91 protein-coding genes, 4 pseudogenes and 3 riboswitches (2 of these 98 cut by a window edge) are annotated in these 115,343 nt (G+C 37.9%); of the genes and pseudogenes, 14 read left to right on the top strand and 81 right to left on the bottom strand.

The window, feature by feature from the left end:
• The 10 genes from F4694_RS15830 to F4694_RS15785 form a co-directional block, all read right to left on the bottom strand.
• Positions 1-694, bottom strand: the 5' portion of a protein-coding gene (locus F4694_RS15830; protein ID WP_257029255.1) for a glycosyl hydrolase family 8. It extends 461 nt beyond the left edge of the window; only the first 694 of its 1,155 coding nucleotides appear in the window; its start codon is at positions 692-694; its stop codon lies off the left edge, out of view.
• A 372-nt stretch (positions 695-1,066) separates the two neighbouring features.
• Positions 1,067-6,160, bottom strand: coding sequence for a rhamnogalacturonan lyase family protein (locus tag F4694_RS32685; protein ID WP_179599757.1), 5,094 nt, complete (start codon positions 6,158-6,160; stop codon positions 1,067-1,069).
• 331 nt (positions 6,161-6,491) lie between these two features.
• Positions 6,492-8,561, bottom strand: a complete 2,070-nt coding sequence (locus tag F4694_RS15820) for a bifunctional aldolase/short-chain dehydrogenase (protein ID WP_179599613.1) — start codon at positions 8,559-8,561, stop codon at positions 6,492-6,494.
• A 170-nt stretch (positions 8,562-8,731) separates the two neighbouring features.
• Positions 8,732-9,697 (bottom strand): Gfo/Idh/MocA family protein, encoded by a 966-nt coding sequence (locus tag F4694_RS15815; protein WP_218895684.1) that lies wholly within the window; start codon positions 9,695-9,697, stop codon positions 8,732-8,734.
• Between the two features lie 24 nt (positions 9,698-9,721).
• The gene (locus F4694_RS15810; RefSeq protein WP_179599611.1) at positions 9,722-10,441 is read right to left on the bottom strand and encodes a LutC/YkgG family protein; all 720 of its coding nucleotides are present in this window, start codon (positions 10,439-10,441) and stop codon (positions 9,722-9,724) included.
• A 1-nt stretch (position 10,442) separates the two neighbouring features.
• Entirely contained in the window at positions 10,443-11,867 is a 1,425-nt protein-coding gene (locus F4694_RS15805) for a LutB/LldF family L-lactate oxidation iron-sulfur protein (RefSeq protein WP_179599609.1), read from the bottom strand.
• A gap of 378 nt (positions 11,868-12,245) precedes the next feature.
• Positions 12,246-12,962, bottom strand: coding sequence for a (Fe-S)-binding protein (locus F4694_RS15800; protein ID WP_179599607.1), 717 nt, complete (start codon positions 12,960-12,962; stop codon positions 12,246-12,248).
• A gap of 154 nt (positions 12,963-13,116) precedes the next feature.
• Complete coding sequence (locus F4694_RS15795; RefSeq protein ID WP_179599605.1) at positions 13,117-13,584, bottom strand: PTS sugar transporter subunit IIA; 468 nt, start codon at positions 13,582-13,584, stop codon at positions 13,117-13,119.
• Positions 13,585-13,765: 181 nt separating this feature from the next.
• The gene (locus F4694_RS15790) at positions 13,766-14,119 is read right to left on the bottom strand and encodes a hypothetical protein (RefSeq protein WP_179599603.1); all 354 of its coding nucleotides are present in this window, start codon (positions 14,117-14,119) and stop codon (positions 13,766-13,768) included.
• 481 nt (positions 14,120-14,600) lie between these two features.
• Positions 14,601-15,290: a hypothetical protein gene (locus F4694_RS15785; RefSeq protein ID WP_179599601.1), complete on the bottom strand. Its 690-nt coding sequence runs from the start codon at positions 15,288-15,290 to the stop codon at positions 14,601-14,603.
• A gap of 150 nt (positions 15,291-15,440) precedes the next feature.
• Between F4694_RS15785 and F4694_RS15780 the strand changes: the two genes are divergently transcribed.
• Positions 15,441-16,358, top strand: coding sequence for a DMT family transporter (locus F4694_RS15780; protein WP_179599599.1), 918 nt, complete (start codon positions 15,441-15,443; stop codon positions 16,356-16,358).
• Positions 16,359-16,380: 22 nt separating this feature from the next.
• Positions 16,381-16,938 (top strand): cysteine dioxygenase, encoded by a 558-nt coding sequence (locus F4694_RS15775; RefSeq protein ID WP_179599597.1) that lies wholly within the window; start codon positions 16,381-16,383, stop codon positions 16,936-16,938.
• 55 nt (positions 16,939-16,993) lie between these two features.
• Here the strand turns inward: F4694_RS15775 and F4694_RS32680 are convergent.
• Both F4694_RS32680 and F4694_RS15770 read right to left on the bottom strand, forming a co-directional pair.
• Positions 16,994-17,235, bottom strand: a pseudogene (locus F4694_RS32680) (ATP-binding protein); the annotation flags it as partial.
• 385 nt (positions 17,236-17,620) lie between these two features.
• A pseudogene (locus F4694_RS15770) lies at positions 17,621-17,746 on the bottom strand (response regulator); the annotation flags it as partial.
• Positions 17,747-17,971: 225 nt separating this feature from the next.
• On the opposite strand from F4694_RS15770, the gene F4694_RS15765 reads away from it, so the two are divergent.
• On the top strand, positions 17,972-18,820 hold the full coding sequence (locus tag F4694_RS15765) for an AraC family transcriptional regulator (RefSeq protein ID WP_179599753.1): 849 nt from the start codon (positions 17,972-17,974) through the stop codon (positions 18,818-18,820).
• 52 nt (positions 18,821-18,872) lie between these two features.
• Here the strand turns inward: F4694_RS15765 and F4694_RS15760 are convergent, their stop codons facing one another.
• The gene (locus F4694_RS15760) at positions 18,873-20,594 is read right to left on the bottom strand and encodes an ABC transporter ATP-binding protein (protein ID WP_179599595.1); all 1,722 of its coding nucleotides are present in this window, start codon (positions 20,592-20,594) and stop codon (positions 18,873-18,875) included.
• A 62-nt stretch (positions 20,595-20,656) separates the two neighbouring features.
• Positions 20,657-22,441 carry an ABC transporter ATP-binding protein gene (locus tag F4694_RS15755; protein WP_179599593.1) on the bottom strand — a complete coding sequence of 595 codons (1,785 nt, stop codon included), beginning with the start codon at positions 22,439-22,441 and terminating at the stop codon, positions 20,657-20,659.
• A gap of 402 nt (positions 22,442-22,843) precedes the next feature.
• Here F4694_RS15755 and F4694_RS15750 point away from each other — a divergent pair, with 402 nt between their 5' ends.
• Positions 22,844-23,542: a hypothetical protein gene (locus tag F4694_RS15750; protein WP_179599591.1), complete on the top strand. Its 699-nt coding sequence runs from the start codon at positions 22,844-22,846 to the stop codon at positions 23,540-23,542.
• A 292-nt stretch (positions 23,543-23,834) separates the two neighbouring features.
• The gene (locus F4694_RS15745; RefSeq protein ID WP_179599589.1) at positions 23,835-25,847 is read left to right on the top strand and encodes an alpha-galactosidase; all 2,013 of its coding nucleotides are present in this window, start codon (positions 23,835-23,837) and stop codon (positions 25,845-25,847) included.
• A gap of 147 nt (positions 25,848-25,994) precedes the next feature.
• Here F4694_RS15745 and F4694_RS15740 read toward each other — a convergent pair whose 3' ends face one another.
• The 7 genes and pseudogenes from F4694_RS15740 to F4694_RS15710 all read right to left on the bottom strand — a co-directional run bounded on the left by F4694_RS15740 (position 25,995) and on the right by F4694_RS15710 (position 32,088).
• Positions 25,995-27,491 (bottom strand): aryl-sulfate sulfotransferase, encoded by a 1,497-nt coding sequence (locus F4694_RS15740; protein WP_179599587.1) that lies wholly within the window; start codon positions 27,489-27,491, stop codon positions 25,995-25,997.
• Between the two features lie 57 nt (positions 27,492-27,548).
• The gene (locus F4694_RS15735) at positions 27,549-28,319 is read right to left on the bottom strand and encodes an ABC transporter permease (protein WP_374757429.1); all 771 of its coding nucleotides are present in this window, start codon (positions 28,317-28,319) and stop codon (positions 27,549-27,551) included.
• Positions 28,320-28,350: 31 nt separating this feature from the next.
• On the bottom strand, positions 28,351-29,133 hold the full coding sequence (locus tag F4694_RS15730; protein WP_179599583.1) for an ABC transporter ATP-binding protein: 783 nt from the start codon (positions 29,131-29,133) through the stop codon (positions 28,351-28,353).
• 13 nt (positions 29,134-29,146) lie between these two features.
• Positions 29,147-30,181 carry an ABC transporter substrate-binding protein gene (locus tag F4694_RS15725; protein WP_179599581.1) on the bottom strand — a complete coding sequence of 345 codons (1,035 nt, stop codon included), beginning with the start codon at positions 30,179-30,181 and terminating at the stop codon, positions 29,147-29,149.
• A 795-nt stretch (positions 30,182-30,976) separates the two neighbouring features.
• Positions 30,977-31,438: pseudogene (locus F4694_RS15720) on the bottom strand (uracil-DNA glycosylase); the annotation flags it as partial.
• A gap of 160 nt (positions 31,439-31,598) precedes the next feature.
• A complete protein-coding gene (locus F4694_RS15715; RefSeq protein WP_179599579.1) occupies positions 31,599-31,886 on the bottom strand; it encodes a hypothetical protein in 288 nt (95 codons plus the stop codon).
• Between the two features lie 55 nt (positions 31,887-31,941).
• A complete protein-coding gene (locus F4694_RS15710) occupies positions 31,942-32,088 on the bottom strand; it encodes a hypothetical protein (RefSeq protein ID WP_179599577.1) in 147 nt (48 codons plus the stop codon).
• A gap of 153 nt (positions 32,089-32,241) precedes the next feature.
• On the opposite strand from F4694_RS15710, the gene F4694_RS15705 reads away from it, so the two are divergent.
• Positions 32,242-33,150, top strand: coding sequence for an AEC family transporter (locus tag F4694_RS15705; RefSeq protein ID WP_179599575.1), 909 nt, complete (start codon positions 32,242-32,244; stop codon positions 33,148-33,150).
• Between the two features lie 117 nt (positions 33,151-33,267).
• Positions 33,268-33,819, top strand: a complete 552-nt coding sequence (locus F4694_RS15700) for a hypothetical protein (protein WP_179599573.1) — start codon at positions 33,268-33,270, stop codon at positions 33,817-33,819.
• A 46-nt stretch (positions 33,820-33,865) separates the two neighbouring features.
• Here F4694_RS15700 and ypfJ read toward each other — a convergent pair whose 3' ends face one another.
• The 5 genes from ypfJ to F4694_RS15675 all read right to left on the bottom strand — a co-directional run bounded on the left by ypfJ (position 33,866) and on the right by F4694_RS15675 (position 39,763).
• Positions 33,866-34,690 carry a KPN_02809 family neutral zinc metallopeptidase gene (gene ypfJ, locus F4694_RS15695; RefSeq protein ID WP_179599571.1) on the bottom strand — a complete coding sequence of 275 codons (825 nt, stop codon included), beginning with the start codon at positions 34,688-34,690 and terminating at the stop codon, positions 33,866-33,868.
• A gap of 146 nt (positions 34,691-34,836) precedes the next feature.
• Positions 34,837-35,634, bottom strand: coding sequence for a DUF2935 domain-containing protein (locus F4694_RS15690; protein ID WP_179599569.1), 798 nt, complete (start codon positions 35,632-35,634; stop codon positions 34,837-34,839).
• 298 nt (positions 35,635-35,932) lie between these two features.
• On the bottom strand, positions 35,933-36,427 hold the full coding sequence (locus tag F4694_RS15685) for a flavodoxin domain-containing protein (protein ID WP_179599567.1): 495 nt from the start codon (positions 36,425-36,427) through the stop codon (positions 35,933-35,935).
• Positions 36,408-37,451: a ribonucleotide-diphosphate reductase subunit beta gene (locus F4694_RS15680; RefSeq protein ID WP_179599565.1), complete on the bottom strand. Its 1,044-nt coding sequence runs from the start codon at positions 37,449-37,451 to the stop codon at positions 36,408-36,410. The genes F4694_RS15685 and F4694_RS15680 overlap by 20 nt, the downstream gene beginning before the upstream one ends.
• Positions 37,452-37,477: 26 nt before the next feature.
• Positions 37,478-39,763, bottom strand: coding sequence for a ribonucleoside-diphosphate reductase subunit alpha (locus F4694_RS15675; protein ID WP_179599563.1), 2,286 nt, complete (start codon positions 39,761-39,763; stop codon positions 37,478-37,480).
• Positions 39,764-39,923: 160 nt separating this feature from the next.
• A riboswitch (cobalamin riboswitch) is annotated at positions 39,924-40,101 on the bottom strand.
• 147 nt (positions 40,102-40,248) lie between these two features.
• Positions 40,249-40,430: riboswitch (cobalamin riboswitch) on the top strand.
• Between the two features lie 166 nt (positions 40,431-40,596).
• Between F4694_RS15675 and metE the strand changes: the two genes are divergently transcribed.
• A complete protein-coding gene (gene metE / locus F4694_RS15670; RefSeq protein ID WP_179599561.1) occupies positions 40,597-42,888 on the top strand; it encodes a 5-methyltetrahydropteroyltriglutamate--homocysteine S-methyltransferase in 2,292 nt (763 codons plus the stop codon).
• Between the two features lie 385 nt (positions 42,889-43,273).
• On the opposite strand, the gene F4694_RS15665 is transcribed toward metE, so the two are convergent.
• From F4694_RS15665 to F4694_RS15560, 22 genes are all read right to left on the bottom strand, one after another.
• Positions 43,274-43,540, bottom strand: a complete 267-nt coding sequence (locus tag F4694_RS15665) for a hypothetical protein (RefSeq protein WP_179599559.1) — start codon at positions 43,538-43,540, stop codon at positions 43,274-43,276.
• A gap of 215 nt (positions 43,541-43,755) precedes the next feature.
• The gene (ssuE, locus tag F4694_RS15660; protein WP_179599557.1) at positions 43,756-44,310 is read right to left on the bottom strand and encodes an NADPH-dependent FMN reductase; all 555 of its coding nucleotides are present in this window, start codon (positions 44,308-44,310) and stop codon (positions 43,756-43,758) included.
• Positions 44,311-44,358: 48 nt separating this feature from the next.
• Positions 44,359-44,574: a Fur-regulated basic protein FbpA gene (locus F4694_RS15655; RefSeq protein ID WP_179599554.1), complete on the bottom strand. Its 216-nt coding sequence runs from the start codon at positions 44,572-44,574 to the stop codon at positions 44,359-44,361.
• Between the two features lie 58 nt (positions 44,575-44,632).
• On the bottom strand, positions 44,633-45,787 hold the full coding sequence (locus F4694_RS15650) for an amidohydrolase (protein WP_179599552.1): 1,155 nt from the start codon (positions 45,785-45,787) through the stop codon (positions 44,633-44,635).
• A gap of 14 nt (positions 45,788-45,801) precedes the next feature.
• On the bottom strand, positions 45,802-46,311 hold the full coding sequence (locus F4694_RS15645) for a GNAT family N-acetyltransferase (protein ID WP_179599550.1): 510 nt from the start codon (positions 46,309-46,311) through the stop codon (positions 45,802-45,804).
• A gap of 32 nt (positions 46,312-46,343) precedes the next feature.
• The gene (locus tag F4694_RS15640; protein ID WP_179599548.1) at positions 46,344-47,114 is read right to left on the bottom strand and encodes an amino acid ABC transporter ATP-binding protein; all 771 of its coding nucleotides are present in this window, start codon (positions 47,112-47,114) and stop codon (positions 46,344-46,346) included.
• The gene (locus tag F4694_RS15635; RefSeq protein WP_179599546.1) at positions 47,111-47,821 is read right to left on the bottom strand and encodes an amino acid ABC transporter permease; all 711 of its coding nucleotides are present in this window, start codon (positions 47,819-47,821) and stop codon (positions 47,111-47,113) included. Before F4694_RS15635 ends, F4694_RS15640 begins: the two co-directional genes overlap by 4 nt.
• Positions 47,822-47,838: 17 nt before the next feature.
• The gene (locus tag F4694_RS15630) at positions 47,839-48,549 is read right to left on the bottom strand and encodes an amino acid ABC transporter permease (protein WP_179599544.1); all 711 of its coding nucleotides are present in this window, start codon (positions 48,547-48,549) and stop codon (positions 47,839-47,841) included.
• A gap of 35 nt (positions 48,550-48,584) precedes the next feature.
• Entirely contained in the window at positions 48,585-49,415 is an 831-nt protein-coding gene (locus F4694_RS15625; RefSeq protein ID WP_306458480.1) for a transporter substrate-binding domain-containing protein, read from the bottom strand.
• 70 nt (positions 49,416-49,485) lie between these two features.
• Complete coding sequence (locus F4694_RS15620; RefSeq protein WP_179599540.1) at positions 49,486-49,761, bottom strand: glutaredoxin family protein; 276 nt, start codon at positions 49,759-49,761, stop codon at positions 49,486-49,488.
• 139 nt (positions 49,762-49,900) lie between these two features.
• On the bottom strand, positions 49,901-51,235 hold the full coding sequence (locus F4694_RS15615; RefSeq protein WP_179599538.1) for an LLM class flavin-dependent oxidoreductase: 1,335 nt from the start codon (positions 51,233-51,235) through the stop codon (positions 49,901-49,903).
• A 196-nt stretch (positions 51,236-51,431) separates the two neighbouring features.
• Positions 51,432-51,728 (bottom strand): DUF2325 domain-containing protein, encoded by a 297-nt coding sequence (locus F4694_RS15610; protein ID WP_179599536.1) that lies wholly within the window; start codon positions 51,726-51,728, stop codon positions 51,432-51,434.
• A 146-nt stretch (positions 51,729-51,874) separates the two neighbouring features.
• On the bottom strand, positions 51,875-52,930 hold the full coding sequence (locus F4694_RS15605; RefSeq protein WP_179599534.1) for an LLM class flavin-dependent oxidoreductase: 1,056 nt from the start codon (positions 52,928-52,930) through the stop codon (positions 51,875-51,877).
• A gap of 29 nt (positions 52,931-52,959) precedes the next feature.
• Positions 52,960-54,990 (bottom strand): ABC transporter ATP-binding protein, encoded by a 2,031-nt coding sequence (locus tag F4694_RS15600; protein WP_179599532.1) that lies wholly within the window; start codon positions 54,988-54,990, stop codon positions 52,960-52,962.
• A gap of 14 nt (positions 54,991-55,004) precedes the next feature.
• Positions 55,005-55,901 carry an ABC transporter permease gene (locus F4694_RS15595; protein WP_374757428.1) on the bottom strand — a complete coding sequence of 299 codons (897 nt, stop codon included), beginning with the start codon at positions 55,899-55,901 and terminating at the stop codon, positions 55,005-55,007.
• Between the two features lie 31 nt (positions 55,902-55,932).
• Positions 55,933-56,865 carry an ABC transporter permease gene (locus F4694_RS15590; RefSeq protein WP_308806351.1) on the bottom strand — a complete coding sequence of 311 codons (933 nt, stop codon included), beginning with the start codon at positions 56,863-56,865 and terminating at the stop codon, positions 55,933-55,935.
• Positions 56,866-56,888: 23 nt separating this feature from the next.
• Entirely contained in the window at positions 56,889-58,496 is a 1,608-nt protein-coding gene (locus tag F4694_RS15585; protein ID WP_179599749.1) for an ABC transporter substrate-binding protein, read from the bottom strand.
• Positions 58,497-58,663: 167 nt separating this feature from the next.
• The gene (locus F4694_RS15580; RefSeq protein WP_179599528.1) at positions 58,664-59,719 is read right to left on the bottom strand and encodes an LLM class flavin-dependent oxidoreductase; all 1,056 of its coding nucleotides are present in this window, start codon (positions 59,717-59,719) and stop codon (positions 58,664-58,666) included.
• Between the two features lie 164 nt (positions 59,720-59,883).
• On the bottom strand, positions 59,884-60,252 hold the full coding sequence (locus F4694_RS15575) for a hypothetical protein (RefSeq protein WP_308806350.1): 369 nt from the start codon (positions 60,250-60,252) through the stop codon (positions 59,884-59,886).
• Positions 60,253-60,436: 184 nt separating this feature from the next.
• Complete coding sequence (locus F4694_RS15570; RefSeq protein WP_179599526.1) at positions 60,437-61,339, bottom strand: LysR family transcriptional regulator; 903 nt, start codon at positions 61,337-61,339, stop codon at positions 60,437-60,439.
• Between the two features lie 192 nt (positions 61,340-61,531).
• Positions 61,532-63,016, bottom strand: a complete 1,485-nt coding sequence (locus F4694_RS15565) for an amino acid permease (protein ID WP_179599524.1) — start codon at positions 63,014-63,016, stop codon at positions 61,532-61,534.
• A gap of 173 nt (positions 63,017-63,189) precedes the next feature.
• A riboswitch (cyclic di-AMP (ydaO/yuaA leader) is annotated at positions 63,190-63,332 on the bottom strand.
• Between the two features lie 117 nt (positions 63,333-63,449).
• Positions 63,450-63,602, bottom strand: a complete 153-nt coding sequence (locus F4694_RS15560; protein ID WP_218895695.1) for a hypothetical protein — start codon at positions 63,600-63,602, stop codon at positions 63,450-63,452.
• A 278-nt stretch (positions 63,603-63,880) separates the two neighbouring features.
• On the opposite strand from F4694_RS15560, the gene F4694_RS15555 reads away from it, so the two are divergent.
• Together F4694_RS15555 and F4694_RS15550 are read left to right on the top strand one after the other, a co-directional pair.
• Positions 63,881-64,606, top strand: a complete 726-nt coding sequence (locus F4694_RS15555) for a uracil-DNA glycosylase family protein (protein ID WP_218895682.1) — start codon at positions 63,881-63,883, stop codon at positions 64,604-64,606.
• 13 nt (positions 64,607-64,619) lie between these two features.
• A complete protein-coding gene (locus tag F4694_RS15550) occupies positions 64,620-65,360 on the top strand; it encodes a metallophosphoesterase family protein (RefSeq protein WP_179599518.1) in 741 nt (246 codons plus the stop codon).
• A 49-nt stretch (positions 65,361-65,409) separates the two neighbouring features.
• Here F4694_RS15550 and F4694_RS15545 read toward each other — a convergent pair whose 3' ends face one another.
• The 22 genes from F4694_RS15545 to F4694_RS15440 form a co-directional block, all read right to left on the bottom strand.
• Positions 65,410-66,369: an aldolase catalytic domain-containing protein gene (locus F4694_RS15545; RefSeq protein ID WP_179599516.1), complete on the bottom strand. Its 960-nt coding sequence runs from the start codon at positions 66,367-66,369 to the stop codon at positions 65,410-65,412.
• 194 nt (positions 66,370-66,563) lie between these two features.
• Positions 66,564-67,781 carry an MFS transporter gene (locus F4694_RS15540; RefSeq protein ID WP_179599514.1) on the bottom strand — a complete coding sequence of 406 codons (1,218 nt, stop codon included), beginning with the start codon at positions 67,779-67,781 and terminating at the stop codon, positions 66,564-66,566.
• A 352-nt stretch (positions 67,782-68,133) separates the two neighbouring features.
• Positions 68,134-70,974, bottom strand: coding sequence for a family 78 glycoside hydrolase catalytic domain (locus F4694_RS15535; RefSeq protein ID WP_179599512.1), 2,841 nt, complete (start codon positions 70,972-70,974; stop codon positions 68,134-68,136).
• Positions 70,975-71,083: 109 nt separating this feature from the next.
• Positions 71,084-71,977 (bottom strand): carbohydrate ABC transporter permease, encoded by an 894-nt coding sequence (locus tag F4694_RS15530; RefSeq protein ID WP_179599510.1) that lies wholly within the window; start codon positions 71,975-71,977, stop codon positions 71,084-71,086.
• Positions 71,977-72,843, bottom strand: a complete 867-nt coding sequence (locus F4694_RS15525; protein ID WP_179599508.1) for a carbohydrate ABC transporter permease — start codon at positions 72,841-72,843, stop codon at positions 71,977-71,979. Before F4694_RS15525 ends, F4694_RS15530 begins: the two co-directional genes overlap by 1 nt.
• A gap of 87 nt (positions 72,844-72,930) precedes the next feature.
• Positions 72,931-74,250 carry an ABC transporter substrate-binding protein gene (locus F4694_RS15520; RefSeq protein WP_179599506.1) on the bottom strand — a complete coding sequence of 440 codons (1,320 nt, stop codon included), beginning with the start codon at positions 74,248-74,250 and terminating at the stop codon, positions 72,931-72,933.
• A 193-nt stretch (positions 74,251-74,443) separates the two neighbouring features.
• Positions 74,444-75,781: an ABC transporter substrate-binding protein gene (locus F4694_RS15515; RefSeq protein ID WP_257029254.1), complete on the bottom strand. Its 1,338-nt coding sequence runs from the start codon at positions 75,779-75,781 to the stop codon at positions 74,444-74,446.
• A 27-nt stretch (positions 75,782-75,808) separates the two neighbouring features.
• Positions 75,809-77,296 (bottom strand): response regulator, encoded by a 1,488-nt coding sequence (locus F4694_RS15510; RefSeq protein WP_179599502.1) that lies wholly within the window; start codon positions 77,294-77,296, stop codon positions 75,809-75,811.
• A gap of 1 nt (position 77,297) precedes the next feature.
• Complete coding sequence (locus F4694_RS15505) at positions 77,298-79,061, bottom strand: sensor histidine kinase (protein WP_179599500.1); 1,764 nt, start codon at positions 79,059-79,061, stop codon at positions 77,298-77,300.
• Between the two features lie 194 nt (positions 79,062-79,255).
• Complete coding sequence (locus F4694_RS15500; RefSeq protein WP_179599498.1) at positions 79,256-82,696, bottom strand: glycoside hydrolase family 3 C-terminal domain-containing protein; 3,441 nt, start codon at positions 82,694-82,696, stop codon at positions 79,256-79,258.
• A 211-nt stretch (positions 82,697-82,907) separates the two neighbouring features.
• A complete protein-coding gene (locus tag F4694_RS15495; RefSeq protein WP_179599496.1) occupies positions 82,908-84,476 on the bottom strand; it encodes an alpha-L-rhamnosidase-related protein in 1,569 nt (522 codons plus the stop codon).
• A gap of 180 nt (positions 84,477-84,656) precedes the next feature.
• The gene (locus tag F4694_RS15490) at positions 84,657-87,080 is read right to left on the bottom strand and encodes an Ig-like domain-containing protein (protein ID WP_179599494.1); all 2,424 of its coding nucleotides are present in this window, start codon (positions 87,078-87,080) and stop codon (positions 84,657-84,659) included.
• A gap of 87 nt (positions 87,081-87,167) precedes the next feature.
• Positions 87,168-90,110 (bottom strand): fibronectin type III domain-containing protein, encoded by a 2,943-nt coding sequence (locus F4694_RS15485; protein WP_179599492.1) that lies wholly within the window; start codon positions 90,108-90,110, stop codon positions 87,168-87,170.
• Between the two features lie 39 nt (positions 90,111-90,149).
• The gene (locus F4694_RS15480) at positions 90,150-91,718 is read right to left on the bottom strand and encodes a glycoside hydrolase family 43 protein (RefSeq protein ID WP_179599490.1); all 1,569 of its coding nucleotides are present in this window, start codon (positions 91,716-91,718) and stop codon (positions 90,150-90,152) included.
• Positions 91,675-92,136 carry a DUF4064 domain-containing protein gene (locus F4694_RS15475; RefSeq protein WP_179599488.1) on the bottom strand — a complete coding sequence of 154 codons (462 nt, stop codon included), beginning with the start codon at positions 92,134-92,136 and terminating at the stop codon, positions 91,675-91,677. Before F4694_RS15475 ends, F4694_RS15480 begins: the two co-directional genes overlap by 44 nt.
• Positions 92,137-92,155: 19 nt before the next feature.
• Positions 92,156-93,094, bottom strand: a complete 939-nt coding sequence (locus F4694_RS15470) for a pectinesterase family protein (protein WP_179599486.1) — start codon at positions 93,092-93,094, stop codon at positions 92,156-92,158.
• The gene (locus F4694_RS15465) at positions 93,064-93,960 is read right to left on the bottom strand and encodes a dienelactone hydrolase family protein (protein WP_308806355.1); all 897 of its coding nucleotides are present in this window, start codon (positions 93,958-93,960) and stop codon (positions 93,064-93,066) included. The genes F4694_RS15470 and F4694_RS15465 overlap by 31 nt, the downstream gene beginning before the upstream one ends.
• On the bottom strand, positions 93,960-95,294 hold the full coding sequence (locus F4694_RS15460; protein ID WP_179599484.1) for a glycoside hydrolase family 28 protein: 1,335 nt from the start codon (positions 95,292-95,294) through the stop codon (positions 93,960-93,962). Before F4694_RS15460 ends, F4694_RS15465 begins: the two co-directional genes overlap by 1 nt.
• Positions 95,295-95,298: 4 nt before the next feature.
• Positions 95,299-96,414, bottom strand: a complete 1,116-nt coding sequence (locus F4694_RS15455; protein ID WP_179599483.1) for a glycoside hydrolase family 88/105 protein — start codon at positions 96,412-96,414, stop codon at positions 95,299-95,301.
• 103 nt (positions 96,415-96,517) lie between these two features.
• Positions 96,518-98,029, bottom strand: a complete 1,512-nt coding sequence (locus tag F4694_RS15450; protein ID WP_179599481.1) for an extracellular solute-binding protein — start codon at positions 98,027-98,029, stop codon at positions 96,518-96,520.
• Entirely contained in the window at positions 97,992-98,675 is a 684-nt protein-coding gene (locus F4694_RS15445) for a YesL family protein (RefSeq protein ID WP_179599479.1), read from the bottom strand. Before F4694_RS15445 ends, F4694_RS15450 begins: the two co-directional genes overlap by 38 nt.
• A 20-nt stretch (positions 98,676-98,695) precedes the next feature.
• Entirely contained in the window at positions 98,696-99,553 is an 858-nt protein-coding gene (locus tag F4694_RS15440) for an ABC transporter permease (protein ID WP_307311483.1), read from the bottom strand.
• 444 nt (positions 99,554-99,997) lie between these two features.
• On the opposite strand from F4694_RS15440, the gene F4694_RS15435 reads away from it, so the two are divergent.
• Positions 99,998-100,882: a carbohydrate ABC transporter permease gene (locus F4694_RS15435; RefSeq protein ID WP_218895681.1), complete on the top strand. Its 885-nt coding sequence runs from the start codon at positions 99,998-100,000 to the stop codon at positions 100,880-100,882.
• Between the two features lie 58 nt (positions 100,883-100,940).
• Here F4694_RS15435 and F4694_RS15430 read toward each other — a convergent pair whose 3' ends face one another.
• Positions 100,941-103,175, bottom strand: a complete 2,235-nt coding sequence (locus F4694_RS15430; RefSeq protein WP_308806354.1) for a helix-turn-helix transcriptional regulator — start codon at positions 103,173-103,175, stop codon at positions 100,941-100,943.
• 331 nt (positions 103,176-103,506) lie between these two features.
• Between F4694_RS15430 and F4694_RS15425 the strand changes: the two genes are divergently transcribed.
• The 3 genes and pseudogenes from F4694_RS15425 (at position 103,507) to F4694_RS15420 (ending at position 105,995) form a co-directional block, all read left to right on the top strand.
• On the top strand, positions 103,507-104,190 hold the full coding sequence (locus F4694_RS15425) for a rhamnogalacturonan acetylesterase (protein ID WP_179599472.1): 684 nt from the start codon (positions 103,507-103,509) through the stop codon (positions 104,188-104,190).
• 41 nt (positions 104,191-104,231) lie between these two features.
• Positions 104,232-105,134, top strand: a pseudogene (locus F4694_RS32210) (ABC transporter transmembrane domain-containing protein); the annotation flags it as partial.
• Positions 105,108-105,995 carry an ABC transporter ATP-binding protein gene (locus tag F4694_RS15420; RefSeq protein WP_257029265.1) on the top strand — a complete coding sequence of 296 codons (888 nt, stop codon included), beginning with the start codon at positions 105,108-105,110 and terminating at the stop codon, positions 105,993-105,995. The pseudogene F4694_RS32210 and the gene F4694_RS15420, both read left to right, overlap by 27 nt.
• A gap of 104 nt (positions 105,996-106,099) precedes the next feature.
• Here the strand turns inward: F4694_RS15420 and F4694_RS31770 are convergent, their stop codons facing one another.
• From F4694_RS31770 to F4694_RS15375, 10 genes are all read right to left on the bottom strand, one after another.
• Positions 106,100-106,318 (bottom strand): hypothetical protein, encoded by a 219-nt coding sequence (locus F4694_RS31770; protein WP_218895678.1) that lies wholly within the window; start codon positions 106,316-106,318, stop codon positions 106,100-106,102.
• Positions 106,319-106,406: 88 nt separating this feature from the next.
• The gene (locus F4694_RS15415; RefSeq protein WP_179599470.1) at positions 106,407-107,900 is read right to left on the bottom strand and encodes a UxaA family hydrolase; all 1,494 of its coding nucleotides are present in this window, start codon (positions 107,898-107,900) and stop codon (positions 106,407-106,409) included.
• 15 nt (positions 107,901-107,915) lie between these two features.
• Positions 107,916-109,379 (bottom strand): tagaturonate reductase, encoded by a 1,464-nt coding sequence (locus tag F4694_RS15410; RefSeq protein ID WP_179599742.1) that lies wholly within the window; start codon positions 109,377-109,379, stop codon positions 107,916-107,918.
• Positions 109,380-109,441: 62 nt separating this feature from the next.
• Positions 109,442-110,440 (bottom strand): LacI family DNA-binding transcriptional regulator, encoded by a 999-nt coding sequence (locus F4694_RS15405; protein ID WP_179599468.1) that lies wholly within the window; start codon positions 110,438-110,440, stop codon positions 109,442-109,444.
• A 74-nt stretch (positions 110,441-110,514) separates the two neighbouring features.
• Positions 110,515-111,951, bottom strand: a complete 1,437-nt coding sequence (gene uxaC / locus F4694_RS15400; protein ID WP_179599466.1) for a glucuronate isomerase — start codon at positions 111,949-111,951, stop codon at positions 110,515-110,517.
• A 372-nt stretch (positions 111,952-112,323) separates the two neighbouring features.
• Positions 112,324-112,959 (bottom strand): hypothetical protein, encoded by a 636-nt coding sequence (locus tag F4694_RS15395; RefSeq protein ID WP_179599464.1) that lies wholly within the window; start codon positions 112,957-112,959, stop codon positions 112,324-112,326.
• A 166-nt stretch (positions 112,960-113,125) separates the two neighbouring features.
• Positions 113,126-113,335, bottom strand: a complete 210-nt coding sequence (locus F4694_RS15390; RefSeq protein WP_179599462.1) for a hypothetical protein — start codon at positions 113,333-113,335, stop codon at positions 113,126-113,128.
• A gap of 46 nt (positions 113,336-113,381) precedes the next feature.
• Positions 113,382-114,305 carry an AEC family transporter gene (locus F4694_RS15385; protein WP_179599460.1) on the bottom strand — a complete coding sequence of 308 codons (924 nt, stop codon included), beginning with the start codon at positions 114,303-114,305 and terminating at the stop codon, positions 113,382-113,384.
• Positions 114,306-114,384: 79 nt separating this feature from the next.
• The gene (locus F4694_RS15380) at positions 114,385-114,531 is read right to left on the bottom strand and encodes a hypothetical protein (RefSeq protein ID WP_179599458.1); all 147 of its coding nucleotides are present in this window, start codon (positions 114,529-114,531) and stop codon (positions 114,385-114,387) included.
• Between the two features lie 42 nt (positions 114,532-114,573).
• On the bottom strand, positions 114,574-115,343 hold the 3' portion of the coding sequence (locus F4694_RS15375; RefSeq protein ID WP_179599740.1) for a CitMHS family transporter. The gene runs 628 nt beyond the window's last position; 770 of the gene's 1,398 nt are visible here — the last part of the coding sequence; its start codon lies off the right edge, out of view; the stop codon is at positions 114,574-114,576.

Below are 115,343 nucleotides of genomic sequence, written 5' to 3'. Positions count from 1 at the left end.
AATATTCTCTGCTTGCAGCCGCTGCTTCCTTCCAAAACGGCCGATCCTCTTCGTATGCCCATAGTGAAAAAAGTTCATAGAAGTGTGGTAAATGATAAGATGGATCAGAAAACTCACAATTAGGTATAAATTTAATTAGTTTATTTTCCGGACTCCACATTGGATAACCGTCACCATTTTCTCCTTTATGTATACAAGTTCGCAACAAGTCTTTCGCCTGAACGCTATAATTAAACGGTGCTGCACCATCACCCCATCGATGAGAAGCAAAGAATAACGCCATTGCAAAAAACTCTTCTCCATCAGGTGCAGGACCATAGGCCCGTTTAGAACCGTCTGGGTTACAAGACCAAGCAAAGTAGCCAGCATTTTCTCCCGTTGTCATATACATGTACTTCATGGTCCACTTCCACAAACGGTCAAAGACATCTTTATTGTCCAATTGCACTGCCATCATCATCCCATAGGACATGCCTTCAGTCCGCACATCCAGGTTTCCAGTATCAAGCATGTACCCTAAATCATCGCCAACGGGATAGTAAATTCTAGTATCCTCATTTCCATTAAATAACTCGTTCCAATTGCGCTGAATTCTAGTTGAAATTTCTTCATCTGTTTTTCCAATTTCTTTAAATAGATTGCGATATTGCCCTGTATAAAAAGATCCCTCCTGCATTTCCAATAATCTTGACATATTTTCCCCTCCAATTAATTAGAATGAATAATCTATCATTTTATTAAAGTCTTATGCGCCTAAACTTGATGTTAAATAGTTGAAATGTGCTGGGAGTCATGAACTGCCAGCACATTTTAACTTGTAAATATGTACAATGTGATAACGCTTACAGATACTTCTAATAAAAGGTAAATGATTTACTTACCTTGTATTTTATTTTATTATAGCCACAGAGTTATAGTTTGTCTATCGGACAAACAAAGTATTATTACAAAATTTTTCGAAACTTATATAAACATTTGAAAATTCGTTTTTGAATAGTTATCTTTTTGCTGTTTCTTTTCAAAATAAAACGGTCCCAAAGTTGGAAACACTTTGGGACCTGTTTTATTATTTCTTTAAGACTTCTGCAAATTTGATTAAAATTTGTGCCTGGTAATTTGTGAAGTCTTTATTCATGCTTGCATTAACTTCTTTGATAAAAGCATTTAGTTGTCCGTCTCTTGCACTCGTATTGCCTCGTTCGTGAGCAGCTTTAGCTGCCTCTAGTTTTACAAGTAAAGAGTTTCCTTTATTAGTTTCTTCAACAGTGTTTACCTTAGCAGTTTCAACACCATTACCAGTCAGGAACAGTTTGGTCAACTCGCCAAGACTGTCAAAGTTAACCATGACGTTGATCGTAACTGATTTCATAGAATTGTTACCTGCAACATCTTCCCCTTCTGCCGTATACGTATGGCTGCCTAGACCAAGCTCGTATGCTGGTACAGAAACATCTTCACATGTGGATGATGCTACTCCTGATAAGGCATCAGTTGCCTGACAAGTAACACTAATATGTTGATCTACTGTGAATGATGTTCCATCCTCAACGGAGAACGTGATTTCTGGAGCAGTTTGATCAATGTTAATAGAAATCGATTTCTTTTCCTCGATATTACCAGCATGATCTATACTCCAATATTCAAGAACATGTTTGCCATCTTCTGCTATCGTTACGGTATTTCCTTCCTGTTCAGTAGAACCATCTAAAGAATGATAGGTTGCTTTAATACCAGATTGATAATCATAACCGGTCAAATTCACCGTCAAAGGGCTATGATACCACCCCTCCTGCACGTCACCTGTTAGCTCGTATTCTGTATCCGGTGCATTTACATCTGGTATTTCTACTACATCAATGCTCGGTACAGGAGGCTTCTCCATACCTGTTCCAAGGAAGAAGCTAGTATGCGGCGGCTGGTTATAGCCGACGTTTTGCCACGCAATCGATAACCGGTACTGTGGATCATGCATTAAGGTGTAAATTCTATTTTCTGTTTCCTCTGTTGTCATGTACACTCTTAGGGCACTACTATCATCTGTTCTCCAAATGATTTCTTCTCTCCAGTCACCAAACAAATCAGCCTGCAGGACTGGATTTCCTTTTGTGCCGTTATTCGTTTGCGTTCCCTCTGCAGTTAGAATATTTACTAACTTACTATTTTCATAGTCCCACTTATCAATGGTTCCAACACCAGTTGATGTGGTATCATTCCATTTATGATCGACTAGCTCGCGAGACAAATCTCCATCCCACCAAATCGCAAAATTACTGGAAGGAATGTTTTCTGATATTTTTTCACCCTTTGCAGTGTGAATTCCGCCAACCTTACTATTCCAAGCACCAGAAATTGCCCATGCTTCAGCCCCATCGTACCTCGGGTCAATATCAGCTGAAACACCACGACCAGTATCTTGGCCCGTTTTCACACCCCAAAGAATTTCACCCGTTTCTGCATCACGCATGTCATATCCGTATGGACCTTCTTTATGCTCCTGGACTGCGAAAACTTCAAGTCCTGGTCTTGTTGGATCAAGATCACTCACATGCTGAGCATCCCCATGTCCTAAACCAGTTGTGTATAATCCCTTGCCATTATCATCAATCACTGCTTGACCATAGACAATTTCATCTTTGCCGTCTGTGTCGACATCCGCCACACTTAAATTATGGTAACCTTGCCCAGCATAATCTCTTTGACCTTCATCGTTTGAATCAAAGACCCATTGCTTTGTCAATTTACCATTCTTAAAATTGTATGCCGCCAGCACTGATCTCGTATAGTAACCACGTGCCATAATAATACTTGGTGTTTCTCCATTTAGATACGCTACTGCTGCTAGGAAACGATCCACACGGTTTCCATAAGTGTCACCCCATGCGCCCACGTCCCCTCGAGGAGGTTCATACTCGGTCGTATCAAGTGCTTTTCCGGTCTCCCCTTCAAATACTGTCAAGTACTCTGCACCTTGCAGGACGTATCCTGTACTGTTACGGTGATCAGCGTCCGCTCTGCCAATTACGGTTCCCTGTCCGTCTATTGTTCCATCTGCAGTTTTGAATACAACCTCTGCTTTTCCGTTCCCATCGAAATCATAAACAAGGAATGGTGAGTAGTGTGCACCGGCACGGATATTTTTTCCTAAATCAATACGCCACTTTAAGGTTCCATCCATTTCATAGGCATCTACATAAACATTACCTGTATAGCCCGCTTGAGAGTTATCCTTGGAATTGGTTGGATCCCACTTTAACACTAACTCGTACTCACCATCAGCATCTAAGTCACCGATACTGGCATCATTTGCACGGTATGAATATGGGTCACCAAGTGGTGTCACACCGTTCGCTGGTTTTTGAAGCGGGATATCAAAGTAATTTTGATTTAATACCTTCGTTGTTTCCTTTGATTTTCTTTCTTTGCCGTCAAGGACCGCACGAACCTCATAAATGGATTCAGTTTTTCCATCCTTATCGACGTAGTTGGTGCTGGCTGCAATTGGTTCAGCATTAATCTTTTCACCATCACGGTAGATGTTAAAGCTAATGCTTTCAGAATCTGTTCCGAGCATTCTCCAGCTTACAAAAACACCTTCATCTGTTTTCATCGCAACTGGCGCACGGTCAAGCTCTTCCATTTGACGTTTAAGTTTCGTTACAGCTGGCGTTTTCAAAACTTTAGATTGTTCAGAAATGCCACCTGCATTAACAGCTGAAACTTTATAAAAATAAGGAATCGTTGTTAAAACAGTTTCATCTTTGTAAGAAGCCGTTTTCGTCTTTCCGATAAATTCGTAAGTTCCCTTTTCCTTATTTGAACGATACACATTATAGGTAATCGCTCCTTCTACCTGATCCCAGCTAATTGTAAGGTCATTCTTGTTGACTTCACCTACTTTTAAATGATCTGGTGCAGCTGGAACTGGCTGTGATGGATCGACCATTACTACTTTTAGCGGTAGTGAGGGATCCGTTTCCACAGTGGCATTATCAATTGTTGTAGCCACATACTCATATTCCATTCCTACATCGACGGTATTATCTGTGAATGACGTTGTTGAGCTGCTGCCCACTAAGGTAAATTCACTTGTGCCAGCCACTTTACGGTAGATGTTATATTTTACTGCGTCCTCAACTGCTTTCCATGATAATGTGACGAATGGATTTTCAGCGTTCATTGATTTCTCGTCCACTTTAAGTTCGGACGGAGCAATTAGGATCGGGGTGATTTCAACACCGTTTACAATCGCTGTTGAACCGCCAAAACTAAAATTCATTTGTCCATCTTTAACTGAAACTTGAGAAACAACTTTGCTTGTAAAGTTATTTTTAGAAGCAGAAATTTGGCCATAATCCTGACCTTCTACAGCAAGAGTTGTTCTTGCACTTCCTGACATATCACCAACATAAACTTTTACTGCATAAAGACCGTTTGGCACATCAACATTGAATTTCCAGCCTATGTTAAAATACCCTAGCCAGTCTCGAATAAGATCACCACCAGTACCACGGTCACGGCCAATCATCCCCGTTGGATCGACAATGCCATAGCCTCTTTGAGTAGTATATACGGTGGACAAATTGACACCTGTATACCCTTCAGCAATTGGGTTTCCTGCTAAACCAAAGTCAAATTTGATCGTTGCTTGCTTCGTTGTAAACCGTTTTACATCCGATTCTTCGGATTCGCCTTTTCCGTTTAAGGCAGTTACATAAACATCGTAAGTTTTACCATCTTCCATTCCTGTAATATTTAATCTAGGAATGGTAGAGGTACCTATCAATTTATACTCACTATCAGTTGATAGCTTTCGATAAACTCTATAAATATCTGCACCTTCTATCTCTGACCAGGTTACAAGTGCACCTGCGTTACTAATGCTGCTTACCACTACATCAGCTGGCTTCGCTGGAAGGTTTGCAGGGGGTTCAATACCCGTAACATACTGAGAAAGCGAAATATTCAGATTTTTAATTTCGTCTGATACCAGACGCGCGAGCTGGATTGCTCCATACTCTTGGAAGTGTGTATTATCCTGTGAACCATTTGGGAATGCTGTATAAACACCCGGGTCTGTATGTAAGAATACAGAAAGACTTCCTTCAGGCCCAATGGTATCGTAATAGGCAACACTTCGTGCACTTAAGTCAACCACGTTTACATTCATTTCTGCCGCTACTTCTTTCATTCCCTGCACATACTCTGGAAAGCTGACATTAAACTTTCCTGTAGTGGCATTAAAATCGCGTCTGCCGACCGGGGTCACTAGAATTGGAATCGCTCCCCGCTGACGAGCACCATTAATATACGTTTTTAAATAATTTTTATAGTCAGGGACAGATGCATATCGTTCAGGAATACTGATGGTTGCATCGTTATGACCAAATTGTACTAGAAAAAAGTCGTTAGGCTTTATTTCTCTTAAAACATTATCTAATCGTCCTTCATTGATAAATGACTTTGTACTTCTTCCGCCAATGGCATGGTTCTTAAAGGTTACATCAGAACTGAAATAGCGTGGAATCATTTGACCCCAGCCAGCTTCTGGCCGCCAATATTCATCGTAAGTCTGAACGGTTGAGTCCCCTGCGATATAAACGGTTGGAAGTTCACCCGCTGTTCTTTCTGGAAGTTTCTCAATGGTCATTGCATTTACTTTTGGGTTTGTACCAGTAAATTCAAAGTTTAATTGTCCATCTATTAGGGCAATTTCAAACTCACGTGTAATAAATTCACCTTTTAAAACTGAAGCGTCTTGAACCTTTTGGATATTTTCAGCCTTAACGCCTACATTTGTCGTGTCGTCGTTGTCGCCTGCAATGATAGTGACCAAATAATCACCATTTGGCAGGTCAACGTTAAAGGAAGTCTCTTTTGTTGTAATAAAATCTGATTTCAAGGAGTCTGATGTTGATCGATCTTGTGAGGTTACCTTGGAGATATCAGCAAAACCGTAGCCTGTTTCTGCTGAGTAAGCTGTGTCTGAAGAAACTTTAGTATAACCATCTTGCACGGAACCTGTTGGTGTTCCAAAGTCAAACTTTTTTAAGATTGAAGATTCTTCCGCCGATACTTGAATAGGGCCAGCGGGTACAGAGGTTAATAGTAAAAATAAACTTAGAATAACTGCAAAATACTTCCTGGAACTTTTTCTTTTCATTTTCACAAATTTCCTCCCTACAACCTGTATTCTAATCTAATAAACTAACTTTGTAGTCCCTGAAACCAACTCCTTTTCACACTGTTTTGACAGCGTTTTCACATGTATAATAGCCCCATTTGTTGCTTTTCAGTTAGAAAAAAAACAGTTAAGATTGTTTAAAAATCAGTGCTTGCTAGAAAATAAATATTTATACCTACTTCTCATTAGATAGATTTACTCATAAAAACACTTTTATCAACATAACTAATTGACTTTTTACCTAGGTATTTACAGAAACAAAGAAAAGACTCTCTACCTATTGATAGAGAGTCTAGATCTTGAATTAATCTTATCTAGTAAACGCAGCTGGAACGCCGCCATCTACTGTTAACATACACCCTGTTGTTCTATCTGATTTAGATGAAGCAAAGAATGCGATGGATTCAGCAATATCTGATGGGTAGATATTTACTAATAATGTCGTACGCTTACGATAGTGTTCTTCTAATTGATCAGGGTGAATTCCGTATGCTGCTGCACGTTCTTCTCTCCAGCTTGATCCCCAAATCGCAGAACCTTGTAGAACCGCATCTGGAAGAACCGAGTTAACACGAATACCAAACTCGCCGCCTTCAGTAGCAATACATCTTGCCAAGTGTGTTTCAAGTGCTTTTACAGAGCTATATGCTGCTGCATTTTTACCAGCGTAAACAGAGTTTTTCGAACCGATAAATACCATGTTGCCGCCGATTCCTTGATCCTTCATTTGCTTGAATGCTTCACGTGCAACTAAGAAATATCCAGTACCTAAAACATTCATGTTTAAGTTCCACTCTTTAAGAGATGTTTCATCAAATGGACTAGATGTTGCAAGACCTGCGTTGTTAACAATGATGTCTACTCCGCCAAAGTTAAGTGCTGTTTGGTCATAGGCCGCTTGAACCATCTCTTCGCTTGTAACGTCCATTTTCACAGCCAATGCACGGTTAGCACCGTATTGTTCGTTAATTTCAGTCGCTACTTTCTCTGCACCTTCAAGGTTTAAATCTGCCAGCACAACGTGAGCACCTTCTGAAACTAGGCGACGAGCTGTTGCACTACCGATACCGCCCGCACCACCAGTGATGAATGCTACTTTACGAGAAAATTCAGCTTCAGCTGGAGCAAGGGTCAATTTGTATAATTCTAATGGCCAGTATTCCACGTTGTAAGATTCGTTTTCACTTAGTGAAACAAAGTTTCCTAGAGTTGTAGCACCTTTCATAACCGCAATCGCACGGTGGTATAGCGCGCCGCTTACTCGTGAGTTATTTACATCCTTACCAGAATTCACCATACCTACTCCAGGAATTAAAATAACACGTGGAGCTGGTTCAAACATTTTGTCGCCTTCATTTTTGTTGCGCTCGAAGTAAGCTTTGTATCCTTCTTTGAAGCTAGCAACGCCTTCTTTAATAGCTGCGATTAAGCTTTCAACATCTTTTGTTTGCGGATCCCAATTGATGTAGAGTGGAACCATTTTTGTATGAACTAAATGGTCTGGACATGCTGCTCCGATTTGTGAAAGTTCTGGTGCCTGATGGCTGTTTACAAATTGAAGGACATCTTCACCGCGATCATACGTTAAGAGCATTTTCTTTTCTTCACTTACTGCACCACGGATGATTGGCATAACCTTTGCTAGAATACTAGTTGCTTCTTCATCGGAAAGAGATTGATATTTTTGACCGCCAAAAGCAGTTTCTTCATTTGATTTTGCATTGATAAAGCTTTCCGCTTCATTGATAATCTCAATCGTTTTTGCATAGGACTCTTCTGAAGTTTCTCCCCAAGTTACAAGTCCGTGTTTTTCCATTAATACAAGCTCTGCATTTGGATTGTTTCTTACACCTTCTGCAATCATTTTTGAAAGTGTGAAGCCAGGGCGTACATATGGTACCCAAACAAAACGATTTCCAAAAATCTCTTCTGAAATCTGCTTGCCGTTGTCTGCACAGCAAAGGCTGATAATTGCGTCTGGGTGTGTATGGTCAACATGCTTAAATGGTAAGAAAGCGTGTAATAACGTTTCGATTGAAGCTCTTGGATGCTTGCTGTCAATCATACAATGTGAAAGGTATGCCACCATATCTTCATCTGTCATTTCATTACGCTCGAATAATGGGCGAATGTCCTCTAAGTTTAGACCCGTAAAGTTTTGAGCCTTCATCGTTGCTAAATCAGAGCCGCTGCCCTTTACCCACATAACCTCGATATCACGTCCACGGAAGTCTTTTTCCGTTGTTTTCATGGAAGTATTGCCGCCACCCCAGTTACATACGGCACGATCTGTTCCAATCAAATTGGAACGATACACTAATTCTTCTACCCCTTTTGCTACTTGTGAAGCTTTTTCACTTTCCCATAAGTTCTTTACCATTTACTAGTTCCCCCGTTTGTTTGTAATTATGTTTGTTATCTTCTGTTTTATTATAATATATGTTTGTTTATTTTTGAATAGTAAAGTAATAAATCTTTTTATTTTTTTGATTTTTTTATATAAAAAGCCGACAAGCACTTTGACTTGTCGACTTTCGTTTTTTATTGTTACTAGAATCCCAATCTAATTGGCTGACCGCTTATTGCAGATTGATTGGCTGCAAGTGTAACTGTGTGGGTTTTTAAAGAATCTTTGTAGTCAGATAATATTCCAGTGGGATTACCAGTTTTAACTGCTTCAAGAAATATCTCATTTTCAGCAATATATGGATTAACTTGTTCTTTATGTTCTAGGATATGTTTACCTTTAATTTCACGTAAATGCTCATTACGTAACTCTATAATTCCTTCTTCTGTAAATAAATCCAAGCCGACCTTACTAGAATTTGTTAGAATACAAGTATTTGATATGGTCGCCACCATACCATTCACTAGCTTCATAGTGACACTGCCAACATCTGGCGCTGTGGTTCCTTCAACCTTATCCTGCATAATCTTGCTGCTATAGGCTGCATACACTTCGGTAATATCACCACACAAGAAACGTAAAAGGTCAACGATATGCGTGGTCTGTTCAACAAATTGTCCCCCTGATTTAGTTACATCTCTCCACCACGGAACCATTGGCATATCCCCCATCCAATATCCCATGGCCATCCCAACTTTACGATCTTGAAGTAACGACAAGGCTTTCTTCGATGTTTCTTTATAACGCCAGTGGTACCCAACAGAAGTAATGAGACCTTTTTCTTCTATTCTTTTCGCAATTTCAAGCGGCTGTTCATCTATTCCTATGGGCTTTTCTACAAAAAATGGAATGTTTCTTTCTATCAAACTAAATTCAATAGCGCCATGAGCCATAGGTGGTACACAAATATAGACAGCGTCGAGTTTTTGTTTCTCTAACATCTCATCTATATTTGAATAACCCTTTGCATTTGACCAGTTTCTTGCTTCTTTATCAGCCTTTTCAATACTTGTTCCACAAAAGGCAGTAACCTCTACTCGATCCATATCTCCTAATATAGCCGCATGCGTTTTCGCGAACCAGCCGGTACCAATAATCCCTACTTTCATGGAAATCGCTCCTTTGTATTTCGGTTATAAATCATTAATCACGATATAAGAAGCCTTTACTGGTCCATGAACACCAACCACCAAATTTAATTCGATATCCGCTGAATTACTTGGTCCGGTAATAAAATTGATACATGAAGCTACATGACCTGTTTTTTCGTGTATTTCCCTCATTTTTTGTGCAGCTTGTGTCATCCTTGGTACTAGCGAACTTTTTGGAATTAGTGCAATATAAGTCGCTGGTAAAAAGCTCACAGTCCTGCCTTTGTCCTGGTCACTGAATAATACAACGGTCCCTGATTCCGCCAATGTGATTTCACTAATCGTGATACCGACATTTGCCTTTTCCGCTTTTGTGATATTTTCAGAACCCTTTGTATGATCCCATTCGTACACATCATAATCTTTGCTTGGCCATTCTTCTTTCATTAAAGAATCAAGCCCCCATTTTGAAAACCGCTCATCCTTCCAAGTGACGATAGGACCACCGCCATAATTGGAGACCACTTCGTTGAGGGTGGATCGTAATTCTTTAAGGTCAGTGGAGTAAATGCTTGTATGGATTTTTTTACACTGCTCTGTTAACACTTCTAAAAGCTCATCTTGTGTAGCGTCGTTTAATACCTCATCCTGTGGTCTGAATTTCCATGTTGGCCTTTCGACCTTCGTGGAAATCCGCGGTCGACCAAGCTGGCTGGCAATTTGATTTAAGAATGAATCACGATTTTGAATGGTACCCGTCATCTTAATTGCCCCCTTTTTCACGATTTTTAAACCAATCTCTAAATCTCTCTTTATTTGGCGCTGGAAACTCACGGATTTCTGTCCAAGCTTTTAATGGTCCTGGTCCCTTTGAGATCTTGTCGCCAGACGTAAACGGATTCATCGCGGTTGGAGCAATCTTGGAACCAATCTTGTAAAGCGTAGGTGAAGCTGCACCTAACCCAAATGCCTTCATCGCTAGTTTTTCAGTTATTGGTGCCTTCCCTTCCTTTTCAACAATCACTTCTCTATGCTTGTGAAGGAGGTTATGCAAAGGAATTTTTACCGGGCAAACTTCCGTACATGCTCCGCAAAGTGTCGAAGCATACGGCAGCTCTTTAAATTCATCATAACCACCGAGCAGTGGAGAAAGCACAGCCCCTATTGGTCCTGAGTAAATAGAACCGTAAGAATGGCCGCCCACATGCCGGTAAACTGGACAAACATTTACACATGCCGCACAACGAATACATTGCAAGACTGACTGGAATTCTCCCCCTAGGATTTTAGAGCGTCCATTATCAACGATTACAAGGTGAAATTCCTCGGGACCATCCACGTCTAGTTCTTCTCTTGGTCCTGTAAGGACGGTAATATAACTTGTTAATTTCTGACCCACAGCACTTCTAGTTAAAAGGGAGACTAATACTTCCATTTCTTCAAAGGTAGGGACAATGCGTTCCATGCCCATAACGGTAATCTGTGTTTTTGGTAAGGCGGTAACTAAATCAGCATTTCCTTCGTTTGTTACTAAACTAAAGGAGCCTGTTTCTGCGACGGCAAAGTTACATCCGGTAATGCCAATATCGGCTGACAAATATTCTTCTCTCAGCATAACCCGTGCATGCCAGGCCAATTCTTCGGGTTTTGAAGTCTTCGTGTAGCCAAGTTTGTCAGTAAACACATCGCGAATTTGTTCTTTGTTTTTATGTAACGCCGGCACCACGATATGCGATGGCGGGTCATGATCATCGACTTGGAGAATGTATTCACCAAGGTCGGTTTCAATAACCTCACAGCCTTCCTGTTCCAAAGCAGCATTTAAGCTGATTTCCTCGGTTACCATCGATTTCGATTTTACAATCTTTTTCGCGTTTTTCTGCTTTACAATCCCGCGAATATACTCATTTGCTTCTTCTTTTGTTTGGGCAAAAAATACGTGCCCGCCTCTTTTTGCTACATTTTCACTAAGTTGCTCAAGATAATAATCTAGGTTTTCAAGGACATGCTGGCGAATTTCTTCTCCATGTGAGCGCCAGTCCTCCCAGTTTCCCAGTTCCTCCGTTACAAGGCGCCTTTTTACACCCATTCCATCCTGTGCACCAGAAACGGCCCCACGCATAAAATCATCATGAATCCCTTTATCGACACGGTCCTTAAATTGTTCATTGCCTATTTTCATGGCCATTCGTTATTCACCCATCCTTCATATAAAACGCTTAGTTACCTATTGGTCTCATGAACACTCTATGAGACCTCTTTTTTCTTTTTTTCGCATCATTTGGGTCTCATGAACACTCTATAAGACCTCTTTTTTCTTTTTTTAGCTACTTTTGGGTCTCATGAACACACTATGAGACCACTTTTTCTTTTTTCCGCTTCATTTGGGTCTCATGAACGCTTTATGAGGCTATTTTTTTCTTTTTTCCGCTCATTTGGGTCTCATGAACGCTTTATGAGGCCATTTTTTTCTTTCTTAGCTTCATTGGGTCTCATGAACGCTTTATGTGACCACTTTTTCCTACTTCTACATTAGTTATCTGCTCGTGATCAATCTATAATCTTATCAACGACTATTTAATACTTCAGCAATATGTAACACCTTTATCGGCTTACCTTTTCGATCAATCCGTCCGCCAATATTCATAAGACAGCCGGCGTCAGCACCAATTAGATAATCTGCACCTGTATCTTCAACAAGGCAAACTTTCTCATCGACCATTTGCTCTGATATCTGTGCCATTTTAACCGAGAAGGTTCCACCAAAACCGCAGCACTGTTCTTTTCCAGGAAGTTCAGTAAAGTTAAGCCCCTTTACATTTTTCAATAGAATCATAGGAGCTTCTCTTACTCCCAGCAATCTTGTCATATGACAGGAGGTGTGGTAGGTAGCATGACCTTCCAATTTTGCTCCTACATCTTCAACCTTCAAAACATCCACAATAAATTGTGTTAGTTCATATGTTTTCGCAGCTAACTTCTTAGCTTTTGGTTCCCAAACAGGGTCCCCTTTAAAAACATGCGGATACTCATGAAACATAAAAGCACATGAACCTGATGGCGAAACGACATATTCCGCATCCTGAAAGGTGTCAATCATCCTTTTCATCGCTTCTTTGGACTCTTTTGTATATCCACTATTATAAGCCGGCTGCCCGCAGCACACCTGTGATTCTGGGAATTCAATCTCACACCCTAGTCTTTCTAGAAGCTCAACGGTTGCTTTACCAACATTACTTTGAAACATATCAACAAGGCATGTCGCAAATAAACTTACCTTCATCTTTCCCATCCCCTTGCTCAATAGCTACTAATTTTTATTTATTTTTGTTTTATTATAATATATGTTTGTTTATTTTTGAATCTAGTTGAACAAATTTTCCTAAAAATAAAAAAGAGCAAGCTCTTAAAAGCTTACTCTTTCAACGTATGATAAATTATTTAATAATTTTTACCCCTTGATCATCAATTACGACCTTTTCATTCTCTGACAAATTAGTAAAGATGACAGGCGTAATAATGGAAGGAACTTTTTCTTTAATAAATTCAAAGTCAGTTTCGAGCAACTTTTGACCTTTTTTGACACGTTCGCCGTCATTTACAAATGAAGTAAATCCTTCTCCGTTTAGAGATACTGTTTCAAGACCAACATGAATCAATATTTCTCTGCCATCTGTAGACTTTACGCTAACTGCATGTTTGGTTGGAAATACACTAATCACTTCACCATCTACCGGAGATACAACCGTGCCGTTTGTAGGTTTAACAGCAAAGCCATCGCCAATCATTTTTTGAGAAAATACTGGATCTGGAACGACATCCAGAGGGACGATTTCTCCTTCCAATGGCTGCATAATTGTTGTTTCCACTTCTGACTTTTTACCTTTGAAAAAATTTTTAAACATATAAGATACCGCCTTTTTGAATACTAGTGATAACTTTTAACTAAAGTTATTTATTTTTATTATTTTCACCTAATTTTATTCATTTATCAAACCATACGCATAAGATAGTTTTTTTAAAATTTTCTGATTTTTACCTCAAAAAAATCAATCCGCACGAGATGATTGCACGGACATTAAGTCATTATGAAGCTATTTTATCAAAACTGCTACATAGGTTCTTTAATGTATATAATCTCGCTGTTACAATAAATAATTCATTGTAGTTATTTTTCACGTATTCATCAATGATAGAAATACCTTTCCGGAATTGTTCCACTAAATATAGTGTGTATTTTTCATTCCAATCAAACTGGTTTATTCTGATTAATTCATCTGCTACTATTTGAAACTTATATTCTTCTATAAGATATTTAATTTGCAATAACTTATTGTTTTCAATTCTAAAGTGGTTTGTATCTCTTTGATTTTGAACAAATTTTATAAAACCAATAATATTTTCTGCCAGGATAATCGCTTTTTGCATTTCGGGCTGCATTTTATCCTCTCCTCATTGTCTAAACTAAAATAATTACTATAGAAAGTGTATGTTTTGGATTATAAGATGACACCATTGATTTGGTAACAAGAATTACTCGTTGTTCCTCGACCTTTTTCTGGCTTTAAATTGTTCATATTTTGAGGGCTGACTTTGTGAATACAAGGCATTAATTGAGGCTCTAACACTCGAACAATAACCACAATTTAAACATTTACCTTCTATAAACAATCTTAAGTTCCTTCACTGAGGACATTTTACTATTTCCATAGACATCCCTTCACCGCTCCTTTACTGCTAATAGTCCTATTTTATGAAGGGGTGATTGAATAAATATTTTTGATGATCTAGAATAACAAAAAATAATTTCTATGTTGAGTGTATGCATACAAAGAATCCATGCCCCTGACTACTTTCTCCAGGTTTTATAAAAACCCCCCCTTGAATCATGTTCATTTACTATGATTCCAGGGGGGGGTGATTAATTAAATTTTTTTGCGATTTTGTTGTGTGTCAATTCAATTTTTCCGGGCAAGACAAAAAGATATTCAATGAGGCTTTCCAGCAAATCCATTAATAAAGCAGTAGTCTCGTAATCCATTTCGTTTTCTAATTCAAGCATCCGATGTAAGGATCCATCAGTTGCGAGCAGGTGGCTTAAAGATTGGATTGGCTTTGCCAGGTCAACTTGATTTGGGAGGATTTCAAGCTGTTGCGATAAAGGCTGTCCTTTACTTTTTTCTTTTAGAAAATGTTTTAGGATACTTTCAATGACACGTTTAGACATTACGGCAGTAGCTGAATTTTCTCTAGATTCAAATACATTTATCGCTGAACGATAAGCTCTAATAAGGTCTTTTGGTATATTAGGGAGACTTTCTAAATGATTAATGAGATGTTTTGAAGCTTGGATGTCATAAATATATGTATCAGCATGTTCATTTTGCTCATCCTGACCATCCTTCGTCATAATAATAAATACCGTTGATTTTTTACACGTAGGACAACTGGACTCTGTGAGCAATCCATTCTTGCTGCTTTGGAAGTTTGCATTAATCATAAATTCCGTTATATTTCTGCATTGAGGGCACTCACTTTGTATGCTCTTGGGTATTTTCACATTTCCATAACGAATGTAAGAATTGACGGAACCAGGATTGATCCTTCTCATACCTTAGCCTCCCTACTTTTCCACTTTATGTAAATATATTTTTTGATTTACTCTAGACTTTGTTAGTTTTCCCCTAAAAAGAAAAATCATGTTGTATTCGGACAAGCATAAGATGAAATAACTATCTTTTTGCTGAAAGGACTGTTCAGCATGACTAATTTTAGGTTGAAGTTAACTGCATCACTGTATGCATTGATGGCGATTAGTTTTTGGGGAGTATCATTTGTATCGACTAAAGCTGTACTTGGAAAGCTGGATCCGTATTCATTACTTGTTATTCGGTTTGGAATTGGGGCCATATTTTTGCTGTTGCTTCTGCTATTACAACGACATCGCCTGCAAATATCTATTAAGTATGTTCCACATTTAATGGTACTAGGCATTCTTGGGGTTTTTGTTCATCAGGTACTCCAGGCAACAGCCTTGTTGACAATAAATGCTTCTGCTGCTGGTTGGCTCATATCGTTTTCACCCGTCTTTACCGTGATTCTCTCCATGCTTTTTTTGCATGAAAAGTTAAGTATTACAAAGGCTGTTGGGATGGTAATGGCGATAACGGGTGTACTTATTATCTCAAGTACAAGAAGTGGACAATCCTTTCAGGTTGCCATCAATTTAGGATTTCTCCTAATGATCCTTAGCACGTTAAACTGGGCAGTTTACTCAATACTTGTAAAAAGTTTAAAAATTCCTTATCCCCCTCTTGTTGTAACATTTTATATGTGTTTATTAGGATTGATTCTTACTACACCTTTTATTCTTCGCAATAGAGGCTGGGAAGACCTTTCCTTCTTAAACTATTCAGAGTGGGCACATTTGTTGTTTCTCGGCGTCTTTGTATCGGGTATTGCTTATTGGTATTGGGGGAAAGCATTAGAGGTCCTAGAGGCATCCAAGGTTTCCATGTTTCTCTATTTAGAGCCCATTGCAACTTTAATTGCGGCAGTTCTGCTTTTGAAGGAAAAAGTTTTACTCATAAGTGCTGGGGGAGGAATCATAATTATAATTGGAGTGATTATTGTTAACGGTCAGCTTGTGCCTATGTTGTGGCGTTTATTAAAGAAATAACGGCAATCGGAGGAGAGCTTTTATGACTTTAACAGCTAAGATTAAGAATGTATTAGATCCCTTAAAAAGTCCATCTAAAGCCGACCTGAAAAATGCATTGTTACAAATTGATATGAAACTCGATGATCTTGCACAGTTGCCAGAACCTTCTGAAGGGAAGCCTTACAATCGAAAACTTCTATATAAAAATGAAGAAGTCGAGCTTCTTGTGATGAATTGGTCTCAGTTAGAGTGCGCCCCTCATGATCATGGCAATTCTCACGGCTGGATCCAAGTAATCTCCGGTACTTCCCTTAATTCTGTTTATGAAGTTAAAGGTGACAGCTTACCTAAAGAATTGTTTTATCAGTATCACCATAAAGGACAATATTTTTATGCTCCAAAAAAGGCAGTCCATAAAATGAAAGCCTCAAATCATACTGATATGGTAACCCTCCATCTATATTCCCCGCCCATATCCGGGATGAGAGTCTATGACTTAGAAAAATGTGCAGCATGCGTTGTTTCGGATGATTGCGGGGCATGGTGGCCCGATGAACAATATCAGAAGCTAAAAGAGATAAAATTAAGTAAAAAGTAAACACCATGAGAACCTATTTCAAGGTCTCATGGTGTTTTTGAATATTTTTTAAAAATCATTTATCAAAGAGACTTAGTATAACCGTCACTTTAAACAAATCTCCATCAACATCTATGTCTAAGGTACCCTCGTGTAAATCGATTATCTTAGCAATAGCAAGTCCTAAGCCAGAACCATCCGTATAACGTGATTCATCCCCACGTTTAAAGCGTTCAAATAATTCATCGATATTTTCACTTAACTCATATTTATATTTCCAATTACATTATCAAATACCCGCCAAAGCTTTTGGCCATCCTATCAATCCACTAGCTGCTAATGCAAGTATTCCTGCTAAAGTATAGATCCAAAAGAAAATTCTTTGATTATCATAATTATGATAATTCTGCATGACCATATTCGTTACTGGAGCATTATTGGAGACCCCTATTTTCCCTTCAAATCGATCAATTGGTGCTGGTTTGTATAAGGTTAGACAGATTCTCAGATCCGTTGACTAATGGTCCTTCATTAAAAAGGCAATTACCGTATCAAAGGAGGAAATAGAGAACAAATGGGACGAATATGGTGACTTAGCTGAACTAATCAGTGATATTGAAATGCAGTATCGACCTAGAATAGATGAAGCGAAAGCAAATGAAAACGATAAGATTGCAGATATTTAAATTAAGGAAAGTGATCGAATTTCTAGTGCTTCAAAGCCGTCTTGTGCTTTAAATACTCTAAGACCCTCATTTCTTAGGTAGATTTCAATCCCATCACGAATTTCTTTATCATCATCTACCACCAACACAGAATATTGATTCATAAAGAAAATCCCCCCCTTTATAATGCCGTTTGTTATGAATAAATCTAGTATAATTATTATTTCTTAAGTTTAATGTAGGAGAAAAATGAAGATTTTCTCAAGATTTTTTTACATGCTTTTCTATAGATTCTATCAAAGTATTTAGAACATAGTATATTTTTGTATTTCTAGCGTATAGATATTCTAGATTAACACTCTATCAGTAAAGGATGAAGCTCTTTGTGTATGGATTTTGGCGGCCTAACATCTAAACTAAATGAGCTAACATTTTCCTTATTGTTAGCAGGTTACAAAACTTGTCCTCCCAATTGGAGTAAAAAAGGGAAAAAGCCCCTCTATCATTCACTTTGGTTTATTACAAAAGGAACGGGCGAAGTAATCATAAATGGTAATAAGTATGGTATTTCACCAGGAAAACTGATCGTTTTTACACCTGGTATGGTTTATGACAAAAAATCTTCCCCTTCAAATCCTCTTGAGTTTTATTTTATACGATTTTCTTATGCAGGTGCCTATGAAAAAAAAGAGCAATGGCATTTCAAACAGCCTCAGGAAATATCTTTTCCATTAGAAGGAGTTTATCCTATTAAAAACAGCTCAGGAGTGGCACTATTGTTCGATGAAATCCATACTTTGTCTAAACGCAGAGGCTCAACGATTGCTTTTAGACGAAAAATCCTATTTCAAGAACTTATACTAACCTTGATACAGGACTTTCATGCTCAATCGATTTCTAAGGACACAAGACAAGTGATTGAGGAAACAATTGATTTTATAGGTCACCATTATCATCACGCTATTACCTTAACAGACTTAGCAAAAATGGCAGGCTTAAGTAAAAGTCACTACTCCAGACTTTTCAAAAAAAATACCGGCTACAGTCCGATTGAATATTTAACCCATTTACGGATTGACCGGGCCAAGGAGCTTCTGGCACATTCTGATATAAGGGTCAAAGAGGTAAGTCAAAATGTCGGTTACGAGGATGAACTCTACTTCAGTCGACTTTTCAAAAAAATCGTTGGAGTCTCCCCTAGTCAATTCAGTGATGAGCAAAAATTATTAGACCAATAGAAAAAGGATGGTTCAGATTCAAGACCATCCTTTTAACAATTCTATCTTATAGTTAAATCTTTAAAGTTTTACCTTTATTCTGATTCTGGCATAAATCATAGTACACCATTTGGTTCTTTAGCAGCTGTTGGTGATTTCCCATTTCTACAATTCTACCTTTATCTAAGACAATGATTTTATCTGCTTGCTGAATGGTGGAAAGCCGATGTGCAATGATGATTGTTGTTCGATTCTTGGACATTTCTCTTAATGCGGCTTGAACCGCTTGTTCTGATTCAGTATCAATATTGGCTGTCGCTTCATCAAGAATAAGTACATCATTATCTGCAATCATTGCTCTTAAAAAGGAAAGCAGCTGCTTTTGTCCCGCCGACAATACGGTTCCTTCCTCTCCGAGCATCGTATTATATCCCTGAGGCAGCATTCTAAAAAAAGAATCAATGTTTACTGCCTTAGCTGCTTTTATAATTTCTTCATTACTTACAGCGTTATGATTCAAGCGAATATTGTCAAACACAGTCCCTGAAAAGATAAATGCATCTTGTTGAATGATTCCGATGTGTCTTCTAAGGTCATTTAAGAGAACATTTTTAATGTTTATTCCATCTAGGCTGATTATCCCCTTTTGATTATCATAAAACCGGTTAATGAGTTGAATGATCGAACTTTTGCCTGCACCTGTTGCACCCACAATCCCCACGGTTTCTCCTTGATTGATCCGAAAATGAACATCCTTTAATACCCATTCTTCATTCTTGTAAGCAAACCAAACATGGTTAAATACAATGTCTCCTTTAACTTTTTCTGGAAGTTCCTTTGGCTGGACAGGGTTTACGATCGTTGGTTTTGTTTCTAAGGTTTCAAAGATCCGTTCAGCTGATGCAAGAGCGGCTTGTATTTGATTAAACCTGTCTGCTAAACCTCTGAGTGGTTCAAAGAATTGCCTAACATAATGAGTAAACGCATACACAGTACCAAAGGTGATGGTTTCATCTACTACACTTCTTCCTCCATACCAAACCAAAAGTGCAAGCGAAATATTTCCAAATAATCCGATGGAAGGATTAAAAATCGAATTGATTACCGTTTGACGCATCCCAGCCCGATAATGCTCCTCATTTAATTCATTAAACCGATCCAGCTGTTTTCTTTCGCGGGCAAATAGTTGAATAACACTCATGCCGGAGAGATTTTCAGCTAGATAGGAAAGAAGCGATGAAAGAATACTCCTTAGCTTCCTCTGTGTATCACGTAATACCCTTTTAAAATAAAAAGTGACGATTGCTATGATAGGTATTACCAAAAAACAAATCAGGGTAAGTTTTACACTCATATATAACATTAGGGCAATGATTCCAATCAGAATCAATACTTCTTTTACTAAGTTCACAATCACTTGCGAGTAGAGTTGGTTCAGAGCCTCAACATCATGGGTAATCCTTGTGACCAATCTGCCAATCGGGTTTTTCCTAAAAAAATCCATCTGCATGACGGAAAAGTGCTTAAACACGGCTTGCCTAAAATCATATATTACATACTGCCCTGTAAATTGAAGGGTATTATTTTGGAAATAGGTACAAATAGAAGAAACCATTATTAATATGAAATAGATAATGCCTAAATACATCATCCCTTGATAATCGTTCATCTTGATGTAAGAGTCGATTGCCACTTTAATAATAAATGGCTGAGCTAAACTGGCTATTACAATAAATCCTGTTAGCAGTAATGAAAAAAAGAGGAGTTTTCGATAGGGTTTTGCGAACATCAGCATACCTTTTAATAATTGACGGTCACCTATTGGGGGATGTATTCCCTTTTTTATGCTTCGAATTTTTATCTCCTCCTTTTCTTAATGAGGATTTTTCTTCCATTAAGTGTTGGCCAGGTAAACTCCGTGGTTTGCTGAGTAAACATTTTTTTGTAAATTCCATCCTGTTTTAACAGAGACTGATGTGTGCCCCTTTCGACAATCTCCCCTTTATCTAATACAATAATTTGATCGGCTTCCTGTATCGTAGAAATTCGGTGGCTAATAATGATGGAAGTTCGACTTTTCATTTGTGTTCTCAGTGTATTTAAAATATAGGTTTCTGTTTTAGAATCTACTGCTGAAAGGCTGTCATCAAAAATGATAATAGGAGAAGGTTTTATCAAGGCTCTTGCAATACTAACACGCTGACGTTGTCCTCCTGATAAAGAAAGCCCCCTTTCTCCTAATTCAGTGTCAAATTTATCAGGGAGATCGGAAATATCTTGATAAACGTGGGCTTGCCTTGCTGCATGGAATACCTGTTCATCTTGATAGGGATTTGGGTCAAAGGCAATATTTTCTTTTATGGATGTGGAAAATAAAAAATTATCTTGTGGGACGTATGCAACCGATTCCCGCAGAGTTCTTAACGGAACATCTCGGATATCATGATCATCGATAAATATTGAATTTTTGGGAGGATTGTATAATCGTAAGAGCAAATTGACTAAGGTTGACTTTCCGCTTCCTACTTTTCCGACAATGGCTAAACTAGTTCCTTTGGGGATGGTAACGTTGATATTCTTTAATGCACTCTCTTTACCCCTTTGGTACTTGAAAGATAAATTCCTGAGACTAATATTTCCTCGAATAGCAGTTATAGGCACAATCCCTTCTTCATCTAGAATAGTAGGTTCCGTGGATAAAACCTCACGAATTCGGTTATCTGCTGCTTTCCCCTGCTGGAGGAGATTTATGACCTTGCCTATGTTTTCAATTGGGGCAATCAACAAAGATAAATAGGTATTAAAAGCAACAAAGTCGCCAAGAGAAATGGTACTCTTCATTACTAAAATGGAACCAAATACGATGGAAATTAAATAACTTAGTCCGACAATTCCCTGACTTAGTGAGGTGAACAGCGAATTTGCACGGATTAACTGTTTATTGACCTCGACATTGCTCTGATTATCGTTTGTAAACTTCTTCCGTTCTTCTTCCTCTTGGGTATAGGTTTTGATAACACTAATCCCCGAACAAAATTCTTGAACTCGGCTTGTCAATGTCCCAATCGCTTCTTGTACTTTTAAGGAATGCGTTTGAATCTTTGACCGGAAACGATAGGCAATATACGTTAATCCTGGTAAAGGTAATAAGACCAGTAACGTTAAATAGAAATGTATTGTACTAGCCATCATGAATACAGAGATTGAAATAAGCACGGCAGCTTCAACCATCTGAAAATATCCCTGCATAACGATCTGCCTCATGATATTGACATCATTTACAGCATGAGCCATCAAATTCCCAATTCGCTGGTTTTGATAATATTCGGTCTGCAGCCTCTCCCAATGTGAAAACAATGAACTCCGTAAGTCCCTCTCTAGGATTCTTGACATTTTAAATATATAAATGCGGCCACTCGACCGAAATAGAAAAGCACCGAGTCCGACAATAACAAACCATAGAGACAACTCCCATAAATCAGAAACTTGAATGGATTCATTTTGAAGCCCATCTGTGAACGATTTTAATAAAACGGGGACAAATAATTGCAACACAAGGGAGACAGTTAAAAGGATTGTACCCAGTAGATAACTCCATTTATGTAGAACAAAATGCTCCTTAAAGATTGGTTTTTTACTCATCATACCCCCTCCTTCATAAAGGAATATGCTTAGAATAACGCACCCTTCATCCAATCACAATGGATTTCCCCATCATCTTTCATGGATTATCGTGCTTCATTAAAATAAAAGGCTTTAATTCCATCCGCCAGTAGATCCTTTTAAATTGCAGGATGTTATGCTTCATCCTCAAATGGATCTCATATAGTAAAGTAATCTGAAATAACGACAAATACTTACCATTCTTTGTTTTTCGATAGAACAATTGCTCATAAATACTCAATTATAGGGGTGATACATCACATTTCATAAGAAAGTGACGATGAAAACTCTTCATACAGAAACAGGTACTAAGGAGATTATGTGGAATTATACATTAACAAGGTAAATAACCTTGTAACTTATCGGAAAGGTTGTGAGTTTATGAGACTTCTGGATGTACAGCCTAAGAAAAACTTTAGCTACATCTTCGTTCAATTTCCAGGAATGAAAATGAATGTCCCTATGCTCTCCAACAATGAGGGAAAGGTGGTGAATGAAGATGTTGCTTTATGTATCCAATTAAATAGCAAAGAGAAGGTTAATAGTTTATACCTTGTGCCTACACAGAGTATAAAACCTTTTGACTTCTCTGATGAAGAAATTGGAGCAAAACCTTTTTTTCGAGTTATCAAGAAAAAAGAAATCTCTCCAGCCTCACATACAAATGAGTCCGATGATATTGTCACGTTTATTACAGATGAAGTGGTTGTTGTGCAAAAGAAAACAGCAGCAGGATATGAATTCGTCTTAGTTTTAAATAATCGTGAAATTGGAATGGTCGCTTCGATTGAAGAAGAAGTTTTACAAACAGAAAAAGTACCATTGACATTTTTTGAGGAGCCAAAAGAAAGCGTTATAGTGCAATCAGTTAAAAAGAACAATATGATTGTCTTCGGAAGGAGGGCCAGAAAGAGGATATTCTTAGGAGGCCACGTCTTTGAAGATACTGAAATTATCGATCCAATCCGAATGCTTTTAGAGGGCGTTAAAAGAAAAGTTATGGTATTTTCTCCTGCCGCATTAGATTTTATCGGTCCAGGTGATCGGAACCAACCCATTTTTATCATGAAGGGAGGGTAAAGAAGCTTTTCCAAAAAGAATAAACAATTTCATACTAGAAAGACAATCGAAACGAAGGATTAACAGGATAATCCTTCTCGATTGAATAGATATAAAAATAAAAGGGAAAGGAATAAATCGCAGTCATCCAAACAATTTCTAATAGATTAAAAAGACTTAACCATGGGGTTAAGTCTTTTTATATTAAGTCGTTTATTAAAGTGAAATGTAAGTTGGAACATATTGTTCATTAAAATTTAGAGTTTTCTATATTAATATAGTATCTATATACATCTAGTTTGAGGAGGATTTTATGCACAAGAAAATAATCGCAGCTTTTGTTTCCTGCTCATTTTTACTATCTGGTATTTTTTCCGTTTCTACCCTAGTCCCAATCGAAGCAAGTGCTTCTTCCTATAATGAACTGGCAGAACGTCCTTTTATGGGGTGGAGCAGCTGGAGTTCGATTCGAAAAAAGCCGACAGAGGATAAGATTAAAGCAGCAGCAGATGTGCTGGCTTCAAAATTTAAATCGCACGGCTATGAATATGTTAATCTTGATGATTATTATATGCTCGATTGGCGAACTACAGTTGATGAATATGGCAGGTGGGCCGTTGACCCTGAGAAGTTCCCTAACGGAATGAAAGCACTTGGGGACTATATTCATAATAAGGGATTGAAGTTCGGACACTATGTAACACTTGGTATTCCAAAAGCAGCGATCGATCAAAATACACCAATTGAAGGGACACCTTATCATGCGAAGGATATCGTGGACTTTAGCAAAGGGCAAAAGAAAAACTTTAATTATGATGAAATGTATGCCATCGATTTTTCGAAGCCAGGTGCACAGGAATTTATTGATTCATGGGCAAGACTGTTTGTCTCGTATGGCATAGATTACATTAAAATTGATGGTGTTAGAAACCAGGATATAGCCGATGTCGAAGCATGGGCAAAGGCACTCGAGAAAACAGGCAGACCCATACATGTGGAGTTGTCCAATAACCTCGATATTAAACACATCTCTACCTGGAAACAATTATCCAATGGCTGGCGAACAGACCATGATGTAGAGGCTTACGGGACACCCTATCTTGCTTCTTGGAAAAAGATAACAAGACGATTTGATGATGTTGCCCAGTGGCAGCCTCATGCTGCTCCTGGAGGCTGGAATGATTTAGATTCATTGAATGTGGCAAATGGGAGCAAGGATGGGTTAACAAATGAAGAGAAAATTTCATACGTTTCTCTTTGGGCGATTGCGGCTTCGCAATTTGTTATTGGAAACGACCTGACTAAGCTGGATGATTTCGGATTAAGTCTATTAACCAATGATGAGATTCTAGGTGTCAATCAGAGCGGGGTCGCTGGAAAGCGATTATATAAAAAGGGTGACACTCAGGTATTTTACCAAAGCCTTCCAGACGGTTCTTTTAATATAGCGCTTTTTAATACCGGCTCTTCTACTCTTGATGTGACTGTTAAATGGACAGATTTAGGGATTAAAAGAGCTGCATTGATACGTGATTTGTGGAGTCATCAAGATTTAGGAAGTATGGATAAAGGCTTTACCGCTACGTTATCATCTCATGGTTCACGTATGATCAAAGTACTGCCAGCTTCAGCGCTTACTGTCTCCCCTGAAAGTGGAGCAACTGGAGTGAACCCTTCCAAGGTCACGTTAAACTGGGCGGCAGTGCCTAATGTCGACAGTTACCACGTACAGGTAGCGACAGATCCAAGTTTAAAAAATATTGTAGTTGATCAAACTGTCTCTTTTCCAACTGCAGATGTAAAGAACCTGGAAAAAGATACTCGTTATTACTGGAAGGTATCCTCATTATCGGGAGAAAAGGTAAACCAGATTGGAATTTATTCCTTCCACACGGAAATAACGAAAGCTCCAAACGGGCCAGATTGGGTGTTGGCGGACAGGCAAAATAATGATTCTGTGTCACTCAGCTGGAATCCAACCCTTGGAGCAGAATCCTACACGGTCTATCGGAAAGAAGTTAATATCCTTGGTTTAAGCAGCGACTACAAACAGATCGCTTCTGACCTATCAAGTCCAAATTACATGGATAAAAGCGCTAAGTTAAAAAGTGGCGTCACCTATTCATATAAAGTAACAGCATTCAACAAGTTAGGTGAAAGTAAAAAATCGACAGAAGGATATTCAGATGACCAATCCTCTGTAAAGAAGACAGCTCTTCTTATTGTGTCTTTTACCTTAGGAGCTTTAGCAATTATTTTTATTATTGCTAGAATCAAATCTATATCTACTAAACAAGCAGACTTGTCTAACAAGCGTGCTTCATAGATAAATCATAAAAGTGTGTATTTTACTCTACTGAAAAAAGTGCCGGTACCCCAGGGTGCCTGCACTTTTTTAGTGAGTATATGGCTAAAAATGATTCTTCATTAAATCTACGTTCTGTTCATTTTTCAAAATTCAATAATGATTGTTTTAGTTTTTCGGTTCACTGTCTTTATCGATTGAAACTACGCAGAAATTAATAGATCCTGAATCATCATCTTCCCTCAGACCTCCGCCTGTTAGCTGCCTTTTATTGGGATCTACTCCTGCGATGGTTGTTACCTTCCCTGTTCCCTCTCCATTGGATGCGCCCGGCACGCGAAAGGTTGAAACGTTGATTGCTTCAATGGATGCTTCCTTTGGTTTTTCCAGCTGAGGAACCCACTCATAAGGAACTCGGTATGCACGATACACCATGTTCACAGAAAACTTACCAGCAATTTTATTGTAATGCGGATTAATATATTCCCAAACTAATTCATGTTCAGGTGTCACTTCAAATATTCTTCCATCAGAACCTTGTGTAATCAATGTGTTACCGTTTGGAAGGCGCTGAGCAGAGCTAATATATGGGCTGTAAAATTTTGACCCATCCGTGAATAAAACATTTCCTGCCTCTTCTGGTGTATACTGCCATGTAATTTCCAATGTCACCGGATTAATTTGCAGGACCCTTGAATAATCACGTACTGCATGGTTTGTTCCAATTGGTGAAGCGGGATTTGGCGCACCATAGCCACCAGCCCCTCCATTATCATAGACTAACAGATCCCCCTCTCCAGGAAGTCCTTTAGGAATTATGTGAAGGTGATGTTGTCCAATAATCCAACCAATTTTCTTCGTCTTTTCATTTTCATTAAAGTCAGGACCCAATTTCCAAACGATCTCACCAGTTTCTTTGCTAATAATGGCCAGTATATTCGCGTTTCTTGCGTCAAAAATAATATTGTCAGGATGGAATCTTTCATCTCCCTCATCGTACCAATGGTTTGGCCCTAATGTTGAAATACTATTAATATGAAGCCAGTCTCCAACTCCCCCGGTTACTAGTGATGGGTTTCGGAACAAAACATTTTTAGCATTTTCATCAAACCCGAATTCATCAAAATGCTCGTTTGCCCTCCAAGTCCAGACAATTTCTCCCTCCCAGGTTACCTCAATAATCTTGTCATCCAATAATTCCTTGTCTGAAATATCACGGTTATACACATTTTCATGCGTTAGGATTAAAGTATTCCCTCTATCGGTTAGCGGCTTTTCATGAGGTCCATAATAACCTACAGAGGAACCTTCTCTCTGGTAATCATGATGCTGTCTTGCCACATATCTAGGTTTTTCTCCTGGATCTTCTACCAATTCTGTCTGATCAAATTTCCAAACGATGTTTCCTTCCCAGTCAACTTGTACTAAATCTACTTGATCTTGAAAGGCATATCTACCGTCTCGTTCACCTGTTGTCCCCAAGACATAACCACCCGGCAAAATCTTATTAGGAAATCCTCCTAATCCTGCCCACAGCTGAACTTCATCTCCATTCATATTGATTAGCAAAGCACCCTTTGCCGATGGATAAATCGTATAGCCATTGTATGCTTTTTCTTTGTTATATACTGTTACTCCCGTAGGATAAATAGTTGGATGTCCCATATAATATCTTCCTCCTATAATTCTAGTAATCTATCAATTAAATAGATCCTAATTTTTTTAATTTGCTTTTGAACCTATGACTCCATATCGATACAATACCTTCCTGCCAAACCACTCTACGACACGATCGGTTATAAAGCCCATTAATCCAAGGCTGATTAAGCCTACGAATATCCAATCCGTTCGGAAAAACAAACGAGAGTTCCAGATAAGATATCCTATCCCTTCGTTGGCCGCAATCATTTCTGCCCCAACTATAGCCATGAATGAAGTACCCATTGCTAACCTAACTCCTGTGAAGATATACGGCATTGATGCTGGAATGATCACATGCACAAGGATTTGCCATTCAGATGCCCCCATACTTTTGGCAGCTCGAATTTTGTCCTCCTCTACTGCAAGCACGCCAGTCAATGTATTGATGATTACAATAAACAACGTCGCATAAGTAATAAGCGCAATTTTTGATTGTTCTCCTATGCCGAACCATACAAGAAACAACGTGATAAACGCGATTGGCGGAATAAAACGGACAAAATTTAAAACCGGCTCGACGAATACACGAATTACCTTTACCTTACCAACAACCAGTCCAATTGGAATTGCGATCAAGCTTCCCAATACCCAGCCTACAAACACTCGGTAGAAACTGATACCGATATAGGTGAGAAGTGAACCATCTTCTAGAAGCTCCGCTGCCCCTTTCATAGTATCGATTGGTCCAGCAATAACCTCTGGTCCGTATATAATCGCAGCAAATTGCCAGATTGCTAGTATGACCACCCATAAAATTGGCAGCGTTACCCATTTTTGTTTTAAAATCTTCAAGACCATCACCTACTTTCTTTTTAGACACTGTTCATTCATCAAAGTGCGATTGTATTTTTTTATATACATCATTAAATTCAACTGATGTGAAGTCACGCGGATACGAAAGGGGTACATCATAAATGTCTGTAATTTGTGATGAAGGACCCTTAGACATCACTCCGATGCGTTGTCCTAGCAACAGTGCTTCATGAATATCATGTGTAACAAATATTACCGTCTTGTTTGTCTCACGCCATATATTACTTAACTCCTTTTGCATGGTTTTCCTCGTCATCGCATCTAGTGCACCGAATGGCTCATCCATCAGCAAAATCGCTGCATCATTCGCCAATACACGTGCTAATTGCACCCGCTGTTTCATTCCTCCCGATAATTCTCGTGGATACTTGTTCTCGTGACCTGATAAACCCACCATGCTAATATAACGGTCAGAAACTTTTTCCCTCTCCGCTTTTGGTACTTTCTTCATTTTCAATCCAAACTCGACGTTTTGACGGACATTCAACCAAGAGAACAATGATGAATCTGCCTGTTGGAACACGACTGCCCGATCCTGACCAGGTTTATCAACTTCTGATGAGCCAACTTTAAGCCGACCGCTCGTTTTCGAAACAAAACCAGCAATCATATTGAGCAGAGTTGATTTACCGCAGCCACTTGGACCAAGGAGAACAAAGAATTCACCGCCCCTAATGGTTAAATTCACATCCTTGATAATATAATGAACCTCGCCTTTTTTCGGCGTATCATAACTCTTATAAAGTTGTTCGATCTTGATTGTATTTGTATCAAACTGGGGTGCCTGAGACATCGCAAGTCCTCCTTTATTCCTCATACGTTACTCGATCCGGAACCACTTCTTTGACGGCATCTAACGAAAGTTTACTGTCCAGATCAAAATCTTTTTTAATAATTCCGTTGTCGACCATATATTCTTTCTGTTTGGTTAAACTGTCGTATGCTTTCTGAGAAAATTCAATCTTCCAATTCACGAAATCTAAATCTTTAATTGTTATTTCGTTTGGCTGCTTTCTTTCTTTAAACATAATATCAGCAGTTTCTTCAGGATTCTCAGCAATATACTTTGAGGTCTCTTCAATCGCGCTTAAGAAATTTTCAACAGCTTTCGGATTCTCTTTCAGCAATGAGTTTGGGGCAATAATTCCACTCCCAATCCGAACATTCGTTTTTGACATATCGGTTAATTCATGCACACCATCTAAAGACGCAAACTTTTCAACCAGCGCTCCTCCTGTTACCCAAACAGCTTGAAGTTCATTATTTTTAAGTGCAACATAGGATTCGTCAAACCCTCCTTGACCAACTAACTTTACATCATCAATCTTTAATTGATTCTCCTTCAAATATTCATCCCACAGGTAGGAAATAAAGGTTCCTCTTATATCACTTACGGTTTTACCTTTCAAATCTTCCGGTTTTTGTATCTCATCTCTTACAAACAACTTCCACATCACTGCATTCTTATCCATATTTTCCGAATTGGTAGAAGCAACAATGGAATAGTCTCCTTTACTTACCGCATTTAAAACAGGGAAGTCAGCCCCCCAAGCAATATCTACTTGATTAATAAACAATGCATTGATCCCTTCAGCGGGTGTTGCAAATGTAACAATCTCTGTCTCGAACCCATATTTTTCAAATATTCCTTTATCTTGTGCAACCTGGAAAACTGGATTCGATATAATATCTGCTATCTTAAGACTTATTTTTTCTTGCTCTGTATTCTTTTTCTCAGTTGCATTTCCTGATGTTTCCTGACTTCCGCACGCTGATAACACAACTGTAATTAAAAACATAATCGCTATCATACTAAACCATCGGTTACCATTCTTTCTCATGGTCATCTCTCCTCTACCTATTGGAATATTAATTTATTAATAATTTCTTTTTCTGTATTTCTTCTATTTCTAAAACTAACTTGTCCTTGATGTTTTCCCTCCTCGTTTCCAAGCCTTATGAAGAATATAGCTCCTAATAAATTCCCCAAAAATCCATAAACCTCTATTAAAATAGAGGTTAGTGCCTTTGGTTATCCAATCGGCGTTATCTCCTACTTTTTGTCATGTAAAAGGTACAAAACAAAGCACGGAACACATTTCAGAACATTCACACTTGAATGTTGAAATGGATACGTGCTTTTGGTTGACCAATCAGCCCTTAATATTAAATTAAACATTTAAACGTTTTAGTAAGAAACAATCTGTTACCTTAAACAACTTGTGCTTAAGGATCCAAGTTTTGACAAATAAGCGTTATGTAACAAAAAAAGCACGGAACTCTTTCAGAGCATTCAAAACTTGAATGATGAAAGGGAAACGTGCTTTTGGTTGACCAATCAGCGTATGGAATTTAGATTTACTTTACCTGATATCTACTAAAAAGACCTTGGTTTGAATAACTATATATTAATCCTTATAATTCATATCTGTCAAGTCGGTTTTAAAAATATTATTATATTTTTCGATTTTTTCAGTTTTCTTAAACCTTGTCCTGCTTTCTAGTTTTGTGTAAATACTAGATAATGGAAAAAGATTAAAGTTCATCCTAAGTCTAATCATGTCTTATTTTTCAAATCCAAACAATGATCATAGTGAGCAGTAATTATATAGATATTAATAAATTTGATAACACACCTACAAGTTCATATTATGATAGCGCTCTGCAACAAACTCCAAATCATGTAAAAAATATGACCATAAGTTTGGACGGCGTCTTACAGCCAGTGGATGGTAAGCCACCGTGGTTTGATAGCCCTGAACATTGTGCCATGTTCCTCGCAATGCTTTTACATCTGCTTCCGAGTTTCGAAAAAACGATTGAACAGCCACATTCCCTAAGCATAGGACAAGTTTGGGCTTTTTTTCTACAATTTGTTGTTCTAAATGAATCATACAGGTTTGGCGTACCTCATCCTTGTTATAGGCACGCACTGACCTTCTTTTAAGGATATATGTTACGTACAAGTCATCCTTTTTCAAGCCTGCTTCACTTGCTGCCTGTTGTAATGTTTGTCTTGTTCCGCAAACAACGGGATCCCCTTCACGGTCCTCCCTAGCTCCTGGATTATCTAGAATCACCATAATGGGCGCTTCTGGATTGCCTTCACCTCAGACCATACGTGATCCGTGCTGATAAAGACCACATTCACGGCAATTTTCAAGGTTATCCGGGGTCGGTTCCTCTGGCCATAATTCAGGACAAAATGTAGACATAGCTTCCATCTCCTGATACTCGTTTTCATTTAATGAATGTTTTTTATTCTTTCCAATAATCAATCACGTACTCCACTTGTTTTTTAGCTACTATATTTACCGCGTAATAAACGATATCTTTATATTTCATTTCTCGTATAGGATTTTTACTAACATTGTGCAGATCTCTCATAACAGCTATATCAGGGAGACTAAATGCCACTAAAATGATCGCCTTATTTCCATTTATCCCCCAAGTGCCTCTCGAACCTAAAACGAGAGGCAAGGGTTTATTACTTTTCTTTAGATAATTGAAAACCCACTCTTGTTCGCTTAGATTTTTATTTCCCATTCAGTCCTCACCTAATATTGTGAAAAAAAACAGCCAATATAAATTGGCTGCTTCATTAACGATCAAGTCCCTTTTTGTTCCTACCAACATTGTCATTCGGTGAGTCGCCGGTACCATCTTTGCTTTTGCTATTCGGGGTTCCGTAAATTTGATTATCCGCAGTTACTTTTGCTCCTGTTTTAAAATCATCCTTAGTCTTCATTCTAGTCATCTCCTTTAGTTAATCAGTTATATTATCTATAGAGCAGAAGAGAAATATACAGCAGAACTAATTCTATTAAAAATGATTGAATTTATGGTTTAATAAGAGTTAGACAGAAACTCAACTTAAGATACTTCGTAGAGGAGCTTTTTTATGAATCAGGAATTTCTTTATATTATTATCATCATTGGATTTGGGTATCTGTTAAAACGTTTAAATATTTTACAAGAAAAAGATGGGTCAGTGATTTCAAAAATTATTTTTAAAATCACCCTGCCTGCCTTGGTTCTTGTAACATTTGATTCCGTAAAGATAGAAACGTCTTTAATCCTTTTACCCGTAATTGTACTCGCTTTTGGAATTATCACAGCCTGTTTGGGTTTATTCGTGTTTAAAAATGAAGATAGAGAACTAAAGGGTTCACTTTTAATGCTATCTTCGGGGTTTAATGTAGGCTTATTTGCATTTCCTTTAGTTTATGCAATCTGGGGAATAGATGGCTTAACTTATTTTAGTATGTTTGATGTTGGATCATCATTTATCGTTTTCGGAATTTGTTTTATTTTTGCAAGTTATTATTCAGAAGAAGGTCTCAAACTAAATCCTGTGGAAATTCTGAAGAAATTGGGCAAGTCTATTCCATTAATGACCTATCTAATTGCTAGTATTTTAAATCTAATCCATATCCAGCTACCAGATACAATCATTAATGTAGCTAGTAAAATCTCCGGAGCAAATATGCCGTTGTCTTTATTGTTATTAGGACTCTTTTTAAATTTTAAATTTGATAAACAATTCTTAAAGCCTATGATGAAATTTTTGGCTTTCCGATATGGTTTAGGTCTTATCGTTGGTTTAGTCTTATACTTCATCCTTCCCTTCGATACCATGTTCCGATATACCATTCTGATTGGAATGTTACTGCCAGTTGCAGCTTCTGCTCTAACATTTGCGGTTGAATTCAAATATAGTACGAACAGCACCCGTTTTATAGCCACGATGTCCAATATAACAATTTTAATTAGTATTGTTATTTTGTATATTTTCGCAAACTTTATTTAATAAAGACTCAAAACCCACTAGTATTAATTTAGTGGGTTCTACTGTTTGTTAGAAATTTTCTCGGTTTAAGATGATTAATCTAAAACTTGGGGTAAAATAATAATGGAGGTCATGAGCATGATTGTTTACCATGGGTCGATAAAAAATTTTCAAAATTTCAACAAAGAAACGGTAGTCCAAAATTTAGGTAATGATATCAATACAATTGGATTTTGGTTTACTTCGGATATCCATACAGCAAAACCTTTTGCTACTGGTTCTGAGACGGTGATCGAAAAATCAAAGAAAGAGTTTTGGGAGAATGGAGAACCAAAGATCGTTCAATATAAAAAACCTTCTAGCGGCTATATCTATAAAGTTTATGTAGATGAACCGAATTTAAAGATTTACGAATCAAATACAGAGGAATCATACGATCTATTTATGAGGGAACGTGACCAATTTTGTGATTACTTAGGTACAAAAAAAAGAAACGTTACCTGGAAAGATGGTGCTATCCTCTTAAATAAAGAAGAAGCAAATACAGCATTTCGTAAGAGCCTGATCAAACAGGGATATGAAGGCTTATTAATAAAAAAGGCTCTCATCCATAATATGATGACAGATTTGTACTGCATTTTTTCGGAGGACTCACTGCTTATCACAGAGGTTATTCCTTTAGACGTTTAAATGAGGACGGACCCCAATAGAGTCCATCCAAAATACATTCCGTTTTTTAAAGGCTTTTTGCGTTAAATGTGTCTCCGCCCTCTAAGGTACCGCTTTTGAATCCTTTATTAAACCATCTCTCCCTTTGCTCAGAGGTTCCGTGTGTAAAGCTATCAGGTACAACATAGCCTTGCGCTTTTTTCTGGATAGTATCATCTCCAACCGCATGTGCTGCATTTAGTGCCTCTTCAAGGTCTCCCTTTTCTAGGTAGCCCTTTCCTTCTGCAAAGTGCCCCCAAACACCGGCCAAGTAGTCCGCTTGCAATTCAAATCGAACTGAATACTCATTGGTCCGCTTCTCGGCTGGTGAAGCTTCTTCTCCACTATGTAAAAGGGTCTGGACATGGTGCCCTACCTCATGGGCAATTACATACGCCATTGCAAAGTCTCCAGGTGCTTGGAATCTTTGCTTTAGTTCCTGATAAAAACTTAAATCAATATAAAGTTTGTGATCCCCCGGACAATAGAAAGGTCCCACAGCGGAATTAGCCGCACCACAAGCCGACTGAACGCTATCCCTAAACAAAACCAGTTTAGGATTCTCGTATTCCATCCCTCGCTTTTCGAATTCCGCTGACCATACATCTTCTGTATCAGCAAGGACTACAGAAACGAAATCCGCCAATTCCTCTTCTTGTGTAGATACATTCATAGGAGTGTTTTGATTGGTTGGAGTCGTGTTTATTAAATCTCCTGGGTTCCCCCCGAGCAGTGCAAAGAGGAGAATAACCACAATACTGCCAATCCCTCCTCCAATTACCGTTTTTCCACCCATGCCCATACCTCTGCGATCCTCAACATTTGAACTTTGCCGTCTTCCTTTCCAAAGCATTATTTTCCCCCCTAAAGTATTAATGATGAATAGTGTTTCCCCTTTTCTGGTCTTTATCAAACAAAACATCTTAGTTACTTAGACACAAAAAAGTGTTCAGGAGGATATATCCCTGAACACTTCAGTGGCTAATGTATTAATTGTTCTCATTCCTTTAGCCGAGGTTTAGCAGGATCACAATTTGGCGGCTCAATGTTTGCGGATTCAGCTAATTTCATTAGGTAATAACATTCTTCCCGGTACATATGATCGGCCATCAACGGTGCAAATGTTCCTAATGCTTGATTACTTAGTTCTAATTCTTCTAGTTCCGTTAAGAAATTTTGAAATAACTTAATTTCTAATTGTGCGTCATTCGTCATTTTTGTCAAAGCTGGAAACTCAGTTAAATTGGTCCTTAAATATCCTGCCAGCTCTACTGCTTTTAGATAAAAGCCTTCAAACTCTTTCTTAAATGTCTTACTTTTCTTCCTTAATTGCTTTTCAACACCATCTAAATTTGTATAGATAGCATCTGAATGACCGGCTGCATCTAATAACCATAAAAGGTGATGATGTAGTTCATGGTAAACAGGTGGGACTCTTCCCTCTTTTAAATGATTTAGAATCCTTGCATATTCTTCTAATTCATTAACCATATGATTGATAAACGTAGGTGAAAGGTGAATTTTGATTTTTCCTATAAGGTGTTGTCTTATTAATTCTAACTTGAATTCCCGTAATTTTAGTACCTCTGGTTCTACTTGATCTGCTAGTTGTGTCAGTGGTGCAGATTTTGCTCGTTCTAAAAGTGTATCAAATATGTTAATAAAATTTGCTGCCTGCTCAATCTCAACTTTTTGAATGGGGGCAAGGGCTTCAAATATAAACCTAGAATGATCACCTAATATTTGAAGCCAAAAACGGTGTTCAAATCTGGCTGACCTTTCAAAAACTTGATCCATTTCTATTCCTCCTAGGAAAAAAATACCCACACTAAGTTGATATTTATTCTCCTGAGGCACGTCTTATGCACTTTGAAATTATGCGGATAACCCAATTTACTTGCGGATAGCCGAATTTACTTGCGGATAACCCAATTTACTTGCGGATAACTCAATTTACTTGCGGATAACGCGAGTTTACTTGCGGATAACGCGAGTTTACTTGCGGATAACTCAATTTACTTGCGGATAACCCAGTTTACTTGCGGATAACTCAATTTACTTGCGGATAACGCGATTTACTTGCGGATAACCCAATTTACTTGCGGATAGCCGAATTTACTTGCGGATAGCTATACATTCTAGCACGCAATAGCAGCGCTTCAACAAACTTTTCGCAACGCTGTATATCCTGAATTTGTGGCCGGAGTTCTACTTTCAATGTCGCAGCTAAGTTCGTATGAACGTACAACATATCTCGATATCGGTCAACTGCTCCACAAAACCTGGGATAACAGCTATCTCCTGTTCCAAATACAGCAGTTGTCATGTCTTTTCTACTAATCGATTCAAATGCTTTATAGAGTTGCCCCATTTCCTTTGGGATATCACCATTACCCCACGTGTACGTTCCGATAGCTATTGCATCATAATGACATAAGTCAGATACACAAAACTCTTCTATACTATAAAAAGATATCCCAACCGACTTCTTTAAAAAGATTTGATAAAGCTCCTTGGCCAACTCTTTCGTGTTACCTGATACCGACGCGTAAACAATCGCAATTGATAATTTACAGTTCGTCAAATCCATTGGATTGTGAGACCTTTGAATAGGTTCTGGACTTTTGTTCGAAGAAATCCGATTTTGTCTCATTCATCATTTCATCTCCAAAAATTTGAATCCACGGCATTGGATTGTTTCTTTCCTCATAATGATTTTTCAAACCAAGCTGTCTTAACCGTTTATTTGCTAAATATTCTACGTAGCTTTCAAATTCCTCTATATCGAATCCTTTGATTTCAGCTAAAATATAGTGAGCCCACTCTTTTTCCAACTCAACCGCTTCGTTAATCGTTCGATAGATATAGTTAATATTTTCATTTGTATGAAGCTCAGGATTTTCTGTTAAAAGGATTCGAACGAATTGGGCAATAAAGTAGGCATGCTGCATTTCATCCCGTTGAATATAACTAATCATCGTACTTGTTTTCAGCATTTTTTGCTGACGTGCTAAATGATAGAAAAAGGCAAAACCTGCGTAAAAATAAATCCCCTCCAGGTTAATGGAGTTTACACATAACTTGAACAACGTTTGCGGCGTTGGATTTTGTCTAAACTCCTCATAGGAATCTAAAATTAGTTGATTTCGTTTTCGGACTATGTGATCACTTTTCGCTTGATTAAATCGGTCATTTTGTTCGCCTATGGGAATAAGCGAGCTTAGGATATATGAATACGATTCATTATGAACGGCTTCTTGTTGTGAAATAACAGCAAAGATCGCTTTAAAACTAGAATCACTCACATAATCCATGACTTGGCTCATGGTTGGTGTCTGCAGGCTATCAAGAGAAGCAAGCTGAGTATTAATACGTAGAAACACATCTTTTTCTTGATTATTAAGGGAATCCCATTGTTTTATATCATCCTGCATATTAATTTCCTGCGGTTTCCAAAAATTTGATAATAGAGTTTGATATAAATCGTACATTTTTGGATAGGCAATATCATTCCAGTTAAGGATTCCCGATGACTTTCCATTTATGATTCCGGTGGATTTGTTTGGAAATTCAGGATTTAGTAATTGTATTTTGGTTAATGGTGTATCAATCATAAATAAACCTCCCTAATTGTTCTGTACTAACTCTGACACGCTTCACATGCCTCTATCTCAGTTTGTGAAGTACTTCTTATGTAATAAGTCGTTTTTAAGCCATGCTTCCATGCTTCCCTATGAAGATTTAATAACTCTACCGCTTTAATATCATGACGAACATAGAGATTGAAACTAATCGACTGGTCGATATGACGCTGTCTGGCAGCGTTTTGCCTAATACTCCATGTCTGATCTAATGCATGACGAGTTCGTCGATAAAAGTTGTAACTGTTATGGTCCAAATCAGGCGCCGTTACTTTAAATTTGAAATTTTTCTTCTCCTCTGCATATTCGACAGCATACAAAGGATCGATCCCATCGGTGGAACCTCCAATCTTTGCGGTAGATGAATTTGGAGCAATCGCCATCATCCAGCCATTTCTAACCCCATTCCTCGAAATCTCCTCCATCAATTGGTTCCATCGCTCAGATTTATACCCTTTCCGTTCAAAATACTTACCTGTTTGCCATTCTGAACCTTCAAATTTTGCGTAGCTGCCTTTTTCCTTAGCCAATGCCATCGAAGAACGAATCGTAAGGTAAGCAATATCCTCATATAGACGATCAGCATATTCAACCGCTTCATTAGATTCCCAATAGAGACCTTCTAACGCAAGGAGGTGATGCCAGCCAAACGTACCTAATCCAACAGGGCGATATTGCTTATTTGTCACTTCCGCTTGTCCGACTGAAATGGTGTTGAGATCAATGACATTGTCTAGCATTCTCATTTGAATCGGGATTAATCTTTCAAGTACATTCCCTTTTACAGCTTTAGGCAGATTAATAGAGGATAGATTGCAGACAACAAAGTCCCCAGGTTTTCGAACGATGACAATGTTTCCATCTTCGTCCTTATATTCTTTAACAATCGTTGTGGCAGACATATTTTGTGTTATCTCTGTACACAAATTGCTGCAATAAATCGACGCACGACCCTTTCCTCTAACATGTTTGTTTGGATTTTGACGATTTACCTCATCGCGATAAAACATATACGGCGTACCGGTTTCTAATTGAGAAATCATAATCCTCGCCATAATATCCATGGCACGATAGGTTTTTCGAGGAAGAAACGGATGGTTTACTGCTTCTTCATACTTTTCGGTAAAGTACTTCTCATCACACTCATCATAAAAATCTTCCAAGCCCAAAAGATTTCCATCATGGTCCTTCCACCCCATTATTTGTTTTACTTGATGAGGACAAAAGGTATGCCATTCTCCAACACTTCGTCCATTTTCATCTACTTCTTCTAATTTCTTCATAAACAAGTCAGGTATGGACACGCCTGTAAAAATATCATGTGCCTTTCGTCTTTCGTCCCCGTTATTTGTCTTTAAGTCTAAAAAGCCATTCATAATATCCTTATGAAAAACATCTAAATAAACAGCAATCGCTCCCTGCCGTTGGCCCAGTTGGTCAACACTCACAGCTGTATCATTTATAAGCCGAATCCATGGTACCACCCCAGAAGAATTACCTTTGAATTTTTTGATATCTGAACCTAAGGCACGTACCTTGCCTAGATAAACACCTAGCCCGCCGCCATCTTTACTTAATCTAGCAATATCCCAATTATTTAAATAAATTCCATCTAAAGAATCGTCTACTGTATCAATAAAACAGGAAGAGAGCTGCCCAAAGCTTTTTCCGGCATTTGATAGAGTGGGTGTAGCAACGGTCATATATAAGTGGCTAAGTGCCCAGTAGGCCTCTTTTACCAAGTTTATCCTGTTTGCCTTTTGTTCTTTTCTCATCAATGTCATGGCGATGATCATAAAGCGCTCTTGAGGCAACTCATATAGTTTCCCTTCGTAATCCTTTGCCAAATAACGGTCCGCTAGTAAAAACAGCCCTATATAATTAAACAAATGGTCACGTTCAGCTGTTATTTCTGCGCCTAATAGCTCAATTTCTTCTTTTGTATAATCATGTAATAAATCCTCTGAATAGATTCCGATTCTTGTTAATTCAGCAATCAGCGAGTAAAAGTCTCCATATTTATTTTCAGGCTTGTACCCCCTGCTGCTAGAAGCATTTCGATATAGTTCGTCTAAATACAGATTTGCTGCTAGAAATGTCCAATTTGGTTCGGTCATTGAAATTTGATTTAATGCGTAAAAAAGAGATTGTTCATATAATGAAGAGTCTTCAAGATTAGCGATCTTTTTATCTATTTCAGTGGTGTCCAGATTATATTTTTCAGATGCTCTTTTCACTGCCATTAAAACTGAATCTTTTTCAGAATAAACACTTTTTATTGCCATACTAAATATTCCTCATTTCTGTTCATAATGACTTCGTGAGTGAAACAAAAAAAGCCCATCTATGAAGATGGGTTTGATAACGTGGAATAATCTATCATACAGGCTCATTCACTGTAATAGTAGGATACCCTCGTTATATCTTCCCAGCTCCCGAAGAAGATAATACTTAATAGAAATGGCAGGTTTCCTGGCTTGTGCTTCCACCTACTCTAATCCCTTCCCGTCCGTAGACAGTGGATATCATTATTTCGTCAGCACTTACAGTTGCGGGTACAGTTCTGGATTCTCACCAGATTCCCTATTAAGTCTATATAGACACCATTCATATTGGTTATTATCTATATTTAGTGTTTTAATTTATAACTCACTACTAAATATTGTATAGGTTCAACTATAATATACTATTTTCACTTTGACAATAACAAAAATAATTCTCAGAAAATTGTGTACGAACGATTTTTTATATGTTATATTAATTGGCAATTACATATCGTGTAAGAATTGGTGCCAAGCTGAGGCTTGGCTTAATAGGGAAGAACGGTGCAAGTCCGTCGCTGTCCCGCAACTGTAATTCGGAGTGAATCACGCAATACCACTGTCTTTTGACGGGAAGGTGTGAGGAGCATTGATGATAAGCCAGGAGACCTGCCAATTTGTAGTACACACCAGATACCTACGTGGAAATAGGTGGTGACATTCATTTGTACGGCAACGAGTTATGAGTTGTTTGATTTCTTAGACATACCTTTAACTTGATTGTTATAGCCATTTCCGGTTCACGGAGATGGCTTTTTTGTATTTGGAAATATGTAAATGAAAAGGAGGAATTGTACATGAATTTAGCAAGTACAACCATCGGTTACCCATACATTGGCGGTAATCGAGAGTGGAAACGTTGTGTTGAATCATTTTGGAAGGGTGAAAAATCAGAGGAACAGTTTATTTTTGAAATGAAAACCATTCGCTTAAATCATTTGAAGCACCAGCAATCATTAGGATTAGACATCATCACGGTCGGAGACTTTACTTTTTATGACCGTATGCTGGACCTTGCGGCAATGTTCGGTTTAATTCCAGCACGTTATAAGTGGACAGGAGAAAAGTTAGACCACACGACTTATTACGCAATGGCGCGTGGAGCAAATGATGTGGTGGCTTCTGAAATGACGAAATGGTTTAATACAAACTACCACTACATTGTACCTGAGTATGAAGGTCAGCCACTTAAATTAACACAAAACTACATTTTAGATTATTTTTTAGAAGCAAAGTTCGAACTAGGTCTAATGACAAAGCCAACCATTATAGGCCCCTATACTTTTGTTCAATTATCTAAAGGCTACGATTCTAAATCAAAAGCAGCATTTATATTAAGACTCATACCTCTTTATGTTCAAGTACTCCAACAACTTGTAGATGCTGGAGCAGAGTGGATTCAAGTGGAAGAACCAGCATTAGTCCTTTCACTAGCACCGGAAGATATCAAACTCGTTCAACAAATTTATAAACAATTACGAGAAGATGTTCCTGCAGCAAAACTGATGTTACAAACCTATTTTGAAGGATTATCAGCGTATGAAGAGTTAATACAATTACCTGTTGCTGGCGTTGGGCTAGATTTTATTCATGGTGCCAATCAGAATATGGCTTCACTACGTAAATATGGTTTCCCACAAGATAAAGTATTAGGGATTGGTATCATTAATGGGCGTGATATTTGGCGTGCAAGTTTAGCAGAAAAAGCAATGATGACCAAAGCTATTTTATCCTTAAGCGGCGTAAATGAAGCGTGGGTTCAATCTTCTTGCAGTTTACAACATGTACCTGTCACAACTAACTCTGAAAAGACTCTGGATAAGACATTACTAAATGCCTTATCGTTCGCCGATGAGAAAATCATCGAGTTAACGCATATAACCTCCTTCGTTTCAGACGAGAACTGGTCAGGAAGTAAAAATGTGTCACAAAGTATAGTAGCCATTCAAGCCTTAGAGCAGCATGAGACAAGGAACAATCCACGTGTGAAGGAGCTTTTATTACAAGTCAGACAAGAGCATTTTACACGTCCAATGCCCTTTAAAGAACGTCAATCTTTACAAAAAGAAGCTTTACAATTGCCTGATTTTCCAACCACGACGATTGGAAGCTTCCCTCAATCCAATCAAGTAAAACGTACTCGCACAGCATGGCGTAGAAAAGAAATTACCGACATACAATACTCTGAATTTTTGAAAGCTGAAACCGCTCGATGGATACACATTCAGGAAGAGATTGGCCTTGATGTCTTTGTTCATGGTGAATTTGAGCGCACTGATATGGTGGAATACTTTGGGGAAAAGCTGAAAGGTTTTGCTTTTACAGAAAAAGCCTGGGTGGTATCCTATGGATCACGTTGTGTGAAACCGCCGATTATTTATGGTGACGTCGAGTGGACATCGCCAATGACAGTAAAGGAAGTAGTAGAAGCACAACAGCTAACGTCTAAGTATGTTAAGGGAATGTTAACAGGTCCTGTTACCATCTTGAATTGGTCTTTTGTCCGAGATGATCTTTCTCGTGAACAGGTAGCCAACCAAATTGCCTTAGCTTTGAAGGAAGAAATTCATGCATTAGAAAATGCAGGCATTGCCATTATTCAGGTGGATGAACCCGCTTTACGCGAAGGCTTGCCACTCAGGAAAGAAGACTGGAATGAATATTTATCATGGGCAGTAAATGCATTCAAACTTGCGACTTCAAGTGTCAGAAATGAAACACAAATTCATACCCATATGTGCTATTGTGAGTTTAATAACTTTATAGAGCCGATTCGTGCCCTTGACGCAGATGTCATTTCAATAGAAACGTCTAGAAGCCATGGGGAACTGATTCAATCACTAAAACAAAATCCATATGAACTTGGTATCGGTTTAGGTGTGTATGATATACACAGCCCACGTGTCCCTAGCGTAGAAGAAATCGACACAATATTAAAAGAAAGTTTCGAGATTATTTCGAAAGAACAGTTTTGGGTGAATCCAGATTGTGGTTTAAAAACACGCCATGAAGAAGAAACCATTGCTTCATTAAAAAATATGGTAACTGCTGCACGAAAACTTCGTCAACGGAAACAACAAACTGTATAATATTAATTCCCATAAAAGAAAGAAGATGTAAGTTAAAAATCAATTACATCTTCCCTTTTATTTGGCAAATTCGAATTGTATCCCTTAACAAGTTTCCCTACTCCAAAGAGTCTGCTAACAGCTCCTCATATATTTCATTGTATTTTTTAGCTGATTGAAACCAACTATAATCTTGATTCATCGCATTTTCTATTTAGCGTTCCATGAATCATTTTGATGATAAAAATCTAATGCTCTTTTAACGGTATGCAGCGTATCATGGGCGTTCAAGTTCTTAAATGAAAAACCATTCCCAATACCAGCTGAATAAAATTATCGACGCCGTGTTTGGCCTGATTTCTGAGTAATGTAAAGAAAGCGACCCTGAAAATAGGAGTCGCTCTTGTTAATTATTGATATTTTTTAAGAAACTATTTAAAACTTTTCTATACCGCCATATGTCTTTATTATCGACCGGAAGCTCATTTATGTCCCAATATGATTGATATTTCCTATATGCTGTCAGCTTTCCATCAGGATATTGCATAAATGTTAGGGTTCCGCTGTTTTCCTCATCTTGTATAGCTATGTAGTACTTCGAACCATCCCAGTTGGCCAATTCACCAAACCTATCGCAAAACTGCTCAACATCTGCTTTACTTCGTATAATCATTTTATTCACTCCTTGCTTTAATAGATTGATTTGTTGATATCTTTAATAGTCTGCCGTATCATAATTTGATAGTATTATAACATACATCTTTCCTGGAATTTAATATATGTAAGATTTCCGAACTACAAATCAAAAAATCTAATACAAGAAAAGAGAGAATTTTTTATAATTCCCTCTTTTAGTAAAATTAATTAAGTTGTATTTGAAGTATAAATTTAAAGCACCGAACCAGATACTCTTTTTCCAGGAAACAATGTTTCTATATTATTAAATGAAGAAACTAATCGATTGCTCGCTTCTGAATCTAATTCATAACGATTATTTCCTAATTTCTTTATTTGATTATCTAAAATAAATACACCTTTTAAAATATGGGTTGCACCTAGAGCTGTAAGGACAGGTTTCAGAGCATAATCCAGCATTAATAAGTGACCGAAAGTTCCACCAACAGCAATGGGTAAGATCCTTTTGCCTTCGAGACCATTTTGCGGAAGAAGATCCAAGTAAGTTTTTAGTACTCCTGAAAAGGATGCTTTGTAAACCGGAGTCAGTATCACGACCAGATTTGAGTGCTCAACTTTCTTATTTTGCTTTATTATTTCTTCACTATCAAACCTCGCTTGAATTAAATCTTCTGATGGAAGATTGCGGATATTAATGATTTCAGGCGTTATTCCAACCCCATTCAAATGATTTATCACACCATGTAAAACCCCATTTAATTTCGTATGTTCTGAAGGACTGCCAGAAATAATTGTCACTTTACTCATTATTGTGTACTTCCTTTCCTCGTTGGATTTTTTTACAAAAATCATTTTTTACTTTTTGTCTGATTTAGGTCCAGTTAATTTGATAGAACCAATATCACTGTGGGGATGACTAAGGGATTTAAATCTTTTATATTCATTTTCTAAGTCCGTTAGTGATAGCTCAAAAAGGTGTTTATCTTCTTTCTTATATACATTATAAGCAATCAGTTTTTTTATTAGTTTATTGCGCTTATTTTCAACAGCATTCCGAAGAATCTCTCCCATCCGAATCACTCCTATTTATAATTTAATAAATACAACGTTTTCGTATGGATCATAATCTTTAGATTCGTAAACTAGAAACAGGTCTATTTAATAATTCTCTAGAACTTTCAAATAAAAAATATGCGGCTTTAATAATTGCCGATTCATCAAGGGTAAATCCGGGATGATGCCACTCCTCGTTTCCGTTTGTACCGAAAAATGCAAAAGTCCCTGGGACGTTATAAAGATAGTAGGAGAAATCCTCACCGGCCATTGATGGTTCCGGATCAAGTACTTTTAAGGAATACTTTTTAGCAGCATACCTTGCAATCTCCGTCACCGACTTATGGTTATCTAGTGGTGGTGGACCTGGAAACCAGCCAATTTCAACTTCGTGTGAAAAAGCTGTGGCAATGGATTGAACAATTGTATAAAATTTTGCTTTTACGTCTGCTCGAACTTTATTGTCAAAAGTCCGAATGGTCCCCTCAAGGATGATATTATCTGGAATAACGTTCCATGTGCTGCCGCCCACAACTTTCGTCACACTTAATACCGCACTTTGAAGAGGAGACACATTCCGACTAACTACAGACTGAAGAGCAGTTATAAGGTGCCCTGCCGCTACAATTGGATCCTTTCCATGTTGCGGTATTGCAGCATGGCTTCCTTTACCATAGAGAACAATATGAAATCGATCGACTGCAGCCATTAAAGGTCCATCTTTTAAGCCAACAGTTCCCACAGGAAGGTCTGGTTTATTATGAAGTCCAATTATGGCTTCTACTCCCTCGAGCTGACCATCATGAATCACCTTTTGGGCACCACCGCCTGATTCTTCGGCAGGCTGAAAAATAATCCGAACTGTTCCATTCATCTCAGCTTGAGTTTCTTTCAAAAGATAAGCCGCACCTATAGCTGCTGCAGTATGAAAATCATGACCGCATGCATGCATTTTTCCTTTGACTTTTGAGGCATATGGAAGACCTGTTTGTTCCACGATCGGAAGAGCATCAATATCTGCACGAATGGCGACAATAGGACCTGGATTCGCGCCCTTTATTTCTGCAAAGACACCTGTTGACAATCCTGTCCTGCGAATATCAATTTCTTTATCCTGCAGCCATTTTTTAATGGACTTTGTTGTTTCAAATTCTTCGTTTGATAATTCTGGGTATTGATGTAAATGACGCCTTATTGAGATGAGGTGCGATTCCAATTCAGTTCGATCCATATCCTCACTTCCTTCTATAAATCAAATCGAAAGCATTTTACTAATATCTCTTGATTTTGAAATTCCTTGGTTTGATCTCGTTTGAAACCAAACCATTCGTACAGCCGGATGGCTTTATGCATTTTATCACTTGAATGCAAATATAAGCTTGTCGCTCCAACCTCCTTGGCGTAGGCAACACTTGCTTTTAATAACTCTTGTGCTACTCCACGCCCTCTTGCTTCAGGATGAACACCTAACAAACGAATAATTGGTGAGAAAATTTCAAGGTCTGGCCTTGCATATGCCTTCTCCGAGGATTGAAAAAGCTGCAAACTTCCAAGGATATCCTGATTGCTTTTTGCCACTAATATCTTATCGACATCTGCATTATCAACGGAGGCTTGTATATTTTCTAAATACCATTTCCAAACTTCAGGATCTTTATAGGAATGTTCATACTGTTGATAACTCTGTACTAATAAATTCCTTACCTGTTCCTTTTCATCTTCTCTAATCTCATCAATGATGATTTGGTTTGTCACCAAAACATTCACCTTCCTCCCTATGGATGTTGTTAATTCACCTGTTCTTTCAGAGGTGTAAAAAATGATTCACCAGAAATTCGTTGTAAGAAACGACGGGTACGTTCCTCCTTTGCTGCATGAAAAATTTCCAATGGTGTACCTTCCTCGACGATTACTCCTTCATCCATGAACAACACCCGATTCGATACTTCTCTTGCAAAACTCATTTCATGGGTGACAACCACCATCGTTATACCTTCTTGTGCAATCGATTTAATAACGGATAGAACATCTCCAACTAACTCAGGATCAAGTGCAGATGTAGGCTCATCGAAAAGAATTACCTCTGGATTTAACGCTAAGGCTCTAGCAATCCCAACCCTTTGTTGCTGCCCGCCTGAAAGCTGAGAAGGATAGTGATGCAGTTTATCACTTAAGCCCACTTTCTCTAGAACTCTTTCACTTTGATGTCTTGCGTCCTTTTTCTTTACCTTTTTTGCCACGATTAACCCTTCCATCACATTTTCCACCACTGTTTTATGGGCAAATAAATTATAATGCTGAAAAACCATGGCCGATTGTTTTCTGATCGCGAGCATTTCTTTTTTTGTGGCTTTTTCTGAATCAACAATTATATTTCCTATTTGAACTATTCCAGCATTTGGTTTTTCTAAGAAATTGAGGCACCTTAACAGTGTCGTTTTGCCCGATCCACTTGGACCAAGGATGGTAACGACCTCCCCCTTTTCAATTTTTAAGTTAATTCCTTTTAACACTGGCAACTGATTAAATGATTTTTTGATACCTTGTAAATAAATCATGACACGCCTCCTCGATTATAAGCAGTCACCTTTTTTTCAAGTAAAAAAGATATCCCTTCTACTAGAATCGTAATGCCCCAATAGATAATACCAGCGGCAATAAAGGCTTCTAGAAATTTCAAGTTAACCGAAGCCACAATATTAGCAGCCCCCGTTACTTCTTTCTGAGATACAAGAAAAGCTATTGATGAAGTGTGCAGGAAGCCAACAAAAATATTCGTGAAATTCGGAATAGACTGAGCTAAAGCCTGTGGTAAGATAATGCGGTTCATCGCCTGAAACTTTGTCATCCCAACCGAGTAAGCAGCCTCCATTTGCCCATTTGAAACGCTGATAATACCAGATCGGATTATTTCAGATAAATACGAACCTGCAGCCAATGTTAAGGCTATTAATACAAACAAAATAATCGGGATTTTATTTGTTTGGATACCTAAATCAAACCTGAGTGAAAGTTGATCGAGTAATAGTGGGAAGCCAAAATAAATGACCATAATATGCATGATAATGGGTGTTCCTCTGAAAAAGGACACATAACCATTTGCGATTCGATAGAGAAATTTCATTTTATAAATTCTTACGAGAGCCACACCAATACCGATTAAAAAACCGGCCAGCAAGGGAACAATGGTTAGGATCAGTGTAATAGGAAGCGCCTTAATAATTTCTTTAAATGCTATCCAAATAAATGGAATATCAATTGTCATGTAAGTGATCCTCCTTCCTAAGCAACGGCCGTTACATCAGCCTTCTGATAGCGATTGAAATATTTTTCTAGTTTACTAAATATCTTTTCAAACATTACGACAATAATATAGTAAATAATTGATAGAGAGAGATAAACTTCAAGTGCATGTGCGGTTGCAGCTATAAGGGTATCTCCTCTACCCATCATGTCCATCACTCCAATGGTAAAGGCAAGAGAAGTATCCTTTAAAGAACCGATCACTGAATTTGCCATATTCGGAAATGCAATCCTAACGGCCTGCGGAAGAACGATCCGGAAAAAGTTCTGTCTGCTTGTCATCCCGACAGAAAAGGCTGCCTCGGTCTGACCGTAATCCACTGCACGAATGGCCGCTCGAAAAATTTCTGAAAATCCAGCACCATTACTAATTGCGTAGGTTATGATGACAAAATAAATGGCCTCCATCCTTGTAATATCAATAGAAAATAACAGTAGGAGAATTGCTGGCAGACCATAAAAAACAAGGAATAATTGTATTAATATTGGAGTTCCCCGAATAAATGAAACGTATAATATCACTAGTTGATTCAAAATTGGTATTTTATAAAGTCTCGGTATCGCTGCTGCGATACCGAGGACAAGTCCTAGAATAATAGATGCTGCTAATATCTGTAGAGTTATTCCTAGGTATTGAATAAGTGTCGGAATAAACTCAATTATTAACATCAGATCAAATGCTTTCCCCATTTTGTTTCAAACCTCCCAAACGCTTCTCCCACATTTTAAAAATTAACGGTATAGTCAGCTCCTAACCATTTTTTACTCAACTCACTTACTACTCCTTCTTTTTTCAATTCAACCAGTGCTTCATCAATTCTTTTTTGTAAAGGTGTTTCATCTTTTCTAAGAAGGAAATATACCTTTGAATTAAGCAGCGGCTCACCTACTACCTTTTGTTGTGCATCTACGGCATCGTTACTGAAATCGACAGAAAATGGTGTCGTGATCGTTGCGTCTGCGCGACCTGTTTTTATTTGATTAATCGTAGAATCAGGTCCATTCCCCGCATAAACGATTTCAATTCCTGCATTATTTTCTTTGTTGTATTTTTCTAAAAAAACAGCTGAATTACTGGTTGCACTTACAATAGCCTTTTTCCCTTTTAAATCCTTAATTGAATGAATATCGTTATTATCTTTATGAACCGTTACATGAAGCGGAAAGATATTATATGGTTCCTCATTAAACAGGAATTTCTCTTGGCGTTCCTCATTTACTTCCATTTGGTGTGCCACAAAATCAATCTTATTTGTTTCTAAACTTAATAAAAGATTAGAAAATTCCATCGTTTTGAATTCAAATTCGTACTCAGGCAGCTTTTCATCAATTTTTCGAACTAATTCAACATCATATCCAGTTAACTTTCCATCCTCATCAATGAAGCAAACATTAGGAAATTGTGTCCCAGTTCCAACTATTATTTTTTGGACTTTTGCGCCCTCATTAGCACTACCTGAACTTTCTTCTTTAGTTGATTTCGTCTCTTGAGAGGAGCATGCACCAAGGACTAAAGCAAGCAGTCCTAGTATTACTATCATGAATTTTTTCTTCATTTTCATTTTCCATCCATCCCTTTTAACTTATATGTTTATTAACCTATTAAATATATGTTTTTAGTCGGAATTAACTCGAAATTTTACTATTAAATTTCTCAAGGACTTTTTCAAGATGGTCAATTCCCACCTTTGTTACCCCTACATACAACTCACCCTGACCAATTTCAACTACAGGTACATGTCTGACTCCATACTTAACTTCCAAAATATCTCTACGCTCATCATGATGGGTAACATCGATCGTTTCATATATATACCCATTATCTTTTAAATATTGTTTTACCTCACCACAATAGTGACAACCTTCTTTAGCCCAAACCACAACGGATAATTCTTTTCCCATCTTTTTTTCCTCCATATCATTTTTCATTTTTATTTTTTATAAAAAAGGCTCTCCATTAAAAGATTTATCATCTTAAATAGAGAGCCTCTAGTTGTCTAGTCGGCAAATATACTCTTCCTTTTACTAATTTTTTGTTTTGTCAACGCGTTGTCACCTTTTTTGCATAACGGTTTTCTGGATAAGGAATTCCTAGGTTACCACGTAATGTTTCAGCTTCGTATTCTGTTCTAAATAGTCCTCGTTTTTGAAGAATCGGTACTACAAAGTCCACAAAATCATTCAATCCATTTGGAACCGCTGAACCAATTATAAACCCATCAGCGCCATTACCTTCAAACCATTCCTGGATGAGATCAGCTACTTTTTCAGGAGTTCCAATAAATGTTGGTTTTGGTGTTGTCTCTTGTAATGCAACTTGTCGAAGTGTTAAATTATGTGCCTTTGCTTGCTGTTTAATTCGATCAGTATGACTTTGGAAGCTATTCTTACCTAAATCTCCTAATTCAGGGAACGGAGCATCGAGAGGATATTGCGAGAAATCATGATGCTCAAAATATCGACCTAGATAATCTAGAGCTTTATCGATTGATACTAGATTTGTAATTTCTTGATATTTTCTTTCAGCTTCTTCATCCGTTGCACCAATAATTGGTGCGATCCCTGGAAGGATTGCGAGTTCATCTGGATTACGTCCCAAAGCTTTTGCTCTGTTTTTAACATCCTGATAAAACTCTCGTGCGGCTGATAATGTTGGATGACCTGTGAATATAGCATCCGCCTCTCTTGCGGCAAGGTCTTTTCCTGCCTCCGAGGAACCAGCTTGGAATATTAATGGTCTGCCTTGCTTGGATCTGCCGATGTTCAGTGGTCCCTGTACGGAGAAAAATTCTCCTCTGTGATTTAATTGGTGTAATTTATCTGAATCAAAAAATACCCCGGTTTCTTTATTTCGAACAAATGCATCATCTTCCCAAGAATCCCAAAGTCCTTTCGCAACTTGCAAGTATTCTGCAGCAATTCGGTACCTTTTCGCATGATCAGGATGTTCCTCGATTGTTTTGCTAAAGTTTAATGCCGTCTTCTCTAATGGAGAAGTAACAACATTCCAGCCCGCACGGCCATTACTGATATGGTCAAGCGATGCAAATTGCCTTGCAACATTAAAGGGTTCACTATATGAAGTAGACAGTGTTCCCACAAGTCCTATATTTGAAGTAACGGCTGCAAGTGCCGACAAAATCGTTAATGGTTCGAAACGATTTAAAAAGTGCGGAATCGATTTCTCGTTAATATGCAAGCCATCGGCAATAAAAACTAAGTCGAATTTTCCTTCTTCGGCCTTTTGTGCCTGATTGGTATAGAACTTCAAACTTACGCTTGCATCTGCTTGAATATCAGGATGTCTCCAACCAGCAATATTTCCTCCAACCCCATGAATAATAGCGCCAAATTTCAATTTTTTTTGAATAGACATTGAATATCCTCCTTTTTTAATTCCAAGTTATTTGATTGGAATACTATAATTATTCTTGTGATTTATCCTATCACGTAAAGAATAAAGATTCTATACTTTACCTGATAGAAAAATATATTGTATTGATTCATAAAATCTATCAAACAAAACAGTTGATTCATTTGATCCAAATCCAATAATTTAGTAAAACAGCACGCTATTTATTAACATTCATTTGACTTCTTTTTATCTCCTCATGTATAAAACACCAAGACCGCTTCGAAAAGCAAATCGGAATCCCATATTCTTGTGCCTTACGTTTTATGGCTCCTGTGAGATTGTGGTTGATAAAGTCTGTTAACACTAAGATTAAATCTACTTTTCTTGGTATATCAGTGCGAACCATCTTTTTTTTCCGTCCATTTAAATGGATTACTTCCCCGAAGCCCTCCCCCTCTAAATTTTTAAGAATATTACCGATACGATCTCCTCCTATAACTAACAGGGACTTCATGGCCCAACCTCCTCATAATTGCTTACCAAAACCCAACTAAACCTACTACTCAACTAGGAATTATGATAATAAAAAGTACTTCATAAATGATTAATGAAGACCTTTTGTATACTATTGGATTATTTACTAAGTATAAGTACATTTACCTATATCAATGTTGATTGTTCTTCTTCCCAAACCGTACTAGGAATTTCTCGTCGAAGTACTGGGATAACCTCCTCAGCAAACCTCTCAAGCTGTTCATATTGTTCTTCGATACTTAAGCCCCCTACTCCAATGGCTTGCACCTGATGTCCAAAAGCTTGGTGATAGTTAAGAATTTTCTCTATTATTAAATCTACACTTCCTATTAATGCTGAACCATGTTGAATGTGGTCTTCAAGGTTCTTAAATGGAGATTGATTATGTTTTGCTGCATCTGAATTCATTTGAATATCATAGTAGGGACGGAAACGTTTTATTGCTTCTTCCGTTGTATTGGCCAAGTATAAACTGCCTGCACCTGCACCGACTATTGCTTTATTCGAATCATAGCCATAATACTCAAGCCTCTCGCGGTAATGATCGATTAACTCTTTATATTTACCCATTGGATGAAAGGCATTTGATGAAAAGATCGGCTCCCCATTCTTAGCTGCCAGCTCAGTAGAAAGTGGACTTGATGCACTGCCATGCCAAATGGGTATCTTTTTTTGAAACGGTCTAGGTTCTGTCGTTACATTGCATAATGGTGGACGGTATGTCCCTTCCCATGAGACATTTTCTTCGGTCCATAAGCGCTTCAGAAGATCATATCGTTCAGCAAGTGAAGCCCATTGTTCTTCCTCTTTTATACCAAATAACGGGTAATGGCGTGGATCGTTACCTTTCCCAATCATCATCTCTAACCTTCCACCGGATAGATGATCCAGTGTGGCATAATCCTCTGCTACCCGAACAGGATCAAGAATACTCAAAACCGATACAGTAGGCAGTATGCGTATTTTAGAGGTTTTGGCAGCAATGGCTGTTAACAATACTGCTGGTGAAGAAGATAAAAATGGAGCACCATGCCTCTCACCGACCCCATAGCCATCAAATCCAAGGGATTCAGCTAAAACAGCCTGGTCGATTACCTGTTGAATTCTTTCTTGTGCGGTTAATAGTTCACCCGACAAACCATTAGGTTGATTACTTATAAGATCAAACAATACAAATTTCATTCTTATTTCCCCCGATTCTATCTCTTACTTTATAGAGGATCATGGCAAGCAACCCAGTGCCCCGTATGAATTTCCCTAAAAATAGGCTGTTCTTCTCGACAACGAGCTGTCGCTGCTGGACAGCGGGTATGAAATCTACATCCAGCTGGGGGATTTGCTGGTGATGGAATTTCCCCCTTTAAAGATATTCGTTCTCTGGTACGGGCAGGGTCCGCAATTGGTATCGAATCAATTAAACCCTTTGTGTAATGGTGGGCAGGATGCAAGAATAATGTTTCACTCGGTGCCATTTCCACCATTTGTCCCAAGTACATCACACCGATTCGATCAGATACATGTCGTACAATATTTAAGCCGTGAGCAATAAATAAATAAGTTAAATCCCTCTCCCTCTGTAAATCCTGGAGTAAATTAACGATTTGTGCCTGTACTGATACATCTAAAGCAGATACTGCTTCATCAGCTAAAATAAACTGAGGATTAAGAGCAATCGCTCTGGCAATGGCGATACGCTGCCGCTGACCTCCAGAAAATTCATGTGGATAAAGATTAAAACTACTTTTATTTAAGCCAACAACCTCTAATAAGTCTTGAACCCTATCATGCTTATCTTTTGCACTAAGCGAATCATGAACCTGAAGCGGTTCACCAATAATGTCTCCAACCTTCCAACGGGGATTAACAGAACCATATGGATCTTGATAAATCATCTGCATATTTCTTCTCTTTTCACGTAATTCTTTTGCATCCAATTTCGACAGATCCTGCCCTTGAAAAAATACTTTTCCACTCGTTGGTTTCTCTAACTGCAATAGAACCCTGCCCAATGTAGATTTTCCACTTCCAGATTCCCCGACAAGACCGAATGTCTCCCCTTTCTCAATCGTGAAAGTCACATTCTCCACTGCTCGTAAGTAGGAAGAATTTCGAGAGAAAGGACTCTTCTTGCCAATCGGATAAAATTTGCTCAATTGCTGAATAGTAAACAATGGTTCAGAGCCACGCTTTGAATCGCTTAGGACTATTTCCTTAATAGAGTGCCTATCATTTTTTGTTTCCCCTGACGGTTGTTTCCAATCAAATGACTCTACTAAGTCCTCTGCATACCAGCATGCCGTATAGCGATCATTCACTTCTCTTAATGGAGGTAACTCCATTGAACAGCGTTCTGTTGCAAATGGACAGCGCGGATGAAACTGGCATCCCGGAGGCAGATCAGCCAATCCTGGAATAGACCCATTTATAGAGTAAAGTTTTTTACTTCGATCACTATCTATTGTGGTAATCGACTGCAGCAATCCACGTGTATAAGGATGGTGAGGAAGCTCAAACATTTGCGATACCGTTGCATACTCAACAATTCTTCCTGCATACATCACAATAATCCTGTCTGCCATTTGTGCAGCAACACCCATATCGTGTGTGATTAAGAGAATCGACATACCAAACTCTTCCTTTATTTCTTGTAGTAACTTCAGTATCTGAGCTTGAATTGTGACGTCAAGTGCAGTTGTTGGCTCATCTGCGATCAATAGGTCAGGACCACATGCAAGTGCCATCGCAATCATTGCACGTTGCAGCATTCCTCCAGAGAGTTCATTCGGATATTGATTCAATCGTAATGCAGGGTCGGAAATACCAACCCGATTCAATAAATAAAGCGCGCGTTCTTTCGCCTGTAATTTTGTAAATTGCTTGTTTTCAAGAATGGTTTCGATAATTTGGCTGCCAATCGTAAAAACCGGATCAAAAGCAGCCATTGGTTCTTGAAAAATCATCGCCACTTTTTTCCCACAAATCGAACGAAGTTTTTTTTGAGAGAGTTGGGCTAGGTCCATTCCATCTAGTACAATGCTTCCTGCTGATATCTTTCCATTTTCATAATCAATGAGCCTCATGATTGCCTTCGATGTAACGCTCTTGCCGCTCCCAGACTCGCCGACAATGCAGACAGTTTCACCGATGTTAATATGTAACGATACATCTTTGATTGCGGTAAGATCACCATCCTTCATGGTAAAATCAACTTTCAAATGTTGAATATCAAGGAGCTTTTCCATCTGAAGTTCCTCCTTTATCTAGTTCTGCTTGTTTTCGGATCAAATGTATCTCGAAGTTTATCTCCAATTATATTTACAGAGAGAACAAAAAGGGTAATAGCTAAGCCAGGAAACGTGGAAATCCACCAGCCTACAGTCAAATAACCTCGACCCTGCGAAAGAAGGGCTCCCCAATCTGGAATTTCTTTAATAATACCCAGTCCAAGAAAGCTCAACCCTGATCCAATTAATATGGAGGTACCGAGACCAATTGTCGCCATGACTAAAAGCGGGGACCAGGAATTTGGTAATAGGTGCCAAAGAAATATCCTCCATTCAGGTGTACCTATGGAACGAGAAGCCTCAACATATTTGCGCTTTTTAATACTCATCAATTGTCCTCTCATTACACGTGCATAACCTGGAATGGATGAAACTGCAACTGCTAAGACAATATTCATTAATCCTGGTCCAAGTGCAGCAGCGATGGCTAATGCTAGAAGAATACCAGGAATCGTCATCAAAATTTCAATTAACCGCATTACGACCACATCAATTATGCCGCCAAAATAACCGGATACTGAGCCGATTATTCCGCCAATCAATCCTCCAATTAGAACGGAAGCAATTCCAATTATAAGAGAGTCGCTGCTGCCATAGATGACAAGACTCAAAACATCCCTCCCAAAATAATCAGTTCCGAACCAATGTGCTGAATTCGGAGGACTTAAAATAAGGGATGTATCCATAAAGGTTGGCGAATAGGGAGCAATCCATTTTGGAAATAAGGCACACAAGATAATGAATATCACAACCATGCCTGCACCTAAAATAAATAGATTTTCTACAGAGAAGTTTGTTTTTTGCTTAGTGAATTTCCATTTTGGAACATGCAGCACCGTTTTGGTATTTACCACTTCCTTCATCACCATTTCCCTCCCACTTTATTATTTTGGTTTTCCTTTAATGAGCTCTTCTTACCCGTGGGTCAATGAATGAATACGATAAATCAACTAAAAGATTAATCACCACATAAACAATAGCACTGAAGAAGACAACACCTTGTATGACAGGTAAGTCTTTAGCCATAATGGCATCTGCTACAATTCGACCAATCCCCTGTCTTGAGAATACCGTTTCAATAACAACTGTACCGGCCAATAGTTCCCCGATATTTAGTCCAATGATGGTTATGGCAGGAATAAGTGCGTTGCGAAGGGCATGACGATACATAACGACCCGTTCCGAAAGACCCTTAGCACGCAAAGTAACAATAAATTGCTCATTAATCACATCAAGCATGCTATTACGCACCATCCGAATGATAAAGCCCGCCCCCACTAAACCCAATGAAAGGGATGGCAGCACTAATGTTTTCCAACCATCAGACCCTATGCTAGGCAGCCAGTTTAAATAGACAGAAAATATAAGAATAAGTAAAATCCCCGACCAAAAAGTCGGCATTGATATACCAAATAATCCGATGATACGAGCGATAATATCAATCCATTTATTACGATAAATGGCCGATAGAACACCAAACGTAACTCCAATAACAACAGATAATACCGCGCTTGTAATCGTTAAGGCCAGTGTGGCTGGAAAATGTTCTACTATCTTTGGCAGTACTGGCTCACTATTCACTACAGATTGACCAAAATCACCTTGAAGTACATTCATAAAATATTCTGAGAATTGAATGTAAAACGGCTGGTTGAGCCCCAATTCCTTGCGTAAATTCGCGACCATTTCAGGTGTTGCAACTGAGGGATCAATCATAGAAAGCACTGGATCCCCCGGAAGCAAATAGATGATGGAAAAGACAAGGATTGAGGAGCCAATAATCGATACAAATGCAGTCGAGATTTTCAACAATACCTTGTTTACTAGAGTCACAATGTATCAGCTCCTTCTCTCTTTTATTCAATACTTACATCATTGAATAATGGATAGCCTAATGCATCGAATGTAATACCATTTACTGTTTTAGAGGCAGCAACCGTATATGGAAATACATAAATTGGAATGATCCACGCATCTTTAATAATTTTTTGCTGCGCTTTTTTATAAATTTCTTCACGCTTTGCCTGGTCAAGCTCTGAAGTTCCTTGTTCTAGCAACTGGTCTAATTCTGTGTCAGAACCTCCAGGTAATCCTTTAAAAACAGCTTCCTCCTCTGGTGTTCGTGTATGGTAGATCGCACGAAGCGCATTTGGATCAGAATTCACTTGGCTGTTTCCATATAAATCGTAATCAGCGTTCGTATAGATTACCGACGCAACGTCTTTTGTAATGTTAATCTCAACCTTGATTCCAATTCTTTTTAACTGCTGCTGGACAATGACAGCAATATCATTTCGTTTCTCACGATTAGGTGATCCGTCTACATAATTCAATGTAAGCTGCTTACCATCTTTTACACGAATACCATCTGAACCTTTTTCATAGCCGAGCTCGTCAAGAATTTTATTAGCCTTGTCGATATCTACTTTCACACTGCCTTCGAGTGATTTATCATATCCTACTATCCCAGGGGTCAGCGGTGACCAGGATCTTTCGTATGTGCCTAAGTATAATGTCTTTACAATCGAATCAACGTCAATTGCAAGTTGAACAGCTTGACGGGCCTTTACATTATTCCAAGGTTCTTTTCTTTGATTGAAAAAGAGTGTATATGGCAAGCCTATTGTGTTTACAGTAAGTAATTGTGTTTTAGGATCATTCTTTAAGGAAGCAATATTTTGTGGTGGTACTGTTTCAGCCGCAAGCACCTGTCCGCTTTGCACACTGCCAATTCGTGTTGCCTCTTCCGGAACAATTTTAAAGCTAATTTTATCCAAGTAAGGTTTTCCTTTGTTTTCTACGTTAGAAGGTCCCCAATTGTAATCACTATTTTTCTCAACTTGAATGTCGGCATTTTCTGTCCAATTAACAAATTTAAATGGTCCAGTCCCCACTGGGTTTTTACCAAACTGATCACCATATTTTTCTACCGCAGTCGGTGAAACAATCCCGAGCTGGTTTTGACTTAAGTTACTTAAGAATGCAGTAGAAGGCGTTGCAAGGTTAATTTTTATCGTATACTCTTCTAAAACTTCTGAAGACACGTAAGGTCGAAGAAGACTTAGTGCATTTCCTGATTTTGTTTTTGGATCAATAATACGATCAAAACTGAATTTTACAGCCTCAGCGTTAAAGGGTGTCCCATCGTGAAATTTCACGTCTGCGCGCAATTGAAATATATAACTTTTTCCATCCTCCGAAACCGTCCATTCCGTTGCCAGCCATGGTTGGATTGAACCATCCTCTGCTTGAATAACTAAGTTATCAAAAATGGTGCGGAATACACGTCCCGCTACGGCTAAACCGCTTCGATGCGGATCAAGTGAATCGGGAGATGTTGCGAGAGCATAGGTTAATTCCCCACCTTGTTTAGGTTGTGCATCGGCCTCTTTGTTTGTTTCTGCTGAACTATTTTTTGTACTAGCACTATTTGCACAACCAGATAACAGAAGCAATAACGCCATTGAGATAGAAATAACCTTAGTCCAATTTACTAGTTTCACATCAAACGCTCCTTCTCAAATTTTAAAATGGAAGTCTTACAAACTACTTCGCAATGTAAAATTTTTTCATATTATTTATACCCGAATACTCGGAATTAAAATATAATATATCCTTAATTAAACAGTTCTCACTGGTTTAAAAATATTCTACTTGCAATATATGGGTACTCTCCTCTAATCTCTATTCCCGTATTTCGTTTCGTGTTAAGCGGACTTAACAACTGAAATGATTTAATTCTTTCTTCTTCTTTTTCTACCGGTGTATGTATAATAAATTCATCCACTTGATACGTTCGATAAAGTTTTTCTAAAATTTCGTTTACATAGTCAGGGGTTCCAGCCACAATGTCTGCTTTTTGTTCTGTGATTTCAAATGGTTCCCCCGACTGCTTCCCAAACACTTCTGCTTGCTCAATAGTTTGTAACGTTACCGAGCGACCGCTCTTCAGATGGACTTTAACAATTTTTCTGTCTCCTGCCAGTTGTTTAGCTTCTGATTGAGTTGAAGCAGCTATAACAGCCAAGGAGATGATGAATCTTCCATTTGGATAACCATCACGATAAACCTTTGCCGCCTGTTCAATTACCCTTTCATCACTATTAATAAATTTTGCAAATACAAATGATATCCCCTGTTCTGCCGCAAGCTGAGCACTATTAGCACTTGCACCAAGTAAAAAAATTTCAGGTTTTTTCTCGGGAATCGGTGTTGCTTGAATTCCAGTAAGAGGGTGTTCAGCATCAACAGAATTTTCAATTAATTCGTTTAAAAAAGAAAGCCGTTCAGAAAAGTCCTTTCCATCATTAACCGTGCCATACTGGAGGGCCTTTGTTGATAATGGAAGCCCTCCTGGTGCTTTACCAATTCCTAGATCCACTCTTCCCGGAGCGAGAGTTGATAAGACATGGAAGTTTTCAGCCACCTTATAAGGGCTATAATGCTGAAGCATAACACCCCCTGAACCTACTTGAATTGTATTTGTTCGAGCTAAAATATACGAAATTAACACCTCAGGAGAGGAACCTGCCAATTGATCTGTATGGTGATGCTCTGATACCCAAAAACGTGAGTAGCCCCATTCTTCTGCTTTTTGAGCCAATCGAACGGTATTCTGTAACGCATTAAAAGCCGTGCTCCCTGGAAAAATGGGACTTTGATCTAAAATACTTAGCTTATAGCTCATGTTAATTCTCCTCCACGATTTTATTCCGACCTAATTGATAAGAAAAGTGTGTTTTGTATTGATTCTCATCCTATCACCGAAAACAATAAATTGGCAATACTTTACTCGATAGGAAAATATTTGATACTAATAAAAAAAATCTATCAATTAATCTTTAAATTATCTCATTTACTTGGTTTCTTAAGGGGGATTACATTGTTGCTTTGACCAAAATCATTCATAAATTCATTTAGCCTTTTGGAGAGACCTCCATGACCAAAGCGGATAAATTTAGGTTGTTTTTCTAACATATCGTCTTTGACAAAATCCAAAAACGCCAAAATCTGAATTCTACGGAAATGAATATTGACAATTCCATATTCGTAAAACCATTGATCAATCGTATTATATACACCTCTGTTAACCTGGTACTGTCGATTGCACCAATTGAAAAACTGTAAATCTGGCAAATTTAGATACTTACTTGTTTCAAAGAAATTTTCCTTTTTTGCTTCTACAAATACCCTCGAATGGTTATTATTTTGCGTTGTCACACTAATCATCCTTTCTCTTTATATCCAATAATACTCACTTGAATAGTAGGAATTAAAACGGTGCGTTTCCCTCTTTTATTAAGAAATCATTGCTTGTTATTTTATTGTGTTTAATCCTATCACCTAGAAGATTGTAATGGCAATAAGATAGCTGATAGAAAATTGTAATCTTTACATGAAAAAATTAAATAAAAGTCAGGTCCCTTTCCTTCTCAAATTCTCTAACAGACCGAAGAATATCATTCCAGAGCTCGGGGTACATAAATCCATTATTCAAGTGTGTGGCAAAAATATGCTGGTTAATTTGAAGAATATGAGAAACATCTACTTCAATTAGGCTGCCTCTCACAAGCTCATCTTTCATGCACAGGGATGGTAAAAAACCGATGCCATTTCCACTTAGAATAATAGATTTTGCTACTTCAAGATGGTCGACTAAAAATTCTATACGAGGATTAACATTTGCCATCTCAAATAATTTATGGATCCGATTCCAGTCAAAAGCGCCGCATTCGAAAAAAACCATAGGTTCGCTGGCTAACTGCTGAACAGATAAGTTCTCTAGGGATTGAAAGGAATGTCCAGGATAAACGACCAAGCGGACAGAATTGTTTAGAAGCTCAAGCTTTTGTATTCCACGATGAGTAACATCCTTCATAAAGGCGATATCAACCTGCTTCTGAAGAAGTTTATCCAGCAATACATCGTTTGTCGCTGAATGAAATTTAAATCGTAATTGAGGATTTGCTTTCTTTAAGAAAGGAAGCGCAAAAGGAATAAAGTATTGTGATGTAATACTATTAGCCCCAATCACAATTTCATCAGGATTATCTTCCTTCTTCAATCGCTTCTTCCCTTGTTGATAGGTACCAATAATTTGCTCCGCGTATGGGATAAATGCTTTTCCTTCCTCAGATAGTGTCAAACTTCTCCCGTTACGCAAAAACAATTCGATTCCAAGATCTCGTTCTAACGTTTTGATTCTCGCAGTAACGGTTGGTTGTGATAAATATAGTGCTTCAGCTGCTTTATGAACACTCTCCAAATGTACTACATACATAAAAGCTTCAAGATGATCAATATTCATTTTCCCAACCCCTTTCTAACTTTATTAAATAAAAAAGGCCCCTTTACGCGGAATGCGTATAGGAGCCTTTGGATGTCCAATCGGCAAATGAAAATTATTTATGAATTTTCTAAATTCTACTCCAATTAATCCAATAAGTAAAGTAAGAAATGCACTATTTTTTAAATCATTTTGTCAAAAAGCGAAATTTGATTAATTATATTTCTTATCAAAGTCAAACTCCACTTCTTCAAGTTTAACCACTTTTGTTTTCTTTATCAGTTTATAGCCAAAATATAAACTTAGGAAAAACGGTATGCCTAAGTATGCCGCTACCACACCGCCCCAATCAATTTGGTCGGCAAGAAAAGCTTGGAAATTTTGAGCTAATATAACGATAATTCCACAAGCAATTGCGAAGATTGGCCCAATCGGAAACCATTTTGCCTTATACGGCAACATGTCAAGCGAATACCCTTGAGCGATAAAGGCTTTACGGAACCGATAATGACTGATAGAAATACCGAGCCAAAAGATAAATCCTGTTATACTGATTGCGTTCATTAACCAAATATAGACCATGCCATCACCAAAAAAGGAAGCTAAAAAGGCAAGCGCACCTATAGCACAGGTTAGAATTATACCTGCAACCGGAACCCCCCTGCTGTTAAGTTTTCCAAAAATCCGTGGTGCTTGTCCTGCTTTCGCCATTGAATACAACATGCGAGTTGAAGCATATAAACTGGAATTACCAGCCGATAATACCGCCGTTAAAATAACCGCATTCATAAGTGAAGCTGCAAAGGCAATCCCTGCTTTTTCAAAGATAAGGGTAAATGGACTTACCATTACATTATCATTTTGTAAATTCGGATTAGTATAAGGAATCAGGAGACCAATCACAGCAATTGCCAAAATATAAAAAATTAGAATCCTCCAAAAAACACTTTTAATCGCTTTCGGGACATTTTTTTCAGGATTCTCACTTTCTCCCGCTGTAACCCCTACGATTTCCGTTCCTTGGAAAGAAAAACCTGCTGCTATAAAAACAACAAAAACACTTAAAATACCGCCTGAAAAAGGAGCTTTATCAACTGTAAAGTTTTTAAACCCTACTGCTTCCCCTCCCATAATTCCGAAAATCATTAGTAAGCCAACAACGATAAAAATAACAATCGCTGATACTTTAATTAGGGATAACCAATATTCCCCTTCCCCATAACCCTTAACAGATAAATAGTTTAATAGAAATATAAGTGCTAAAAATGAACCACTCCAAACCAACGAAGGACTATCTGGAAACCAGAATTTCATGATCATGGTAGAGGCAGCCAGCTCAGCTGCAATGGTCATCGACCAGCTAAACCAGTAAGTCCACCCAATCGCAAAACCAAATGCTGGATCCACAAATTTCGTTCCATACGTGCTAAATGAACCGCTGACTGGCATAAAGGCAGCCATTTCTCCTAAACTAGTCATGATAAAAAAAACCATTGCTCCCACTATCGCATACGCTAGTAATGCTCCCCCGGGGCCGGCTGAACTGATTGCTGCCCCGCTGCTTAGGAACAATCCGGTTCCAATCGCACCTCCGATTGATATCATGGTTAAATGCCTGGATTTTAACTCACGTTTTAATGTCTGTTCCTGTTGATTTGCAGATTGCTGGAATCTTTCAATTTCGCGTTCTGGTAACATTTACTTCAGCCCTTTCATTTTTTAGTAGAAAACGGTTACAAACGGAAGGATACTTTCTTTTTGATAATTAATGTCCCCCTCGTAGGAAAATCTAGTAAAGGAACAAAAAAGTGTCTACAAGCCATGGGTAAATAGACTTGTAGACACCTAACGAATCGTGCCACAAGTTCCACCTTCCTTCTCATAAACGCTTACGAGGTTAGCTGTCGGATTCGGGCCTCCTGAGTAGCCCTACCTTAAAAAGGATTCACCCCTTGGACTGAATACAATCCAGTATGGTTCCCCCGTGCCTAAACGGTTTCAGCGATTAAGAAATTTGAAACTATTTTCAATATTATAATAGTTGCTATTTTAAGAAAAGTAAAATATTTTTTTACAAAAATATAAAATTGCCTGAGTCTGCCTAAAATACTGACTATTTCAGTTAAATATTTTATTCAACTACATCAAAATCATTATAGTAAATCACTTCACTAAGAAATTTACACCCTTTTATACTCTTGAAAGTAGCTCTTGCTTCTTCTTGATTATCAAACTCAAACATTTGAATACTCTCTCCTGAATACACCGTAATGACCCACATCAAACATCCCTCGCTTCAATTTTTTTATAATAGAACTAAACCTCCTGAGCACCTCCGGTGATTTTCACTATTGGCAACATAAAATTGTTTTATATCTTGTTCTTCTATAATGCAATAAGTGTGCCATGATGGTTCCGATAAGAAATATACATTTTATTATTCCTTTACGTAGATTCACCGCAAAATTTTTTTGCCCACGCCAAATTATTTTGCATAATAATGTTTATATCGTGTCCACAAAGGTCACCTTTGTAAAAGAATTGGAGGTCATATTAGTGGGAATGGTTACTGAAGCAAAATTTCAATTATATAAAGAAAAAATATTGTCTCTAGACTTGCCTTTATACGATCACGATCTTTTAAATTCAACATTTTTATTGGAAAAAGATGAAAAGAAAAAACTTGAGGTTTATTACACACCATTTGACTACATAAATGAGAAAGCTAGGGTAGTTATTGCAGGGATTACACCTGGACTTCACCAGATGAGAAAAGCTTATACAACAGTCATTGAGAATAGACATTTAAATGATGAAGAACTCCTTCATAAGGTGAAAAAAAGTGCTAGTTTTGAGGGAACGATGAGAAATAATCTCATAGCGATGCTAGATGAACTTGAAATACCAAGACATCTGGGTATTTCTTCTTCAAGCGAACTTTTTGGTAAAGCTAATCATCTTGTCTACACTACCTCCATACTCCCACATGCTGTATTTTTCAATCATCAAAATTATAATGGTTCACGCCCAAATATTTTAAAAACTGAAATGCTATTGGACTATGTAAAAAGATATTTTATTAAAGATATCTCTAGGATTGAAGATCCACTAATTATCCCTTTAGGAGTGAATGTAAGCAAGGTACTTGACCATTTTGGCAATAATACACATACTTTGAAGGGATTCCCTCATCCTTCAGGGAGTAATGGTCATCGACATAAACAATTTCGAGAAAATAAACAGGAAATGAAGAGACAAATCGAGAATTATTTTTATATAAATCGTTAGGAGTTTTGTAAACATGGATAAAATCGCTATTATTTCAGACATTCACGGAAATATCCCTGCACTAGAATCGGTCCTTGAGGATATCGATTCTAGACACATTAAAAGAATTATTTGTTTAGGTGATATAGTTGGTAAAGGACCACAATCAAGCATAGCAATACAAATGATCCAAAAGCATTGTGAAATGGTGGTTCGAGGCAATTGGGATGATTTCTTTCCTAAACCCCAAGAGTCTAACACAATCAAATGGCATCAAAACCAATTAACGAAAATACAAATGAATGATTTAGAAGAACTGCCGTTTTCAGTAGAGTTTATGATGAGCGGAAAACTAGTCAGAATGTTTCATGCTTCACCGCGGAGTGTATATGAAAGAATACAACCGTGGGACTCTCTTGAACGTCGCTTAAGTATGTTCGAAAACACAGAACACACAGAAAATATCTCAGGAGAAAGAGATCCAGATGTAGTTTTTTATGGAGATATTCATAATGCCTATCAGCAAACTATTAAAGGTAAAACATTATGTAACGTCGGCAGCGTAGGAAATCCGCTTGATCTCACTCAAGCCTCCTATGCCATTCTTGAAGGAGAATATAACCAAAGCGAAAATGGAGTATTCTCGATACAGCTTGTTCGAGTTCCATACGATATCGAATCATCCATACAAATAGCGAAAGAGATGGAAATGCCTGAGCTTGAGGAATATATTCAGGAATTAACTACAGCAAAATATCGGGGATTAAAAAAGTGAACACAAAACAAGTACCTCTATCATGAGAGGTACTCGTTTTCTGTTTAACCTATTTCGTCGCTGGAGAAACAGAGACTTCTGGTGATGTTACCTTGTCGTAAAAATCAACGAATTTATCACGATCGGCGCTGTCACGGTAAGCCATGGCGACACGTGGATGTTCATTTAGTACACCAGAAATCATATAAGGAATAATGTAACCCCACTCCCATTTTTGGCGCATTTCCAGCATGTGCTTTTCGATCATTCCTAGTACTGGCTTCAGTTCATAGCTTGGCTTTTGGATGTAGCTGACAAGAAGTTCTGTGTTACAGTTACCTGCAGCACGTCCCATGCCGTATACAGAAGAATCCAGGTATGTAACCCCGTTGTTTAATGCCGCTAATGTATTGGCGAATGCTAACTGCATGTTGTTATGTGTATGAATTCCAAGCTGTTTGTTAGGGATCAACTCTTGGAATTTTTTTACCTGGTGCTCAATATCTGTTGGATCCAAGCTTCCGAAAGAATCAACGATATATACAACATCTACAGGACTTTCCCTCACCATATCAAATGCTTTGGTAAGCTGCTTTTCTGGTACGCTCGATAAAGCCATAATATTAAGGGAAGTTTCATAGCCCAAATCATGAAACATTTGTACAAGCTCTAACCCTTTATCTACTTCTCGGATGTAGCATGCCACTCTGATCATATCTAAAACACTTTGTTCGCGTGGTAAAATGTCATTCGGATCGACACGGCCAATATCGACTAGAGCAGAAAACTTCGTGAATTTTTTCTCAGGGAAGATTTCTTTCAAAAAGTTATCGTCGAGAAATCTCCATGGATTTGGCTCAGTGGCATTCAGTAGTTTTGGGGAGTTTTTGTAACCAATCTCCATGTATTCAACACCAGCTGCACTTAAGCTATTATACAAGTCTTGAACAAATTCAACACTGAAATCCCAATTATTAACTAAGCCTCCATCTCGAATGGTGCAGTCTAAAATTTTGCTACGATGTCCCATGAAAGTAATTCCTCCTGTAAATCCTATTTTGTCATTATTTGTAAGTCAAATACTTTAAAGTACTAAATTCTTACTGTGTTTATATCATGTTTCATTCGGAAGAGTCAATCTATTTTCCAAAAATTCATTTTTTTTACAATGAAAAAGCCATCCCCTCCTAACTGCAAGTTTGAGAGAATGGCTTTTTGATTTCCTTATACTGCTTCAGAAAAAGTAGTGATTTCTTCTTGTTTACTGTTTCCTTTTTGCAAACTAATCATTGCTATAAAAGAGATACAGTATAGTAATGCTAGATACGTCATTGCTACCGTTACATTTGCATGCTGCAGAATGTATCCTACTAAGATAGGAGATAATCCCCCTAAAGCCCTGCCGAAGTTAAAAATCGTATTTGTTGCCGTACTACGAATTTCTACTGAATAATACTTACTAATTAATGCTCCGTAACCTGCAAACATTCCATTCGAGAAGAACCCAACAATTGCACCGCCAATTAGAAGTCCTGTGCTGCCTGAAGCATAGGAATAAAGGAAGACCGCTACAGCGGAAGCTGCTAAGAAGATTCCATAGGAGCGTTTCATTCCAAAACGATCCATAAATTGTCCAAATGTTAACATACCTGCAATCATTCCTGCAGCGGTACTGATCGTCCAAAGCGCCGAACTTGAAACCGATAATCCTTGGGATTGTTGAAGCATGGATGGCAGCCAAATCATTAAACCATTATAACCTGCGATTTGAACGGTTGCCATGATTGCTAATGCGATGGTGGTTACTGTAATTCTAGGAGTAGCAAATAGTTGCTTTAATTTCCCTTGCTTCTGAACTGGTTGCTTTTTCTTTTGTGACGCAAGCCATTCAGGTGATTCGTCTAGTTTCTTTCGTACGATAAAGGCGAATATTACTGGGGCCAATCCAACAAAAAACAATCCTCTCCATCCCAAAGTCGGAAGGATCATCGCACTAAGAAGTGCTGCAAGGATAACCCCGTATTGAGCACCGACACTAACGTATGAAGAAGCACGCCCTTGTTTCTTCTTTGGCCATGCCTCAGCAACAAGCGCCATACCAATCCCGTATTCTCCACCTGCGCCTAGGCCGGCAATAAACCGAAATAAGTATACTTGTTCAATATTTTGTGCGAGCCCGGTTAAGGCAGTACCGATTGCAAATAATAATATCGTATAGGTGAAAACTTTAACTCTTCCGAATTTATCTGCTAAAACACCGAAAATAACTCCCCCGGCGAGCATTCCTAAATTAGTAATAGAAGAAATAAGTCCACCAGCTGTCATATCAATATGAAACTCCGCAATAATCATCGACATGGCAAAGGATATAAACATGATATCCATGCCCTCTAGTGTTAAACCTGCTACTGATGCCACTACTGTTTTTTTACGATAATCCATTCTTGTTGTTCTCCTTTCGAGCCTCACAGGACTCAGATTAAAAGATTTGAGTGAAAAAAAATGCCCTTTTATCCAAAGGACAAAAAGGCATTCATAGACATAATAAATATGTATGAAGTATACTTCGCCTTTTTGGCCTCTCTGGACCAGATTTAAAGGGATTTAATTTCAACTAATAGTAACATGATAATAATTAGGTGACAATATATTAATAAAATAAAATTTTAATTCTTTATCAAAAAAACGCACAAGTTGAAGTCACTGCGCGGTTCAAAAGTCATAAAATATATTCATATTCCTCAATAAGTCATTCATCTTTCCATTCGAAATAAGCTAGTTTCCCTTCTACCTTTCAAACACTTCGGTAATATTTACCATTCACCTGAACTTTGGTGTTTGTACCTGTTATAATCTCCGCTCCTACTTCTTCTGGCAGCGTAATTTGCAAATCAATATAATCCCCTAAATCTTTACAGTAAATATCAATCTTACCATGAGGAATCGGCACAGATCCCTTCATCCACTTTAAGCCATTTAAATTCGGAGAAATCGCTACTTTTGAAAATCCTGGTTCTAGTGGCTTCACGCCTAAAAACAATTCACCAAAGATATAGGTTGGGGCTGCAGACCAGGCGTGACAATGACTGCGGCTGAAGTCACCTTCGATTAATTCCCAGCCTTCCCAGCATGTTGTCGCGTCATTTTCCAACATAAAACCATAGATTTCCCGGATATTATTTAATATCATCTCGTTCTCACCTAAACGCATTAAAGCCTGGTAATAGAAAAAAAGAACAAAAGGACTTTTTATTTGCACAAAATCTTTTGGCGGTTTTCTTAAATATTCCTCGATTATTTGCCTGCGTTGTCCTTCTGCGCAATCAGATAAATAAACGATTAAATTGGTTTGGATACTCCGAGTTTTAGATTTTTCTCCATTCTCATGAATACTATCAATAAAAACTTTTCCCTCTTCATCCCATAAATGTTCGTTTATTGCCTGTTTTAAGCTATTTGCTAGCGTCAAAAAGTTGGCTTCATCTTTATGTTCTCCAATGGTCGAGGCCAGGAAAGCGGTTTGTCTTAGAGCATCGACTAGTAGAGCATTTTGATGGGTTACAATTTTATGTCCTGTATCCATCGGGGCCCAATCTAACATGTTCCAGGCATAAATTTCCACTAACCCATCTTCATTCATAAATTCTTGAAAACGTTGAACGGTCAGCTTTAGTTCAGGGTAGACTTCTTTAATAAATTCTAAGTCACCGGAATAGCGATAATATTCCCTGCAGGCCATCATCCATAAAATAGACCATGCCGTTAATACATTTTGCCACCCGCTTGGCACATGGGATTCTGGCAGTGGAGAACGATAAACGGATCTAGAAATTAATCTTAAACATCGCCTAACAAGATCATAGTTTCCAAATGCATAGTAATTCATCAGTGAGATGTTATATGAATCACCCGTCCAAAGAGCCTGTTCATAGGCTGGGCAATCAATGATCGTATCCTGAGTACACATACGTATCGTGTGCTTTGAAATTTCCCATATTTGGTTTAATTGATAATCAGAACTGCTAAAGGATCCTACATTTCCTGTTGGGAATGTAGTTACATCTACTTTAATTTTATAGATTTTACAAGGACTTTTAAGCTTTCGTATCGTAAGCAGCATATAGCGGAAACCCCTAGGGATATAGGATCGATAACACTGCCGGCCGTCCCTCGAGATATAACGCAAGGAATTATTCAATGAAAAAGTATGCTCGATTCTTCCATCCTGATGGATACTTTCAAACAAGAAAAAATCGAAAATGGTTCCTCTTTCAGCTTCTAATTCAAATTCTATATATCCTAAATATTCCTTTCCAAAATCTATTAGGTATTCTGTATCTCCTTGTTCCAATGGTTGAACATTTGTAAAACTATGATTAGCTGCAACCATATTTTGATGCTGGAAGTTAAGAGAATGGGTTCCTATTTCTTTTTTTAAAATCGAAAGAAGACTTACATTATCAGTACAAACATGGTTATTTGGAATGTCCTTAATCCGCTTTCTAAATAATTCTAATTCACTTAGCGATGACAATGACTTTACTTGTAAATATTCCTCTGTAGGTGGGAGTGAACTTTGAACTGGTTGCCCTATTTGCAGTCGGGTTTCTGTATAAAATGGTCCAATGACCGAAAATCTAGAATCGTTATGGGAAAAAGGTGCTTTAAATTCTACCTTTTCAGGAAAATCAAAGGCTAAATGAATAGTTGGTTCGTGAAACGACCCTCCTACATCTACTATTAATAAGTTTGCATCTTTTCTTAAATTAACAGTTTCATATTTTCCATTATGCGTTTTATAGTTTACCCCGTTCAGTTTAAACTCCCATTTTGCTTCTGCATGTGCGTCAAAAGACAGGGTCATAAATCCAGCAACATCATCATTGGCTTGGATTTCAGTTACTACATAACCTTGAATTATTTTTCCAGAGTTATTATCGAATTGACCCGGAAAAAAGGAAGGTTTTAAATCAATCGAAAAGTGCTGAGGAATCGGTTTCACTTCTTTACGTGCTAGAACACTTTTTGGATATATAGGTTCATTGGTTAGATGGGGTATATCCCTAGGGACGAGATTTTTCCAAGGACTCATCCCATAAGCACCAATAATTTCAGCATTGTGCCAAGAAGAATCATCAAAATGAAGCTGTTCCCAATTACTATCAAATAGCTCTGCATGATAAATTTCTGCCCACGATAAACAATTAGACATTTTTACGGATTCTTTAATAAATCCATCATGATTGGAGGTTTTCCAACTTTCATCTGTTAGGATCTGATCAATCACCTGATTGTTTTGATAGAAATCAATTTGGGCGATTAGTCCACCGCGTCCTTCTATATAATGCATGGTTCCAACACCGTAATGGTTTACTAAAACCGCAATGACATTTTCTCCTTCTTTTAAGCCGCTTAAGTCGTACTCGTCAAAATACCATTCGTTTGTCCAGCCACGAACTGGCCCTGAACCTATAAGCTCACCATTTATATAAACGGTATACTTGGTGTCAGCGGATAATGATAATGTTGCATTTTCAGCATCGGAAGGAACCGTGAATGTCCTTCTAAAACAAGACCATTGATTTCTTGGATGTTCACCGCTCTGATCCCAAATCCATTTTGCTTTCCATTCCATTTTGTTCCTCCCCATTGGAAAAGACCCGGTTCATACAGGAAAACTGCAAATTCTGGTCTCCATTCTTTTTCATTTAATATATATAGTTAAAATCAGTAGTAATATCCCCTTACTTGACAGATCCAGCTGTCATTCCTGCAACAATCTTCTTGTTGAAGATTATGAACAAGATCAGCGGTGGTATTGAAATTAATAGGACATTCGTGAACAATAAATTCCACTTTGTAATGTACATACTCATGAAATTATAAAGTGTTAACTGTAATGTGGCGTTTTCTGCACCAGGAAAAAAGTATAAAGGATTTACGAAATCATTGTAGACACTAACAGCAGTCAATACGATGACAGTGGCAGAAACTGGCTTTAACAACGGCAAAATGATATTGAAGAATAACCGAAACCTTCCACATCCATCAATTAGTGCTGCCTCATCCAGCGATCTTGGAATCGTAACCATGAACCCTCGATACAAAATAATCGTAAATGGCAAGTTTAGTGCCACCTCTATAAGGACTATTCCCGGCAGTGTTTTAAACAATCCAATTTCTTGCAGTACCCATATGGTCGGAACAACAGCTGGAGGAATAATCAGCCCCGCTAGTAACAGAAAGTTAAAAAAAGGAGTCACTTTCGTCACTTTCCGCTGCAATACATATCCAGCAGCAGCACCGAGGATGATTAAGAGAATGATAGACAATCCAGTAATCATTGCACTATTAAAAAACGCACGAATAATCATTCCATCTCTCGCTGTGATGACCTCTTGAATATTCTCCATTAAATGAAAGGAACTGGGCCATTTCATATTTAATAAAGAAGATTCCTGTGTATTTTTAAACGCATTAATAACGACAAAATAAAACGGAATTCCAAAGATTGCTAATGTTGCCAGAACCCCGAAACATTCAATAAAAATGTTCCATAGCTTCTTGCCTGTTTTTGTTTTACTTTTTTTATCTATAATCGGGTTTGCTTTATAATCCCCCAATATGACCTTACTCATTATAAATCCACCTCTTTTTTATTGAGATACGAATATAGAGGGAAAGCTAAGGCAGAAACCAGTATGAATAAAATAACATTACCTGCTGTTGATAGACCGAAAAAGCCAGCTTGATACTGCTTATATATAATAGAGGCAATCAAATCCGTACTGAATCCTGGTCCCCCTTTTGTCATCGTCCAGATTAAATCAAAAGAACGTAACCCGCCGATAAAAGAGAGAATAATAACTGTGTTCATTGCCGGACGGCTAAGCGGTATGATAATACTTTTAAAATTATGCCATGCATTTCCACCATCAATTTTAAGTGCCTCATAATAATCCTGTGGAATCGACATAATACCAGCAATGAAAATGACGGTTGCCATTCCAACTCCTTTCCACACATCTACCAAGGCTACAGATAAAAGGGCAATATCGGTATCGCCTAACCAGTCAGGACCGACAATTCCTAAACCTGAAAGTACAATATTAATAATTCCTTGTGAAGGGTGCATCATCATAGTAAAGGCAATACCAACTGCAATCGTACTTAACAGTGTCGGAAAAAAGATCATCGAACGAATAAATCCTACTGTTTTCAACTTGGAACTTAAGTACACTCCGAGCAATAAACCTAAAATAACTTTCAAACCACTAGTTACTACTGCATATATTAATGTGTTTTTAAAACCAATATTTAAAGATGGTTCTGATAAAAAAGTTTTAAAGTTTTCTAGACCTATAAATTCCCAATCTGTTAATGTCCACCATGTCATACTGAAAAACAGGGACATAATCGTTGGCAACAAGAAAAAGACAAAATAAACAATTCCTGCTGGTAATAAGAAGTAATACGTATAGGTTTTATTTGCTAACTTATTCACCTGCTGATCCTCCCTTTAACCCTTTAGAAATTAACAGCCCTGCTAGAATCTAGGCAGGGCCAATGAATTATTGATGAAAATAATTTTTTACCAACCTTCAAGACCTAATTGTTTTGCTTGTTTTTCAACATCTTTGTCGTATAACTCTGCGCCCTCTTTTGCAGAACTAATTCCACTTCCAACCTGTGTTGTAATTTGCTCCAAGCTTGGACCTTTAACAGGGCTCAAGAATTCAAGAGCAGGGGCATTATTACCAGCATCAAAGTACTGAATCATGTCTTTCACTGCTGGGTACACATCATCAGGCACTTCTACACCTTCAATAGCAAACGGTCCAGTCGGCGGAATTTTAGACGAATAGATGGTCACACCTTCTTGGGAAACGTAAAACTCTAAAAATTTCTTTGCTGCGTCAATATGCTCACTATTTTTGTTAATAAAGATACCTGCTGGCATCCACACTGTTAAACCATTTTTTTCTGCACTGTCACTTGGCTGAGCGAAAACTCCGATATCTTGCATTTTATCTGGGTAAGTTGTTGCTAGATTAGCTAATGCAAACGTAATCATTGGATAATGGGCTCCCTCACCGTCGGCTAACATTTTTAATCCTGCATCATAGCCAGTAGCCAAGAATTCTTTATTCAGGTAACCTTTTTTAAATACTTCTTCTAATTTCTCAAAACTGCGAAGTGCAGCTGGAGTAGTAGCGATTTTTGCCTTGTTTGCAGTAAAATCTTCGGCAAAAGTCGGATTTTCTTGAAGGACATTGTAGTTATCCGCGAGAACAATTACTTGTGATGTCCATGTATCCTTGAATGTTCCAATAACGGCTGTTTTACCAGCTTGTTTAATCTTTTCGTTATTAGCCATTAATTCCTCCCAAGTTTTTGGAACAGAAAGGCCTAGTTCGGCATAAACCTTTTTGTTATATAACCAGCCGCCTGCATTTGTCGGAGTACCCGGAATTCCAAACACTTTTCCATTTGCAGAAACTGCTGCTTTGTAGTCGTCCATAATACTTTCCATGAATGGTTCTTTACTCAGGTCTACGAAATTTTGCTCAGGATTTAGTGCCTGCAGTTGTGAACCTGAGTTATTCCAAACCAAATCTGTCATATCTCCAGTTGCAAGTCGTGTTTTAATAATATTGTCGCCCTCAGCCCCCCCTGGACGAGTCTCGATTTCTACTTTTATATTATTTTTCTTTTCAAATTCGTCAATGATCGCCTGGATTCCATCTAGTTGTGTTTGGTTATCAATTAAAAATGTTACCGTTTCTGTTGCTGAACTCTTCCCACCATCTGAAGTGGTTTCTTCCTTGCTGGTACAGCCTGCTAATATCCCTGCCATTAGTGCGCTGCTAAGTAATAATGGTACTAACTTTTTTCTTTTAGTATTGAACATCTTTTTTCCCCCTTATAAAATGTCTCATCTAAAATTACTGGCTCTTACTTGGTGATACTTTTATTTTAAGCGCTTTCAACCGAGTTTTTAAGTGATGCTTTTTTTTGATATACGTCTGATTTTTTTGGATTAGGAACATAAAAAAAAGCCCTCTTTCTATGTTAATAGAAAGAAGACTGATCATGTAATTTAGCTATTCCCAACCTGTGAGACCAAGTTCCTTTGCTTGTTTCTCTACATCCTGGTCGTATAATGTTGCACCGGCTTTTGCTGATAGCTGACCGCTGCCTACTTGTACTGTTATTTGTGGTAAATTTGGCCCCTTTAATGGGATAAGGTTTTCGAGTGCCGGAGTGGTGTCTTGGGATTCAAAATAAGGTAACATATCCTTCACTGCAGGTATGATATTATTTGGAACCTCCGTCCCCTTAATCGCTAATGGACCGACAATAATTTTATTAGAAAGAAAGGTTTTTACCCCCTCGGAAGATGCAAAATAAGTTAACCACTTTTTTGCAGCCTCTAAATTCTGAGTATTCTTGTTAACATAAATCGCAGCAGGCATAAAGACCGTCATTCCATTTGTATCAGCGCTGTCGCCAGGCTGAGGGAAAAATCCAATATCATTAATTCTATCTGGAAAATCCCGTTTAATTACCGACAAAACACCTGAGACAATTGGATATTGAACACCAGTCCCATCTACAAGCATTTCTACTCCATCCTTATAGGAAGCTGTTTTAAAGTCACTATTTAAATAACCTTTTTGGTATACTTCTGATAATTTCTCAAAGCTTCTTAATGCAGCAGGTGAAGTGGCAAATTTAGCTTTATTGGCAGCTAAATCCTCAGCAAATGTCGGGTTTTGAGAAATTACATTATGGTTATCGGCAAGGACGATTAGTTGAGATGTCCAATCATCCTTGTATGTCCCGATCACTGCTGTTTTACCAGCAGCCTTAATTTTTTCACTATTTGCTATCAATTCGTTCCAAGTTTTTGGAACAGAAAGTCCGAGCTGACGATAAACCTTTTTGTTATACAGCCATCCGCCAGCTAATGCATTCCCAAATGGAAGTCCAAATACTTTGTCATTTACGGTTACTGACTTTTTAAAGGAGTTCACCACATTGTTGATAAAAGGCTCCTGTGTTAAATCAACAAAGTATTGCTCTGGGTTGAGTGCCTGCAAAAGAGAACCGGAATTATAAAAAACCAAATCAGCCATATCACCTGTCGCTAATCGGGTTTTGATGACCTCATGACCTTCAACACCGCTCGGGCGTGTTTCTATTTCTGTTTTAATATGATATTTTTTTTCAATATTTGCCGCAACTGCCCTGATTCCATCCTGTTCGATTTGATTATCAATTAAAATACTAATGGTGCTCTCTTTTGGATCGGTTGTATTTAATATACTTCCTTCGTTACTGCTGCAGCCTGTCAATACGCCAAAAAATAGCGCTAGGATTGACAATGGTGTTAAAACTTTTCTAACAATTAACATACTCATTCCCGCTTCTTTCTTCATTTGTAGTTGATTATTTATTAATGAGTATTAAAAGGAATCTCGATATTGTCCTGGATTTACTCCAACCTGTTTCTTGAATAATTCAGAAAAATGGCGGTACGTATGGTATCCAACTTTTTCACTTACATCTGCGACTTTATACCCTTCCTGTAAAAGCTCCTTCGCACGCTCAATCCGAAACTTCGTTAAATATTTAATATACGAAATCTTCATCTCTTCCTTAAAGAGAAGACTGAAGTAGGTAGGATTCATCCCCACATACTCTGCTACATCCTGTAAAGTTAAATCCTTAGAAAAGTTTTTTTGAATATATACGCATGCTTTTTCTACTGCCTCATGCTTCTTATCCCGGCGAATCAGAAGGAACCAATCCATTATCATTTCCATTTGATTCTTGAGCCAATTGAACATTTTTTCTTTTGTATTGAGCATCCTAATTTCAATATGGGGCAAGTAATTTCCCTGACTGATTTTCGAAATATCTTCCCCTGTTTCTTTCGCTACTTCCATTCCTAGATAAATCAACTTTAATATTTCCCTCTCAATCAAATCTGGATTTAAACGCTGAGATTGGATTTTACTAATAAATTCATTAAGCTGCTTAAATAGTCCTGCTTTATCACCAGTACGCAAATAGAAAATGATAGATTCTTCTAGTTCAGATAGATCACCAGGGATATTTGGATTCTCTCCAATCTCCTCAAATCGTGTCCATCCTCCCTGTTCTAGAAAGTGACCGTATCTCAATGCCTGCAGGGCTTCTTTGTACCCCTTGGGTGCATCTGTTAGGTTTTGATAGGTACGGCCAGAACCTACCGATAACCCATTTTCACCCGGCCAATATAATAATAGCTTCCATAGTTCCGTCGTATCTTCATGATAATGAAAGATGACAAGCAAATGTTCTGCTCCATTCCGAACATAGACTGGAAGATAAGAGGAGTCATTTGGCAGCTCTTGAATTTTCTCCGATAGCGCAAGGACCGTAACCCCTACAATATCCTTTGCCCCCTCACCAAAACTGTTCCTCCACTTAGGAAATGCTTCCACACCTTCAAGCAGTAAACCCAAGGTTGCTTTTTCTATCAGTTCGTTACGGCTATCCTCCCATTTTTCTTCAAGAGATAACACGCTTTTCTGCTGTTGTACTTTTTCTTGAATTTTTTTTAGTGTTTCCTCCATCATGGGAATGGTTATCGGTTTTTCTAAATAATCTGAAACACCAAGCTTTATCGCTTTTTTTACATATTCAAATTCATTAAAACCGCTAAAAACGATACATATAATCTCGGGTGCTGCTGCGAGGATTTTCTCTACAACCTGTAAGCCGTCCATTCCAGGCATTCGAATATCTGTAAAAACAATGTCCGGTGAGTGGGTTTCAACAAGATCAATAGCAGCATACCCATTACTTGCGGTTCCGACTAATTCTATTCCGTATTTTGACCAGTCGATCATCCTTTGTAAGCCTTGAAGGACGATGTATTCATCATCAAAAATAACAGCTTTTAACAATCTAATCCCCCCGAACATCGCGAAATTTAATTTCTATACATGTTCCCTCATTTACCTTACTCGTTACGTTAAGCGAACTATCTTGTCCATAAAACAACAGGAGTCTTTCACGGACATTTTTAAGTCCATAACCAGTTTCAGTAACATTCATGTCCTCTATTCCGACACCATCGTCACAGATCGTGAATAGAATCCATTCACCAGAGATTCTTCCTTTTAACTCAATTGTACCTTCCCCAAATTTTGGCTCTAAGCCGTGATAAATGGCATTTTCTACAAACGGCTGAAGCAACAGCTTAAGAATAGGTTTATTTAGTAATTCTGGATCTACATCTTCGATATACCGAAAACGGTCCTTGTAACGGAGATTTTGGATGGTTAAATAGTGGTGGATATGTTCCAGTTCCTTTGCTATAGGAATCTTATCTTCTCCTTTATTTAAGCTTAATTTAAAGCTTTCCGATAAGGCCACTGCGATTTCTGCTATTTCACGGTTGTTTTGCAAGATTGCCATCCAATAAATAGAGTCCAATGTATTATATAAAAAATGTGGTTTTATTTGAGCTTGTAAAGCGCGGAGTTCTGCCTCCCGCTCCTTTAACTGTGAATGAACAAGCCGCTCATTTAACTCTTTGTTTTCAACCGTTATTCGTTGAAATGTTTCTCCGATTGCTCCTATAGTATCAGTCTCATGGTCTTCACCAGACCCCCACAATCCTTTGGCCCAGTCAATGGTCATTCTCTTTAACTGCACCCATGGCCTTGCAACTTTTCCAGAGAGAATGAAAGAGATTAACAGCGCAATAAAAGCGATAATAGAAGAAATACCCGCTGTTATAATTCCAATTTTATTGGACTGCTTCAGCAGGTCCTTTTCTTTCGTAATATTGGCGAAAGTCCAACCAGTGGTTTGGTTTGTGTAACTGCTAATTAGATACCCTTGCTGTTTCAATTTTTGAAAAGTTACCTGAATGTCTTTCCCACTAGCAAAATCAGAATCCAACGTGGATGGATTACTAAAAACGGTATTTACTTCTTTCTTTGAAGAATCAATAACAGCAATCACACTCTCACTATCATCATTTATGACTCTAGAAAACATTGATTTTTTAATATTAACAACCAGTAAGCCAATTTGCTTTGGATTAAAGACATTTTGTGGATCACGTAACAGTTTGACTGATGAAAAAGTGGTATCATCCTCTGCAAGCGCAAGGACATTAAAACTGTAGAATATCGGCCTTCCTTGTGCATGTACACTCTCTTTATACCAATCTGAATCTGCGATATCCTTGTAGATGTGGCTTGTATCATAACTTCCAATACTATTATGATTGCCGTAACAAACAGGACGAAAATAAACATCAAATAGACAAACGGAATCGATATCTTCTGTATCTATAAAATAGCTGGATATTAAATCTTGCATCCGTTTTGTTGTATTCTCGTCTAAGACATTCTTGCCTATTTCTGAAAAAGCCGCACTGTCCACCAATTCCTGGCGTACACTCTTGCTCCATGATATGACACGTTCCATATTAATTATGTTTCGAAATAATAGATCAGTCACCTCACTATATGACTGAAGATTATTTCCAGTCGTTTCCAACTGATTTTGAACTAGTGTATTTTTGGCAATATTGAAAGAAATAAAACCTAGTAAAATGAGTGGAAAAATAGATAAACAGATCATGATAAAAAAATATTTATATCTAATTTTATCACTGTGAAAATGGTTTCTGACTCTTCTGAATCTTTCTCTCATGATTGTCCACCTTTTCAAAAGTATGTATTCACCTAAGATTCTCCGCACGGAACTATTATACTGTCATCATAAACTGAAATTTAGAGTTTTACTATATGATTTTTTTACTTTAAATGAGTCTCATAGAAAAATAGAGCACAGCCCCTGTCATTGACAAGGGCTGTAATTCTATTATTTAAAACAGGTTATACTTTTTACTTAACCTTAAAAGAGAGGCTATCAATTCGAAGGTCCGGTGCATGGAATTTTACATAGATCGTATGCTGTCCTTTTGGTGCATTTTTACCCAAATCGACCGTTACCTCCTTATAACCTAACTCATTTACCGTTACCCCGGCATTTTGAATGGTATATGTGTTCTTGCTCGTAGTTGGAACATTGATTTCTGCAAAAGGAGTGCTGTTTTCAGAGTCAGCATGCAAAGTAATTTTTCCGCCGGCCACATCACTTGCAACAGATGCAGTTACCTTATTTGAGCCTGTCAGAACTACTTTCGGCAACGCTATCCAAGATCCATTCTGTTTCGAACGGACAGCATGATATCCGCCCACGACTTTCTCAGCTTTTAGATTTTCTGCGGTTCTTTGTTTAGATACTTCATGATAAACCACTTCGTTAGCAGCAAAGGCATGGTCAAACACATTAAAAGGTTTATTTGCAGGCAGTGCTGCAAGAGATTCGCCGGCTACCTTGATTTTCTTCTCTGCTTTAATATCCTTTGATGAGGCTCCTGCCATTAGCGTATAGTTTCCTTCTTCTACAATGAAATCACCTTTATTGACATCCCAGATGGCTAAATCTTTAGGATCTACAGAAAGGGTCACTGTTTTTGTTTCACCTGCATCGAGGGAAACTTTTTCAAATGCAACTAGCTGTTTTTGAGGAGCATAATCGCCATATACTGATTTGTTATTTTTTGCATATAACTGAACAACTTCGGAAGTGTTTACATTACCGTTATTTTTGACTTTTACACTGACTTCGAATGGACCCTTTTCGTCAGCACTTTCCGGTGCAGTGAAATCACTGTAGGAGAAGCTGCTGTATGAAAGACCATATCCGAACGGATAAGTAACCTTTGCATCGGTATACATATATGTCAGCTTTTGTTCAATAGGATCTGCATTCGTCATATCTACCTCAAATCGTGGGTCAATATCTGCTAGACTGATCGTTGTATTCCCCTCAGGGATAGAGTATTTACTGATAGCTGGGAATGATGACATATCTGCATACCATGTAGAAGACAAACGGCCTGTTGGTGCATAGTCACCATATAGAACTTGAGTTAACGCTTTGCTATCATACTGTCCGCCATATGGCTGGTATACAATAGCAGATACATTCGGATTGTTTTGGATCTTTTCCATGCCAACAGGGAAGCTAGTTTTTACCACGACAACGGTCTTTTTCCCTTTTGCAGCAAAAGCAGCAGAAACTTTATCAACTAGTACGTAGTCTGCATTACTCATATTCAAGTCAGAACGGTCATTTCCTTCCCCTGCACTGTGGCGTGGAATAGCTCCGACAAAAACAACCGCATAGTCGTCTGTTTCTGCACGTTTGACAGCTTCTGAGCCTACTTCTTTAACAACAGTTTCTTCAAATTTCACCTCATCATTTCGGTTAGCGGCATTTGCTTTATTACCAAGGGTTGAGGCAGCTGTTTTCAATTTCCCATCAGAACCTGTTGTTATATATCGTCCATTTGAATAATACCAATTGGTGAAATCCCCTGAGAAACCAGTGCGAAATCCGCTTGCAATCAGTGAGACAGATTGATCTTCATTTTTCTCCACACGAATGGTTGGCGGGATTGCACTCGTTTGTCCGACCATCTGTGCAAGATCCCAGTCGTTATTGGTAAGATTTAATGCTGTATTATTTGAATTCTCTACAGCTGCATTAGCACCTGTAGGAGATGTTACCCAGCGTCCGTTCTTTACTGAACGCAAGCTATAACCTTCTTGTCCCCAATTGTAAACCTCGAACAAGTGTGCAGGGTTCGTCACATCTAAAGCTTCAGATGTCGTTACGAGCTGGGAACCTTTTGTTACATCTGGTGCGTTAACGTCCGCTGAAACGGTTTGTCCGTTCAGTTTGGATTTCAATGCAACCACTTTAACTGCCGGGTCATAAGAAACATTGCTTGCCCCATTGGCTTTAATAATCGCCGACAATGGAGAGATTCCAGAGTTTTCGATACTTGGTGTTGTTCCAACCGAATAGGTAGTTTTGAATCTAGAATCTGCATAAACACCGGAAACTGCAGCTTTCTTATTTTTCTCAAGAGGCAGTGTGCCATCATTCTTAAGGAGCACGATACTTTCCTGAGCTGCACGCAAAGCTACTTCCTGATGTTCAGGTGCATTGAACGTGGCTGGCACCGCTCTTACATCCTTCGCTTCTTGTGCAAAAGGATAGTTCTTTGGAATTCCATTTTCATCTACTTCATTAAAGACACCAACACGAACCAATTGGTTTACATGTGGACGAGCAGCTTCTATTAAATGTTCCTTCGTTAAACCATATGTGCCTTGCTCAACTGCGTCTACAAGAGCTGTAACATCTGCCAATGCATTCGCCGGGTTCGGTCCTGGACGACCAGCGTTTGCCTTAGCCAAAATCATTAAAATCGTTGCATTGGTTCGGTCCGTTGCATATTGCGTGTCGTAGCCATTCCCTTGTGCTCCTTGGAAGACAAGTTGGTCACCATTAAAGTCCGGAGAACTATAAACTCCATACTTTGAGAAATTATTAGCATGAATTTGATACGGGGAAATGATGTTAGGTATGCCGTTAGTGCGGCCAAATGATGTCATTACTCCCGCAACTGAACCCGTGCTAAGCGCTTTCATAGGACTGCGCGTTTGATATTCAAAAATCGAACGGGCACCTGCACTATTATTCGCACTTTGGCGGAACCACTGTGCATTATAGACGGAGAAATGCTTTGTTCCTACGGCTGCGCGCATCCAGAATCCATCTTCACTTTTTTCTTGGTCCGTTCCACTAAGACCAGCTGCCATTCCGTCAATCATCTCAGCAGCCATATGAGCATCTTCCGAGAATCCCTCGTCAAATCTCCCACTCAATGGATTAATCCGCATATCACTTACAACCGTGAATGCAACCGTTGCCGAAGCATTGGCACCGCCATGAATGTTCGATTCGCCTTGTTTTACTTTAAGAGTACTGATTTTTTCGCTGCCCATTACTTTTCCGATATCAGAAAGGAGATCTTTGTTCCAGGTTTGGCCCATTCCTACTAATGCCGGAAAATCTGTAGAAATTCCTTGAACGTTATCAGCTGCGGAAAGCGCACCCGGAATAACTTTTCCAGCATTTGCACCACGCTGTAACGTGTAATGATTCCTCGAACCAGTTGCATAAACTGCTGGTCCTTCTAAACCCGTGTATTCAAAGTAAGTGTCAACAAACTCATCTAAATGCTCAGGCACACCGTCAAATAACGGCATTCCATCAAATACACCGCCGACTTGTTTTTTAAAGAAAATGGTCTCCTCTGCCTGTTTCTCCGGTGCATGGAAGTTAACCAACCCTGCTGTTAGCGTAGTAATAAGCATGACTGATAGTGTTCTTTTTCCCAACTTAAAGAGGTGGGATTTTTTCATTCCTTTCACTTCCTCCCCCAAATATAAAGCGTTTTCAAAATTCTGATTTTTTTCTATAAGGACCGGTCTCCTATATAAACATCATAGCCTATCCCTTAGGAGTACAGAAAGTGTACTATTTTTTTGATTATGTATGTATTTTTTAGGACAATCGAAAACAGACCAAAAAAAAGAACAACCCTGCAAAAAGATTGCTGGGTTGTCTAAAATTCTACAAATCATATTTTCTTATTAAATAGGTTGGGGTACAGCTCCAGGCATGACAATAACTGTTGATTAAATGGCTTCCATAGGGTGAAAAATCTTTGTTATTTGGATCATACAATTCCCAAAATGTATCAGCTCCATCTTGAATCATTCCGCCCCAATACGTTTTCATTTCAGCTATTGCCTGTTCTTTCTCTTCAGAAACAAGAAGTGCCTCGACGAGATGATGGTACATGTACGGGGTCGCAATTCCAACTTCAGGTTTATCTGTTAACAGATGATTGATAAGTTTCTGGTTCTCTTCCCTACTAAATATTCCGGCAAGCACCATCCAAATTTGACTTGCCCAAGATACTTGACGTTCTGCACCACTAATAAAGAATTGCTGCTGTTCATCCCACAAAAATGTTTTCGCAGCTGTCTCAATTTTTTCCAAACGGTCTTCCAAAAGGTTCTGTTGAGGTGCATTCAATTCTTGGGCAAGACGAATACCCTGTTTCATCGTATAAATTAATATAGCTTGCGAAGGAGTTTGTTTGTTTAATCCTTCCTGCCAATCGATGAATGACCACCAGTCGGCTGAATCTTTTAAAATATGATTTTTATCCAAACGTTCAAGTGCAAGTTCAACCTGCTTATAGGCTGTGGGCCAAAGCTCTTGTAAAGTCTTTAAATCACTTGAAGCAAAATAGTAATCATGTAAAGTGGAAGCAAAGAACAAGGAATAATCGAATAAATAAGTATCATCTGCAATTAGTTTTGGCGCCACAAAAACATTCGCGGCAACCTTTCCTTTGTCATCGGGAACACCTGCAAAAAGATATAAGCAGCGTTTGACAAGATCATTGTTTTTGAAGGTTTCATAGTTGGCTAAAGCTTGCAGGCGCAAGTCGCCCAGCCAAAGTCTCCGATCTCGTTTTGGACCGTCTTCAAAAACATCCTGCATACAATCTGCTAGTGTCTTGATACTAATCTCATCCATTTTTTGAAGTTCTTTATCTTGGCGGGAAATCGTTTGGATGTCATTTATATTGGCAGATGTCACAGCACGACATTCTACCTTTTCAAAAACAATACGGTATTTTGGTGATGTATCGATTACCTCTAATTTCACATACCTGAAACTGTACCGGCGCGGCAAAGTAATTTCTGTTGGCAATACATCTACAATAATTGTTTCTTCTTGAAGCCACGAGCTGCTAAGCCAACCAGTATAGTTTTCAAATGGTTCGGCGATTTCAACGGGCATTTCACCAATTGTCAGCTTTACTTTAAGAGGTGCATCAGGTGGACTTCCCTCTGGGCGAATCTTGATGGAGAGATACCCGACTTGGTGATTACCAAAGTCAAGAATAACTGAATCGCCCTTTCCATATTCTGTCTCTGCTAGAGTAGAGGCAGGAGCAACAAACTCCGATTTCCAGCCATGAATCACGTCTTTATCGCTTTTTATTTCTACAATTGCTTTTGGTTCCACAATCGTTTCATGAAGTTGAGGCTTCAACGTTTCTGCTTGTTCGATAAATCCCTCATTTCGTATAATCACATGATTTTCTAGTTTTTGAATACTCATAACACCAACTCCTGATTCTCCCGCTTGAGATTTCTCGGATGATATTGGATACCAGATTGGCGGGCGGGAAGATTTTGATGATTTATGAATAGTTTATTTTAATCGAAAAAGAATCGAAAGCGCTGTTTTTTCTGATTTTGTCAGTTTTTTTTTGGTACAAATTTATATGAATACAGTCAATTATTTGCTTGATTTTGAAAAGTTGAAATGTATATCAGAAAAAGTAGCAGTATTTAGATTATCTAAACGGTTGGACACTTTGTTACCATCAACGGCCATTCCAATGTAAACTTTCTTATTCATTTCTATCTTTCTTTCTCCTATTATCATCCAGTTAATTCCATCGGTAGATCCCTCTGCTCTAAAAACATCACCTGATCGTTTAAGTTTTAAATAATAACCCAAATGCTGGTCCTTATCTTTAAATGGAATATCATTTAGTAACGCAACTCCAGATTCCATTGCGCTACTAGGAGCATCAAGGTTTTCATCCAACTCGTCCATATTTCCACCTTGTTCATAACGTGAGGCTAAATAGGCCGACCATGGATTTCTATAGTAAGTTGTTCCGTTTTCCTTCCAAGAATAAGATTTGGTATAGGAAAGACCTAACGCCACGGTTTTTGCATCTTTTTCAAGAGTTTCCCGGATCATTAATCCAGCAAAAGCATGGTGGTCAACAGGTGTCATAGTCTCTACCCTTGCGATCAATTCTCCATCTCCTGCCAAATTACGATAAGTAAAATGGAATTTATCATCAGCTGCTATTAACTTTCCAGAACCTTTTACCGTCATGACATCATTTGTAAGGGAAGCGTGACCTGGAATATTTGGTGTTCCAATATCCGTTGATTTCCATTGTTTTAGATTGGTATCGCTGTTGACATGTATAACGGATGCTGTCGCTTGTGTCATGAGACCCGATTGATCAATTGCCTTGGCGGAAATATAATAGGTACCATCTGGGAATTTGGTGGTCAGAGTAAATGGCTCGCTTACGGCGGTTCCAATAATCTGATCTCCATTATAAAATTCTACTCTCTGAATCTCTGACTTACCGGTTACATTTGCTTCAATTGTAACTGTTTCACCTGTTTTAACAATCTGATTATTTGTAGGGCTTTTCAATGAAACTTCTGGGTTTTCTGGGTTGTACTCCATATCAATCAAGGAATTAACATAATTTTCAATATTAGAATAACCGCTTTGATCTGCCGATAATTCTCGGCTATCATTAGCATTACTCGGATCTAACCCATTTTTAAGCTCCCAATCATCTGCTATCCCGTCTTGATCTTTATCAAAATCTATTGGACGAGAAATTGTTTCAGTATATGGAAGACCTCCTACTTCTTCATGGCGATTCACAAATCTCCCTAGATTGTTCTTCACCTCGTTTATAATTCTTGCATCCAAGGCGTCCCTTTTTGGATACGTTGCTCCAGCTTTTGCTAAAACCTCTGTATATGCTTCTTCAGCAGTTGTTGTTCGAAGTGCTTCTTGAGTTGTTCCATCCATCATAAATTCTTCATTGACGATCTCTGTTGTTGGGGCAGCGCTTTCAGAAACATAAATGCCTTTTGAATTGTCGTTGGTTATTTCTGCATTTCCTTCAAGTACATTTCCGTTAATGTAAAATTTACCAGGTTTGTCTTTCTCCCCTGCATCAATCACCCGAGATTCCACACTTGTACGTGTGCCTAATCCCGGCTTCATATAATTATTTATATAATTGGCATAGGCTCTGCCTCCGCCGTATGCAGTGTTAAATCCCCAGTTATAAATTACATTATTTCTTATATCAAATAAGCCAAGATGATTGTTGTCATCTGCCTCGGCAGTACCCCCGCCTAAACGCGGATTTCGAGAGGTATGGTTTGCAACCAGATTGTGATGGTATGTGGTATTTACTCCACCCCATATTCCACCATACCCATGACGACCCTTCGTATGACCGCTCATGGCTAAACTTTCTGCTACAATTGACCACTGTACAGTCATGTTTTCCGCACGATATAACGACATCGTTTCATCAGTAGACCAGCTTGTTGATATATGATCAATCATGACATTTTTCATGCTTCTACCCCAAATGGCGTCCATAGAATCACCGGTATGCACATTTTCAGCACCTGGACGGAATCGGAGATAGCGAATAATCACATTCTCAGAGTCACTGATATTCGTTTCATATCCAGTGATGGTGATTCCATCACCCGGGGCAGTTTGTCCGGCAATCGTGACATTCTTGCGTTTTCGTAGGGAAAGCGGTTCTTTTAAGTTGATGTTTCCGGAAATATTAAAGACAATGAAGCGGTTATCCTTACTTACGGCATCACGCAGGGAACCTTGGATAGCCTTTTCTCCAGTTCCATAGTCTTCTAGAGTATTAACGATATAGACTTCACCAAATCTTCCACCGGAAGTATAACGGCCCCCGCCTTCTGCCCCTGGAAATGCAAGTACTTTATCAAGATTATCAACCGCTGCAGTAACGGCATTCGCTTTATTATCTATAGGAACTGCAGCTATGCTTGAAATGGTTATTGCCGCAGCTATTATGGAAGCCTTCATTTTCTTTCCTCTAATTACTCTTTTATTCAAGATTTAATCATCTCCTCATGATCATATTTGGGTGGGCTTTAACGATTAAAGACCCCTTATCATATAGCACCTACAGTTAATTAATAGTTACTTATTTTTTGCTTCTTCACTAACTGCTTTCCCAGGAATCAGATGAACCGTTGCGCTTGGTCCATTGCCGCTCCAGCGATACCCATCCACTTTTACAAGACCGTTTAAAATAGTACCGGAGAGTCTTTCTCGTTTGGAATATTTGATTCCACGTCCTACAGCTTCTACTTTAAACGTATATCTTTTGCCTTGTTTAAGGCCGGTTACAGTGTAATTCGTTTCAGAAGTGGTCATTTCAGCGTTGATTGGAGTAAATTCAACCCCTTCAGGCTTTATCGGCTGCCCATCAACATATACACGGTAACCTATAACTTCTTGGTTAACAGCAGCAGCCTTGCTCCAAGAAAGGGAAACGCTCGTTCCATCCTTTCCAATCGCAGCCGTTAACCCTCCATCAAAGGTTGGAGCCCCGATTGCATATGGAACCGCCGTTTCGATTTCAAGCGAACTGTCATAACGTGTCTTATTTCCTGCTTGGTCGACTGCTTCCACTTCAATCTCATAGTTTGTACCTGGCTGAAGATTTGTTAGCGTGTATTTACTAGATTTAACAAATCCATGTAACTTTCCGTTAGCATAAACGTTATATCCTGCAATACCAACATCATCACTCGCGGCGTTCCAAGCAACAGAGGCCCAAGTGAAGCCGGCATAAACAACATCAGCTTCTTTTCCGCTAAAGGTTTCATTAGCAGGTATTTTAATAGTAGGTTCTGAAATTTCAGTATTTTCAGGAAGCACTGGCGCTGTTACATCCGCTGTACCAGGAGTTTTTATTGTCACTTCAGGACCATCTGAAGTACGATTCCCAGTTGCATCAGCGGCTTCAACCTTAAACGTGTATTCTCTAGCCGGAGATAATCCCTTAACTGTATAGCTTGAATTCGGCGTTGTCGTATAATTAGAACCTATTTTTTCTCCGTCTTTAAATATTGTGTACCCTGTAACAGCTATATTATCGGTCGCTTTATCCCAAGTTAGGGTAACACTCTTTCCATCTGATGAAGCTTGAGCTTGGACTGTCGCAGTTTCTGACCATTCCGGTTTTTGGATAGCATTTTCAGGAGCTTGTGTTGTATCTTCAAACACTAGCCCTGTTGAGTTTTTGATTCTCCATTGATTTCCAGCATTATCTTTGACGTTTGTAAAAGCTACATTAATGAATTTAAAATCCTTCGCGTAATCCATATTTACAGAATAGACATTATCAAATTTTACATTCATGAAGGTAATATTTTCGTGGTAGACTTCCCCTACATCATCATTACCACTTACTAGGATCGACTGTTTTTTACTGCCGCCTTGGTTGCGTACTGTTGTATTGACTATCTCCATATCATTAAATTGGGATATTTTTTGAGCAGGTTCGTAAAGAATAGAAGCATTCGCATCTGTATAAGCAGAAGTGAAAACAAAAGGACCATCTCCATCTATTCCCTCTAACGCATTATCTCTGAACAGGATGTTTCTTGCTCCGCCGCCCATAGGTGTATTCGTTTTACTACGTAAGCCAACATCCGTTTTATACATAATGTTATCTTCTACAACAAAATCTTGTATCCAACTTCCGGTATGACTACCTGTTACTACTCCACCGTGACCTTCACGAATATAATTATTAAAAATCCATGCATTTCCCGTTGGTTCTTTGTCCGCAGCCGCCTGGCCCATTCCAGAAGCAAAGTTAATCGCATCATCTCCAGTATCTACGAAGTTATTGAAGACCATAATGTTTTGAGAATCACCGAACTCATATCCATCGGCATTATTTCCGTCGTATGTTTTGGAAATGGTGCCATTTACTACAATGTTTTTACTATGAAGGTTCACAATCCCGTGATTAGCTGGATTAAGCTGGGTAATGCCTTCATAATACATACCGTCCACCCCGCGGACTGTAATTAGATTGGATCGTCCGGAATAAGCAGATTTTTCATCCATCCCCATCACTTGGGCAGCGTAAGACTGATTTGCAGCCAGTATTCCAAATGTACTCTCCGCATCAGGATTTAAAGGGCTCATTTTTCCATTTTCTACTTTTACATCCCCTGTAACTTTAGTGTTATTACCCGCAACTAAACGAGGCAGCTCATTGCCAAGTTCATCAATTGTTGGATGGCTTTTATCATATTTCCAGCCGTTTCCATCAATGATCCCGTTACCTACAATTCTAATATTCCTTAAACTGCCGTAATCGTAGGTATGAGCATTGATTAGAGAGTAGGAACGCTCATCGGTCGAGTAATCGTACAGCCAGAAATTCATGCTGTAATCTTCCGCATCTTCTGACCCAAGTAAATATCCATCTACTTGCAGCGTCATATCGGACTTAAGCCATATTTCTCCAGAGATAAATTTCCCTTCCGGTATTAGTACCTTCGCCCCTGGTGCAGCAGCATCAATTGCTGCTTGAATGGCTTTTGTATCTTTTGTTCCATCATCAGGTGTTGCACCAAAATCAACAATATTGAAAATTTCCGGTACTGCTGTTGTTTTCCCAATAACTTTATTGGAAGGAGTTGATTCGATTCCTTCAGCATTTACCGAGGTAACATAAAATTCATAGGATTTGTTTGGTTTAAGATTTTCCACCATGAAATTATGAATAAGAATATCAACATGGAAATCATCCTTATCAATATTTTTATAGAAATTATCGATATATGCTTTTGCAGGGCCGTGATTATCTTTTAAAGCGCTGCCAATTTTCTTTCCATTCATATAGACATTGAAATCTGTAATATCGTGATACTCTTCAGGTTTTTCCCAAACAAGGGTTATACTGTCCTCGTCTATAGCAAGATTGGGTATCAGTAGGTTTACTGGAGCATGCAGGTCATTTTCAGAAGATGGTTTGTTTGCTAAAGCTGTTGCACCAACTTGACTGAGTAGCAGTAAAAATGCGAGTAAAATATAAATACTAACCTTAAAAATTTTCAACTATCCTAACCTCCCTACTATTTTCGGACTTCATAATGGTTACAGTGAATCAAGTCCACGATATTCAAAGAAATCAAAATCAGCATAAGAACCGGCTTTACGGTCCATATCATGAACAGCAATTCCTACAAAGTTACCGGTAAATCCTCCAGCCAAGAATAACAAATCTTGAGATTCTCCAATTCCGTGCCAAAGATTGTCTCCAGCCATTCTATAATAATAATTTCCAACTGGTCCGTTGACTTCAATCTTTAACTCTACTTGACCATCTTCTGTTGGAATTATGCCAGGAGTTAGTGAAAATTCACCATCTCTGCACTTCATCAATCGAAGAACACGGCCTTTTTCCTCATCATAAGTCAAATAGGCATACAGATAATTACTATCATTTAAGTACAGCAGCAATCCAGCCATTTGATTATAAGTTTTAGGGGTATAGTCTATTTTCGTAAATGCATGAAACCGGAAATCTTTTTGGCGAATAGCCAATATATGATGTTCAAATAAGGATTGAATGGAATCACCAGATATTACACGTAAATATCCTTCTCTACTTGTTAAATCACACCAAGAATCATCCGCCAAAATACGCAGGCTGTTCCACTCTTTATCGAGAACACCCGTAAAATCATCACGAAAGTTTGTATCCTTCCTCTGTACAACCGGCTCTGCCGTAATGATTTCTGTTTCTGCTAATGGGCCATTGCCGCCATCCACTAATCGCAGCCAGCCATCTTCTGTCCAATAAACTTCTTGAATAGCCGTTTCACGTCCTAAAATCGCTGCTTTCCCCATTAATGGACGCGTGCATAAATAGACCATATACCAGTTGCCCAGAGGGGTTTGAACAATACTGCCGTGACCTGAACATTGTAAAGGTGATTCGGGTTTATCACTAGCGGTCAACATCGGATAGTGTGGATCCAATTCATATGGTCCCGTAATCTCTTTAGCGCGACAAACCGTAACCGAATGACCGGAACCTGTCCCACCTTCTGCGGTAATTAAATAGTAATAATCATTATGTCGGTAAATATGTGGTGCTTCTGTTTTTGCTAATTCTGTACCGTCAAATATTTTATAGACAGGTCCTGTTAACAGGTGATTTTCCGGATCGTATTCTTGAAGGACAACTCCTACTGATTTATTGCCTGTTTCTATTCGATAATCCCAAATTTCGTTTAACAGCCACTTACGTCCGTCACGATCATGGAATAAAGACGGATCAAAGCCGCTGCTATTTAAGTACACAGGCGGTGACCATGGACCATTAATACTTGGTGCAGAAATTAAATAATTATGGCTGTCTTTAAATGGTCGTTTTGTACTTTTTACATCGGTATAGACAAGAAAAAATAAACCTTCAGAGTAACTAAGCTGCGGAGCCCAAATACTTCCGTTTTGTGGATTGCCGCGTAAATCGACTTGATTCGATAGAATATCCGTTTCATGTTCCCAATTTACTAAATCCTTTGATTGATAAATACGAACACCCGGCAGCCATTCGAAGGACGATACCGCAATATAATACGTATCTTCTACCTTTAAAATATAGGGATCTGGATTAAATCCGGGTAAAATCGGATTTGTAATTTTTGTTTGATACATTTTCTACTCCTTCTTTGTCCTTTATTTTTCTAAGGAGGCATAAGCCTGCTGTTGTAAAAAAGAGAAAAGCAATGGGAAAAGCAATAAACTGGGTCCCAAATAAAGTTGCTAAGCCGGCAAAAATAAACAGCACTGCTCCCCTTTTCGGATATTTATTTCGCCAAATCGATAGAATAGCCAGAGCAACAAATATAACTACGATTAGCAGGGCGACACCAAACCATATAGCTAACGCTTTCACCGCTTCAAAACTCTCTGAAACGTACTCTTTAGAAACACCCTCCTGCAAGATAGGAAAAACGGTTGTCTGATAAGTACTTTCCTCCATAGAAGTTATCGTCAATGAAAACCCGCCTAAGAAAATCACACAAAGTATGACACCTGCTATTCCAATTATCACTTCCCATTTTCGCTTCATTCTCCATGTTCCTTTCCTATTAATCTAGTTGTATGAAATCAATCCAATCTAATGGGTTCATATCACTTTGATCGCTATATTGATTGTTTAATTCCTTATAAGTTACCGTTATTCTATTAGCTTTGTTTCCCCAATCATCCCATCTATCTGGATGGATGTGTGAACCGATCATACAGTCAGCAAATGTAGTTTTCGCATAGGGGCGCCACGGTCTTCCTAAAAAGACATTTTTAACATCTGCGTCTGCAGTAATAAAACATTGATAGAAATAAAAGCCTTTTTTACTTATTGAAGTGGAAGCAGCTGTAACGTAGCCTTCTTTGTTGTTTGGTCTTTTCAATGACTTAATTTCACTACCCTGAAACACTGCTTCACCACCACCAAAAACAAAATCGACGGTTCCTTCTATATAGCAATTAATAAAAAGACTCTTATTTTCTGCAAATTTGGTTCTTATTTCAGGAGTAGAAAAAGGCAGGCCATTTTTTTGAACTTCTGGCAGCGGTCCTAAACAAACAGTGTCCTGATAGCCTTTAAAGGAACAGTTTTTAAAGGTTACGTTGTTTCCTTCACTATATAATGCAACCGCCTGACCCACCTTTTCTCCTGGTCCTGCATTATTAATAATCTCGATATTTTCTAAACTAATATTTTCACCGTTGATAAACAGAGTCGCCGTCTGAAAGGTACCTATTTCTCGCAGATGTTCATCTTTTTGTAACGCGTATCGATTTCCAATCACCTTAACTGAGCCAATTCCTATCAATGTAATGTTAGATTGATATAAGGAAATAGTTTCATAATACTCTCCACTTAAAACCGTTATTTTTACCGGTCCATTTTCATCACAACAACTATCTAGAGCCTCTTGGATATTAGAAAAATCACAGATTTCATTTCTTCCAACTACTAGACTTTTAAGAAAGTTTAAAGGTGTTTCTTTAAGAATGTTTTCCATAATGATCTCATTTCCTTTGTTTCTTGATGTCCGCCTGTAAGAATTCTGCCTTCCCAATTTTGAGGAAAACATTGTTGTTCATACGTTTTTTTCAGTTGTTCGTTTAAAAATTCTGCACCTTCAATGGGACACATTCGATCATCCTTACCAATCATACTGAGGCGTGGTCTTGGGGCAATCATTTCTTGAACTTCTAATGTAGAAAAATGTTTTAGAAATCCAGGAACATAATAATAGAATCCATGATGATCTAAACCACGTTTCTGTTTTAATGTTTCAATATCCACTTGTGCTGCTATATCTACTGTCACCTTTATACGCTCATCTAGTGCGGCCAGCCACCAACTCATTAATCCTCCCATGGACATGCCAATTGCACCAATTCTGTCAGGGTTGACGTCGGGGCGAGTTTCAAGATAGTCTAACAAGGCCATATTATCGAATAGCCGCATTCCCCACAAAGTTTGGCCATCTAACAGCATTTCCTTTACCAATTCACTTTCTTGTTTCCCTTTGCGTTGGTTAAAGCCCCACATATCAATCGAACAAACCGCAAACCCAAGTTCGATTATCTCTTCTACGAAGGAAGGACTTTGCAAATAAGAGCTGCTAGTTAAGAGTTCTTCTTTCCCTTGGTCAAAATTGCCGCCATGTGAATGATTAAAGATAACCGTTGGTAAAGGTTCAACGTCATTTAATGGTTTAGCAAAATAAGCAGGGACCGTTTCAATGCCATTTAATTGCAACATTAAAGTTTCTAATACAAACCCCTGCCTATTTTCTACATTTATTAATTCAGCAGATATCCTTGCCGATTTCGAACGTTCTCCTAACAAATTGAGAAGTTGTGTACGTCTTGTCTCTATCACACTACCCCTACTTCCTTAAGAAGTACTTCTTCAGCTTTTGTATTTTTAGACTTGCAATGGGTAATCTCGACATCCTCACTATATTCGACATGGAATGCTGGTCCTTCATGGTTCTCAATGGTTACTCGGTTAAATAGGATGTCTTTCGCAAAACCTACATAAAAACCGCGATTATTCATATCCTCTATTCCTGCCATCATCGCTGGTTTCCCGGGAATCGCATTTTCTGCCATAGAAATATCAATGTTATTAAATGTAATATCGGAGACGTATTGCTCAGCTAAGCCATAGATAAATCCTGCTGAAGCATGGACATTTCGGGCCGTAATATTAGAAAAGTGTATTCTTCTAAAGGATGGCGTTTCTTTTGTAATTGGGTATGGATTTTTATCCCAGACATATTTATCCTTTCCTTTAGGTCCACAGAAGTAATACAAGTTCAATATAAATGGACACATTACCCTTTCCATGACAATATTGTCAATTCGGATATCTTCCACAATTCCTCCTCGACCTCGTCGTGATTTCAATCGAATTCCCCGATCTGTATCCTGGAAGGTACAGTTACTAATCGTAACATTCCGGATATCACCACTCATCTCACTGCCAAATACCACTGCCCCATGGCCATGAACCATCGTACAGTTTGTAATGGTAATGTTCTCACAAGATACCCTTTCAGCAGTATCTTCTGTACCAGCTTTAATCGCGATACAGTCATCTCCTACATCAATGTGACAGTTGCTGATTCTTACGTTTTTACAAGATTCCGGGTCAATCCCATCTGTGTTAGGTGAATCTGCTGGATTAATAATAGAAAGATTATCGATTGTTACATTGTGACAACGAATCGGATTCACGGTCCAGCTAGGTGAGTTGATTAAGGATACATCTCGTATGGTGATGTGCTCACATCCATCAAAACTAATCAATTTTGGCCGTGGATAAGCCAGGTTTTCTCGGTCATTTTGAAAAATATGCCACCAATTCTTCCCGTTGCCATTAATCGTACCAAAACCAGTTATAGAAATATTGTTAGCGTCCTCTGCATAAATACACGAAGCATATACCTCTCGTACAACACCTTCCCAACGAGAAACTACCACTGGATAGTCCTTTTGTTGATCCGAAAATTTCAGGGTAGCTCCTGCAGACAAGTGTAATTCAATATTATCTTTTAAAAATAAAGCACCTGCTAAAAATTCTCCTGACGGAATTACGACTTTTCCGCCTCCGTTTTTATGTGCTTCGTCGATAGCCTTTTGAATAGATTGGGTGCATAAACTCCCATCATTGTATGCTCCAAATTCGGTAATATTGTATGTGCTCATATCATTACTCCTCATTGATTACATCTTCAAATTCAGCTAAAGCTTGTAAAAACGCACCTAACCCTTTTTGGTCATTACAAATAATCGGTTCACTAATGTAATAAGTATAGGTACCATCCCGTTGATCATCGCCGCCTAGTCCAGCAACCTGACAGTTCTTATTTAAATTCACCCAGCCTTCTTTCGTTTGTAAAACAAATTCATTCAATAATCCTTGATGTGATTTCTTTAACTGTCCTTCCCATTCTTTGTGATCTAAAACACCCAGACGAATTCCTCTTGCTATTGCACATACAAACATGCTGCTGCAAGATGCTTCTAAGTAATTACCCTTTTCATGTCCCTTATCTGGTACTTGATACCAGACCCCACTTGCTTCATCTTGGTAGTTTACTAGTGCCTTTAATGTTTTCTCTGTTATTTGTACAAGAAAATCTCGATCCGCTGTATCTTTAGGCAAGACTTCTAAAGTATCTATTAACGCTAATAAATACCAGCCCATCGAGCGGCCCCAGAAGTTCTCAGACAAACCAGTTTCTTTATTCGCCCATGGCTGAACCTTTTTTTCATCCCATGCATGATATAATAGACCTGTCTTTTCATCTATTAAATGTTGATAACTAATCTTAAACTGACGAACGATATCTTCTAAACCTTCTCCATTTGCAAAGGTTGTTTGATACTCTGCATAAAAAGGTGAGCCCATGTACAATCCATCAAGCCAAATTTGATAAGGATAAATTTGTTTATGCCAAAATGCACCTTCAGATGTTCTAGGATGTGTTTCAAGCTGGCTGCGTAATAATTCAGCAGCTTTTTTATACTTTTCCTCTCCTGTTTCTTTGTATAGGACAAATAACATTTTCCCATTATTGATATGATCGATATTATATTCGTCTAGACGATACCCTTTAATGGACCCATCTTCTTGGATAAAGTAATCCATGTTTTCCTTTATATAGTTAAAATACTTTTGTTCTCCCGTTTGCTTCCAGACTCTTTCAAACCCTTTAAATATCACTCCATAATCATATGACCATTTTCCTTTATAGCCTTTGTCCTCATATAAACGAGGAAGTCTTTGCATAATTGAATTTGCTGTTTTAACGGACCATTTCATCACAATCAATCTCCTATTCTCATTACTATTTTTGGATATGCAGGATGTAGAATGGAGGTACTTTCTATTGAACAAAATTCAATAAAAAGACCTCCATTGGTGATTATTTTGCCTCGTTATACGCTGCTTTATATTCCTCTTTTATTGTTTTTCCGCCTTGGTCATTCCAACTTTTAACTGCCTTCTTAAAATCATCAAGAGGGATTTCACCTAAAATGTACTGATAAGTAGCATCCGTAATAATCTTTTGTAATTCCGATCCTTGTGTGGTGTAGGTTGGTGATTCTAAAGGAACAGCTGGATTAAAGACAGCATATTTTTCGTTTTCAGCAATCATTTCATCTGCCAGAGCTTTAATTGGGTTAGGATCCTTTAGACCAAAACCGTTTTCTTTCGGACGTGAAGAGGCAAATGGCTGAACTTCTTGCTGCCATAAATCCTGATTAATAATTTCATAGGCACCTTCATCATTGAGTTTATAATGTGTACCTTCAATTCCGTAGGTCATTAACGTATAGGTTTCAGGCTCTAGTAAATCATTAACGAATTTCAAAAGACGTTTTAATTCTGCTTCATCCTTTACTTCTGAGCGTGGGAATGCTAATAATCCTCCAATACCATTACCCGCAGACCAAATGGCTCGTTCAGAATTAGAATCAGATGTCATATCATTTACTAAGGCAAGTTCCATATTATCTTGAATACCCGCTGCCATTGTTTGTAAGTTTTTTGCGTCAAATAAGGCACCAACATAAATACCTGCCTTGCCTTGAGCAAAGTTTTGCTGTTGATCTGTTTTGGCTGTTACAGCAAAGTCTTTGTTAATCCAGCCGTTTTCATATAACTCTTTCATGTAGTCCATCGTTTTAATATAGCCATCGGTTTCAAACTCAGCTGTAAAGTTGCCCTTCTTATCCACCTGCCAATTATTTGGAGTACCGTAGTATGAACCCAACGTTTTGAAAGCACCAAAAATTAAATCACTGCGATCCATAAATCCGGTCGTATCATTTTTCCCATTACCATCAGGATCTTTTTCTGTAAACGCTTTCGCTACTTCCATTAATTCTTCTGTTGTTTTAGGAACAGCCAAACCTACTTTATCTAACCAATCTTTACGGATGACGACACCGTTTCGCGCTAGATCTTTTTGGAAAGGTATCCCATAAAGCTTACCTTCGATTGAAGCTGAAACTCGAATATCTTTCGAAATCGCTTTTAAGTTAGGGAACTCATCTAAATAATCTTCTACATTCCAGAACATCCCTGATTTCAATGCATTACGTACTGAAGAATTTTCCAAAATCGTTAACGTAACAATATCAGCTAATGAATCTGAAGCTAATGCTGTATTAAGACGTTCCTCTTTTGAAGCATCTGGGATCCAAGAGAATTTAATTTCTGAATTTGTTTTTTTCTCTATTTGATCTAACACTGTATCTGTCGGTGGTGAAGCTGTGTGCAAAATATTTAACCAGGAAATTTCTGTTTTACTGTTTTGATCTTCTTTCTTTGAGGAATTTTTGTCGGTAGAAGCTGTACTACTGCACCCTGCCAATAGAAGTGCACCTGCTAAACTAACACTGGCCAACTTTGATACCTTTTGTTTTTTCATCCCAATTCTCCTTTACATTTTGGTGAATATATTTATCTTCTATCTCTTCGGCATCCATCGTTTCCATTCTTGTAAACACTTGATTAGCTGTCCAAGTAATCAAATAGAATAAGAAACTAATACCTAAAAAGGTTAAAACTCCTGGAAAAAAGTTGGTTGCACCCCAATACATTACACCTGTAACTAAAAATAAAACAAGTGAATACTGTAAACAGGAAAAACCAAATAATAGAGACATCTTGATTTTAATGCGAATTCCCTTCCAATTATAATGAGCCATAATCGGAAAGATATAAACAAGTGATACTAAATAGATAAAACTAATAACAAATAATGCGACTCTAACGTACCAATTGGATACATGATTTAAATCAACGATTAAAACAATCGCGCCTATTAGATAGATCCAGCTAATAATGACGGATTCTCTAAAACTCTCTTTGTAATACTTCCAGTAGGTTTTGAAAATAGGCAGGCTTTGACCACGAACCCATTGCCTGCAGATACTAACCAAGGCATAAGTGGAGGGGCCTATCCCGAATATACCTAATCCCAAAATGGTAAAGAGTATCCATAAAAAATTCACGTAAACCAAATTAAGGATAATCGTTAAAACGTGGTTTAACCTTTCCACTGATTTGAGCATGATATCCCCTCCTTCCCTGTCTAATACACGCCATCTTCTCCAAACTTTTTCGCTAGTTTATTTGCTAGAATGACTAATACCAATCCAACAAGCCCTTTAAATAAACCCACAGCAGTACTGAAACTCAACTGCCCATTTTTTAAACCTGCAGTATAGATGTAAGTATCAAAAATTTCCGCAACACTGCGATTTAAGGAGTTAAGCAATAGGTACATATGCTCAAAACCGAGATCCAAGGTGCTTCCAATCTTCAAGATTAATAGAGTGATAATGACTGGACGAATAGCAGGTAATGTTACATGCCATGTTTTTCGAAGACGGCCTGCACCATCCATTTCAGCTGCTTCATATAATTGTGTATCCACAGCTGTTATAGCAGCTAGATAAATAATCGTTGACCATCCTAATTCTTTCCAGATAATTTGTGCGATATAAATCGTCCTTGTCCAATCTGGTGCTGTTAAGAAGCTGATTTTTTCCATTCCTATTACAGCCAAGAATTCATTAATAATACCGCCATCCACATTCAAAAAGATAAATGAGATTGAAACAATAATTACCCAAGACATAAAGTGAGGAATATAGATAATCGTTTGAATTCCAGCTTTAAAGTATCTATTCTTCACTTCATTCAACATCAGAGCCACGATAATTGGTAATGGGAAAAAGATTACAAGATTTAAAGCAAACAAAATTAACGTATTCTTTAATAACATGAAGAAAGTGGGTTCCGTAAATAAACGAATAAAATGTTTGAGACCCGCCCATGGACTTCCTAAGATCCCTAAGAATGGCTGATAGTCTTGAAACGCAATAATGAGACCCGCCATTGGTAAGTACTTAAATATAATGAAATAAAGTAATCCAGGAAAAATCATTAGATATAAGAACTTATTCGTTTTTAATCCCGCAATGATTTTTTGCCTTTTTTTAATTTTTAGCTCCCTTGCTGTCATAATGGACAAGGGTTGACTATTTTGGTTTACAGCACCTTCCATTTCACTCCTCCTCTATTCATTTTGTTTTCCTTTCTTGTTTTAAGCATACTGAAATTGGAAAATTACGTACATAATCATTTTATGATTACGCTTACAAACCCCTTTAGTATCAAGGTTTTTGAGGATGGTATCCACCATAATGATAGTTTTTAAATGGTTGTGATTATCCGTTTATATTATAAATTTTTTACTTTAAAAACGCTGTCTTTGCTGTTGAATCAATAGTGGGATATTGATTATATACGGAATTCGGATCGAATGATAAGGTTGGTTTATCTTACTAAAAGATAAATGGCTTATTATATTCAAGCGAGGAGGATTTACATGAAGAAAACGAAAAAGAATAAAAGAAACAAAGGAGGTCTAGCCTTTCCCATTATTAATGGAACCATACTAATTTTGATTGCACTTATCTGTTTTCTTCCATTTGTTAATGTGATCGCAAGTTCATTTGCATCTACTCAGGAAGTGGTCGCAAGAAAGTTTATCTTATTTCCACGTACTTTTTCATTGGATGCCTATCGCTATATCTTGTCAACGCCTACCCTCTTTAAGTCATTAGCTGTTTCGATTGGAGTAACTGGTATAGGTACTTTAGTTAGTATGGTTCTAACTGCTTTTATGGCGTATGGCTTATCCCGAAGATATCTAGTGGGGAGAAATTCAATTAATTTTATTGTTGTTTTCTCCATGCTGTTCAGTGGCGGTATGATTCCAACCTTCTTAGTTGTTAAATCCGTTGGTTTAATTGATTCTTATTGGTCTTTAATCTTGCCTGTTGCAATTAATGCATTCAACTTAATTATTATGAGAAACTTCTTCCAAGCCTTACCTGATAGTTTAGAAGAATCCGCTAAAATGGATGGCTGTACAGATTTTGGTGTCTTCGTTAAAATCATGCTGCCGCTGGCATTACCATCGATCGCTACTATTTCTTTGTTCTATGCAGTCACCTACTGGAATACGTATATGACAGCTATTCTTTACATTAATGATTCTGCCAAGTGGCCGATACAAGTATTATTACGTCAAATTGTCATTGTCTCTAGTGGTATGCAAGCCGAAGGGTCCTCAGTAGATGTCGTACCTCCTGCTCAAACGATTAAAATGGCTGTTATTGTAATCGCTACTGTTCCAATGTTAATTGCTTACCCATTTGTGCAAAAATACTTCGTCAAAGGTGCATTAGTTGGATCTGTAAAAGGATAAAATAAAGTTCCAACAAAAAAAGCTTCTCTCATGAAGCTTTTTTTGTTGGAATAAATTTCTAATGCATATATTCCTTACGATAATCTCCTGGGGTCATTCCTAATTTCTTTTTGAAGAATCGAATAAAGTTTTGAGAATTCCGATATTGCAAGCGTTCTGCAATATCTTTAATGGCCAAATCTGTATCCTTTAACAAGCTTTGTGCCATTTGCAGGCGATAGTTCATTAGATAGTCTACAAAATTCTCTCCATACTCTTTTTTGAATACATTGCTTAAATAGTTAGGATTGTAATGCAATCGATCTGCAATAATATCCAGGGAAATTTCCTGATCATATTCCGTTTGTACAATATATACGATTTTTTCTGACAAGGATTTAAATCCTCTTTCTGTCTTATCGTGGGTACTTATAATAACGGGTTTGATTAAATCGTTAATTAACATTTCCTTCATTTTTTCTGGATAATAGGCATTCATGGCTGCTTGATACAATTTCTTAATATTTTCAAAGATTTTAGATTCAGCACCTAATAGTTGTCCTAATTGTACAAGCTCATTTATGACTCGTATTAAGGTCACCCCTAAGCTAATCGGATTTTTATTTAAACGAAAAATCTCTTCTACAAGCCGATCAACCAAGTTCATGACGTCTTCCTCATGACCAGAACGAATCGCATTCAATAACTCATTAAGCGATTCTACAGGGAATTTGGATATAGACGCATCATTTAACATCGAAGAAATATCATTATAGAAAATAATTGACTCTGGTCCAACATTTACTCGGTAATGAAGCGATTCTTTTGCTAAATCTACCGCTTTTTTACTATCTATTAAAGTGTCATAGATTGGACTGATTCCAACACTAATGATAATATTCAGCGATTTTTTCACCGCTACTTGGATTTCCTCGTAGTACTTCATGATTCGTCGCTCAGGTTCTGGGTCGCTTTTATCTAAGATAAAGATGGTAGCCTGCATTTCATCATTTAAAACGATCGGGTTTAAGCGTTCAGCCTTCGGGACCATTTCTCCTACGATATTGTTAATTGCCAATAATAAAAGTGTTTTATCTCCAATTTGTTGATCATCAAAGTTATCTATTTGTATCAAACCTGTATAAAACACCTTTTCCTCTTCAAAATGGTAGCCAAATTGCTCTAAACGATTCGTCACGTCGTTTTCAGATATCCGTTTTCTAAATAAACTTAAAACAAATAATGTCTCCAATTGAGGTTTCTGAATTGACAGACTAGCTGTTAACAGCTCATTTTGTCCAACAATTTTATCGATAGAATCAGCCAAAAAGGAAAATTCATTTTGTTTTTTATGTACTCCCTGAATGTCCAGTTTTGCCTGTATTTTCTTAATTGGTCGAGTGTATGATACCGCCAACACATATGAAATAATTCCCACCAATAAAATCAAAAGGGCTGAAACTATAAAAAGGCCCACTCTCGTATTATGAATAATACTGCCAATCTCATTTTCATTTATTTCCACCACATAAAGCCACCGATTATAATCAGACTGCATGTAAACATATTTCTTTCCATCCTCTGTTTCTAGAACATTGGCAGTTTGCCCGCTTTCGTTAGAGACTGCTTTAAAATCTTGAAAACTACTTTTTTTCACTTCACGATCTTTCATGGTGCTAGAGTATAGTAATTGATTTTTTTTATTATATATTTCTACTCTATTGTTTTGGTCACCTATAATCTGTTCAATACTCCTTCTAGGAATATAGGATATTCCTAAAGCGAACTTTTCCCTCTTATACATTGGTAAAGTCATAACCATTTCGATTCCGGATTTTATTGGTTTCCAAAAAAGGTTATTGTTATTATTGTTAATATAAGTATTTTTGTATTCGGTAACTTCCTCTGTTGTTAGCGTCTTTAAAGAGCCATTAATGATTCCCCAGTTGCCGTCTAAGCTTACTAAACTATTGTTACTGCCTTCAATCCCCATCATCTCTATGTAACTCATCTCTTTTTTGATATCTCGGTATACATCAAAATCTTTACCTGACAAAGGATTTTTAAAGATTTCTTCAAATTTAGAAGTTGCGCTGTAAGCCGTATATCCATACTCGATGGTTCTTACTTTTTGTTCAACATTGTTAAGAATTTGTTTTGTATAATTTTTTTTATCCTTTAAGAAACTTTCCTCAACGGAATGATAAGTGGAATTATAGATAAATATGCTAAATCCAATTACAAGCCCTATCCCCACCAAGAAAAACGGAATAAAAAGCTTGTAAAACACTCTTGCTTTTCTCAATAATTTCACTCCTTCGTTACTGTTTTCCACCATATTGCAAAAAATTAAATTTTCAAAAATTTGGTAACGCTTACGTTATAATATATTAAAATTTCCATATTTACAAGACTATGTAATCTAGCGGTATATCTTTATATATTATATATATATTGACACAAAAACTGATAGATAATACAATGTTAACGTTAACATTTATCCGTACAATCCAATCATAATCCTCATTATCATAGCCCTCATCAAAGAAAATAGGTTCTATTTTTGTTTTAACATAAAAATGTTAACGTGTACATATGCTTTTAGCAGCAATTACTAAGAATTTTTTATGAGGGAGTAAATACAAATGGAAATTCAAATAACCATTTATATAGCAGGAGATTCCACGGCTGCTATAAAACTACCAGAAAAACGGCCAGAAACTGGCTGGGGGGAAGCATTTCAAGCGTACTTTAAAGAAAATGTAAAGATTGATAACCGGGCGATTAATGGACGAAGCACAAAGTCATTTATAAACGAGGGTCATTTAGCTAAGATTGAAAAGAGCATTCAACCCGGTGATTACTTAATTATCCAATTTGGCCACAATGATCAAAAAATAGAGGATCCTGAACGAGGAACTCACCCTTATGGTGACTATCAAGATAACCTAGGCAAGTTCATTCAGACAGCATATCAAAAAAATGCCTATCCCTTGTTATTAACGTCAGTTACTCGTCGAAAGTTTGAAGATGATATATTTGATAGCACGTCGGTTGGAGCTTATCCTCAAGCCATGATTCAATTTGCCAAAAAATACGATATACCTGTTTTAGACATACATAAAATCACCACAGAGTTTATGGCAAAAGCCGGTGATGAGGAATCAAAAAAATACTATTTGCATTTACCACCTGGTCAATCCGAAAACTATCCTGAGGGGATAAGTGACAACACCCACTTCAATGAAGAGGGAGCAAAAAAAGTGGCTCAATTAATTATTGAAGCAATCCAACAAAGTGATTTACCTCTAAAGAACCTACTGAAATAGTGAACTACTTTATTTATGAACCTTTATAAGGAGTTGGATCAATGGAGGAAACATTTGTACAGCAAATATATAACAAAAATCAGAAAAATTCCTTTAAGGTACTAGTTGGTTTATATAAAGGAAACTACTTAAGAATATTTTATTCTGCAGTTTTGTTTATCATTAAACATATCCCAGCTTGGGTAATGCCCATCGCAATTGCGAATGTGATTAATGCAGCTACGATACAGGCTGGCGGTGGCATTCGAACGATCTATTTTAATGCGATCATTATGGTTATTTTGGTACTGCAAAACATCGTAACAAATTATTATCATACTAAACTGCATAGTTATGCGATTCGCAGTGTCGAATCGGGTTTGCGTGCTTCGCTTATTAAAAAGCTGCAAGAACTTTCGATACCCTATCAAAAGGAAATGCAATCTGGCAGGCTTCAATCAAAAATTATGCGGGATGTAGAAGCTGTCCAAACGCTTTCTTCTCAAGTGTTTGTCAGTAGTTTAAATATTTTTGTCAATCTAATAGTAGCCTAAGCCATTACGTTATATAACAGTCCTACTGTATTTCTATTTTTCATATTAACTGTACCGATTTCAGCTCTAATCATTGTGATCTTCCGTAAAAAAATCAAAACCTCAAATTCTGAATTTCGTCAGGAAATGGAAGAAACCTCTGTGCGTGTGATTGAAATGATTGAATTAGTACCCATTGCACGTGCGCATGCGTTAGAAAATCAAGAGGTACGCCGTTTAAATCATAGGTTCCAACAAATATTAACAAAAGGTTTTCATTTAGATATTATTCAATCATTTTTTGGTTCTGTTAGTTGGGCTAGTTTTCAACTTTTTCAAATTATTTGTTTAGTCTTTACGGGTATTTTGGCCTTACGCGGTTCCATTACTCCTGGGGAAGTGGTGATGTATCAAACGTACTTTACAACAGTAGTAAATTCAGTATCTAGTATAATAACATTAATACCCACAATCGCTAAAGGCCTGGAATCCGTAAATTCTATTGGCGAAATTTTAACAGCTGGTGAAGTAGAAAATCATGAGAACAAACCTAAAATTAAACAAGTAGATGGAAATTTTTCCATTCAACAGGTTTGTTACCGGTATCCTAATAGCGACCAGACGATCCTCCATGATATTAACTTAGAGGTTAAACAAGGCGAAACAGTCGCTTTTGTCGGGGAATCTGGTTCGGGAAAATCAACGATCCTAAATTTACTCATTGGGTTTATTCAACCGACTGAAGGAAGAATTCTTTTAGATGGTCATGATATGTCATCTATTGATTTACGATCCTTCCGACATCATTTAGCAGTGGTCCCACAATCAACCATCCTATTCTCTGGAACTATTCTACAAAATATCACCTATGGCATGCCATCTGTTACCGAAGATGAACTAAAAAGAGTTTTATTAGCTGCAAACCTGTGGGATGTCATTGAGAAGCTTCCGGATGGTTTAAATACGAGGATCGGAGAACATGGAGATAAGCTTTCAGGGGGGCAACGGCAAAGGGTATCGATTGCAAGAGCCTTAATTCGGAACCCAAAAGTTATTATTTTAGATGAAGCGACATCTGCATTAGATAGTCATTCTGAGAAAAAAATACAAGAAGCCTTAAATACTTTATGTCATGGCCGGACTACGTTTATCGTGGCTCACCGTCTTTCAACGATTCGTAATGCGGATAAAATAGCAGTCATCGAAAATGGACGTTGCGTAGAATTCGGTACCTATGATGAATTAATGTTTACTAAAGGGAAGTTCTATGAATTGAAGCAATTACAAATGTAGTAGACGAGCAAAATGGAATAATTCTAGATGCTAAGGAAATCCGCCTGGCATTTTTTTTTGCCTGTTAATTTGCGCTTTACAAAAGGTTGTGTAAAGCCAATTGTTTATATTGCACCCTGATGATTGGAGCGAACAGCACGAAGACTCCTCGAGAATCCAAGGTCACAATAATACGGGTAACAATCTGACCAGGATTGTACCGATAAATCACGGCTCCACAAATTATCGTAACTATCTGACTCGGATTGTGCCGATAAATCACGGCTCCACAATTTATCGTACCTATCTGACTCGGATTGTGCCGATAAATCACGGCTCCACAAATTATCGTAACAATCAGAGACACAGCCAAAAAAATCCCTTTTGGAAGACTGTATCACTGTCTACTCAAAAGGGATTATAAGTCTCTGATTATAGCGTAACTCCACTCTTAAAAATCGAAATCTCCCTAAAATCATTTTTCTCATTATTAACAAATTCACCGTTTGCCACTTGAACAATATAATCTACAAAATCATTTAACACTTGTTCTTGGAGAACTCCATCCTCCAACAGTATTCCAGTATTAAAGTCAATCCAGTGTGGTTTTGTTTCATAGATTTGTGTGTTCGTTGAAATTTTCATCGTTGGAACAAACGTTCCGAATGGTGTTCCCCTACCAGTCGTAAACAAAACCATTTGGCAGCCGGCTGCCGCAAGTGCCGTGGATGCAATAAGGTCATTTCCTGGCGCACTTAAGAGGTTTAATCCTTTTGTATTAAGTGTTTCGCCATATTTTAAGACATCGACAATGGTGCTCGTTCCTGCTTTCTGTGTGCACCCAAGAGATTTGTCTTCTAGTGTGGTAATGCCTCCAGATTTGTTCCCTGGGGAAGGATTTTCATATACAGGTTGATTATGACGTAAAAAATACTCCTTGAAGTCATTAATTAGATCCACAATCTTCCCAAAAACTTTTTCATCGGCAGCACGTTCCATTAAGATTGTTTCTGCTCCAAACATTTCCGGGACCTCAGTGAGGACGGTTGTTCCTCCTTGGGCAATTAAATAATCTGAGAACTTCCCTAGAAGCGGATTTGCGGTTATACCTGAAAAGCCATCGGATCCACCGCATTTTAAACCAATTTTCAATTCTGAAAGAGGCACGGATTCTCTTTTGTCATTTTTGGCATTTTCATAGATTTCCATGACCAGTTTAAAGCCTTCCTCGATTTCATCGGTAACATTTTGGGAGATTAGAAATTTCACTCTCCCCTCATTCACTTCACCCAATGCCTTTTTAAACTCTGGCAGCTCATTATTCTCACAGCCAAGACCTAAAACAAGAACACCGCCAGCATTGGGATGCTTTACTGCATTGATCAGTATTTGCTTTGTGTTTTCATGGTCATCCCCTAGTTGAGAACATCCATAGTTATGCTTTAAGACAAGGACATTGTCAAACGGGGTAATGTCGCCAACATGACGCTCAAACCGTTTGATAATCTTCTCAGCAATCCCGTTCACACAACCTACTGTAGGGACAATCCATAATTCATTCCGAATGCCAACATTACCATCTTCGCGACGGTATCCCTGAAATGTTCGATTTTCATTATTATATAGATTCTGAGATTCCTTAAACATGTATTGGTATTCCTGTGTTCCAGAAAGATTCGTTTTTGTGTTATGTGTATGAACATGTTCACCGGGTGTAATCACACCCAGTGCATGCCCAATTGGATAGCCGTATTTAATAATATCCTCATTTTCGTAAATATCTTTTACTGCTATTTTATGTCCACGGCTGATGTCTTCTTTTATTTGAATATCCTTGCCATTAAGATGAATGGTTTCATTTTTCTTAAAGTTTCTTAGTGCTAGAATAATATTATCGTTGTCAGTGATTTGAAGAAAATCCTTCATTATAGCGGCCTCCTACTAAATGGATGTTTCAAACAATTCTTTAAGAGCTTCCTTAACTCCTATTTGATAGATAGTAAGGAGGTTTGTACTGACGGTACTTTCTAGATTTGGAATAGAGGTCAAATCCATCCCCCATAACCTTTGCTCCGCCAGGATTATGTTCACGAGTTCAGACATGGCAAGTTCTTGCTGTTCAAATTTCCCCCAATGAGTTTTAAAGAATTCAACAATTTCTGGATCATCTTGTAGTTCTATTGAGTCATTTCCTCTTTTACCCTGATAAAAATAAATCAGGCAGCTTAGTGAAAAGACCATTCGTTTTGGCAGACTGTTATATTTTTTAACATAATCCAAAAATGCAGGCAGATTTCTTGTCTGAAATTTAGAAATAGAATTTAGTGCGATGCTCATTAAATAATGCTTAATGTATGGATTAGCAAAACGGTTAACCACATCATCTGCATAGCTGGTTAGCTCTGGTTTCGGACCCTCTAAAGTTGGGATGATTTCCTCTCGGATCATTTCTTTTATAAACATGCCGACTTCTTCATGATTTATACTTTCTTCTACTGTACTTACACCGTAAAGATAAGCGACCGGCGTCATTGCAGTATGTGCACCGTTCAAAATCCGGACTTTACGTACCCTATAAGGAGATAAATCATTGACAATCAGCGTGTTTAGCCCTGTCCCTTTGACTTTCAGCTCATTTTTTATCCATTCCGGTCCCTCAATGACCCAAAGGTGATACTGCTCACCTACCACCATCAATTCATCCTCATATCCAAGTTGTTCGGTTTTTTCTTTATAGGAGTCGGTTGGAAATCCTGGTACGATTCGGTCTACAAGGCTTGAACAGAAAGTATTCGCGTTCTTTACCCATCCAATAAATTCATCCTCCAGGTTCCATAAGCTTGCACATTGCAATACGATTTCTCTCAACTTTTCTCCGTTTCTTTCTATTAGTTCACATGGAATGATTATACAGCCACGTTTTTGATCACCGGCAAATGCCTGGAAACGGTGATAGAGGAACGCAGTAAGTTTTCCTGGAAAACTCTTTTGCGGTCGATCCTCTAACTTGTCTGTTGGGTCAAACACAATTCCGGCTTCTGTCGTATTCGAAACGATAAACCGGAGATCTTCTGTCCCAGCAAGCTTGATATATTCCGGATAATCTGTAAACAGATTAATACCTCTACTGATTGACTCGATCACTTGATGCTCATTTACTAATTGGCCTTCTTTTATACCCTGTAAGTAAAGGGTAAACAGCCCATCCTGATTATTTAGCCTTTCAATCTTGTTATTGCCGCGCGGCTGGACAACCACTACACTTCCATTAAAATCCGTCTTTTCATTAAGAACTTGGAATTGCCAATCAATAAACCCTCTCAAAAAGTTTCCTTCCCCGAACTGGAGAACCTTTTCTGGATATGAGATATATTTCTGATGAATATTATTATTTAGTTTTTGCACCAATCTTTCCCCTCCCAAAAAATGCACACGTTAACATTTCTATTCAAAAAGAAAGGTATTAACTAACCTCTCTTCTTAACAGAATCCCTTATGATTAATTCTGTATTAGCAAAAACTTTGGTTGCGTTTTGTTCCTCGCCAGTTACGAGTGAAAGGATTTTTTCCGCACCTAGTACACTGATTTTTTCAACTGGTCGTTTTACCGTTGTTAGCTTAGGTGTTGTGTATTGGGCAAAACCGATATCATCAAATCCAACAATGGAAATATCATTCGGTACATTTAACCCACTTGCAAACACGGCATTCATTGCACCAATGGCCATATCGTCATTTGAACAAAAAACGGCTGTCGGAGGATTTTTCAAAGACAATAATTTTTCCATTCCTAGGTAACCGCTTTCCATATCATAGTTTCCGCTAACGGAATACTCCGGATGAATCGAAATGCCATTATCTATTAGCGCAGTAAGATAACCATCCTTACGCATTTGCGTAGATTTAAAGGTTGGAATTCCTTCAATCACGGCGATGTCTGTATGTCCACAATCGATCAAATACTGCACAGCTTGTCTTGAACCCTCAGTATCATTAGAAAGAATATTGATAATATAATCTTCTTCAATTTCTCTGTTAAGCACAACAAGAGGAATTTCCTTTTGCAGTACATGATAGATAAATGAATGGTCCCTTACGCTTTGGCTCATTAAAATGATCCCGTCAAATCTTTGCGAATTAATACTCGAATAATCCTGATAATCATCAATACCACGGATAAACAAATTATATTCCTCGCTAATGACACTATTTACACCTTTTATTGTATCAGCAAGGAAGCTTGCCGATGTTCCATTGCTTATGCTTGTTAAAAATAAACCAATCGTATGCGACTTTTGCATAACCAGGCTTTTAGCATTGTAATTAGGGGTATAATTTAGCTGGGAGGCAATATCAAGGATTTTCCTCCTTGTAGGCGCTTTGATAAGGGGACTGTTATTTAGTGCCCTTGATACAGTTGTATGTGAAACATTGGCCAATTTTGCAATATCTTTTATGGTAACCATAGTCTGACCTTCCTTTTGCATTGTCTCTTTCATTTATTATATCTTATCTGCCCTGCCCCGCCAGCTTTCATCTATTAATTGTGAGGGATATGTTCGACTATTGATGTTTCTTGAAAAGCAAAATAATCTTTGGCATTGTTATAGGAAATTCCACGAACAATATCTCCAAGCAACTCTAAATCATTTGGAACCTCACCATTTTCAACCCATTCTCCAATTAAATTACAAACCAGTCTACGGAAATATTCATGTCTTGTATAAGATAGAAAACTTCTTGAGTCGGTAAGCATTCCGATGAAACGACTGAAAAGACCCATAGAGGACAACGCCTTAAACTGGTCGAGCATGCCTTCCTTTGTATCGTTGAACCACCATGCTGTACCGAATTGGATTTTCCCTGGAGTTCTGCCGTCTTGAAAGCTATTAATGATACTTGCGATTACGACATTATCACCTGGATTCAATGAATAAATAATGGTTTTCGGAAGATTGTTTTCCTGCTCTAACGAGTCTAGGATTTTTACTAGCGGTTTTGCAATTTGGTCGTCGTTAATAGAATCATAACCACTGTCTGGCCCAAGAATCTTAAACATTCTGTTATTGTTGTTACGGTGAGCATTGATATGGAATTGCATCGCCCAGTCCAGCTCTGCGTAAAGCTTGCCAAGAAAGATTAACGTAAACGTTTTGAACTTCTTTTCTGCTTCAAGAGAAATACCGCTGCCTGAAATTCTTGCTGCAAAAATTTCAGCCACTTCTTCAAAACTGGTCTCTTCGAATACCATAGAATCTAAAGCGTGATCAGACACTCTGCCGCCTGCCGAATGAAAAAAATGGACTCTTGATTCAAGTGCGGCAAGAAAATCTTCATAACTAGTAATCTCAATTTCAGCAGCCTCTGCAAGCTTAGCTACCCAATCAATAAAGCCCTCGCGATTTATTTCTAATCCCTTATCAGGTCTAAAACCTGGTACAACACTAACAGGATAGTCATTTTCTTCTCTTAACTTTAGATGATATTCAAGGCTATCTACAGGATCGTCTGTTGTACAAACAACTTTAACTTTTGATCTTTCAATCAAATTCCTTACACTAAATTCCTCTTCGTTAAGTTTGGCATTTACTTTTTCCCAAATCTCTGGTGCACTTTTTTCATTCAATAAATCATAAATGCCGAAAAACCGCTGTAATTCTAAATGCGTCCAATTGTATAAAGGATTCCCTATTGTCATTGGTACGTTCCTAGCCCATGCAAGGAACTTATCATAGTCACTTGCTTCGCCGGTTATATATTCTTCTGATATTCCATTTGCTCTCATAGCTCTCCATTTATAATGGTCACCATACAACCAGGCTTCGGTAATATTTTTAAATTTCTTATTTTCATAGATTTCTTTCGGACTTAAATGACAGTGGTAATCAATAATTGGCATGTCTTTAGCGTAATCATGGAATAAGGAGATCGCGGTTTTGTTATTAAGTAAAAAGTTTTCATCCATAAATTTCTTCATTTTGCACCATCCTATTATAAAATGTTAACGTTAACAAAATCCTTTGTTTTCAGTCTAACAAATCTGAGAAACAATGTAAATATATATTGTTAACGTTAACATTTTTTCTATATGTATTAATATCCAGTAATCTTTTTTATCCCGCTCTGTTACTTTCATGATGTCATCGTAATGATTCCAACTAAGGTCTACTAAAACTTTTGTCTTTCATAAAGGGTATGCAGGACTAATCCTTGAAGGCTACTAATACATTTGTCCTTCATAATGGATACGAGGGACAAATCCTTCAAAGCTATTAAAACATTTATCCTTCATAAATGGCTTAAACAAAGAAAAATAGGATAGCGCATAGCTACCCTATTTCAATTCGAATTAATTTTCTTTTGCCTTGTCAAAGAAATGCATCTTTCCCCCTTTGTGTGGAAAAAGATTTAGCTCCTTCGCCTTATCTGCGTGGTTTGTCATGATTTCTTTAAAAAGTTCGTCAGAGGACTTATTTTTTGTTTCTATTCCTAACTTCTCTGCCGCTTGGAATATTCTTTTATCTCGGACTTCGTGTGCTATGGTGTGAAGATCCTTATTATCGGTTGAAATACCAAGCTCTTTTGCTTCCTTTTTAATTTGGGTTTCATGGACTTCTCTAGCAAGATTATGTAGATCTTTGCCTTCAGTCGCAATACCTAACTCTTTGGCCTCCTTTTTAATTTCGGTTTCCCATACTTCCTTCGCTAACTTCTCAAGATCTTTCCCATTGCTGTCAATCCCCAGTTCCTTAGCCTTTTGTTTAATTATGGTTTCCCTAACTTCTTTTGCAATGGTCTCAGTGTCTTTTCCTTCTGTTTCAATTCCTAGCGATTCAGCCTGCTTTTTAATAAACTCAGGATTGTGCTTGATATGATGACCACGACCGTGTACTTCTGATTTTTCCTCTGCTGCTGCATAAGTCTGGACGGAACCGAAAAGTCCAAACAATAAGGCAATGGCAAATGACATGTACATCTTTCTCATCTTGTATATTCCTCCTAATAATAGTTTGGGTATTACGATGATAGGATGTCCAGAGGTTGTTACCAAATTATGAACAAAATATTAAAATTTGTAATAAATTTTCACAAAATAACAGCCCCTATCTCTTAATAGAGGCTGCTATTTTTATTCATTTTATACTTGCTGTTTAAACTAGACTCGCTTTTTCAGTCTTCAGTTTTTCTAACTCTCGATTTAATTCTTCTTCATTAACATAGTTTCGGTAAGCCGCATCATCCTGCAACAAAGGATTCGCAAATTGGCTGCCTGCTTGTACCTCAGCTTCCATTAATAAAATCCGTTCCTCTGCCCGTGCAACACCCCGTAAAATAGTATCCGTCTGGAGATGCATTTCCATTTATTAAAAAGTAAAAAACGCACGAGTGAGAAAATCACCGTACGGTCTAAAAAAGGATTTTTGACAGATAAACAACAATCGTAACAGTAATACCACTTAAGATGGTAGTCAGTAGGACTGCTTGCGACGCATATTCCGGGTAATTATCATACTCTAGAGCCAGTAATGCACTATTTCTTGAAGAAGGGAACGAGCTGGCGATAAAAAGTGCCTGAGCAGTAATGTCTGTTAATCCAAGAATATTTATAACTAACAACCCAATGAGTGGAGAAATAATCAGTCTGCCGATTACAATCCAAACAATTTGCCTAGAAATTCGCGTAATCTTTAAAAATGCTACTTGAGCTCCAAGTGTGACAAGTGCAACCGCCAAAAACGCATTTGAGGAATTTTCAATTGGCTTCCACAAAAATTCAGGAATTTCAATATGGAGCCATTTCAACAATATAGCCAATAATAAAGCGTATATAACCGGGAGACGCATAATTTTACGTAAGATATCTCTACCGCTGCTCTCTGCAGAGACACTGTTGAAAAAACCATATGTGAAAGTTAGGAGATTTTGAAAAATAGAAACAATAATCTGTATTGACATCCCACCTGGATTAGCAGCGAAAACTAGTTCACTTACTGGGAGACCATAATTTCCTGAATTGCTCAAAACCATACTATTTTTAAAGGTAGCTGCCAGTTTACGGTCAAACCCATTCACTTTTGCGATAACCATGCTGGTTAGAATAAGGAGAATATTAAAAAGCATTAAAAATAATAATGTACGGCTAATTAACTTGCTAGACATATTGCTCTCATATATATTGACAAAGCAAACGGCAGGCAACAAAAAATACACCGTCAATGTTGACAGTGTCGATAAGTCAAGCCTAATCAAACGCTGCAATAAAGCGCCAGCCCCTACTAACACGAATATCGGAAAAATAATATCTAGTAATATATGAAACAAAATAGTCATAAAACTTACCTTCTCTCTCTAATGAAAAAAAGGAAAAATGCAGTTTATTAATAAATAATAAATTGCATTTTCCTACTACTTATACTATCTGATCGTTAAAATAAATAACCTCTGAAAGAATTTTACAACCTGAAACATTTTTAAAGGCTTCTCTTGCTTCTTGTTCAGAATTAAATTCGAACATTGATATATTGTTTCCCTTTGAATAGACTGTGATTATCCACATTAACATTCATCCCCTATCGATTTTCCTTTGTTCTAAATCTAGTTAAAAAGGAATAATTGACAATAGTATTGCAACGGCCATCATAACAAGAGTTGAACCACATGCCCATTTAAGGAATGCGCGCTGTAAGTCCCCAAAATCTTCTCCCACCATACCGACTAATAAGTATGTTGAAGGTACAAGCGGGCTTAATAAATGGACAGGCTGCCCCAATAGTGATGCTCGTGCTAGGAACTCAGGATCAATTCCATAAACACTTGCTGCTTTTGCCAGCAAAGGCAAAACACCATAGTAAAAGGCATCATTTGACATAAAGAATGTTAAAGGGGCACTGATTATCGCGGTAATAAGTGCAAAATGGGAACCTAGTACATCTGGAATATATGAAATCATGGAGTTTGCCATAGCATCGACCATTTTTGTACCCGTTAAGATACCAGTAAAAATACCTGCAGCAAAAACCATAGAAACTACCGATAACGCATTATCTGCATAATTTGCAATTCTTTCTTTTTGATCACTTAATTTTGGATAATTGATCGTGATCGCCAAAGCAAATCCAAGCATAAATAATACAGTTGTTGGCAACACCTCGTTGATTAGAGCAACTAATAGAGTAATTGTAATTAAATAGTTAATAAGAATTAACTTAGGACGTTTTAGGTAGGCATCTTCTGATGTAGCAGCCGTCATCGCCATCGTATTGTAATCAATCTGCAGGATGCCAACTCGTTTCCGCTCTTTTCTCCCAAGGAAATAGGCCATGAACAATACGAATATTATTCCACCCGCCATGCTAGGTATGACCGGCG

The organism is Neobacillus driksii (assembly GCF_013409995.1).
In the GTDB taxonomy this organism is placed as follows: Bacteria; Bacillota; Bacilli; order Bacillales; family Cytobacillaceae; genus Neobacillus; species Neobacillus driksii.
Note: the sequence above shows the minus strand (reverse complement) of the source record. Positions and strands in the feature narration are given on the sequence as shown.

Excerpts from the sequence above, each read along its gene's own strand:
- F4694_RS32685 (WP_179599757.1), bottom strand. The coding sequence starts at position 6,160 with ATGAAAAGAAAAAGTTCCAGGAAGTATTTTGCAGTTATTCTAAGTTTA.
- F4694_RS15820 (WP_179599613.1), bottom strand. The coding sequence starts at position 8,561 with ATGGTAAAGAACTTATGGGAAAGTGAAAAAGCTTCACAAGTAGCAAAA.
- F4694_RS15815 (WP_218895684.1), bottom strand. The coding sequence starts at position 9,697 with ATGAAAGTAGGGATTATTGGTACCGGCTGGTTCGCGAAAACGCATGCG.
- F4694_RS15810 (WP_179599611.1), bottom strand. The coding sequence starts at position 10,441 with ATGACGGGTACCATTCAAAATCGTGATTCATTCTTAAATCAAATTGCC.
- F4694_RS15805 (WP_179599609.1), bottom strand. The coding sequence starts at position 11,867 with ATGGCCATGAAAATAGGCAATGAACAATTTAAGGACCGTGTCGATAAA.
- F4694_RS15800 (WP_179599607.1), bottom strand. The coding sequence starts at position 12,962 with ATGAAGGTAAGTTTATTTGCGACATGCCTTGTTGATATGTTTCAAAGT.
- F4694_RS15795 (WP_179599605.1), bottom strand. The coding sequence starts at position 13,584 with ATGTTTAAAAATTTTTTCAAAGGTAAAAAGTCAGAAGTGGAAACAACA.
- F4694_RS15790 (WP_179599603.1), bottom strand. The coding sequence starts at position 14,119 with ATGCAGCCCGAAATGCAAAAAGCGATTATCCTGGCAGAAAATATTATT.
- F4694_RS15785 (WP_179599601.1), bottom strand. The coding sequence starts at position 15,290 with ATGAGAAGGATCAATCCTGGTTCCGTCAATTCTTACATTCGTTATGGA.
- F4694_RS15780 (WP_179599599.1), top strand. The coding sequence starts at position 15,441 with ATGACTAATTTTAGGTTGAAGTTAACTGCATCACTGTATGCATTGATG.
- F4694_RS15775 (WP_179599597.1), top strand. The coding sequence starts at position 16,381 with ATGACTTTAACAGCTAAGATTAAGAATGTATTAGATCCCTTAAAAAGT.
- F4694_RS15765 (WP_179599753.1), top strand. The coding sequence starts at position 17,972 with ATGGATTTTGGCGGCCTAACATCTAAACTAAATGAGCTAACATTTTCC.
- F4694_RS15760 (WP_179599595.1), bottom strand. The coding sequence starts at position 20,594 with ATGCTGATGTTCGCAAAACCCTATCGAAAACTCCTCTTTTTTTCATTA.
- F4694_RS15755 (WP_179599593.1), bottom strand. The coding sequence starts at position 22,441 with ATGAGTAAAAAACCAATCTTTAAGGAGCATTTTGTTCTACATAAATGG.
- F4694_RS15750 (WP_179599591.1), top strand. The coding sequence starts at position 22,844 with ATGAGACTTCTGGATGTACAGCCTAAGAAAAACTTTAGCTACATCTTC.
- F4694_RS15745 (WP_179599589.1), top strand. The coding sequence starts at position 23,835 with ATGCACAAGAAAATAATCGCAGCTTTTGTTTCCTGCTCATTTTTACTA.
- F4694_RS15740 (WP_179599587.1), bottom strand. The coding sequence starts at position 27,491 with ATGGGACATCCAACTATTTATCCTACGGGAGTAACAGTATATAACAAA.
- F4694_RS15730 (WP_179599583.1), bottom strand. The coding sequence starts at position 29,133 with ATGTCTCAGGCACCCCAGTTTGATACAAATACAATCAAGATCGAACAA.
- F4694_RS15725 (WP_179599581.1), bottom strand. The coding sequence starts at position 30,181 with ATGAGAAAGAATGGTAACCGATGGTTTAGTATGATAGCGATTATGTTT.
- F4694_RS15715 (WP_179599579.1), bottom strand. The coding sequence starts at position 31,886 with ATGGGAAATAAAAATCTAAGCGAACAAGAGTGGGTTTTCAATTATCTA.
- F4694_RS15710 (WP_179599577.1), bottom strand. The coding sequence starts at position 32,088 with ATGAAGACTAAGGATGATTTTAAAACAGGAGCAAAAGTAACTGCGGAT.
- F4694_RS15705 (WP_179599575.1), top strand. The coding sequence starts at position 32,242 with ATGAATCAGGAATTTCTTTATATTATTATCATCATTGGATTTGGGTAT.
- F4694_RS15700 (WP_179599573.1), top strand. The coding sequence starts at position 33,268 with ATGATTGTTTACCATGGGTCGATAAAAAATTTTCAAAATTTCAACAAA.
- ypfJ (WP_179599571.1), bottom strand. The coding sequence starts at position 34,690 with ATGCTTTGGAAAGGAAGACGGCAAAGTTCAAATGTTGAGGATCGCAGA.
- F4694_RS15690 (WP_179599569.1), bottom strand. The coding sequence starts at position 35,634 with ATGGATCAAGTTTTTGAAAGGTCAGCCAGATTTGAACACCGTTTTTGG.
- F4694_RS15685 (WP_179599567.1), bottom strand. The coding sequence starts at position 36,427 with ATGGATTTGACGAACTGTAAATTATCAATTGCGATTGTTTACGCGTCG.
- F4694_RS15680 (WP_179599565.1), bottom strand. The coding sequence starts at position 37,451 with ATGATTGATACACCATTAACCAAAATACAATTACTAAATCCTGAATTT.
- F4694_RS15675 (WP_179599563.1), bottom strand. The coding sequence starts at position 39,763 with ATGGCAATAAAAAGTGTTTATTCTGAAAAAGATTCAGTTTTAATGGCA.
- metE (WP_179599561.1), top strand. The coding sequence starts at position 40,597 with ATGAATTTAGCAAGTACAACCATCGGTTACCCATACATTGGCGGTAAT.
- F4694_RS15665 (WP_179599559.1), bottom strand. The coding sequence starts at position 43,540 with ATGATTATACGAAGTAAAGCAGATGTTGAGCAGTTTTGCGATAGGTTT.
- ssuE (WP_179599557.1), bottom strand. The coding sequence starts at position 44,310 with ATGAGTAAAGTGACAATTATTTCTGGCAGTCCTTCAGAACATACGAAA.
- F4694_RS15655 (WP_179599554.1), bottom strand. The coding sequence starts at position 44,574 with ATGGGAGAGATTCTTCGGAATGCTGTTGAAAATAAGCGCAATAAACTA.
- F4694_RS15650 (WP_179599552.1), bottom strand. The coding sequence starts at position 45,787 with ATGGATCGAACTGAATTGGAATCGCACCTCATCTCAATAAGGCGTCAT.
- F4694_RS15640 (WP_179599548.1), bottom strand. The coding sequence starts at position 47,114 with ATGATTTATTTACAAGGTATCAAAAAATCATTTAATCAGTTGCCAGTG.
- F4694_RS15635 (WP_179599546.1), bottom strand. The coding sequence starts at position 47,821 with ATGACAATTGATATTCCATTTATTTGGATAGCATTTAAAGAAATTATT.
- F4694_RS15630 (WP_179599544.1), bottom strand. The coding sequence starts at position 48,549 with ATGGGGAAAGCATTTGATCTGATGTTAATAATTGAGTTTATTCCGACA.
- F4694_RS15625 (WP_306458480.1), bottom strand. The coding sequence starts at position 49,415 with ATGAAGAAAAAATTCATGATAGTAATACTAGGACTGCTTGCTTTAGTC.
- F4694_RS15620 (WP_179599540.1), bottom strand. The coding sequence starts at position 49,761 with ATGGGAAAAGAATTATCCGTTGTGGTTTGGGCTAAAGAAGGTTGTCAC.
- F4694_RS15615 (WP_179599538.1), bottom strand. The coding sequence starts at position 51,235 with ATGTCTATTCAAAAAAAATTGAAATTTGGCGCTATTATTCATGGGGTT.
- F4694_RS15610 (WP_179599536.1), bottom strand. The coding sequence starts at position 51,728 with ATGAAGTCCCTGTTAGTTATAGGAGGAGATCGTATCGGTAATATTCTT.
- F4694_RS15605 (WP_179599534.1), bottom strand. The coding sequence starts at position 52,930 with ATGAAATTTGTATTGTTTGATCTTATAAGTAATCAACCTAATGGTTTG.
- F4694_RS15600 (WP_179599532.1), bottom strand. The coding sequence starts at position 54,990 with ATGGAAAAGCTCCTTGATATTCAACATTTGAAAGTTGATTTTACCATG.
- F4694_RS15595 (WP_374757428.1), bottom strand. The coding sequence starts at position 55,901 with ATGGTGATGAAGGAAGTGGTAAATACCAAAACGGTGCTGCATGTTCCA.
- F4694_RS15585 (WP_179599749.1), bottom strand. The coding sequence starts at position 58,496 with ATGGCGTTATTGCTTCTGTTATCTGGTTGTGCAAATAGTGCTAGTACA.
- F4694_RS15580 (WP_179599528.1), bottom strand. The coding sequence starts at position 59,719 with ATGAGCTATAAGCTAAGTATTTTAGATCAAAGTCCCATTTTTCCAGGG.
- F4694_RS15570 (WP_179599526.1), bottom strand. The coding sequence starts at position 61,339 with ATGAATATTGATCATCTTGAAGCTTTTATGTATGTAGTACATTTGGAG.
- F4694_RS15565 (WP_179599524.1), bottom strand. The coding sequence starts at position 63,016 with ATGTTACCAGAACGCGAAATTGAAAGATTCCAGCAATCTGCAAATCAA.
- F4694_RS15555 (WP_218895682.1), top strand. The coding sequence starts at position 63,881 with ATGGTTACTGAAGCAAAATTTCAATTATATAAAGAAAAAATATTGTCT.
- F4694_RS15550 (WP_179599518.1), top strand. The coding sequence starts at position 64,620 with ATGGATAAAATCGCTATTATTTCAGACATTCACGGAAATATCCCTGCA.
- F4694_RS15545 (WP_179599516.1), bottom strand. The coding sequence starts at position 66,369 with ATGGGACATCGTAGCAAAATTTTAGACTGCACCATTCGAGATGGAGGC.
- F4694_RS15540 (WP_179599514.1), bottom strand. The coding sequence starts at position 67,781 with ATGGATTATCGTAAAAAAACAGTAGTGGCATCAGTAGCAGGTTTAACA.
- F4694_RS15535 (WP_179599512.1), bottom strand. The coding sequence starts at position 70,974 with ATGGAATGGAAAGCAAAATGGATTTGGGATCAGAGCGGTGAACATCCA.
- F4694_RS15530 (WP_179599510.1), bottom strand. The coding sequence starts at position 71,977 with ATGAGTAAGGTCATATTGGGGGATTATAAAGCAAACCCGATTATAGAT.
- F4694_RS15520 (WP_179599506.1), bottom strand. The coding sequence starts at position 74,250 with ATGTTCAATACTAAAAGAAAAAAGTTAGTACCATTATTACTTAGCAGC.
- F4694_RS15515 (WP_257029254.1), bottom strand. The coding sequence starts at position 75,781 with ATGAAGAAAGAAGCGGGAATGAGTATGTTAATTGTTAGAAAAGTTTTA.
- F4694_RS15505 (WP_179599500.1), bottom strand. The coding sequence starts at position 79,061 with ATGAGAGAAAGATTCAGAAGAGTCAGAAACCATTTTCACAGTGATAAA.
- F4694_RS15500 (WP_179599498.1), bottom strand. The coding sequence starts at position 82,696 with ATGAAAAAATCCCACCTCTTTAAGTTGGGAAAAAGAACACTATCAGTC.
- F4694_RS15495 (WP_179599496.1), bottom strand. The coding sequence starts at position 84,476 with ATGAGTATTCAAAAACTAGAAAATCATGTGATTATACGAAATGAGGGA.
- F4694_RS15480 (WP_179599490.1), bottom strand. The coding sequence starts at position 91,718 with ATGTATCAAACAAAAATTACAAATCCGATTTTACCCGGATTTAATCCA.
- F4694_RS15475 (WP_179599488.1), bottom strand. The coding sequence starts at position 92,136 with ATGAAGCGAAAATGGGAAGTGATAATTGGAATAGCAGGTGTCATACTT.
- F4694_RS15470 (WP_179599486.1), bottom strand. The coding sequence starts at position 93,094 with ATGGAAAACATTCTTAAAGAAACACCTTTAAACTTTCTTAAAAGTCTA.
- F4694_RS15460 (WP_179599484.1), bottom strand. The coding sequence starts at position 95,294 with ATGAGCACATACAATATTACCGAATTTGGAGCATACAATGATGGGAGT.
- F4694_RS15455 (WP_179599483.1), bottom strand. The coding sequence starts at position 96,414 with ATGAAATGGTCCGTTAAAACAGCAAATTCAATTATGCAAAGACTTCCT.
- F4694_RS15450 (WP_179599481.1), bottom strand. The coding sequence starts at position 98,029 with ATGAAAAAACAAAAGGTATCAAAGTTGGCCAGTGTTAGTTTAGCAGGT.
- F4694_RS15445 (WP_179599479.1), bottom strand. The coding sequence starts at position 98,675 with ATGCTCAAATCAGTGGAAAGGTTAAACCACGTTTTAACGATTATCCTT.
- F4694_RS15440 (WP_307311483.1), bottom strand. The coding sequence starts at position 99,553 with ATGATTTTTCCTGGATTACTTTATTTCATTATATTTAAGTACTTACCA.
- F4694_RS15435 (WP_218895681.1), top strand. The coding sequence starts at position 99,998 with ATGAAGAAAACGAAAAAGAATAAAAGAAACAAAGGAGGTCTAGCCTTT.
- F4694_RS15425 (WP_179599472.1), top strand. The coding sequence starts at position 103,507 with ATGGAAATTCAAATAACCATTTATATAGCAGGAGATTCCACGGCTGCT.
- F4694_RS15420 (WP_257029265.1), top strand. The coding sequence starts at position 105,108 with ATGTATCAAACGTACTTTACAACAGTAGTAAATTCAGTATCTAGTATA.
- F4694_RS15415 (WP_179599470.1), bottom strand. The coding sequence starts at position 107,900 with ATGAAGGATTTTCTTCAAATCACTGACAACGATAATATTATTCTAGCA.
- F4694_RS15405 (WP_179599468.1), bottom strand. The coding sequence starts at position 110,440 with ATGGTTACCATAAAAGATATTGCAAAATTGGCCAATGTTTCACATACA.
- uxaC (WP_179599466.1), bottom strand. The coding sequence starts at position 111,951 with ATGAAGAAATTTATGGATGAAAACTTTTTACTTAATAACAAAACCGCG.
- F4694_RS15395 (WP_179599464.1), bottom strand. The coding sequence starts at position 112,959 with ATGAGAAAGATGTACATGTCATTTGCCATTGCCTTATTGTTTGGACTT.
- F4694_RS15390 (WP_179599462.1), bottom strand. The coding sequence starts at position 113,335 with ATGGAAATGCATCTCCAGACGGATACTATTTTACGGGGTGTTGCACGG.
- F4694_RS15385 (WP_179599460.1), bottom strand. The coding sequence starts at position 114,305 with ATGACTATTTTGTTTCATATATTACTAGATATTATTTTTCCGATATTC.
- F4694_RS15380 (WP_179599458.1), bottom strand. The coding sequence starts at position 114,531 with ATGTGGATAATCACAGTCTATTCAAAGGGAAACAATATATCAATGTTC.